General features: G+C 67.5%; 109 protein-coding genes, 1 other RNA gene and 1 pseudogene (2 of these 111 running past the window's edge). 58 read left to right on the top strand and 53 right to left on the bottom strand.

Going from position 1 to position 111,643, the window contains the following annotated elements; genetic code table 11:
* From ABL840_RS06325 to ABL840_RS06315, 3 genes are all read left to right on the top strand, one after another.
* Window positions 1-86: the 3' end of a serine hydrolase domain-containing protein gene (locus ABL840_RS06325; RefSeq protein ID WP_418116218.1), read on the top strand. 1,240 nt of this gene lie to the left of the window's left edge; the window shows 86 of its 1,326 coding nt (coding positions 1,241-1,326); the start codon falls outside the window, past its left edge; the stop codon is at window positions 84-86.
* A 298-nt stretch (window positions 87-384) separates the two neighbouring features.
* Complete coding sequence (locus tag ABL840_RS06320) at window positions 385-1,302, top strand: M35 family metallo-endopeptidase (RefSeq protein WP_418116217.1); 918 nt, start codon at window positions 385-387, stop codon at window positions 1,300-1,302.
* Window positions 1,303-1,310: 8 nt separating this feature from the next.
* Window positions 1,311-1,799 (top strand): hypothetical protein, encoded by a 489-nt coding sequence (locus ABL840_RS06315; RefSeq protein WP_143042895.1) that lies wholly within the window; start codon window positions 1,311-1,313, stop codon window positions 1,797-1,799.
* Between the two features lie 22 nt (window positions 1,800-1,821).
* Here the strand turns inward: ABL840_RS06315 and ABL840_RS06310 are convergent, their stop codons facing one another.
* From ABL840_RS06310 to ABL840_RS06290, 5 genes are read right to left on the bottom strand one after another with little or no spacing between them, the layout of a single operon-like run.
* A complete protein-coding gene (locus ABL840_RS06310) occupies window positions 1,822-2,298 on the bottom strand; it encodes a nucleoside deaminase (RefSeq protein WP_418116216.1) in 477 nt (158 codons plus the stop codon).
* Window positions 2,299-2,321: 23 nt separating this feature from the next.
* The gene (locus tag ABL840_RS06305) at window positions 2,322-3,557 is read right to left on the bottom strand and encodes a cyanate transporter (protein WP_418116348.1); all 1,236 of its coding nucleotides are present in this window, start codon (window positions 3,555-3,557) and stop codon (window positions 2,322-2,324) included.
* A 53-nt stretch (window positions 3,558-3,610) separates the two neighbouring features.
* Complete coding sequence (locus ABL840_RS06300; protein ID WP_093299657.1) at window positions 3,611-4,825, bottom strand: amidohydrolase family protein; 1,215 nt, start codon at window positions 4,823-4,825, stop codon at window positions 3,611-3,613.
* A 31-nt stretch (window positions 4,826-4,856) separates the two neighbouring features.
* Window positions 4,857-6,332: a sodium:solute symporter family protein gene (locus ABL840_RS06295; RefSeq protein WP_093299654.1), complete on the bottom strand. Its 1,476-nt coding sequence runs from the start codon at window positions 6,330-6,332 to the stop codon at window positions 4,857-4,859.
* On the bottom strand, window positions 6,329-6,541 hold the full coding sequence (locus ABL840_RS06290; protein ID WP_093299652.1) for a DUF3311 domain-containing protein: 213 nt from the start codon (window positions 6,539-6,541) through the stop codon (window positions 6,329-6,331). Before ABL840_RS06290 ends, ABL840_RS06295 begins: the two co-directional genes overlap by 4 nt.
* Before the next feature lie 166 nt (window positions 6,542-6,707).
* Between ABL840_RS06290 and ABL840_RS06285 the strand changes: the two genes are divergently transcribed.
* The 3 genes from ABL840_RS06285 (at window position 6,708) to ABL840_RS06275 (ending at window position 9,369) form a co-directional block, all read left to right on the top strand.
* A complete protein-coding gene (locus tag ABL840_RS06285) occupies window positions 6,708-7,475 on the top strand; it encodes a GntR family transcriptional regulator (protein ID WP_093299649.1) in 768 nt (255 codons plus the stop codon).
* 63 nt (window positions 7,476-7,538) lie between these two features.
* Entirely contained in the window at window positions 7,539-8,465 is a 927-nt protein-coding gene (locus ABL840_RS06280) for a DMT family transporter (RefSeq protein WP_093299647.1), read from the top strand.
* Window positions 8,466-8,538: 73 nt separating this feature from the next.
* Window positions 8,539-9,369, top strand: coding sequence for a TorF family putative porin (locus ABL840_RS06275; RefSeq protein WP_093299644.1), 831 nt, complete (start codon window positions 8,539-8,541; stop codon window positions 9,367-9,369).
* 152 nt (window positions 9,370-9,521) lie between these two features.
* Here the strand turns inward: ABL840_RS06275 and ABL840_RS06270 are convergent, their stop codons facing one another.
* Window positions 9,522-10,559, bottom strand: a complete 1,038-nt coding sequence (locus tag ABL840_RS06270) for a Bug family tripartite tricarboxylate transporter substrate binding protein (RefSeq protein WP_176947381.1) — start codon at window positions 10,557-10,559, stop codon at window positions 9,522-9,524.
* A 138-nt stretch (window positions 10,560-10,697) separates the two neighbouring features.
* Between ABL840_RS06270 and ABL840_RS06265 the strand changes: the two genes are divergently transcribed.
* The 3 genes from ABL840_RS06265 (at window position 10,698) to ABL840_RS06255 (ending at window position 13,763) form a co-directional block, all read left to right on the top strand.
* The gene (locus tag ABL840_RS06265) at window positions 10,698-12,365 is read left to right on the top strand and encodes an MBL fold metallo-hydrolase (protein WP_093299642.1); all 1,668 of its coding nucleotides are present in this window, start codon (window positions 10,698-10,700) and stop codon (window positions 12,363-12,365) included.
* Window positions 12,362-13,081 carry an RNA pseudouridine synthase gene (locus ABL840_RS06260; protein ID WP_418116215.1) on the top strand — a complete coding sequence of 240 codons (720 nt, stop codon included), beginning with the start codon at window positions 12,362-12,364 and terminating at the stop codon, window positions 13,079-13,081. Before ABL840_RS06265 ends, ABL840_RS06260 begins: the two co-directional genes overlap by 4 nt.
* A gap of 139 nt (window positions 13,082-13,220) precedes the next feature.
* Window positions 13,221-13,763, top strand: coding sequence for a hypothetical protein (locus ABL840_RS06255; RefSeq protein ID WP_093299639.1), 543 nt, complete (start codon window positions 13,221-13,223; stop codon window positions 13,761-13,763).
* Here the strand turns inward: ABL840_RS06255 and ABL840_RS06250 are convergent.
* From ABL840_RS06250 to ABL840_RS06215, 8 genes are all read right to left on the bottom strand, one after another.
* On the bottom strand, window positions 13,753-14,988 hold the full coding sequence (locus tag ABL840_RS06250; RefSeq protein WP_093299636.1) for a multidrug effflux MFS transporter: 1,236 nt from the start codon (window positions 14,986-14,988) through the stop codon (window positions 13,753-13,755). The two genes, ABL840_RS06255 and ABL840_RS06250, sit on opposite strands and share 11 nt — an antisense overlap.
* Entirely contained in the window at window positions 14,985-16,460 is a 1,476-nt protein-coding gene (locus ABL840_RS06245) for a TolC family protein (protein ID WP_093299634.1), read from the bottom strand. The genes ABL840_RS06250 and ABL840_RS06245 overlap by 4 nt, the downstream gene beginning before the upstream one ends.
* On the bottom strand, window positions 16,457-17,398 hold the full coding sequence (locus tag ABL840_RS06240; protein ID WP_093299631.1) for an HlyD family secretion protein: 942 nt from the start codon (window positions 17,396-17,398) through the stop codon (window positions 16,457-16,459). The genes ABL840_RS06245 and ABL840_RS06240 overlap by 4 nt, the downstream gene beginning before the upstream one ends.
* Window positions 17,399-17,414: 16 nt before the next feature.
* Window positions 17,415-17,621, bottom strand: a complete 207-nt coding sequence (locus ABL840_RS06235; RefSeq protein WP_093299629.1) for a DUF1656 domain-containing protein — start codon at window positions 17,619-17,621, stop codon at window positions 17,415-17,417.
* The gene (locus ABL840_RS06230) at window positions 17,618-19,747 is read right to left on the bottom strand and encodes an FUSC family protein (protein ID WP_093299626.1); all 2,130 of its coding nucleotides are present in this window, start codon (window positions 19,745-19,747) and stop codon (window positions 17,618-17,620) included. Before ABL840_RS06230 ends, ABL840_RS06235 begins: the two co-directional genes overlap by 4 nt.
* Window positions 19,748-19,751: 4 nt before the next feature.
* Window positions 19,752-20,213, bottom strand: a complete 462-nt coding sequence (locus ABL840_RS06225; RefSeq protein ID WP_093197081.1) for a MarR family winged helix-turn-helix transcriptional regulator — start codon at window positions 20,211-20,213, stop codon at window positions 19,752-19,754.
* 174 nt (window positions 20,214-20,387) lie between these two features.
* Window positions 20,388-20,716: RNase P RNA component class A (gene rnpB / locus ABL840_RS06220), an RNA gene on the bottom strand.
* Between the two features lie 36 nt (window positions 20,717-20,752).
* Window positions 20,753-21,547, bottom strand: coding sequence for an AraC family transcriptional regulator (locus ABL840_RS06215; RefSeq protein WP_093299624.1), 795 nt, complete (start codon window positions 21,545-21,547; stop codon window positions 20,753-20,755).
* Window positions 21,548-21,663: 116 nt separating this feature from the next.
* On the opposite strand from ABL840_RS06215, the gene ABL840_RS06210 reads away from it, so the two are divergent.
* Window positions 21,664-22,560, top strand: a complete 897-nt coding sequence (locus ABL840_RS06210) for a DMT family transporter (protein WP_093197086.1) — start codon at window positions 21,664-21,666, stop codon at window positions 22,558-22,560.
* A gap of 6 nt (window positions 22,561-22,566) precedes the next feature.
* On the opposite strand, the gene ABL840_RS06205 is transcribed toward ABL840_RS06210, so the two are convergent.
* The gene (locus ABL840_RS06205; protein WP_093299620.1) at window positions 22,567-23,616 is read right to left on the bottom strand and encodes a hypothetical protein; all 1,050 of its coding nucleotides are present in this window, start codon (window positions 23,614-23,616) and stop codon (window positions 22,567-22,569) included.
* A gap of 214 nt (window positions 23,617-23,830) precedes the next feature.
* Between ABL840_RS06205 and msrB the strand changes: the two genes are divergently transcribed.
* The 5 genes from msrB (at window position 23,831) to ABL840_RS06180 (ending at window position 28,780) form a co-directional block, all read left to right on the top strand.
* Entirely contained in the window at window positions 23,831-24,343 is a 513-nt protein-coding gene (msrB, locus tag ABL840_RS06200; RefSeq protein WP_093299618.1) for a peptide-methionine (R)-S-oxide reductase MsrB, read from the top strand.
* 81 nt (window positions 24,344-24,424) lie between these two features.
* Complete coding sequence (cysK, locus tag ABL840_RS06195) at window positions 24,425-25,345, top strand: cysteine synthase A (RefSeq protein ID WP_093299615.1); 921 nt, start codon at window positions 24,425-24,427, stop codon at window positions 25,343-25,345.
* A gap of 152 nt (window positions 25,346-25,497) precedes the next feature.
* On the top strand, window positions 25,498-27,147 hold the full coding sequence (locus tag ABL840_RS06190; RefSeq protein WP_093299612.1) for an NAD(P)/FAD-dependent oxidoreductase: 1,650 nt from the start codon (window positions 25,498-25,500) through the stop codon (window positions 27,145-27,147).
* Between the two features lie 8 nt (window positions 27,148-27,155).
* Window positions 27,156-27,716, top strand: a complete 561-nt coding sequence (locus ABL840_RS06185) for a VUT family protein (protein WP_093299927.1) — start codon at window positions 27,156-27,158, stop codon at window positions 27,714-27,716.
* 134 nt (window positions 27,717-27,850) lie between these two features.
* Entirely contained in the window at window positions 27,851-28,780 is a 930-nt protein-coding gene (locus ABL840_RS06180; RefSeq protein WP_093299610.1) for a ProQ/FINO family protein, read from the top strand.
* Between the two features lie 22 nt (window positions 28,781-28,802).
* Here ABL840_RS06180 and ABL840_RS06175 read toward each other — a convergent pair whose 3' ends face one another.
* From ABL840_RS06175 to ABL840_RS06140, 8 genes are all read right to left on the bottom strand, one after another.
* A complete protein-coding gene (locus tag ABL840_RS06175) occupies window positions 28,803-29,240 on the bottom strand; it encodes a DUF4304 domain-containing protein (RefSeq protein ID WP_176947380.1) in 438 nt (145 codons plus the stop codon).
* Window positions 29,241-29,370: 130 nt separating this feature from the next.
* Window positions 29,371-30,246, bottom strand: a complete 876-nt coding sequence (gene htpX, locus ABL840_RS06170) for a protease HtpX (protein ID WP_093197104.1) — start codon at window positions 30,244-30,246, stop codon at window positions 29,371-29,373.
* Between the two features lie 160 nt (window positions 30,247-30,406).
* On the bottom strand, window positions 30,407-31,171 hold the full coding sequence (locus ABL840_RS06165; RefSeq protein ID WP_093299603.1) for a DUF3025 domain-containing protein: 765 nt from the start codon (window positions 31,169-31,171) through the stop codon (window positions 30,407-30,409).
* Window positions 31,168-31,986, bottom strand: a complete 819-nt coding sequence (locus ABL840_RS06160; protein ID WP_093299601.1) for an NYN domain-containing protein — start codon at window positions 31,984-31,986, stop codon at window positions 31,168-31,170. Before ABL840_RS06160 ends, ABL840_RS06165 begins: the two co-directional genes overlap by 4 nt.
* Window positions 31,983-33,014: a dihydroorotase gene (pyrC, locus tag ABL840_RS06155; RefSeq protein ID WP_093197113.1), complete on the bottom strand. Its 1,032-nt coding sequence runs from the start codon at window positions 33,012-33,014 to the stop codon at window positions 31,983-31,985. Before pyrC ends, ABL840_RS06160 begins: the two co-directional genes overlap by 4 nt.
* A 151-nt stretch (window positions 33,015-33,165) precedes the next feature.
* A complete protein-coding gene (locus ABL840_RS06150; RefSeq protein ID WP_093299598.1) occupies window positions 33,166-33,684 on the bottom strand; it encodes an RNA polymerase sigma factor in 519 nt (172 codons plus the stop codon).
* 3 nt (window positions 33,685-33,687) lie between these two features.
* Window positions 33,688-33,906, bottom strand: coding sequence for a YgaP family membrane protein (locus ABL840_RS06145; RefSeq protein ID WP_093197118.1), 219 nt, complete (start codon window positions 33,904-33,906; stop codon window positions 33,688-33,690).
* Between the two features lie 121 nt (window positions 33,907-34,027).
* Window positions 34,028-34,753 (bottom strand): peptidoglycan-binding protein, encoded by a 726-nt coding sequence (locus ABL840_RS06140; protein ID WP_176947379.1) that lies wholly within the window; start codon window positions 34,751-34,753, stop codon window positions 34,028-34,030.
* 224 nt (window positions 34,754-34,977) lie between these two features.
* On the opposite strand from ABL840_RS06140, the gene ABL840_RS06135 reads away from it, so the two are divergent.
* From ABL840_RS06135 to ABL840_RS06095, 9 genes are all read left to right on the top strand, one after another.
* Window positions 34,978-35,934 (top strand): LysR family transcriptional regulator, encoded by a 957-nt coding sequence (locus ABL840_RS06135; RefSeq protein ID WP_176947378.1) that lies wholly within the window; start codon window positions 34,978-34,980, stop codon window positions 35,932-35,934.
* 58 nt (window positions 35,935-35,992) lie between these two features.
* The gene (locus tag ABL840_RS06130; RefSeq protein WP_093299591.1) at window positions 35,993-36,772 is read left to right on the top strand and encodes a hypothetical protein; all 780 of its coding nucleotides are present in this window, start codon (window positions 35,993-35,995) and stop codon (window positions 36,770-36,772) included.
* Between the two features lie 85 nt (window positions 36,773-36,857).
* On the top strand, window positions 36,858-38,519 hold the full coding sequence (locus ABL840_RS06125) for an ABC transporter substrate-binding protein (protein WP_093299588.1): 1,662 nt from the start codon (window positions 36,858-36,860) through the stop codon (window positions 38,517-38,519).
* Window positions 38,520-38,557: 38 nt separating this feature from the next.
* Entirely contained in the window at window positions 38,558-39,511 is a 954-nt protein-coding gene (locus ABL840_RS06120) for an ABC transporter permease (RefSeq protein ID WP_093197130.1), read from the top strand.
* A gap of 15 nt (window positions 39,512-39,526) precedes the next feature.
* Entirely contained in the window at window positions 39,527-40,429 is a 903-nt protein-coding gene (locus ABL840_RS06115; protein ID WP_093299584.1) for an ABC transporter permease, read from the top strand.
* Window positions 40,430-40,438: 9 nt separating this feature from the next.
* On the top strand, window positions 40,439-41,479 hold the full coding sequence (locus ABL840_RS06110; protein ID WP_093299582.1) for an ABC transporter ATP-binding protein: 1,041 nt from the start codon (window positions 40,439-40,441) through the stop codon (window positions 41,477-41,479).
* Window positions 41,476-42,495 carry an ABC transporter ATP-binding protein gene (locus ABL840_RS06105; protein WP_418116214.1) on the top strand — a complete coding sequence of 340 codons (1,020 nt, stop codon included), beginning with the start codon at window positions 41,476-41,478 and terminating at the stop codon, window positions 42,493-42,495. The genes ABL840_RS06110 and ABL840_RS06105 overlap by 4 nt, the downstream gene beginning before the upstream one ends.
* 36 nt (window positions 42,496-42,531) lie before the next feature.
* On the top strand, window positions 42,532-43,710 hold the full coding sequence (locus ABL840_RS06100; protein WP_093299579.1) for an amidase: 1,179 nt from the start codon (window positions 42,532-42,534) through the stop codon (window positions 43,708-43,710).
* A 63-nt stretch (window positions 43,711-43,773) separates the two neighbouring features.
* Window positions 43,774-44,523, top strand: coding sequence for a DUF7003 family protein (locus ABL840_RS06095; protein WP_418116213.1), 750 nt, complete (start codon window positions 43,774-43,776; stop codon window positions 44,521-44,523).
* 19 nt (window positions 44,524-44,542) lie between these two features.
* Here ABL840_RS06095 and ABL840_RS06090 read toward each other — a convergent pair whose 3' ends face one another.
* Window positions 44,543-45,061 carry an ureidoglycolate lyase gene (locus ABL840_RS06090; protein WP_093299577.1) on the bottom strand — a complete coding sequence of 173 codons (519 nt, stop codon included), beginning with the start codon at window positions 45,059-45,061 and terminating at the stop codon, window positions 44,543-44,545.
* A 121-nt stretch (window positions 45,062-45,182) separates the two neighbouring features.
* Between ABL840_RS06090 and ABL840_RS06085 the strand changes: the two genes are divergently transcribed.
* From ABL840_RS06085 to ABL840_RS06070, 4 genes are all read left to right on the top strand, one after another.
* Entirely contained in the window at window positions 45,183-45,521 is a 339-nt protein-coding gene (locus ABL840_RS06085) for a Rieske (2Fe-2S) protein (protein ID WP_093197141.1), read from the top strand.
* A gap of 81 nt (window positions 45,522-45,602) precedes the next feature.
* Window positions 45,603-46,166: a YbhB/YbcL family Raf kinase inhibitor-like protein gene (locus ABL840_RS06080; RefSeq protein WP_093299923.1), complete on the top strand. Its 564-nt coding sequence runs from the start codon at window positions 45,603-45,605 to the stop codon at window positions 46,164-46,166.
* A gap of 88 nt (window positions 46,167-46,254) precedes the next feature.
* Entirely contained in the window at window positions 46,255-47,748 is a 1,494-nt protein-coding gene (locus ABL840_RS06075; protein ID WP_176947377.1) for a sensor domain-containing diguanylate cyclase, read from the top strand.
* 62 nt (window positions 47,749-47,810) lie between these two features.
* Window positions 47,811-48,122, top strand: a complete 312-nt coding sequence (locus ABL840_RS06070; RefSeq protein ID WP_093299575.1) for a hypothetical protein — start codon at window positions 47,811-47,813, stop codon at window positions 48,120-48,122.
* Here ABL840_RS06070 and ABL840_RS06065 read toward each other — a convergent pair.
* A complete protein-coding gene (locus ABL840_RS06065) occupies window positions 48,098-49,012 on the bottom strand; it encodes a LysR family transcriptional regulator (protein WP_093299573.1) in 915 nt (304 codons plus the stop codon). The two genes, ABL840_RS06070 and ABL840_RS06065, sit on opposite strands and share 25 nt — an antisense overlap.
* 143 nt (window positions 49,013-49,155) lie before the next feature.
* Between ABL840_RS06065 and ABL840_RS06060 the strand changes: the two genes are divergently transcribed.
* From ABL840_RS06060 to ABL840_RS05960, 21 genes and pseudogenes are all read left to right on the top strand, one after another.
* Window positions 49,156-51,291 carry a 3-hydroxyacyl-CoA dehydrogenase NAD-binding domain-containing protein gene (locus ABL840_RS06060; RefSeq protein ID WP_093299570.1) on the top strand — a complete coding sequence of 712 codons (2,136 nt, stop codon included), beginning with the start codon at window positions 49,156-49,158 and terminating at the stop codon, window positions 51,289-51,291.
* A gap of 39 nt (window positions 51,292-51,330) precedes the next feature.
* Window positions 51,331-52,521, top strand: coding sequence for an acetyl-CoA C-acyltransferase (locus ABL840_RS06055; protein ID WP_093197152.1), 1,191 nt, complete (start codon window positions 51,331-51,333; stop codon window positions 52,519-52,521).
* A gap of 10 nt (window positions 52,522-52,531) precedes the next feature.
* On the top strand, window positions 52,532-53,740 hold the full coding sequence (locus tag ABL840_RS06050) for an acyl-CoA dehydrogenase family protein (RefSeq protein ID WP_093299568.1): 1,209 nt from the start codon (window positions 52,532-52,534) through the stop codon (window positions 53,738-53,740).
* 11 nt (window positions 53,741-53,751) lie between these two features.
* Window positions 53,752-54,894 (top strand): acyl-CoA dehydrogenase family protein, encoded by a 1,143-nt coding sequence (locus tag ABL840_RS06045; RefSeq protein ID WP_093299565.1) that lies wholly within the window; start codon window positions 53,752-53,754, stop codon window positions 54,892-54,894.
* The gene (locus ABL840_RS06040; protein WP_093299563.1) at window positions 54,891-55,706 is read left to right on the top strand and encodes an oxepin-CoA hydrolase, alternative type; all 816 of its coding nucleotides are present in this window, start codon (window positions 54,891-54,893) and stop codon (window positions 55,704-55,706) included. The genes ABL840_RS06045 and ABL840_RS06040 overlap by 4 nt, the downstream gene beginning before the upstream one ends.
* Before the next feature lie 81 nt (window positions 55,707-55,787).
* Complete coding sequence (locus ABL840_RS06035) at window positions 55,788-56,996, top strand: CaiB/BaiF CoA transferase family protein (RefSeq protein WP_093299560.1); 1,209 nt, start codon at window positions 55,788-55,790, stop codon at window positions 56,994-56,996.
* Between the two features lie 37 nt (window positions 56,997-57,033).
* On the top strand, window positions 57,034-58,023 hold the full coding sequence (locus ABL840_RS06030) for a Bug family tripartite tricarboxylate transporter substrate binding protein (RefSeq protein ID WP_093299558.1): 990 nt from the start codon (window positions 57,034-57,036) through the stop codon (window positions 58,021-58,023).
* Window positions 58,024-58,064: 41 nt separating this feature from the next.
* Entirely contained in the window at window positions 58,065-60,017 is a 1,953-nt protein-coding gene (locus ABL840_RS06025; RefSeq protein WP_093299555.1) for an acyl-CoA synthetase, read from the top strand.
* 43 nt (window positions 60,018-60,060) lie between these two features.
* On the top strand, window positions 60,061-61,059 hold the full coding sequence (locus ABL840_RS06020) for a Bug family tripartite tricarboxylate transporter substrate binding protein (RefSeq protein ID WP_093197170.1): 999 nt from the start codon (window positions 60,061-60,063) through the stop codon (window positions 61,057-61,059).
* Between the two features lie 46 nt (window positions 61,060-61,105).
* On the top strand, window positions 61,106-61,855 hold the full coding sequence (locus ABL840_RS06015; protein WP_093299553.1) for an electron transfer flavoprotein subunit beta/FixA family protein: 750 nt from the start codon (window positions 61,106-61,108) through the stop codon (window positions 61,853-61,855).
* Window positions 61,856-61,869: 14 nt separating this feature from the next.
* Window positions 61,870-62,802 carry an electron transfer flavoprotein subunit alpha/FixB family protein gene (locus ABL840_RS06010; protein ID WP_093210121.1) on the top strand — a complete coding sequence of 311 codons (933 nt, stop codon included), beginning with the start codon at window positions 61,870-61,872 and terminating at the stop codon, window positions 62,800-62,802.
* 16 nt (window positions 62,803-62,818) lie between these two features.
* The gene (locus ABL840_RS06005; RefSeq protein ID WP_093299550.1) at window positions 62,819-63,790 is read left to right on the top strand and encodes an NAD(P)H-dependent flavin oxidoreductase; all 972 of its coding nucleotides are present in this window, start codon (window positions 62,819-62,821) and stop codon (window positions 63,788-63,790) included.
* Window positions 63,791-64,608: 818 nt separating this feature from the next.
* Window positions 64,609-65,184: a hypothetical protein gene (locus ABL840_RS06000; RefSeq protein ID WP_143042894.1), complete on the top strand. Its 576-nt coding sequence runs from the start codon at window positions 64,609-64,611 to the stop codon at window positions 65,182-65,184.
* Between the two features lie 123 nt (window positions 65,185-65,307).
* Window positions 65,308-66,039, top strand: coding sequence for a DUF6680 family protein (locus ABL840_RS05995; RefSeq protein WP_143042893.1), 732 nt, complete (start codon window positions 65,308-65,310; stop codon window positions 66,037-66,039).
* 191 nt (window positions 66,040-66,230) lie between these two features.
* Window positions 66,231-66,734: a hypothetical protein gene (locus ABL840_RS05990; protein WP_143042892.1), complete on the top strand. Its 504-nt coding sequence runs from the start codon at window positions 66,231-66,233 to the stop codon at window positions 66,732-66,734.
* A gap of 131 nt (window positions 66,735-66,865) precedes the next feature.
* On the top strand, window positions 66,866-67,399 hold the full coding sequence (locus tag ABL840_RS05985) for a hypothetical protein (RefSeq protein ID WP_143042891.1): 534 nt from the start codon (window positions 66,866-66,868) through the stop codon (window positions 67,397-67,399).
* A gap of 13 nt (window positions 67,400-67,412) precedes the next feature.
* A pseudogene (locus ABL840_RS05980) lies at window positions 67,413-67,832 on the top strand (NAD(P)H-dependent flavin oxidoreductase); the annotation flags it as partial.
* A 556-nt stretch (window positions 67,833-68,388) separates the two neighbouring features.
* Window positions 68,389-69,825 carry a hypothetical protein gene (locus tag ABL840_RS05975; RefSeq protein WP_143093979.1) on the top strand — a complete coding sequence of 479 codons (1,437 nt, stop codon included), beginning with the start codon at window positions 68,389-68,391 and terminating at the stop codon, window positions 69,823-69,825.
* Window positions 69,826-70,680: 855 nt separating this feature from the next.
* A complete protein-coding gene (locus ABL840_RS05970) occupies window positions 70,681-71,271 on the top strand; it encodes a TRAP transporter small permease (RefSeq protein WP_093299540.1) in 591 nt (196 codons plus the stop codon).
* Window positions 71,268-72,566, top strand: a complete 1,299-nt coding sequence (locus ABL840_RS05965) for a TRAP transporter large permease (RefSeq protein ID WP_093207423.1) — start codon at window positions 71,268-71,270, stop codon at window positions 72,564-72,566. Before ABL840_RS05970 ends, ABL840_RS05965 begins: the two co-directional genes overlap by 4 nt.
* A gap of 52 nt (window positions 72,567-72,618) precedes the next feature.
* On the top strand, window positions 72,619-73,656 hold the full coding sequence (locus ABL840_RS05960) for a DctP family TRAP transporter solute-binding subunit (protein ID WP_093299537.1): 1,038 nt from the start codon (window positions 72,619-72,621) through the stop codon (window positions 73,654-73,656).
* A 31-nt stretch (window positions 73,657-73,687) separates the two neighbouring features.
* Here ABL840_RS05960 and ABL840_RS05955 read toward each other — a convergent pair whose 3' ends face one another.
* The gene (locus tag ABL840_RS05955; protein WP_093299534.1) at window positions 73,688-74,653 is read right to left on the bottom strand and encodes a GlxA family transcriptional regulator; all 966 of its coding nucleotides are present in this window, start codon (window positions 74,651-74,653) and stop codon (window positions 73,688-73,690) included.
* A gap of 121 nt (window positions 74,654-74,774) precedes the next feature.
* Between ABL840_RS05955 and ABL840_RS05950 the strand changes: the two genes are divergently transcribed.
* From ABL840_RS05950 to ABL840_RS05940, 3 genes are all read left to right on the top strand, one after another.
* A complete protein-coding gene (locus ABL840_RS05950) occupies window positions 74,775-75,614 on the top strand; it encodes a dienelactone hydrolase family protein (RefSeq protein WP_093299532.1) in 840 nt (279 codons plus the stop codon).
* 245 nt (window positions 75,615-75,859) lie between these two features.
* The gene (locus tag ABL840_RS05945; RefSeq protein WP_418116211.1) at window positions 75,860-76,939 is read left to right on the top strand and encodes a nucleoside hydrolase; all 1,080 of its coding nucleotides are present in this window, start codon (window positions 75,860-75,862) and stop codon (window positions 76,937-76,939) included.
* 61 nt (window positions 76,940-77,000) lie between these two features.
* A complete protein-coding gene (locus ABL840_RS05940) occupies window positions 77,001-77,507 on the top strand; it encodes a hypothetical protein (RefSeq protein ID WP_143042889.1) in 507 nt (168 codons plus the stop codon).
* Between the two features lie 23 nt (window positions 77,508-77,530).
* Here ABL840_RS05940 and ABL840_RS05935 read toward each other — a convergent pair whose 3' ends face one another.
* Together ABL840_RS05935 and ABL840_RS05930 are read right to left on the bottom strand one after the other, a co-directional pair.
* Complete coding sequence (locus ABL840_RS05935; RefSeq protein WP_093299527.1) at window positions 77,531-79,399, bottom strand: DUF1963 domain-containing protein; 1,869 nt, start codon at window positions 79,397-79,399, stop codon at window positions 77,531-77,533.
* Window positions 79,400-79,460: 61 nt separating this feature from the next.
* Window positions 79,461-79,904: a surface-adhesin E family protein gene (locus ABL840_RS05930; RefSeq protein ID WP_143042888.1), complete on the bottom strand. Its 444-nt coding sequence runs from the start codon at window positions 79,902-79,904 to the stop codon at window positions 79,461-79,463.
* Window positions 79,905-80,092: 188 nt separating this feature from the next.
* Between ABL840_RS05930 and ABL840_RS05925 the strand changes: the two genes are divergently transcribed.
* Window positions 80,093-81,124, top strand: coding sequence for an alpha/beta hydrolase family protein (locus ABL840_RS05925; protein ID WP_418116210.1), 1,032 nt, complete (start codon window positions 80,093-80,095; stop codon window positions 81,122-81,124).
* Between the two features lie 109 nt (window positions 81,125-81,233).
* On the opposite strand, the gene ABL840_RS05920 is transcribed toward ABL840_RS05925, so the two are convergent.
* From ABL840_RS05920 to ABL840_RS05895, 6 genes are all read right to left on the bottom strand, one after another.
* Complete coding sequence (locus ABL840_RS05920; protein ID WP_093207394.1) at window positions 81,234-81,971, bottom strand: amino acid ABC transporter ATP-binding protein; 738 nt, start codon at window positions 81,969-81,971, stop codon at window positions 81,234-81,236.
* A 40-nt stretch (window positions 81,972-82,011) separates the two neighbouring features.
* Window positions 82,012-82,701: an amino acid ABC transporter permease gene (locus ABL840_RS05915; protein WP_093207392.1), complete on the bottom strand. Its 690-nt coding sequence runs from the start codon at window positions 82,699-82,701 to the stop codon at window positions 82,012-82,014.
* Window position 82,702: 1 nt separating this feature from the next.
* Complete coding sequence (locus ABL840_RS05910; protein WP_093207389.1) at window positions 82,703-83,428, bottom strand: amino acid ABC transporter permease; 726 nt, start codon at window positions 83,426-83,428, stop codon at window positions 82,703-82,705.
* 98 nt (window positions 83,429-83,526) lie between these two features.
* Window positions 83,527-84,426, bottom strand: a complete 900-nt coding sequence (locus ABL840_RS05905) for an amino acid ABC transporter substrate-binding protein (protein WP_093207387.1) — start codon at window positions 84,424-84,426, stop codon at window positions 83,527-83,529.
* A 168-nt stretch (window positions 84,427-84,594) separates the two neighbouring features.
* Entirely contained in the window at window positions 84,595-86,061 is a 1,467-nt protein-coding gene (locus ABL840_RS05900) for an aspartate ammonia-lyase (protein ID WP_093299520.1), read from the bottom strand.
* A 193-nt stretch (window positions 86,062-86,254) separates the two neighbouring features.
* Window positions 86,255-87,238 (bottom strand): LysR substrate-binding domain-containing protein, encoded by a 984-nt coding sequence (locus tag ABL840_RS05895; RefSeq protein WP_093299517.1) that lies wholly within the window; start codon window positions 87,236-87,238, stop codon window positions 86,255-86,257.
* Window positions 87,239-87,299: 61 nt separating this feature from the next.
* On the opposite strand from ABL840_RS05895, the gene ABL840_RS05890 reads away from it, so the two are divergent.
* The gene (locus ABL840_RS05890) at window positions 87,300-88,742 is read left to right on the top strand and encodes an amidase (RefSeq protein WP_093299516.1); all 1,443 of its coding nucleotides are present in this window, start codon (window positions 87,300-87,302) and stop codon (window positions 88,740-88,742) included.
* A gap of 109 nt (window positions 88,743-88,851) precedes the next feature.
* On the opposite strand, the gene ABL840_RS05885 is transcribed toward ABL840_RS05890, so the two are convergent.
* Together ABL840_RS05885 and ABL840_RS05880 are read right to left on the bottom strand one after the other, a co-directional pair.
* Complete coding sequence (locus ABL840_RS05885) at window positions 88,852-89,790, bottom strand: 2-hydroxyacid dehydrogenase (protein WP_093207377.1); 939 nt, start codon at window positions 89,788-89,790, stop codon at window positions 88,852-88,854.
* A 48-nt stretch (window positions 89,791-89,838) separates the two neighbouring features.
* Window positions 89,839-91,674, bottom strand: coding sequence for an ABCB family ABC transporter ATP-binding protein/permease (locus ABL840_RS05880; RefSeq protein WP_093299513.1), 1,836 nt, complete (start codon window positions 91,672-91,674; stop codon window positions 89,839-89,841).
* A gap of 41 nt (window positions 91,675-91,715) precedes the next feature.
* Here ABL840_RS05880 and ABL840_RS05875 point away from each other — a divergent pair, with 41 nt between their 5' ends.
* The gene (locus ABL840_RS05875; protein WP_093299919.1) at window positions 91,716-92,156 is read left to right on the top strand and encodes an acyl-CoA thioesterase; all 441 of its coding nucleotides are present in this window, start codon (window positions 91,716-91,718) and stop codon (window positions 92,154-92,156) included.
* Window positions 92,157-92,179: 23 nt separating this feature from the next.
* Here ABL840_RS05875 and ABL840_RS05870 read toward each other — a convergent pair whose 3' ends face one another.
* The 13 genes from ABL840_RS05870 to ABL840_RS05810 all read right to left on the bottom strand — a co-directional run bounded on the left by ABL840_RS05870 (window position 92,180) and on the right by ABL840_RS05810 (window position 105,549).
* Window positions 92,180-93,286: an ABC transporter substrate-binding protein gene (locus ABL840_RS05870; RefSeq protein WP_093207473.1), complete on the bottom strand. Its 1,107-nt coding sequence runs from the start codon at window positions 93,284-93,286 to the stop codon at window positions 92,180-92,182.
* Window positions 93,287-93,481: 195 nt separating this feature from the next.
* Window positions 93,482-94,246, bottom strand: a complete 765-nt coding sequence (locus ABL840_RS05865; protein ID WP_093299511.1) for an enoyl-CoA hydratase — start codon at window positions 94,244-94,246, stop codon at window positions 93,482-93,484.
* Window positions 94,247-94,280: 34 nt separating this feature from the next.
* Window positions 94,281-94,877, bottom strand: a complete 597-nt coding sequence (locus ABL840_RS05860; protein ID WP_093299508.1) for a 2-hydroxychromene-2-carboxylate isomerase — start codon at window positions 94,875-94,877, stop codon at window positions 94,281-94,283.
* Window positions 94,878-94,902: 25 nt separating this feature from the next.
* Entirely contained in the window at window positions 94,903-95,652 is a 750-nt protein-coding gene (locus ABL840_RS05855) for an SDR family oxidoreductase (protein WP_093299506.1), read from the bottom strand.
* Between the two features lie 4 nt (window positions 95,653-95,656).
* A complete protein-coding gene (locus tag ABL840_RS05850; RefSeq protein WP_093299503.1) occupies window positions 95,657-96,493 on the bottom strand; it encodes an acyl-CoA thioesterase in 837 nt (278 codons plus the stop codon).
* Window positions 96,494-96,522: 29 nt separating this feature from the next.
* Window positions 96,523-97,425: an alpha/beta fold hydrolase gene (locus ABL840_RS05845; RefSeq protein WP_093207360.1), complete on the bottom strand. Its 903-nt coding sequence runs from the start codon at window positions 97,423-97,425 to the stop codon at window positions 96,523-96,525.
* A 55-nt stretch (window positions 97,426-97,480) separates the two neighbouring features.
* The gene (locus tag ABL840_RS05840; RefSeq protein ID WP_093299501.1) at window positions 97,481-98,677 is read right to left on the bottom strand and encodes an acetyl-CoA C-acyltransferase; all 1,197 of its coding nucleotides are present in this window, start codon (window positions 98,675-98,677) and stop codon (window positions 97,481-97,483) included.
* A complete protein-coding gene (locus tag ABL840_RS05835) occupies window positions 98,674-99,123 on the bottom strand; it encodes an endonuclease domain-containing protein (RefSeq protein ID WP_418116209.1) in 450 nt (149 codons plus the stop codon). The genes ABL840_RS05840 and ABL840_RS05835 overlap by 4 nt, the downstream gene beginning before the upstream one ends.
* Before the next feature lie 13 nt (window positions 99,124-99,136).
* A complete protein-coding gene (locus ABL840_RS05830; protein WP_093299495.1) occupies window positions 99,137-101,536 on the bottom strand; it encodes a 3-hydroxyacyl-CoA dehydrogenase/enoyl-CoA hydratase family protein in 2,400 nt (799 codons plus the stop codon).
* Between the two features lie 36 nt (window positions 101,537-101,572).
* Window positions 101,573-102,016 carry a DUF2147 domain-containing protein gene (locus ABL840_RS05825; RefSeq protein WP_093299492.1) on the bottom strand — a complete coding sequence of 148 codons (444 nt, stop codon included), beginning with the start codon at window positions 102,014-102,016 and terminating at the stop codon, window positions 101,573-101,575.
* 44 nt (window positions 102,017-102,060) lie between these two features.
* Window positions 102,061-103,857: an acyl-CoA dehydrogenase C-terminal domain-containing protein gene (locus ABL840_RS05820; RefSeq protein WP_093207349.1), complete on the bottom strand. Its 1,797-nt coding sequence runs from the start codon at window positions 103,855-103,857 to the stop codon at window positions 102,061-102,063.
* A gap of 73 nt (window positions 103,858-103,930) precedes the next feature.
* Window positions 103,931-104,620, bottom strand: a complete 690-nt coding sequence (locus tag ABL840_RS05815; RefSeq protein ID WP_093207346.1) for a TetR/AcrR family transcriptional regulator — start codon at window positions 104,618-104,620, stop codon at window positions 103,931-103,933.
* A 170-nt stretch (window positions 104,621-104,790) separates the two neighbouring features.
* Entirely contained in the window at window positions 104,791-105,549 is a 759-nt protein-coding gene (locus ABL840_RS05810) for an SDR family oxidoreductase (RefSeq protein WP_093299490.1), read from the bottom strand.
* 121 nt (window positions 105,550-105,670) lie between these two features.
* On the opposite strand from ABL840_RS05810, the gene ABL840_RS05805 reads away from it, so the two are divergent.
* Window positions 105,671-106,558, top strand: coding sequence for a LysR family transcriptional regulator (locus ABL840_RS05805; protein WP_093299486.1), 888 nt, complete (start codon window positions 105,671-105,673; stop codon window positions 106,556-106,558).
* A 7-nt stretch (window positions 106,559-106,565) separates the two neighbouring features.
* Here ABL840_RS05805 and ABL840_RS05800 read toward each other — a convergent pair whose 3' ends face one another.
* From ABL840_RS05800 to ABL840_RS05785, 4 genes are all read right to left on the bottom strand, one after another.
* Window positions 106,566-107,393, bottom strand: coding sequence for an AraC family transcriptional regulator (locus tag ABL840_RS05800; RefSeq protein WP_093299484.1), 828 nt, complete (start codon window positions 107,391-107,393; stop codon window positions 106,566-106,568).
* A gap of 34 nt (window positions 107,394-107,427) precedes the next feature.
* The gene (locus tag ABL840_RS05795; RefSeq protein ID WP_093299481.1) at window positions 107,428-108,420 is read right to left on the bottom strand and encodes a sialic acid TRAP transporter substrate-binding protein SiaP; all 993 of its coding nucleotides are present in this window, start codon (window positions 108,418-108,420) and stop codon (window positions 107,428-107,430) included.
* 95 nt (window positions 108,421-108,515) lie between these two features.
* Entirely contained in the window at window positions 108,516-109,364 is an 849-nt protein-coding gene (locus tag ABL840_RS05790) for a fumarylacetoacetate hydrolase family protein (RefSeq protein WP_093207332.1), read from the bottom strand.
* Between the two features lie 34 nt (window positions 109,365-109,398).
* Window positions 109,399-110,157, bottom strand: a complete 759-nt coding sequence (locus ABL840_RS05785) for an SDR family NAD(P)-dependent oxidoreductase (RefSeq protein WP_093299478.1) — start codon at window positions 110,155-110,157, stop codon at window positions 109,399-109,401.
* 219 nt (window positions 110,158-110,376) lie between these two features.
* Between ABL840_RS05785 and ABL840_RS05780 the strand changes: the two genes are divergently transcribed.
* Together ABL840_RS05780 and ABL840_RS05775 are read left to right on the top strand one after the other, a co-directional pair.
* Entirely contained in the window at window positions 110,377-111,093 is a 717-nt protein-coding gene (locus tag ABL840_RS05780) for a FadR/GntR family transcriptional regulator (protein WP_093299474.1), read from the top strand.
* A 47-nt stretch (window positions 111,094-111,140) separates the two neighbouring features.
* A protein-coding gene (locus tag ABL840_RS05775; protein ID WP_093299472.1) for a UxaA family hydrolase crosses the window boundary here: on the top strand, window positions 111,141-111,643 show its 5' end (the start). It continues 1,024 nt past the right edge of the window; the window shows 503 of its 1,527 coding nt (coding positions 1-503); it begins with the start codon at window positions 111,141-111,143; the stop codon falls past the right edge of the window.

Genomic DNA, 111,643 nt, shown 5'->3' with positions numbered 1-111,643 from the left:
TCATCTGGGGAGCGCAGACCAACCCGACGGCGACCGGCATTCCGGCGGTTCCGTTCTTCGATGCGGTCGTTTCGGCGCTCAAGTAACTGCGGCGCGCGGGCTCTTGCAGGACGCTAGAGCTCGAAGGTCGCGACCGAAGTCCAGAGCGCGCCCAGGCCCACCAGCGCCATCGCAGCCACGAAGATCAGGAGTGCTGGCGGAAAGCGGAAACTTTCCTATCCCGTGAAAAGTTCCTGAGCGGTTGATGATAGACAACAGTCTTAGCGCTCCAAGTCCCATACAACGCCCCGTCACACAACGGGAGCGCATTGAATGGAGCGAAAGATTCTTGTAGTCGGAGATCCGCCAGTCCCTGGCGGCCAGGTATTGCCGTACGACGGCCCCATGTTCGATCTGTATGGACATCGCGTCGCCCTGATCGGTGGCAGAGCCTACTGCGGGGGCTGCAACAGCGTAGGCATCATCGCCAAGGCCGGAGGGCCACGGCGTCCGGAGTTCATTTCGGAAGCTGCGCTGGAAGGAGACGTCGTGGTTTGCCACTGCGCAGCACCGCAACCATTGCGCGCCACCCTGCAACACAGGTCGACATATGACGACGGGGCGCACCATGCCACGGCAACGCCCGTGATCGCGACCACCTGGCCTGCCGGAGAGGTCGCCGCCTTGAAGAAGGCGGTGGACGAGCGCGTCACTCACCCGCCCGAAGCCGAGCAGACCGAGAAAATCTGCTCGAACATGACAAACAAGGAGTTCGCCGTCTTGGTAATAAAGCTGCGAGACATGGCGGTCGACTACATCGTGAAACGGCGACTTCCTGAACTGGCGCGCTGGGACAAGGAGGCCCAGGCGCGAACGACCGAGTGGTTCGGCACGGCCGACCAGAGCATTCGGGAGCACCTGCAAAAGGGTTTGTCCACATGCGCTCTTGTGCTCCAGAAACTGGAGCCGAAGAACTTCATTCGATATACAGAGGGAGGCAAGATCGCGACTTGCGTCCTGCCAAGCATCAATGGCGCTGCCGCGGCGGTGTGCAAGCCGGATACGGCCACCCGCACCATTGCGATCGCGCCCATCTTTTGCAATTTCAAGTTCGACAACAAGACCAACTTCGACACGGGCGTCGTGATGGATGGTGACTCCCGCCTGTTGACGCTGGTGCATGAGGTGACCCATTTCGATGACACCTTTTCTTCGAATGACACCTGGTACGGAACAACGCAGTCGAGAGAGCACGCCGAAGACTCCAGGTCTCGCTTCAATGCGGACAGCCTCGCGTCCTATATCCTCGGCGTTACCGGTTGAGGCCTATCGTGATCAAGCACCTTCGATTCCCGGGAGCCTTGGCTCTGACCCTCGCAATGCTCGGCCCAGCCGCCGTGCTCGCATGCAGCCCCATCAAGGTCTTCTATGTGTACTTCGATCGCGACTCCGCGACGGTATCCACCGACCAGACCCTGAAGCTCCGCATCTGGATGCAAGAGCTTCGGGCGCGATACGCCAACCATGAGGCGATCTACATCGGAGCATCAGTCAACCCGGAAGAGCGAGACCACGATCCCAAAGGCCTGGGTTTGGAGCGGGCGCGCAATGTAGCTCGCGTTCTTCGAGAAGATCTGCATTTCAGCGCCAGAGTCTCACTCCCGAAAAGCAGCTATGTTGCAGACCCCAGCTCGCTTGCGAGCGGTGCTGCCGAAGACCCGCGAGTTCTTGGAGTACAGCTCGACTTCCTGCCGGCTTGTCCGCACGAATGCACATGCCAACTTGGTGACCCGCTCCATACACCCCCGGCTACCCGCTGACCAAGTGGCCGTCGCAGGCCGCTCACAAACCTCTGCGCGTCGCAGCCCAGTCCGCAAGGATCTCCACTGCTTCGCGATCCATCTTCTGCTCCGCAGGCAAGCTGCGCTGCGCAAGCGTCGCACCAGCCTCGGCGCGCAGCGCCTCCACATCGATCGGATGCCGGGCCGCCACCGTCACGCCCTCGAAAGCCTTGCCCGACTGCGCAAGCGAAGCCGCGTAGTACAGCTTCGCGATGCCCGCTATGTGCATCGCCGCCGCGCACATGGCGCAGGGCTCGCACGAGGTGTAGAGCTCGCAGCCCTGCAGGTTGACGGTGCCGAGCTTTCGGCATGCATCGCGAATGGCTTCGACTTCGCCGTGCGATGTCGGGTCGTGGTGTGCGACGGAATGATTGAAGCCTTCGCCGACGATGACGCCATCTTTCACGACGACGGCACCGAAGGGCTCGGTGCCGGGCTCGCTCAGCGCTTGTGCGGAGAGAGCGATCGCCCGCTGCATGAACTGTTCCTGGTACATCGTGTTCAGACCTTTCTGGTGGCCGCGCTGTCGAGCGCGGTGATGGATGGTGCGCCGGCTTGGGTGCCGCGCGCAACGAAGAGGCCCGCCGTGGCGGCGGCATAGCGGCGCGGATCGAAGCACAGCATGAGCGGCAGCAGCGCCACCACGACCGCCGCGAGATAAGCCCACGCGAGCGTGAAGCCGCCAGTCTGCTCGCGCACCCAGCCGGTGACGAAGGGCGCGAGTGCGGCGATCATGAAGCCGACGCCCTGCATGAAGCCCGCGAGGGCACCGGCCTGCGCGGGGTCGGACAGGTGGTCGAGCGCGAGCACCATGCACAGCGAGAACGCGCCGCCGAGGCCGAAGCCCAGGACGACGGCGATGGCGACTGCCGGTACCGGCGCGTCGAAGGTCAGCGCGCAGAAGCCTGCGAGTTGCGCGGCGAGCGTGAGCACCAGCCAGGGTCGCAGGTCGCGCCCGCGGCTGCGCGCGATGGCGGGCATGGCGAGCGCGGAGACCACCTGCGCGGCAGTCATCAGCGCAAGCACCGAGCCGCCCTGCTGCGCGGTCCAGCCCTGCTGCGCATAGAAGTGCGGCAGCCACGCGACGAGGCTGGTGTAGCCGCCGTTGATGAGGCCGAAGCACGCGGCCAGCAGCCATGCTCGGCGGCTCGCGAAGCAGCGCAGCCATGAAAGGCCGCGAAGGCCCGGCGCCTCGGCGGCGGAAGTGGATTCGATGCGCCGCATGTTGAGCCAGTACAGCAGCGCGAAGGTCGCGAGCAGGGCCCAGATCGCGAGGCCTGCGTGCCAGTCGGGCCCCTTGTCGCCGCCCAGTGCATGCGCGACCCACGGGCTGGCCATGGCTCCGAGCCCGCCGCCGCCCATGATGGCTGCGGAATACAGCCCGGTCATCACGCCGATGCGCGCCGGGTAGGCCTGCTTCACCACGCCGGGCATCAGCGCCTGAACCAGGCCCACGCCCGCGCCAGCGAGCGCGGCGCTCCACAGCAGCGCCGCCGCACCGCCGGCCACATAGCGGCTGGCGCAGGCGACGGCGATGGCCACGAGCCCGAGCGCAACGCCGCCGCGCGCGCCGATGCGCTGGCCGACCGCCGCGCCAAAGAGCGAGGTGGCGCCCATCGCGAACATCGGCAGCACCGTCAGCAGCGCCACGGCGTGGAAGCCTATGCCCGTCGCCATGCGGATGGGTTCGAGCAGCGGGCTGCTCGACGTGAGAAAGGCGCGCAGGTTCAGCGCCACCAGCACGATGACGATCGCGAAGGCGATGCCTCCGTCGTGCTTGCCCCCCGCCTTCACAAGGCCGCCAGGTCGGCGCTCAGCATGCCGTTGCGCGCGACGACGCGCCCGCCCGCCACCACCAGCTTGCGCACCGGCCGCGAGACGACGGCGTGCGCGACAGTCTGCGCGTCGACCAGCACGAGATCGGCGCGGTTACCGGGCACGAGGCCGTAGTTCTCGAAGCCGCAGCCGCGCGCGCCGGAGTGGGTGACGGTGTCGAGCGCCACTTCGATCTCGTCGTCGCGGCGCAGGTTGTAGCGCAGGCCGATGATCATGGCGCGCTCGAGCATGTCGGGGTTGCCGTAGGGCGACCAGGTGTCGCGGATGCCGTCGTTGCCGCCGAGCACGGTCACGCCGGCCTGCCGGCAAGCCATGAGCGGCGGCACGGTGCGCGAGGGCGGCGCGCTGGTGACGAGCACCACGCCCAGCTTCGCCATGCGGGCGAGCAATGCATCGCGCTCGCGTTCGCTCACCCCCGCGCCTACATCACCGAGGCAGAAGCCGTGGCTGATGGCGACCTTGCCCTGCATGCCCAACGCCTCGGTGCGCTGCAGGATCAGGTCGAGCGAGAAGGCCCCCATGGCGCCGGGCTCGTGCAGGTGAATGTCGACGGGGCGCTGGTGCCTGTGGGCGATGTTGAAAAGGACGTCGAGCGACTTCACCGGATCGCCGTCGATGGCGCAGGGGTCGAGGCCGCCGAGCACGTCGGCGCCCATCGCCAGCGACTGGTCGAGCAGCTCGGCGGTGCCGGGCCGGCCCAGCAGGCCCGACTGCGGGAAGGCGACGACCTGGATCTGCTGCACCTCGCGCAGCGCCTCGCGCGTGCGCAGGGTGCCTTCGAGGTGGAGCAGGCCGGCCTGCGTGTCGACGTCGACGTGCGTGCGCAGCCTGGTGGTACCGAGCGCGAGGAATGCCTTGGCGAGCACCAGCGACTGCGTGGCCGCGTCATGCCCGCTGGCATGGCGGAAGGCGCGCTCGTTCTCGATCTTGTCGGTGAGGTTCGTCCCGACTTCGTTGCGGTACCAGTCCATGCCCCACATCGTCTTGTCGAGGTGGGTGTGGCCTTCGACGAGGCCGGGCAGCAGCAAGGCGCCGTGGCCTTCCTCGACGGCGGCGCCAGCGGGCGCGGCAAGCGCGGTGCCGATCTCGGCGATGCGCCCGTCCTGCACCCGCACGTCGACCGGGGAAGCGCCCATGGGGCGAACGTTGCGGATCAGGAGCGATGACATGGTGGGAATCCGTTTCTCGAAAAAATCTTCATCAGGCCGGCTGAGCGACGGCGGCGCGCGGCGTCGTGCGCGGGGTGACGAGCGCGACGATCACGAACACCAGCGCGTTGGTCGCCAGCGCCACCAGACCGGTATTGAGCGATTTGAAGACCACCGGAGCGCCCGGGAACAGCGTACCCAGGTTCGAGCCCGTGGTCATCATGAAGGCCAGCACGGCGCCGCCGGCCAGGATGCCCGCGAAGGCGGCGTGCTTGTTGCCGAAGGGCTTCTTCATGAGGCTGAAGAGCAGCGAGGGCAGCAGCTGCGTGAGCAGGCTGGAGGCGAAGATGGCAACGGCCACGATGGTGGTGCCGCCGCGCAGCACGAAGTACACCGCCACCAGCGCGAACACCGGCAGCACGCCGCGCGCCACGCGCGAGACCTGCCTGTCGGTGGCATGGGGCGCGAAGCCTTCCTTGTAGACGTTCTTGCCGATCACGGTGGAGGCCGTGAGCAGGATCATCGAGCCAGGCACCAGCGCCGTGAGCACGCCGGTGCCGCCGATCACGCCGACGAACCACGGATCGAAGGTGTGCTTGACGAGGCCGAAGAGGGCCAGGTCGACGTCGGAGCCCTTGAGCCCGGGCACTTGCAGGATGGCCGCGAAGCCGACCAGGAACAGGAAGGCGATGACCACCTGGTACAGCGGCATCAGGATGGTGTTGCGCCGCACCGCGCTCGCGCTCTTGGCCGCGTACACAGAGGTGAGGTTGAACGGGTAGAGGTAGTAGCCCAGCGCCGTCAGCAGGATGGTCGAGTTGTACCAGGTGAGGTTGAGGCCTTCTTTCGGGAACTCGAAGAAGCCGGGGTTGGCGGCGTGGATGGCGGTGAACATGGGCGCGACGCCGCCGTAGTAGTGCCACGGCAGGTAGATGCCGAGGAACACGGCGAGCGCGAGGATCAATATGTCCTTCACGATGGCGATGCTGGCCGAGCCGTGGATGCCCGAGAACAGGATGTAGCTCACCATCACCAGCGTGCCGATCCAGATCGCCACCTGCGGCGCGATGGAGCCGTACGAGGCTTCCGACACGATGATGCCGAGCCCGCGCAACTGGATGGTCAGCAGCGCGACCATGCCCATGAGCGCCACCACCGACACCAGCACGCCGAGCGGGCGGCTGTCGTACTTGTGCGCGAAGAAGTCCGAGAACGACACCAGCTTGTGCGTGGTGGCGTAGCGCCAGACGGCCGGCAGCATCCAGAAGGCCATGAGGTAGGCCAGCCCGCCGTAGGCCAGGATGTAGAAGGCCGGCGTGCCCTTGCTGTAAGACCAGCCGCTCGCGCCCAGGAAGGTGAAGGTGGAGAACGACTCGCCCGCCATCAGCAGGAACACCATGATGGCGCCCAGCCCGCGCCCGCCGAGCGCCCATTGCTCCAGGTTCATGGTGCGGCCGCGCCGCGCGAGCACCGCGAGGCCCAGCGCGCCGACGACGAACAGGGCGATGACTCCGAGCGCGGCGTTCATCGCGCGTCTCCGGTGGCCGAGGGCGCGTCGATGTCGCCCTCGGAGCGGTCGATGACCACCATGATCAGCGAGGTCAGCACCAGCCAGCTGACGTTCCACACCATCAGGAAGGGCATGCCGAGCACGAAGGTGGGCGCGACGGAGGACAGCCATCCCCCGCTGAAGAAGGCGGCGACCGGCAGTGCGGCAAGCCATTTGGCGGATTTCATGGAGAGCCTCGATTCATGTCTCTGGTTGGGATTTTCTGTGATTTTGGTTAACCATACAATTTATTTTGGTTAACCAAACGGCGCGAATGGTACGGAGCACGACCGGGCGAGTCAATCCAAGGGCTTACCCGGGGGCGACATCGCGCAAGCAATAATCCGGCTGCCTATGCCCTCCGCCGCCCGCAAGACCCCAGCGACCGCCCCCTCCCCCGAACTCACGGAAGCCGACGACGCGAACGTGGACGAACGCGTCTACGCCGCCGTGTCGAAGGCGCTGCTCAGCGGCAAGCTGCGGCCCGGCACGCCGCTGCGCGAACGCGCGCTGGCCGAGGCGCTGGGCTGCACGCGCGGCGCGGTGCGCAAGGTGCTGGCGCGGCTGGGGTCGGAAAAGCGGCTGGTGCTGGAGCACAACCGCGGCGCCTTCGTGCCCAACCCCTCCATCGACGACATGCGCGGCATCTACCGCGCGCGCCGCATCGTCGAGGCCGGGCTGGTGACCACGCTGTTCGGCAACCTCTCGCGCGAGCAGGTGGCCGCGCTGCGCAAGCACGTGCAGGCGGAGCAGAAGGCCTTCAAGGAAGGCCGGCGCGAGGACGCGATCAAGCTGGCGGGCGACTTCCACCTGCTGCTGGCGCAGATGGCGGAAAGCGAGGAGCTGCTGTCGTACATCAAGCGGCTCATTTCGAACACCGAGCTCTACAAGGCGCTGTACGACTCCGCCGAGGCCGCGAGCTGCGCGCCGCGCGAGCATGAGCAGATCATCGAGGCGCTGGCCACGGGCAAGTCGCTCGACAAGGCGCTGGCCGTGGCGCTGGAGCACCTGGACGAGCTGGAGCAGCGCGTGATCGCCGGGGCTGCCGCCGAGCAGGAAGTCGACCTGGCGACGCTGCTGAACGGCAGCGTGAACAGCAAACCGCACGCGCACGATCACTGAGGCATCCACGCTTCGTTCGCGGCCGAAGTGTGGCCGCGCTGGTGAGGGAATGATCGGCGCACCATGCACGCATCCACACCCTCCTCCATCGACAAGCCACACGCCAGCCTCGCCCTCGAATGGGCACTGCTCGCGCTGCTCGCCACCTGCTGGGGCGCTTCGTACACCTTCATCAAGATCGGCGTCGCGACCATTCCGCCGGTCACGCTGATCGCGGCGCGAACGTTCATTGCCGGAGCGCTTCTGCTCGTGGTGCTGCGCGTGCGCGGCGTGAAGCTGCCGAAAGAGCCGGCGATGTGGGGCCGCTTCGCGCTGCAGGCCTGCCTGAACAGCGTGCTGCCCTTCACGCTCATCGCATGGGCGGAGCGCAGCGTCGACGCGGGGCTGGCGACCATCCTCAACTCGACCTCGCCGATCTTCATCTTCCTGCTGGGGCTGGGCCTCGGCGGTTCCGACAAACCGACGCTGCGCCGCATGTTCGGCGTGGGCGCGGGCCTCGCGGGCATCTGCCTGATCGTCGGCTTCGAGGCGCTGAACGGGCTCGGGCATTCGCTGCTCGCACAGCTCGGGCTGGTGGCCGCCGCCGTCTGCTACGGCTGCGCCGCGATGTTCGGCCGCGTGTTCAAGGGGCTGGACCCGATGGTGCCGGCCGCGGGTTCGCTCGTCAGCGGCGCCGCGATGCTGCTGCCCGCGAGCCTCGTGGTCGACAGGCCGTGGACGCTTTCGCCGTCGGCCGCATCGATGGCGGCGGTGCTGGCACTCGCGGTGCTCTCGACCGCGCTGGCCTTCACGATCTACTTCCGTCTCATCAAGACGCTGGGGCCGATGTCGACCGCCGCCCAGGCCTATCTGCGCGTGCCCATCGGCGTGACGATCGGCGTGGTGTTCCTCGGTGAGACGCTGGCGGCCACGGCATGGCTCGGGCTAGCTTGTGTCGTGGCGGGCGTGGTGGCGATGACGATGCCCGAGACGAAACTTTTGCGCCGCTGAGCTCAGTTTTTACGCGGCGTTTAGACGGCCGCTCCTACGCTGACGGCTCCTCCATACGTCAGCGATTCTTTCGATGAAAAACATCCTTCGCACCGCCCTGCCGGTGCTCGCCCTTCCTGTTCTTTCCGCTCTTCCGATGCTCGCAAGCGCGCAGCTCACGGGCAACGTGGCACTCACCACCAACTACAAGTTCCGCGGGCAGGACCAGGACATGCTGGGCAAGAACGACTACGCCAAGACCAGCACGTTCAAGCCCGCCATCCAGGGCGGCTTCGACTACGCCTTCGGCGACAGCGGCTTCTACGTGGGCAACTGGAATTCGAGCGTCAACTGGCTCAAGGGCAACAGCATCGAGAGCGACATCTACGGCGGCTACAAGTTCAAGGCCGGCCCCTTCGACATGGACGTGGGTGCGCTCACGTACATCTATCCGGGCAACTCGTCGGGCAACACGACGGAGCTCTACGGCAGCGCGGGCTACACCGACGAAACCATCGGTTCGTTCACGCTGAAGTACTCGCACACGGTGTCGAAGGACTACTTCGGCTACGCCGGCAACAAGGCCGGCTCGGGCCTGAAGGGCACCAACACCGGCTACCTGAACCTGGCCTACAGCAAGGAGATCCTGCCCAAGCTCACTCTGAAGGCGGCCGTGGGCTACACGAACATGTCGAACGACATCCGCAGCCTGGGCTACAAGAGCTACGTCGACTACAACGTGGGCGCGAGCTACGACTTCGGCAACGGCCTGTCGCTGGCCGGCTCGGTGCAGGGAGCCAACAAGCAGAGTTCATATCTTTCCGTGAGCAATCCGGGTGTCGACCTGGGCTTCGGCGCCTTCGGCAAGCAGACCTACTCGCCGAACAAGGCGCGCTTCATCCTCACGCTGACCAAGACGCTTTGATGGGCCGTGCCCCCATGCCGGCAGCGCCCCGACAGCGTGCCCCGTGCACAGGGCGTCGGGTGCTCCCCGCAGCGAAATAGAGGAGGAGGCCGCAGGCCGGGGGACATTCGCGGAGGGGAGTACCCGGCGGCCTGTGCATGCCCCCCGAGGCTTCAGTCGATGCTGATGTTCGCCGCCTTGGCAACCTCGGCCCACTTCACGCGGTTGTCGTGCACGGTCTTCTTGAACCGTGCCGGCGACTCGATGCGCACGGTATTCCCCTGGCTCTCGAAGCGCTCGCGGATCTCAGGGGTCTCGAGCACCGCCTTCACGGCCGCGTTGAGCTTGTCGACGATCTGCGGGTCGGTGCCCTTGGGCGCGAAGATGCCGAACCAGATCGAGCTGTCGAAGCCCTTGGTGCCAGGCAGGCCGCTCGATGCGATGGTGGGCACCTCCTTCACCGCCGGCACGGCCGTGGCGGTGGTCACGCCCAGCAGGCGCACCTTGCCGGCCTTGTAGTGAGGCAGCACGGTCTGCACCTGGTTCATGATGCAGCACGTTTCGCCGCGCACCACCGATGTGATCGCCTCGGGGCCGCCCTTGTAGGGCACGTGCACCATGTTCAGGCCCAGGCGCGAGTTGAACTCGGCAAAGGCCATGTGCGTGCCGGCGCCGTTGCCTGTAGACGCATAGTTGTACTTGCCGGGGTTGGCCTTGACCAGCTCGACGAATTCCTTCAAGGTCTTGACGTTGATCACGTCGGGATTGATGGTGAGCACGTTCGACACGTCGAGCACCGGGGCCACCGGCACGAAGTCGGCCTCCACGTCGAACGGCAGCTTCTTGTAGAGCGCGGCGTTGCTGCCATGCGTGGCGGCGGTGCCGAACGAGAGCGTGTAGCCGTCGGGCTTGGAGTGGGCCACGTAGTCGCTGGCGATGTTGCCGGCGGCGCCCGACTTGTAGTCGATGATGACCGGCTTGCCGAGCTGCTTCGCCAGCGGCTCCTGGATGGCGCGGGCCACCACGTCCACGCCCGAGCCGGCCGGAAAGCCCATGATGAGCGTGACGGGTTGTTGCGGCCAGTCGTGCGCGGCGTGCTGGGCGAAGGCGGCGGGCACGGCGAGCGATGCCGTGGCCAGCAGCAGCCCGCGGCGGGCGAGTCCGGTCAATCGGGCGAATCTGGCAAGACGGGTGAGTGGAGAATGAGCCATTGCAGTCTTTCGGTCGGTCAGTCTTTTGTCTTCAATGCAGACAGTGCAGGCGCGCATTGTGGCGCGCGGCTGATGCCCGATTCCATATGAGCTTATGCGCGACATGCACGTACCGCGCCCGCTCTCCATAATTGGCCCATGGTCCGTTCCTCCCAACAACTACATATCCCACGCGAGCCCGCGCCCCTGCGCCCGGCCGCCACGGTGCTGCTGCTGCGCGACAGCGCCGCCAGCATCGAAGTGCTCATGACCCGCCGTTCCGCCACCGCCAGCTTCGCGCCCGGCGCGTACGTGTTTCCCGGCGGCCACATCGACGAAGCCGACGAGGCGGCCAAGCGCATCGCCACGCGCCGCCCCACGCAGAGCCGCGTGCAGCGCACGCAGGCCATCGCGGCGATCCGCGAGGCCTTCGAAGAGTTGGGCATCCTTCTCGCGCGCCACGCCGACGGCAGCCCCGTCACGGCCGAAGACATCGCCTCGATGGACCGCGGCAACACCGCCGACACCGCCTTCGCCGACCAGTGCGCCGCGCGCGGCCTGGTGCTCGATTCCGACCGCGTCTTCACCTTCGCGCACTGGATGACCGACCGCGACCTGCCCCGTCGCTTCGACGTGCCCTTCCTGGTGGCGCGCATGCCCGAGGGCCAGACGCCCACGGCCGACGAGAACGAGCAGTTCGAGCCCTGCTGGGTGCGCCCCGCCGACGCGCTGGCGCGCCACGAGGCCGGCACCTTCTTCATGATCTTCCCGACCGTGCGCACGCTGCAGCGCATGGCCACCTACGCGACGGTAGACGCCCTGCTCGCGGCCTGCGCCGGCGAGGTTCCGCTGTGGACCAGCTGCCCGCGCGCCGGCCTGCTCAAGGGCGAGGACGCACGCTACATGGAGCACGAGTCGCCCTACGGCGAACTCGCGCTGGTGTGCCCCGACGGCCAGGTGCTGCACGCGCTCGACTGGCAGAGCGAAACCCCGGTGCCGCTGCTGAAGAACGTGATGCGCCTGACCGCGCCCAACGCCAGCATCATGACCGGCCCCGGCACCAACAGCTACATCGTGGGCGACGCGGCCACGGGCTACATCGTGATCGACCCGGGCCCGAACGACTTCGACCACATCGGCCGGCTCTGGCGCGCCACGCGCGGCGACATCCGCATGATCGTCTGCACGCACTCGCATGCCGACCATTCGCCGGGCGCGGCGCCGCTGCAGGCGCTGTGCAAGAACGGCAGCAAGCCGCCGATCCTCGGGCTGGCCTCGAAGCCGACCGCACGCGCCACCGCGCGCTTCGCGCCCGAGCGCGAACTGGAAGACGGCGAACGCCTGGTGCTCTCGGGCACCAACGACGCCGGCGAGGCCGTCACGCACACGCTGCGCGTGGTCCACACGCCCGGCCACGCAGCCAACCACCTGTGCCTGGTGCTGGAGGAAGACGGCCTGCTCTTCTCGGGCGACCACATCCTCAACGGCAGCACCACGGTGATCGATCCGCCCGACGGCGACATGAGCGCGTACCTCGATTCGCTCGATGCGCTCGACAAGGCCTGCGAAGCCGGCGGCATCGAGTTCATCCTGCCCGCGCACGGCTACGTGATCGGCTTCGCCCGCATCGCCATCGGCATGCTGAAGGCGCACCGCCTGAAGCGCGAGGCCAAGATCGCCGCCGCAATGCAGACGCTGCCCGAAGGCACGCCCGAGCAATGGCTTCCGCTGGCCTACGACGACGTGCCTGAACGCATGTGGCCGGTGGCGGCACGCTCGCTGGCCGCGCACGTGGCGCGCATCCGCCAGCTGGCGGCGGCCCGATGAACATGAATGCTCCCGCCGAAGATGAAGGCGTCCGCCTCGCCAAGCGCGTGGCGGCGCTGGCCGGCGTATCGCGCCGCGAAGCCGAGCTGCTGATAGAGAACGGCGCGGTGCGCGTGGACGGCGTGCCGCAGATGCTGCCGCAGTCGCGCGTGCTGCCGCAGCAGAAGGTCGAGATCGAGGCCGGCGCCAGGCCCGAGCCCGTGCTGCCTGTCACATTGCTTCTGTACAAGCCTGCCGGCATGGCTACCGACACCGCGCACCGCCTGCTGATTGCCGCGAACCATCACGAGCCCGAGCGCGCGGGGCTGCGCTTTCTGCCGGCGCATGCGAAGGCGCAGCGCTGCATGACGCCGCTCGAGACCGGAGCCAGCGGGCTGGTCGCGTACACGCAGGAATTCCGCATCGAGCGCAAGCTGCAGGAAGACGCCGGCATCCTCGAGCACGAAGTGATGGTCGACGTGGCCGGCCCGGTGAGCCCCGAGGCGTTGGCGCGACTTGAGCGCTCGCCGGCACGCGTGAGCATCGGGCGGCAGACCGACGAGCAGACGGGACTGCGCTTCGCGCTCAAGGGCGCGCGGCCCGGGCAGATCGCCCACATCTGCGACGGCGTCGGCCTGCGCATCGTGGCGATGCGGCGCATCCGCATCGGCCGCGTGCCGCTGGCGGGGCTGCAGCCCGGGCAGTGGCGCTACCTTGCACCCCACGAACGCTTCTGACAACAACAAGCAAGAACAAAGAAGAAGAGTCGAGAAGAGAAGACAGAGGACGACAACGACGATGCACCGCATGTTCGCGGCCCGCAATTTTCAGCCCGCGGCCTCCAGGGGCCGCAAGCCCTCAGGGAGAGACTGAGTCATGAAGTTCGGAACACCGGGCACCGCCCTCGCCTGCACCGTGCCGCTGGCACTCGCGACGGGCTGCACGCTTCTCGCGCCCCCGCCGCCGCCCGCACCGCCGGCAGCGCCGCCGCCCGTGGTCTCGAAGGACGGCCTCGCGCCAATCACAGAGGAGCAGGTCGAGCGCATCCGCGAGGCCATCGCCAGCAAGCCGCCGAGCCCGGCCGTGGGCAAGGTGGTGCGCAGCGCCTCGCCCACCATCGAGTCCTTCGTGCGCACCGAAGGCTGCATCACTGCCCGCAACGGCACTGTGCTCAACCCCTTCGCCGCGCCCGGCCGCCTGTTCGACGGCAGCGGCTTCCAGGGCGGCCCGATGTCGGAGATGCAGTACCACGACAAGACCGCCTGCGTGACCGTGAAGCGCATCCAGAACTGGAAGATGGTCTCGCCGAAGCTGCTGCGCTTCGAGGTGGTCTACGTGGGCGACGACGGCGAGGAACGCGCCGTCAAGCGCCACGAGCTGGTGCGCCAGCCGAAGGGCGGCTGGCTGTTCACGCGCTGAGCTTCGCTGCGGCGGCTGCACGCTTCTGCGTGCGCAGCGCCACCGCGAACGACAGCTGCGCCACGATGCCCGCTCCCGCCAGCACGATGGCCGATGCCAGCGCCGGGTTGCTGTGCCCCATGCCCGCGAGCGCGGTGCACAGCGCGCCCACCGCCATCTGCGTGAAGCCGTAGAGGCCCGAGGCCGAGCCGATGACCTGCGGATTCACGCTGATCGCCTGCGTGAGTGCGGCCGGCGAGGCCATGCCGGCGCCCACGGTGTACAGGAACATGCAGGCGACGATGAGCGGCACGGAGAGATGCCCGGTCAGCGCCGCGCCGAGCAGCACGAAGGCCGCGGCCACGCTCAGCGCGTTCGAGCGGATCATCAAGCGGTCGACTCTCACGCGCGAGATCAGGTGGCTGGTGAGGAAGCTGCCCAGCCACACGCCCGACACCAGGATGGCGAGGTAGATGCCCGCCTCGTGCGCCGGCCGGTGCAGCTGGTCCACGAAGATGAAGGGCGCCGACGCGATGAAGGCGTACATCGAGGTGGTGGCGCAGCCGCCGCCGATCGAGAAGCCGAGAAAGGCCGGCGAGGCCAGCAGCTTGCCGTAGTTGCGCGCCAGGTCGCGCGCATTGACGACCGCGCCCGGCGTGCCGGTCTCGGGCAGCAGGCGCCAGGTGAAGAGGAAGCCGACCACGCCCAGCCCGAAGAGCGCGTAGAAGATCGAGCGCCAGCCGAGCGCGGTGGCGAGCGCACCGCCGACCAGCGGCGCGAGGCTCGGGCCGATGGTGACCATCAGGTTCATCAGCGCGAGGCGGCGCGTGGCCTCCTGCGGCTCGGCCGTGTCGCGCACGATGCTGCGGCCGAGCACGAGGCCCGCGCAGCCACCCACCGCCTGGAACAGGCGCGCCGCGATCAGCGAATGCACCTCGGGCGCCAGCGCGGCGGCGAGGCCCGCCACGCAATAGAGCCCCAGCCCGAGCAGCAACACCGGCCGCCTTCCGTAGCGATCGGCCAGCGGGCCATACACCAGCTGGCCCACCGCGAGGCCGAGGATGTAGAGGCTCACCGTCATCTGCATCGCGCCGATGCCGGCACCGAGGCTCTTCGCGGCGATGGGCAGCGCGGGCACGAAGACGTGCATGGCCAGCGTGCCGCTGAAGGTGACCAGCGCGAGCAGCCACAGCGGCGCGTGCGGGCGGCGCTGCGGCTGCGCGGACGTGGTGGTGGTCGGCGTCATTGTCCGGCGTTGGCTGGTGTCGACCCCTGCGCGAGATGGGCATCGTCGGGCTCCCAGCCGCCGCCGAGCGCCATGAACAGCACCACCTGGTCGTCGGCCAACTGCGCCTCGCTGGCCGCGAGCGCGGCTTCGCTGGCGGCCAGCGAGCGTTCGGCATCGAGCGAATCGAGGTAGCCGGTGCGACCGTTCTGGTAGAGCTGGCGCGCCTGCGCGGCAACCTTGGCGCTTTCGTCGCGCGAGGCCTGCAGCGCAGCGCGGCGGTCGAGCTCGCGCGCATAGGTGGCGAGCGCGGTTTCAGTTTCGCGCAGCGCGGTGAGCACGGTGCCGTCGAACTTGGCGAGCGCTGCGCGCGTGCCGGCCTCGGCCTGCGCGATGCGCGACTGCGCCACGCCGGTGTTCGGAATGGTCCACGAGATCAGCGGGCCGAGGCTCCAGGCGAAGGTGTCCTTGCGGCCGAAACCGTCGGCATGGCCCACGGAAGAGCCCGAGAGGCCCAGCGTGACTTTCGGATAGAGCTCGGCCGTCGCCACGCCGATGCGCGCGGTCGATGCGGCGAGGCTGCGTTCTGCCTGGCGGATGTCGGGGCGGCGGCGCAGCAGCGCGGCGCCGTCACCCACCGGCAGCACGCCGGCCACGCGCGGCGGCACGGTGCAGTCGGCCACCTCGCGCGGAAAGTCCTGCGGCAGCGCGCCTGTGAGCGTGGCGAGGCGGTACAGCGCGCCCTGGCGCTCGGCCTTCAGCGGCGGCAGCGCTGCGTTGAGCTGCTGCAACTGCGCACGCGCGCGATTCGCATCGATGGCGCCTGCGCGGCCCGCGCGCTGCAGGCGATCGGTGACGTTGACGGCATCCTGCTGCAGCGCGACGGACTTCTGCGCGATCTGCAGCCGCAGGCCGGTGGAACAGGCTTCGGCGTACGCGCGCGCGGTGCCTGCCGCGACGTTCACGCGCACGAGGTCGAGCGCGGCTTCGGCGGCTTGCGTGCTGGCCTGCGAGGCCTCGATGGCGCGGCGGATCTGGCCGAACAGGTCGACCTGGTAGGACAGCGAGGCGCCCGCGCTGTAGTTGAAGGTGCTCGGCGGCTCGTAGCCCTTCTGCAGCAGCGACAGGCCCGAGACGTGGCCGAACGAAGGTCCGCCGTTGACGCCGATGGTGGGGTACTTGGCGCCTGCGGTCTCGTCCTCGATGGCGCGCTCGCGCTCGAGATTCGCGACGGCCTGGCGCAGGTCGGTGTTGTGCGCGAGGGCCTGCTCGACCAGCTTGTCGAGCAGCGGATCGTGATACAGGCGCCACCAGTGCGCGGGCAGCGGCGCGGCGTTGGCAGGCGCTTCGGCGAAGGGCTTGCCGGCGGCGGCCTGGCTGGCGAGCGCCTCGGGCGGCTGCTTGTAGTCGGGGCCGACCGCCGCGCAGGCCGCGAGCGCGGCGGCGGCGGCCAGCGATGCGAGGCGGAATGCGAAGCTGGTCATGTCGCTCATCCCTTCTGCAGTGCGGAGGTGGTCGCCGCTGTCTTCTGCGCGGGCTTGTTCTCAAGCACCTGCACCGTGACCGTCTGGCCCGCGACGAGCCGCGCGCCCTGCGGCAGCGGATCGAGCTTGATGCGCACCGGAATGCGCTGCGCGAGCCGCACCCAGTTGAAGGTCGGGTTCACGCTGGGCAGCAGGTTGGCGCTGGTGGAACGGTCATGGTCGGCAATGCCGGCTGCCACGCTCTCGACCGCGCCTTCGAGCACCGCGCCGCCGCCCATGGGCGTGACGCGCACGCGGTCGCCGAGATGGATGCGCGGCAGTTTCGTTTCCTCGAAATAGCCTTCGACGTAGAAGGACTGCGCATCGACCAGCGCGAGCACCGGCCGGCCCGCCGCGGCATAGCTGCCCTGGCGCAGGTCGAGGTTGGTGACGAGGCCGCCGGTGGGCGCGCGCACTTCGGCGCGCTGCAGGTTGAGGCGCGCCGAGTCGAGCGCCACCTCGGCCTGCGCGACCGCCGCCTGCATCTGCTCGACGCGCGAGCGGGTCTGTTCGCGCGACTCCTTCGACACCAGTTCGTCGAGGCCGGTATTGCGCGCGTTCTCGCGCTGGGCCTGGGCGCTCACGGCGCGCTGCGCGGCGAGCGCGGCCTGGGCCTGGCGCACGGCGAGGTCGTAGCGCGCGCGGTCCACCTCGAACAGCAGCGTGCCGGCGGCCACCGGCTGGTTGTCGTGGATCGGCACCGCGGTGACGAGGCCCGACACGTCGGGCGCGATCTGCACGACGTTGGCGCGCACGCGGCCGTCGCGCGTCCACGGCGCGAGCTCGTAGTGGTCCCACAAGCGCAGGCCGGCCCACACGGCGGCGGCCACCACGGCCAGGGTGATGAGGATGCGGCCCAGGCGCTGGGCCCACGGATTGCTGTCGGTTGGAGTTCGGGCGGCTTTCATGGGAATCTCGTTGTTGTCATTGGAGGTAGGAGCTGGCGCGGCTCAGCGCATAGAGCAGCAGCAGGTAGAGCGCCATGTCGAAGAGCGCCGGATGCCACACCCAGCGATAGGCGCCGGTGGCCGCGAGCAGGCGGCGCACGCCCCACAGCACGAGCAGCGCCGCGAGCGCGAGCACCATGATCCAGGGCAGGTACAGGCCGTAGAAGCTGGCTTCGCCGATCATGCGGAAGCTCCTTTGCTGTTGTTGATGGCCGCGCTCGCCAGCACGGGCGGCGCGTCGGGAAAGAGGTTGCGGCGCAGGCCGACCAGTGCGGTGACGGCCGAGCGCGAGGCGGAGGAGGAAGCGGTGTCGCGCGCATCGAGCACGGCGCCGAGGGCCTCGTCGATCTGCGGCAGCAGGCCCGGCGGGCGCGGGTTCATGCGGCCCTCGGCACGCTGGCGGAAGAAGCGCGAGATGCCGCCGAGCAGCGCGGCCGAAGTGGCCAGCGGCAGCTGGCCGCGCACGCGCTGCAGTACGGCGATGTCGGCGCCCATGCGCAGGTCGCGCAGCGCGTCGTTGGCGGCCACACCCTCGACGGTGCCGCCGGCCTGCGCGATGCGCGGCGCGAGCAGGCCGATACGGTCGAGCATGCGCACGGCATACGCGTCACTCTGCGCGTACTGCGGCTGGGAGGAAGCGGCCATGTCGCCCAGCTCGCGCCAGGTGGCGCGCTGGATGCGGCGTGCGCTCCAGTCGGCGCCCACCGAACGCACGAGGCGCGTGACGCGCGCCGCGACCACCACGCCGACGATCTGGCCGATCATGCTGTTGATGAAGCTCACCAGGTCGGAGCTGGCGGTGTCGTGCAGCGCGAGCGTGCCGCACACGCCGAAGACCAGCGCCATCGCGGGCATGAAGTGCGTCGGGCGCGGCAGGTAGAAGCCCAGCAGCAGGAGAAGCGGCGCGCAGATGAGCACCAGCATGCCGAAGTCCTGCACCGTGGGCATGAGCACCAGCACGTAGACGGCCGAGATCGGAACGGACCACAGCGTCCACTTCAGGAAGCCGTGGATCGCCGGCACGGGGTCGTCCATGGTGGCGAAGAAGCAGCAGAAGACGGCGGCCATCATGGTCGCGGCCGAGCCCATGGGCCAGCCGGTGATGATCCAGAAGGCGCCGCACAGGCAGATGGCGATGACGGCGGCAAGCGCCGACAGCAGCGCCATGCCGTAGTCGCGGTGCAGCACGCGGCTGCCGAGCGCAGCCGTGCGGCGCAGCGGTGCTGCGCCCTTCAGGCCCTCGTCGATGTCCTGGCGAAGCTGGGCGCAGGCGGTCCAGCCGTCGACGAGTTCTTCGAGGCGGCCTGCGAGGCCGATGCGCAGGGCGCGGCTCCATTGAGTCTGCGACGCGGCGTTCGCGGGCGTGGCGCTGAGTGCGTCGATGGCGCGGCGCAGGGCTTGCAGGCGCTCGGCGCGCGCCATGGCATCGCCGGAGGGTTCGGCTTCTTCGCGCAGCCACTGCGCGGCCTGCGCGAGCACGGAGGCCACGTCGGGCGCGATGGCGCCCTCGGCCTGCTCCAGCGCCAGCAGGCGGTCTTCGACGGCGGAGAGCGCGGGCGTGAGCGCGGCGACGCGGTCCTGCATCGCGCGGATGGCGCCGGCGGTCCAGCGCAGGTGCGTGGTGTCGAAGGGAACGTGGGTGGAGAGCAGGCGCAGCTGCGTGATGTCGCCGGCGAGGCGGCGGCGGTCGTCGTCGAGGCGCTTCGGGTCGCCGCCATTACCGCCGCTACGGCCGGCAGGCTGGAAGAGATCGCCGAGCCACTTGCGCGCGTCGTGCAGCGTGCGGTCGAGCAGGCCCAGCACGGTCGGCGCGAGCCCCGCGGGCAGCACGAGGCTGTGGACGAGCGTGGCGCAGAAGATGCCCAGGCCGATCTCTTCCACGCGGGCGACGGCGGTGTCGAACAGCGCGAGCGGCGTCTGCACCGAGGGAAAGCCGATCAGCGCCGCCGTGTAGCCCGCGAGCATGAAGACATAGGAACGCGGCGTGCGGTCGAAGAGCGAGATGCACAGGCACAGCCCGACCCACAACGCGAGCACCAGCGTGAGCAGTTCGGGCGCGTTGGACAGCGCCGGCACCAGCAGCACGGTGGCGGTGCTGCCGATGAGCGTGCCGAGAAAACGATAGACAGCCTTCGAGCGCACCGCGCCGGCCAGCGGATGGGCGACAACGTAGGTGGTCATGAGCGCCCAGAACGGGCGCGGCAGGCCTGCGCGGCTGGCGAGGTACATCGCCAGCATGGCCGCGGCGAAGCTCTTGGCGGAAAAGAGGATCTCCGCGCGACTGAAGCGCGGCAGGCTGAACGCGGCCATCGGGCTACCTGCGCCCTTCCTGCGATGGCGGCGGCGGCAGGCTCTGCACGGCGCGAACGCCCATGCGCTCCTCGAGCACGGCGAACACGCGCAGGCAGGCCGCGACGTCTTCGTCGGACACGCCCTCGAAGAGCGAGACCCGCATCAGCGTCAGCGCGGCCTCGATGGGCTCGCAGACGGCCTGGCCGGCCTCGGTGAGATGGAGGGTCTTGGCGCGGCGGTCGGCCGGGTCTTCGCGGCGTTCGACGAGGCCGGCTTCCACCAGCTGGTCGACCGAGCGCACCAGCGACGGCCCCTCGATGCCCAGCGCCTCGGCGAGCACGCCCTGGCGCACCTCGCCGTTCATGCGGCCGAGCATCACGATCGGATAGGCCAGCGTCTGAGACACGCCCACGTGAGCCACCGCCTTGTCCGCCGCGGCGCGGTAGCCGCGCTGCAGCACCGCGAGCGACGTGCCGAGCCGCATCAGCGCCTGTTCGCGCGTCGGTTTAGGGGTGGATGGGTCGCTCAAGATAGCCGCCTATTAATTAGCATGCTATCTATTATACGGGTAACTACCAACCCCTGCAGGCGGCAAGGCTCGCGCCCGCCTTCAGGGCCGAAGGGCGCGAAAAACCGAAAAGGGAGAGAAAGAAGAAAAGTGTGAAGCCCGCCGATAAGCCGGATTCTGTGCACCGCAGGCCCCTTGCGGAACCTGCGGCGTGACCGCCATTACTCTGGGCCGCCTGTCACCAGACGGCTCGATGCCACCTACCCGCCAGCTCAGCGGAACCACCTCGATACTGGCCTACTTGGTGTTGCTGCGCGCAGAGATTGCCCGTTTCACCCGAACTTAATCGGCTCGTCTCTGTTGCTCTGATCCTCACCTCACGGTGGAGAGTCGTTAACTCCTGCGCTGTCCTGTGCAGTCCGGACGTTCCTCCAGTGCGGCCTTTCGGCACTTGCACCAGCGGCGGTCTGGCGTGCTTCACGGGGTGGATTATCGCCCGGCGCGCCGCCCGGCCTTCAGGCGATCCCGCAGAACTCGCGCCGGTACTGCTCCGGCGTGGTGCCGGCCTCGCGCTGGAACATCGCGATGAAGGCCGACGCGGTGCTGTAGCCGAGGTCGAACGCGATCTCCTGCACCGTGCGCCCTGCCTCCAGCGCGTCGATGGCGCGCAGGAAGCGCAGCCGCTGGCGCCAGTCGCCGAATGACATGCCCAGCTCGCGCTGGCACTGGCGCGCGAGCGTGCGCTCGGTCATGTGCACGCTGCCGGCCCAGTCGGCCAGCGGGCGGTGGTCGCCGGGCTCGGCCTGCAGGGCGTCGAGCACCGAGACGAGCGCGGGCGACGCCGCCGCCGGCAGGTAGCAGCGCTGCACCTCGGCCAGCTCGAGCTGGTCGACCACCACGTGCGCAAGGCGCAGGTCGGCCTCCGTCTGCGGCACGTGCAGGTCGCGCGCGGCGAAGTCGGCCAGCACGCTCTTGATGATCGGGCTGATGTGCACGGTGCAGGGCTCGGCGGGCAGGCGCCCGCACAGGTCGGGCGCGATGTAGATCGAGCGGTAGACGATGGCGTGCCGCGCCGTGCAGCTGTGCACCACCTTCGGCGGGATCCACACCGCGTACTGCGGCGGCGAGAGGAAGCGCAGGCCCTCGGTGTCCATCTGCATGGTGCCGTGGGCGGCGTAGTTCAGGTGGCCCCAGCTGTGGCTGTGCGACGCGGCATGCGTGTCGGCGCCGATGTCGTCGTAGCGGAAGTAGAACGGGCCTTCCATGCCCTCCACGTCCTGGATGGCCAGGAGGCGCAGCTTGTCGGCCATGCGGTTCGGCTCCTTTGCGAAAGAGAGTCCGGAATGACGGACGGATTGTCCTGATCGAGCTATATGCCGCAGGACGGACAAATCGATGATAGCCCCGTACTCCAAGGACTGTCTTCATGTGGCAATACGCTTTTCCGCTGCTCGCCGTCGTCATCTGGTCGGGCAACACCGTCGTCAGCAAGATGGCGGCCGGCACCATCGCGCCGACCGAGATCAGCTTCTACCGCTGGCTGCTGGCCGCCGTGCTCTTCACGCCGCTGGCGCTGCGCCCGGTGCTGCGCAACTGGCGCGCCGTGCGCCCGCAGCTGGGCCGCATCGCGGTGCTCGGCCTGCTGGGCATGGTGGCCTACCAGAGCCTGGCCTACTACGCGGCCTACCTCACCACGGCCACGCACATGGGCATCATCGGCTCCCTTACGCCGATGATGGTGCTGGCGCTGTCGATCCTGCTGCTGGGCCAGAGGCTCACGGCCGGCGCGGTGGCGGGCTCGCTGGTGTCCATCGCCGGCGTGGCGGTGGTGGTGTCTTCGGGCGACCTCGGCACGCTGCTGAAGAGCGGCGCCAACATGGGCGACGGCCTGATGCTGCTGGCCATGCTGGCCTATGCCGTCTACGTGATCCTGCTCAAGCGCTGGGGTATGAAGGAAGTGCCCGCGCTGCAGCTGCTCTACCTGCAGATCGTGTTCACGGTGATCGCCCTGCTGCCGATGTACCTGCTGATGCCGAAGATGGGCCTGTCGGCCGCCAACCTGCCGCTGGTCGGCTTCGCGGGCCTCGGCGCCTCGATGCTCGCGCCGCTGATGTGGATGCACACCGTGGCCCACATCGGCCCGAGCCGCGCGAGCATGTTCTTCAACCTGATTCCGCTGTTCACCGTGATGATCGCGGCCGTGGTCATCGGCGAATCGCTGGCGGCCTACCACGCGGTGGGCGGTGTGCTCACGGTGGCGGGCGTACTGCTGGCGGAGCTGTGGAAGGCGCCGCTGCGGCAGCGACGCGCGCTGGCCGGCTGATCTCGGTCAGGGGCCGAGGGTGGAGAACACCTCGATCGCGATCACGTTCGACACCGAGCGCCCCTGCTTCACCTCGCCCGGCACCACGAGGCGCGCGAAGCCGGTGGTGGTGAGGTCGGCGCCGTTCATCTGGTAGGCGACCATGGCCGCCTTGCCGCCGAAGTTCGGATCGATCTCGCCCAGCGAGAGCGTGGCCCGGTAGCCGTCGCTGCCGGTGACCACCGCGTACATGCCCAGCGTCGCGTTCATCGGCGTGGAGGGCAGCCCCAGCCCGCTCAGCAGCGTCCACAGGCTGACCCCGTGGTACACGTTGGCGCCGATGGTCAGGTCGGGCGCGGGCGTCAGTCCCTTGAGCGCGGTGGCGTCGAAGCTCATCGCGGTGCCGACCTTGCCCGAGACGGCGAACGAGGTAGAGGTGCCGCCGCCCACGCCGGCCGCCGTCGCGGGCGCGGCCATCACGTCGAGCCGCACCAGGTTCGACACGTAGCGCCCGCCCTTCACGTCGCCCGGCGCCGTCACGCGGAACGGGCCGTCGGCCGCGCCCAGCGGGGCCGAGGTGCCCGACGTGGTCTCGGCGTATGCGACCACGCTCGGCTTGTTGCCGAAATCGGGGCTCAGTTCGCCGAGCGCGAACACAACCTTGTAGCCGTCGGCGCCGGTGGCCAGCAGGTAGCGGCTCAGCACGTCGTTCTTGATCGCGCCGTCGAGCTGGATGCCCGCGTCGCTCAGCAGCGGCCAGAGGCCCGCGCCGGTGTAGGTGTGGGTCTGCGGCCCGCTGCCGCTGGAGAAATTGACGGTCTGCGTGATGGGAGTGCGCGCCGCCAGATCTGCCTCGGTGAAGGCGCCCGGGCGGTCGACGGCGCCACCCAGCTGGACCGCCGGTGCAGGAGCCGGAGCCGGCGATGGCGCGGGTGGAGGCGGTGGAGCCGGTGTCGGTGCAGGCGCGGGGGCCGGCACGATCGGAAAGAAAACACCGCCGTTGTTGTCGCCCCCTCCACCGCAACCCGCGAGCAGCAGCGCGACCGCGCCCGGCACCCAGCCTCTGGACCAATCCATACCCAAGTCTCCATCCTCAATGTATTCAATCCGACATAGCGAAATGCGTTCTTCCGGCTGTAACCCAGTGCCTGCCCGGCCCGAACTAAGGGGAGCAACGCTGCCGTCGGTCTTTCGACTGCCCTCTCGCAGCCGACTGGCGAATGTACATCGTTGTATTCCATAAAACATATCGAAAACGATATTCCGCTCCACCAACAGCTGAAAGCCAGATATGACGCAAGACACAGGACGCCGCTTCGCCATTGCCGCCGGAACCTCCGCGCTGGGGCTGGCCATTGCCCAGTTCTTCGGCTGGGGCTCACGCCCAGCGCAGGCGGCGGAGAACGAGAAATTCGAGGTCACGCGCACCGAGGCCGAATGGCGCAAGCTGCTCACCGCCAACCAGTTCGCGGTGCTGCGCCAGGAAGGCACCGAGCGGCCCTACACCAGCCCGCTCAACGACGAGCACCGGGCCGGGCGCTTCAGCTGCGCCGGCTGCGCGCTCGACCTGTTCTCGTCGAAGACCAAGTTCGACAGCCGCACCGGCTGGCCCAGCTTCTGGCAGCCGCTGGACAAGGCCGTGGGCGAACGGCAGGACCGCTCTTTCGGCATGGCGCGCACCGAGGTGCACTGCCGCCGCTGCGGCGGCCACCTGGGTCATGTGTTCGACGACGGTCCGAAGCCCACCGGCCTGCGCTACTGCATGAACGGCGTGGCGATGAAGTTCACCCCCGGGCCGGCATAGGGCTCGGTGGGCGAGGGGTCATGGGCTGGTCTCACAATGCGCGCTATCCGTCCGACAAACGCATCGACCCAAGGAGATCCCATGAAGGCTGAGAACATCCTCCAGACCATCGGCAACACGCCGCACATCCGCATCAACCGCCTGTTCGGCAATGCGAAGCAGCAGGTCTGGATCAAGTCCGAGCGCGCCAACCCCGGCGGCTCGATCAAGGACCGCATCGCGCTCGCGATGGTGGAAGACGCCGAGAAGAGCGGCGCGCTCAAGCCCGGCGGCACCATCGTCGAGCCCACCTCCGGCAACACCGGCATCGGCCTGGCGATGGTGGCGGCCGTCAAGGGCTACAAGCTGATCCTGGTGATGCCCGACAGCATGTCGGTGGAGCGCCGCCGCCTGATGCTGGCCTACGGCGCCACCTTCGACCTGACGCCGCGCGCCAACGGCATGAAGGGCTCCATCGCCCGCGCCGAGGAAATCGTGGCCGGCACGCCCGGCGCATGGATGCCGCAGCAGTTCAACAACCCCGCCAACGTCGACGTGCACGTGCGCACCACGGCCGAGGAGATCGCCGCCGACTTCCCCGACGGCATCGACGTGCTGATCACCGGCGTGGGCACCGGCGGCCACATCACCGGCGTGGCGAAGGTGCTCAAGAAGAAATGGCCCAAGCTGCAGGTGTTCGCGGTGGAGCCGGTGGCCTCGCCCGTCATCTCGGGCGGCCAGCCTTCGCCGCACCCGATCCAGGGCATCGGCGCGGGTTTCATCCCGAAGAACCTCGACACCTCGCTGCTCGACGGCGTGCTGCAGGTGGACGCGGAACCCGCCCGCGAAATGGCCCGCCGCTGCGCGCGCGAGGAAGGCGTGCTGGTCGGCATCTCCTCGGGCGCCACGCTCGCGGCCATCGCCCAGAAGCTGCCCTCGCTGCCGCCCGACGCGGTGGTGCTGGGCTTCAACTACGACACGGGCGAGCGTTACCTGTCGGTCGAAGGCTTCCTGCCGGCCTGAACTGGTTCACCCCCAGGCTGCGCGCACTTCGTGTCGCTGCGCCACCCCCCTTCCGGGGGCAACACCTGCGGCCCGGCAAAGCCGGTTCCGCGGTGTTCCACAAACAGCAAAGCTAAAATGGCCGTCTGCTTGATAGTCACAAGCCCTACGCCATGCTGAGAATCTCCGAACTCAAACTCCCGCTCGACCACGCGCCCGAGGCGCTGGTCGCACTGATCGCCAAGACGCTCGGCGTCCCCTCCGAGGCGATCGTCTCCCACAACGTCTACAAGCGCAGCTTCGATGCGCGCAAGGCCGACCTGCTCACGGTCTACATCTGCGACGTGCAGCTGGCGGACGCGAAGCTCGAAGCCGCCCTGCTCGCGAAGCACGCGGGGCATCCCCACATCCAGAGCGCGCCCGACATGCGCTACACGCCGCCGGCCAGCGCGCCCGATGCCTTGCCGACGCGGCCCGTGGTGATCGGCTTCGGCCCCTGCGGCATCTTCGCGGCGCTGATGCTCGCGAAGATGGGCTTCAAGCCCATCGTGCTCGAGCGCGGCAAGACCGTGCGACAGCGCACCCGCGACACCTGGGGCCTGTGGCGCAGGAGCGAACTCAACCCCGAGTCAAACGTGCAGTTCGGCGAAGGCGGCGCCGGCACCTTCTCGGACGGCAAGCTCTACAGCCAGATCAAGGACCCGCGCTTCCTCGGCCGCAAGGTGATGGAAGAGTTCGTGAAGGCCGGCGCGCCGCCGGAGATCCTCTACGTCGCGCATCCGCACATCGGCACCTTCAAGCTGGTGAAGGTGGTCGAGAACATCCGCGAGCAGATCGTGGCGCTGGGCGGCGAGATCCGCTTCGAGCAGCGCGTGACCGACGTGCGCATCGAAGACGGCCATCTTCGCGGCCTCACCGTGCTCGACCAGGCCACAGGCCAGAGCGGCGAACTGCGTGCCGACCACGTGGTGATGGCGCTGGGCCACAGCTCGCGCGACACCTTCGCGATGCTGCATGCGCGCGGCGTGCATATCGAGGCCAAGCCCTTTTCCATCGGCTTCCGCGTGGAGCATCCACAGGGCCTGATCGACCGCGCGCGCTGGGGCCGCCATGCGGGCCATCCGCTGCTGGGCGCGGCCGACTACAAGCTGGTGCACCACGCGAGCAACGGCCGCTCGGTCTACAGCTTCTGCATGTGCCCGGGCGGCACCGTGGTCGCGGCCACCAGCGAGCCCGGCCGCGTGGTCACCAACGGCATGAGCCAGTACTCGCGCAACGAGCGCAATGCCAACGCGGGCATCGTGGTGGGCATCGACCCGCGCGACTACCCGGGTGACGCGCTCGCGGGCATCGCGCTGCAGCGCGAGCTGGAGAGCAACGCCTTCGTGCTCGGCGGCGGCGACTACCGCGCGCCCGGCCAGCTGGTGGGCGACTTCATCGCCGGCAAGCCCTCCACCGCGCTCGGCAGCGTAGTCCCCTCGTACAAGCCGGGCGTGACGCCGACCGACCTGCACAAGGCCCTGCCCGCCTACGCCATCGAGGCGATGCGCGAGGCCTTTCCTGCCTTCGGCCGCAAGATCAAGGGCTTCGACACGCACGACGCTGTGCTCACCGGCGTCGAGACGCGCACTTCGTCGCCCATCAAGATCACGCGCGGCGACGACTTCCAGAGCCTCAACGTGCGCGGCCTGTACCCCGCGGGCGAAGGCGCGAGCTACGCGGGCGGCATCCTGTCGGCCGGCGTGGACGGCATCAAGGTGGCCGAGGCCGTGGCATGCAGCGTGCAGGCCGAGTCGGAACGCGAACGCACCGCGAACGTCTGATGCAGGCCATGCAGCATTCCGCCACGTTCTTCGAGCGCCCCACCCTGGGCCACCTGATCGTCGCCACGCTGACGATGGCGGCCGTGGTGCTCGCCTCCAACATCCTCGTGCAGTTCGCCATCAACGACTGGCTGACCTGGGGCGCCTTCACCTATCCGGTGGCCTACCTCGTGAGCGATCTCGTCAACCGGCGCTTCGGCCCCGGCATGGCGCGTCGCGTGGCGTGGGTGGGCTTCGCGGTGGCGGTGGGCGTATCTCTGCTGCTCGCGCCGGTGCGCATCGCCGCGGCCTCGGGGCTTGCCTTCATCGCCTCGCAGCTGCTGGACATCGGCGTCTTCGACCGCCTGCGCCGCGGCCTCTGGTGGCGCGCGCCGCTGGTGGCCACGGTGATCGCCGCGGTGCTCGACAGCATCGTGTTCTGGGGCATCGCCTTCGCAGGCACCGAGGGCCCGTGGTTCACCTGGGCGTTGGGCGACCTCGGCGTGAAGCTCGCCGTGGGCGTGCTGATGCTGCTGCCGTTCCGGCTGCTGATCGGCCGGCAGGCCGCGCAGGCTTCGGCCCTGACCTGAACCGGCGATGACGATGAAGACAGAAACGACAATGCGCCCAATACGACATCCCGCCCGCCGCGCCGCATGCGCGAGCGCACTCCACTACTGAATTCCTTCCTGCCTTCTTCGCGCCCCCGAGCCGAATTTCCAGAATGACCGAAGCAACCACCGCCAACCCGAACAACAAGTCGCGCCGCCCCCGTGGCGAGCGCCTGGACATGGCCCAGCAGCTGCAGGCACTGCGAGCCGGCACGGAAGGCTCGACGACGGCTTCCGAAGCCACGGCCGGCACGCCCTCCGCTCCCGCGCAGGCGAAGCGGCCGCAGCAACAGCATCAGCAGCGCAAGCCGAAGAGGCCGCAGCAGGCGCAGTCCCAGCAGCAGCAATCGCAGCAGAAGCAGCAACCGCAGCAGCCGGCGCGCCCGCAACGCAAGGTGCACCCGGCGCTCGAGCGCCTGTTCGAGCTGTATCCGAACCTCTTCGGCGCGCGCTTCCTGCCGCTGAAGCTCGGCGTGTACGAAGAGCTGATTGCCCGCCACCCCGACGACTTCAAGGCCGAAGACCTCAAGGTGGCCATGGGCCTGCACGCGCGCTCCACGCGCTACCTCGAAAGCGTGGCCGCCGGCCATCCGCGCCATGACCTCGACGGCAACGTCGCCGAGCCGGTGGCGCCCGAGCACGTGCATCACGCCATCCTCGAGCTGCACCGCCGCCGCTCGCAGCGCACCGGCGAAGACCTGCGCCCGCAACTCGTGGCGCGCCTGGCCCGCGCCGTCGAAGCCTCCGGCCTCGACCGCGAAGCCTATGCCGTGCTGGTGCGCTCGCGCGACGCGAACAACAACGCCGTGCTCGACGAAGCCCTCGCCCAGCTGGCCGAGCAGGCCGCCAAGCGCGAGGCGCTGCTGCGTGCCTTCGAGGCGAGTGGTCGCAGCGAGAAGGAGTTTGCGGACATGTACGGCATGGCGCAGGGCGAGGTCGCACGCACGCTGCAACGCGCGCGTACCGACCGTGCCGCTGCCGCCGCGGCTCCGGTCGCGACGACCGAAACGCCGGAAGCGCCCGCCGCTCCGTCGGCCGACTGATAGACCGGGACGGCGGCGGCAGCTATGCCGCCATCGTCGAGAGATTCGGCCCGCGCTCGCGCGCGGCCAGCCAGCCCTCTATCTGCGGCAGCATGCTTGCAACCGAAGCCGCGAGCAGCCGATACGGCTCCGGGCTGTCGCCGAAACCCTCGTACGAGAACCAGTCCTCCGCCAGGCTGGAACCGCCCGCCCCACCACGGTTTTGCAGCCGTGCGCGGTCGGAGAGCGGAACGTACTCCAGCCGCAGATCGGCCTGCGCGACCACATCGCCCCAGCTGGTGGTCTTTTCGCCCGGCGGATGCGCACCGCATTCCAGGAAGAAGGCCGTGCCCGGCTTGTCGTACTGCACGGACACGAAATGGATCACGTCCGCCCGGTCGCGGCGGAAATTAGGAAAGCTGCCCGCGAAGCCTGCGGCCTTCAGTTCCGGCACGAGCACCGACTTGAGGGCGCTGGACATGAGCCTGGTGGGTGTCGAGGGCATGCTGGATCGGCTCCGGCGGACGACAGGCGAAAGGAAAGGTGAAAAGAAAAAAGCCGCCACGGCAACGTGGCGGCTTTTCTGTTGATGGGCGAGGCTGGCCCCGTCTTCAGCGCTGCGCGCTCTGGAGCGCGGCAATGCGCTCCTCGATCGGCGGGTGCGTGGCAAACAGCTTGCCGATGCTGCCCGTGATGCCCATGGCTTCCACCGCCTTCGGCAGTTCGCCGGCCGGCAGGCCGCCCAGGCGGGCGAGCGCGTTGATCATCGGCTGCTTCTGGCCCATCAGCGCGGCGGCGCCTGCGTCGGCGCGGAACTCGCGCTGGCGCGAGAACCAGGCCACCACCATCGCGGCGGCAAAGCCGAGAACGATGTCGAGCACGATGGTACTCACGTAGTAGCCGATGCCGGGGCCCGAGCTGCGGTCGTCGCCGCGGCGCAGGAAGCTGTCGACCGCGTAGCCGATCACGCGCGACAGGAACACGACGAAGGTGTTCATCACGCCCTGGATCAGCGTCATGGTGACCATGTCGCCGTTGGCGATGTGCGCGACCTCGTGGCCGATGACGGCCTCGACCTCTTCGCGCGTCATGTTCTGCAGCAGGCCGGTGGACACCGCCACCAGCGACGAGTTCTTGAACGCGCCCGTCGCGAAGGCGTTGGGCTCGCCTTCGAAGATGCCGACCTCGGGCATGCCGATGCCGGCCTTGTCGGCGAACTTGCGCACCGTGCCGACGATCCAGGCCTCGTCGGGCGTCTGGGGGTTGTCGATCATGTGCAGGCCGGTGGTCCACTTGGCCATCGGCTTGCTGATGAGCAGCGAGATGATCGCGCCGCCGAAACCCATCACCAGCGCGAAGCCGAGCAGCGCCGTCAGGTTGAGCCCGTTGGCCGTGAGGAAGCGATTGACGCCGAGCAGGCTGGCGACCACGCCGAGCACAGCGACGACCATCACGTTGGTCAGGACAAACAGAAGGATACGTTTCAAGTTGAATTCTCCGTGGGGAAATCTGCCACCCAGATGAGGGCCCCGGGGCCCTCTTCAAGCCGTATTCGAGCAGGTTGCGGCCTGGAAGCCCTGGGCGTTTTAGGTGTTCTGGGCGCTCCGGTCGGCGGCAGCCGGTAGAGCCATGATAGGAGCAAAAGTTCTAGGCCCCCGGTATTCCCCGCCCCGGCGAGGGCCTGAAGACCATCGGATCGTCATAGAAGCCCGCGGCCTCGTTGGCGCCCCACCAGCCCGGTACGCCGAGCACCGGCAGCGGCACGAAGGGCTTGCGTTCGAGCAGCTGCGGGTCGAGCGAGCCCGCCACCAGCGCGTCGTCGAGCGCCGCTGACCCGTTCTCGCCCTGCGCCGGCAGCAGCAACACGTGCGCCGTGATCGGCTTGCGCGGCGTGACCAGCTTCTCCAGCAGCGCATGGCCGAAGAGCAGCAGCCGCGCTTCGCTCCACAACCCACGCCTGCTGACGAAGAGCGTGTGCCAGTCGCGCGCGACCAGCGCGTGCCACAGCGCCGGCGGCGCATCGAGCAGGGCGCCGTTCTCGTCGAACAGCGTGAGCGCATCCCGCAGCGGCCCGCGCGTGGCGCCAACGCCGTCTCGGGCGATCTCGCCGGCCTGCAGCTCGTTCAGGCGTCGCTTCGTCCGCGGAAAGGCGAGCCAGACCAGGCCGTTGAAGAAGTCGTGGAGGTTGTCGCGGGTCGGGACCGTGCGGGTCCGGAAGACGTGAGCCTCGTAGGCATGCCCGGCGGGCAGCGCGTCCTGGCTCACGAAATCGGGCGCCGACGCGTGCCTGATGCGCTGGAGTGCGGTGGCCACGCCGCCATCGCCATGCGCGACGGCCTGCATTGCCGCCTCGCCATCGGCGCGATAGGGCGCGAGCCATGGCCGCGCCCAGTCGATCGCCGGCAGGGTCAAGGCGCGGGCGCGCCCGTCCAGCGGATGCGGTCCGGGTGCTGCATCAGCACGAACTCCGCCGTGAGCTTCTCGAAGAGCTTGAGCGAACTGCTGTTCTTGCCGAGCAGCCCGGCCGTGCGCAGGGCCTTGGCCACGTCGTTGAGCGGCACGTCCTTGCCGCCGCGCAGGGCCGGAGCGGCCTGGAGGATGAATTCGGCGGCTTCCGAAGGCTGCGGCTGTTGCTGCGGTTGCTGCTGAGGCTCGGGCTTGCTGGCAGCCTTCGCCGTCGTCTTGCGCGCCGCCGTCTTCGCCGCAGTCTTCTTCGCGGCGGGCGCGGCCTTGGCACGCGTGGTCTTCGCAGCGGCCGTCTTCTTCGCCGGCGCGGTGCGGGCCGCGGGCTTGGTGACGGCGTTGTGCGCGATGTCCGTGAAGGCGTCGTAGATGCCGACAGTCTCTTCGCCCGTCTTGCCCTGCTGGCCGATGCCGCAGACGCGGCAGCCCTTCTCGCGCAGCCGGATCACGAGCGGCGCGAAGTCGGAGTCGGAGGACACCAGCACCACCACGTCGGGCCGCTCGGCAATGGCGAGGTCGATCGCATCGACCGACAGCGCGATGTCGGTGCTGTTCTTGCCGGCCGACAGGTTCACCATCGGCCGCACCGACAGCCGCTTGAAGAGCGCCTGTCGGTTCACCGCCATCTCGGCATTGCAGTACGCGCGACGCACGTGGATGGCGCCGTATTCGTCCATGGTGCGCTGCACGGCCTGTTCGATCACGTCCGCCGAGACGTTGTCGGCGTCGATCAGCAGCATCACGCGCAGCGAAGAGACCGTCATGCGAGCTTCCAGTTGACGGTCTCGCCGCCGCGCAGCGGCTTGAGCGTGGCATCGCCGTAGGGCACGGTCTCCGGCACCGTCCAGCTCTCGCGCTTGAGCGTGATGGTGTCGGTGTGGCGCGGCAGGTCGTAGAAGTCGGGGCCGTTGAAGCTCGCGAAGCCTTCGAGCTTGTCGAGCGCGCCCGCGTTGTCGAAGGCCTCGGCATAAAGCTCGATGGCAGTGAGCGCGGTGTAGCAGCCGGCGCAGCCGAGCGCATGCTCCTTCAGGTGCGCCGGGTGCGGCGCGCTGTCGGTGCCCAGGAAGAAGCGGTCGCTGCCGCTGGTGGCCGCCTCGACCAGCGCCACGCGGTGCGTCTCGCGCTTGAGCACGGGCAGGCAGTAATAGTGCGGGCGGATGCCGCCGGTGAAGATGGCGTTGCGGTTGTAGAGCAGGTGGTGCGCCGTGATGGTGGCTGCCGTGAACCGGTCGGCGTCGCGCACGTAGTGGGCGCCTTCCTTGGTGGTCAGGTGCTCGAACACCACCTTGAGCTCGGGGAAGTCGCGGCGCAGCGGGATCATCACGCGGTCGACGAACACGGCCTCGCGGTCGAACAGGTCGATGGCCGGGTCGGTCACCTCGCCGTGCACCAGCAGCAGCAGGCCGTGCTTCTGCATGGCTTCCAGGGTCTTGTAGGTCTTGCGGATGTCGGTCACGCCGGCATCGCTGTTGGTGGTGGCGCCGGCCGGATAGAGCTTGAGCGCACGCACGCCGGCTTCGGCGGCCAGCGCGATTTCCTCGGGCGGCAGCTTGTCGGTGAGATAGAGCGACATCACCGGCTCGAAGCCGCTGCCCTCGGGCACGGCGGCGCGGATGCGGTCGCGATACGCCACGGCCTGCGCGGCGGTGGTCACGGGGGGACGGAGGTTGGGCATGATCAGCGCGCGGCCGAACTGGCGGGCGCTGTGGGGAACGACGGCTTCGAGGGCGGCGCCATCGCGCACGTGCAGGTGCCAGTCGTCCGGGCGGGTGATCGTGAGGGTGTCTGTCATGGCTGGCCGATTGTCGCATCGCCCCCCGGAACGGGACTCCCCCGGGCTTCGCGCACTTCGCGTCGCCTCGCCCTCCCATTCGCCGGGGGCGACACCGGCGGCCCGGCGGAGCCGGTTCCGCGGTTCCCCCCCCAAAGGAGCGAGCCGGTTTTCAGCCCAGCAGGTACTCGCGCACCAGCGAGCGCGCCCGGTGCAGCCGGCTCTTGACGGCGCCCGGCGGTTCGCCGAGCCGTTCGGCGATCTCCGCTATGGTCAGCTCCTCGAAGTCGCGCAGCAGCACCACTTCGAGGTAGTGCGCGGGCAGCGACTCCAGCGCGTGGGTCAGGTCCAGCCGCAGGGCAGCGTCGTCGCGGGCGAGCAGCTGGCGCTCGGCCGCTTCCTCGTCGAGCGGCTCGTGCCTGAACATCGCCCGCTGCAGCCGCAGGCATTCGCGCCTGATGACGGTGAAGAGCCACGACGAGAAGGCCGCCACGGCCTTCAGCCCCCGGAGCTTGCGCGCAACGACCAGCAGCGACTCCTGCACGGCATCGTCGACGTCGCTGGCCTGGCAGTGCCGCCAGGCGTAGCGGCGCGCGTCGGACTGGCAGGCCGCGAGCAGGCTCGCGATGGCGGCCGGGTCGCCGGTCTGCGCGGCGAGGATCAGGCTGGATCGGTCGATGCCCGCGGTCACGCTTCAACGCCCCTTTCCGTCGAGCTTGCGCCCGACCATCGCGCACATCGGGCAGAAGCCGAACAGGCCCGTCAGCGCGAGCGTCGCGCCCATGAGCGCGACGGCCACGCCCAGCCCGAGGCCGGCGGTGCTCCAGCCGATGGCGGCGAAAGCCAGGGCCGCGAGGCCGACGACGATGCGCAGTGCGCGCTCCCAGCCGGGAAGATTCTTTGCGTAGAGCATGGCGGTTCCTTCGATCCTTCTTGATGGTGCATGAGGAAGACCCTCGGACACCAAGAGGCGTCGAACCCGCCGAACGGTTCGCGGGAACCGCAAATTTTTCCACGCCGACGGAAAACGCCCGCTACGGCAGGAGCACGCGGCAACTGCCCGGGTCCGCCGCCTGCATCCACTTGTGGAAGTTGACCGAGCAGCGCGCGCCCTTGCCCGGCGGCCACGGATCGAAGATGCGCAGCGTGGTGCCGCGCCCGCTGGGGTCGTCGTCCCCGCGGATCCCCACGACCAGCATCATGTGGCCGGGACGGCCGACGCGCGCGGCATATCCCTTGGCGCCCCATGGCAGGTCGAAGATCAACGGCCCGCCCTGCAGCGCCGCACGCAACTGGGCAACCGACCAGGGCGCAGGCGGGCGCAACGACAGCCCGTGCGCGGACGCGAAGAGCGCATCGGCCGCCATCGCCTCCTCGCCGTCCGGAAAGGCGCGCAGCCCGCCGTCGTCGGCGATGAGCCCGGGCGGCGTGCGCGCCACCACTGCCTGCACGTTGGAGCGCGTGATCATGGCCGTGCAGGCGGCCCAGCACAGGCCGGGCGTGGGCTGGGGAATCAGCGCGACGGGATGCAGGATCGGCGCATGGCACTCGTTGCCGAACACCAGGTTCTGCGTGCAGGGGCCGGCCTCGCCGTCCTCGGCGAGCCAGTGGGCGGCCTGCAGGCGGCGCACCGCCATCCGGGTGACGGGGCCGTAGTCGCCATCCAGCGCGAGCTCGGGGCCGGGCTGGAGCTTGTGGTTCAGCGCCTCCTGCAGCCTGCGGACGTCGGCGCCGCGCGAACCCTGTGTCAGTGTCGTCATCGGTTCCTGTCCCTCGCCAACAGATGCCCTGACCCTCGGCATGAGCCGGCTGCATTGTGGAAAGCCCTTGTCGCCGCGTCCATTTGTCGGACGGCATAGCCGGGATGGCGGGCCGCGCGCCCCCCCGGGGGCACGCCCGTTGCTTGACGTGCCGCGCCGATCGGCCGAAGGTCCGGTCCCGCGCAAACCACCCCCACACACCACCGCACACACCGGAAACCGACATGCTGTCCACGGCAATGCTTTACTTTCGCGAGACCGCCAGGGCCGGCTCGCTGCGCCGCGCCGCCGAGCAGCTCGGCGTGGCGCCGAGCGCCATCAGCCGCCAGATCGCCAAGCTCGAAGGCGAGCTGCAGGCCGCCCTGCTCGACCGCCGCGCCAACCGCACCACCCTCACGCCCGCCGGCGAGCTGGTGCTGGCGCATGCCGAACAGGCCCTGCAGAGCAGCGAGGCGCTTCGCGGCGCGTTGCAGGAGCTGAGCGGTGAGCCCGCCGGCACGGTGCGCATCGGCAGCATCGAGGGCATGGTCGGGCACTTCCTCGCGAACAACCTGGCGCGCTTCCAAAAGAGGCATCCGCAGGTGAAGCTGCAGGCCTCGGTGGTGGGCTCGCGCGCGGTGCTCGAGGCGCTGCAGGAAGGCCGCATCGACATCGCGCTGGCCTTCAACCTGCCCGAGCGCCACGCCTTCCGCGAGCATGCGCGGCTGGAACAGCCGCTGTGCGCCATCGTCGCGCCCACGCATCCGCTCGCGCGGCGGCGCAGCGTGTCTTTCAGCGAGCTCGAAGGCCGCCGCGTGGCGCTGCCCGACCGCTCGTTCCAGATCCGCCATCTGGTCGACCGCATCGCCTCGAAGACACAGGTGTCGCTCGAGCTGGCGATCGAGACCGGCACGCTCGACATGGCCAAGGGCCTGGTGCGCAACAGCGATCTCATCACCTTCCTGCCGCGCTATGCGGCGCTGCACGAGGTGTCGAACGGCGACCTGTGCGCCGTGCCGCTGCAGGAGCGCGACTTCGCCGCCACCGCGGCCAGCCTGCTCACCATGCCGGGGCGGCGCCAGTCGCCGGCGACGCGCGCGCTGCTCGAGATGCTGGCCACCAGCATGGGGCGATACGGTGCGAGCACGGGCGCGGGCGCGGCGCCGCGTTCTGATTCCGGCAACACGCGCGTGCGGAAATGAGCCTTCCCGCCGGCCTCGTCGCTCCCTACATTGGGCGCCGACGAGGAAAGAACACGGCATGACGACCACAGCAACCGACCAGACCATTGCATTCCCCGAAGGCGGCTATCGCTACGCGAGAGGCGTGTTCCAGTATTCCGCGGGCGTGGCGGCACTGCCCGGCTTCGCTATCGAGCGGGTGCGTTTCCAGCAGCCCGTTCCGCTGGAAGAAGGCTTCGACGTCATCGCGGCGCACCTGGGCGCCATCGGCCGGCCGCTGGCCGCGCTGTGCGCCTGCGAACTGCGCTCGCCAGCGCCGTTCTCGGAGCGCGGATTCCTCGACTTCAACCGCGTCTACGCCGGCACGCTCGAGCGCTGGGGCCTGGTGCGCGGCGAGCGCAACCCGGTGGCGCGTACCAACGTGTGCCCGCGCATCGGCGCCCCGGCCACGCCGGCCTTCCAGGCCTTCTCGTACACCGTGCCGGCCGACGACGATGCCGCGCCGCCGAGCTTCGTGGTCTCCGGCGGCGGCGAGGCGCCCGACGGCCATGCCAGCTATCGCGAGGTGATGGTCCGCCTGGGCGACACCAGCCCCGAAGGCCTGCGCGCCAAGCTCGGCTACGTGATGACGGAAATGGAGCGCCGCCTCGCCGTGCTGGGCTTCGGCTGGCGCGATGCCGCGGCGGTGCAGGCCTACACGGTGCACGACATCGGCGCGCTGGTGTTCGACGAGATCGTGCAGCGCGGCGGCCTCACCACCGGCCTGACGTGGCACATGGCGCGGCCTCCGATCGTGGACATGGAAGTCGAGATGGACCTGCGCTGCGCGCGACGCGAGCTCGCGCTGTCATGGCCCTAGCCCGACAAGGGACACCACCGCTGGCATGTGTCGTGCTTGACAGTTTTTTCGTCCTTTTCTCCATTCCACCCCAACGGAGTTCCATGTGAAGCGTGCTGCCCCTGCCCTGTTCCTGAAACCCCTGGCCGCCTGCGCGGCGCTCGCCACCCTGGTGCTCGCCGCGCCCCAAGCGATGGCGCAGGAGAAGACGCTGCGCATCGCCATGACGGCGGCCGACATTCCGCGCACGCTGGGCCAGCCCGACCAGGGCTTCGAGGGCAACCGCTTCACCGGCATCCCGATCTACGACTCGCTCACGCAGTGGGACCTGTCGAAGGCCGATGCGCCGAGCGTGCTGATCCCCGGCCTCGCCGCCTCGTGGGCGGTCGACGCCAAGGACAAGAACAAGTGGGTCTTCAAGCTGCGCCCCGGCGTGAAGTTCCACGACGGCTCGGCCTTCAACGCCGACGCCGTGGTGTGGAACGTGCAGAAGGTGCTCGACAAGGATGCCGTGCAGTTCGACCCCAGCCAGGTCGGCGTGACGGCCTCGCGCATGCCCACGCTCAAGTCGGCGCGCAAGATCGACGACACGACGGTCGAGCTCACCACCAGCGAGCCCGACGCCTTCCTGCCGATCAACCTCACGAACCTGTTCATGGCCTCGCCGACGCACTGGCAGAAGAAGTTCGACGCCGCCGCCGGCGCCACGCCCGCCGACAAGGCCAAGGCCGCCTGGACCGCCTTCGCCGCCGACCCGTCGGGCTCGGGCCCGTTCAAGGTCACGCGCTTCGTGGCGCGCGAGCGGCTCGAGCTGGCCGCCAACAAGGGCTACTGGGACGCGAAGCGCGTGCCGAAGATCGACAAGGTCGTGCTGCTGCCGATGCCCGAGGCCAACGCGCGCACCGCCGCGCTGCTGGGCGGCCAGGTCGACTGGATCGAGGCGCCCGCGCCCGACGCGATGGCGCAGATCACGCAGCGCGGCTTCAAGATCTATTCGAACGCGCAGCCGCACGTGTGGCCCTGGCAGCTTTCCTTCGCCGAAGGATCGCCCTGGCTCGACAAGCGCGTGCGCCAGGCCGCCAACCTGTGCATCGACCGCGGCGGCATGAAGCAGCTGCTGGGCGGCATGATGGCCGAGCCCAAGGGCACGGTGCCGCCGGGCCATCCGTGGTTCGGCAAGCCCACCTTCGACATCCGCTACGACGTGAAGGCCGCGCAGGCGCTGATGACGCAGGCCGGCTACTCGGCCGCCAAGCCGATCAAGGTGAAGGTGCAGATCTCGGCCTCGGGCTCGGGCCAGATGCAGCCGCTGCCGATGAACGAGTTCGCGCAGCAGTCGCTCAAGCAGTGCTACTTCGACGTGCAGTTCGACGTGATCGAATGGAACACGCTGTTCACCAACTGGCGCAAGGGCGCGAAGGACCCGTCGGCCAACGGCGCGAACGCGGTCAACATCAGCTTCGCGGCCATGGACCCGTTCTTCGCGATGGTGCGCTTCGTGAGCACCAAGACCGTTCCGCCGGTGTCCAACAACTGGGGCTATTACGGCAACGCCGAGGTCGACAAGCTGGTGGCCGACGCGCGCACCAGCTTCGACGACAAGGCGCGCGACGCCGCGCTCGCGAAGCTGCACACCCACATCGTGGACGACGCGCCCTTCGTGTGGATCGCGCACGACGTGGGCCCGCGCGCCATGTCGGCCAAGGTCAAGAACGTGGTGCAGCCCAAGAGCTGGTTCATCGACATCGCGACCATGACGATGGACTGACCGTTCTCCCAGCCAGCCCATCAGCCAGCTAGCCATCCATGCTCGCCTACCTCCTGCGCCGCGTGATCTACGCCGTGCCGATCATGATCGGCGTGGCCCTCGTGTGCTTCCTGCTCGTGCACATCGCACCCGGCGATCCGCTGGTGTCGATACTGCCGCCCGACGCCTCCGCCGAGCTGCAGGCGCAGCTGCGCGAGCTGTACGGCTTCAACCGTTCGCTGCCCGAGCAGTTCGCGATGTGGCTGTGGCGCGCGCTGCACGGCGACCTGGGCGTGTCGATCGCGAGCAACCGCGCGGTGGCCTCGGAAGTGTTCACCGCCGTGGGCAACACGCTGCGGCTCGCGGTGGTGGCCACCTTCATCGGCTTCGTGCTGGGCAGCCTGTTCGGCTTCGTCGCGGGCTACTTCCGCGGCTCCTGGCTCGACCGGCTGGCCTCGATGTTCTCGGTGCTCGGCGTGAGCGTGCCGCACTACTGGCTGGGCATGGTGATGGTGATCGTGTTCTCGTCGCAGCTCATGTGGCTGCCGGCAACGGGCGCGGGCCCCAGCGGCTCGGACGACTGGGCCTGGGACTGGGCGCACCTGCAGTTCCTGCTGCTGCCGGCGATCACGATGTCGGTGATCCCGATGGGCATCATCGCGCGCACGGTGCGCGCGCTGGTGGCCGAGATCCTCGAGCAGGAGTTCATCGTCGGCCTGCGCGCCAAGGGGCTCACGCACTTCGGCGTGTTCCGCCACATGGTGAAGAACGCCGCGCCCACGGCTCTGGCGGTGATGGGGCTGCAACTGGGCTACCTGCTCGGCGGCTCGATCCTCATCGAGACGGTGTTCTCCTGGCCGGGCACCGGCTTCCTGCTGAACTCGGCCATCTTCCAGCGCGACCTGCCGCTGCTGCAGGGCACGATCCTGGTGCTGGCGCTGTTCTTCGTCGTGCTCAACCTGCTGGTCGACGTGCTGCAGACCCTGCTCGACCCGCGCATCGCCCGGGCCTGAAAGACCAGATCGACCATGTCCTCCGTGCTCGCCCCCTCCTCCATCGCCGCGGCCGTCGAGCCGCTGCCGGCCCAGCGCTCGCGCGGCTACTGGGCCTCGGTCTGGCTGCGCTTCCGCCGCGACCCGGTGGCCGTCGGCGCGGCGGTCGTCGTGCTGCTGCTGATCGCGCTCGCGATCCTCGGGCCGTGGCTCACGCCGGCCGACCCGTACCAGTCGTCGATGCTCAAGCGGCTCAAGCCCATCGGCACCGAGGGCCTGCCCCTGGGCAGCGACGAGCTGGGCCGCGACATGCTCTCGCGCCTCATCGTCGGCGCGCGGCTGTCGCTCTTCATCGGCATCACGCCGGTGCTGTGCGCCTTCGTGCTGGGCACGGTCATCGGCATCGTCGCGGGCTACGCGGGCGGGCTGACCAACACGCTCATCATGCGCACCATCGACGTGTTCTACGCCTTTCCGTCGGTGCTGCTGGCCATCGCGCTGTCGGGCGCGCTGGGCGCGGGCGTGGTCAATTCGCTGATCTCGCTGACCATCGTCTTCATTCCGCAGATCGCGCGGGTGGCCGAGAGCGTGACCACGCAGGTGCGCAACCGCGACTACGTGGAGGCGGCGCGCGCCTCGGGCGCGGGGCCCTTCACCATCGTGCGCGTGCACGTGCTGGGCAACGTGCTCGGGCCGATCTTCGTGTACGCCACCAGCCTCATCGCGGTGTCGATGATCCTGGCCTCGGGTCTCTCTTTCCTCGGCCTGGGCGTGAAGCCGCCGGAGCCCGAGTGGGGGCTGATGCTCAACACGCTGCGCACCGCGATCTACGTGCAGCCGTGGGTCGCGGCGCTGCCGGGCGTGATGATCTTCATCACCTCGATCTCCTTCAACATCCTGTCCGACGGGCTGCGCGCCGCCATGGACAACAAGGGCTGAGGCAAGGCAATGGACGCACTCGAAGACATCGGCGGGCCGGCCCAGCCGCTGCTGACGATCAAGGGCCTGGTCAAGCACTTCCCCCTGAAGAAAGACCCGCTCGGCCGCGGCGGCGGCGTGGTGCGCGCGGTCGACGGCGTGGACTTCGAAGTGCTCAAGGGCGAGACGCTCGGCGTGGTCGGCGAGTCGGGCTGCGGCAAGTCGACCACCGCGCGCCTGCTGATGCAGCTGATCGAGCCCACGCGCGGCGAGGTCGTGTTCGACGGCCGCGAGGTCGGCGGCCGCGACCTGCCGCTGAAGGAGTTCCGCCGCCAGGTGCAGATGGTGTTCCAGGACAGCTATGCCTCGCTGAACCCGCGCCTGACCATCGAGGACTCCATCGCCTTCGGCCCGCAGGTGCACGGCGTGCCGCGGCGCGAATCGGTGGCACGGGCGCGCGACCTGCTCGGCCGCGTGGGCTTGTCGCCCCAGCGCTTTGCCGAGCGCTATCCGCACGAGCTCTCGGGCGGCCAGCGGCAGCGCGTGAACATTGCGCGGGCGCTGGCGCTGCAGCCGCGCATGGTGATCCTCGACGAGGCCGTCTCCGCGCTCGACAAGTCGGTGGAAGCGCAGGTCATCAACCTGCTGCTCGACCTGAAGGCCGAGTTCGGCCTGACCTACGTGTTCATCAGCCACGACCTCAACGTGGTGCGCTACGTGAGCGACCGCGTCATGGTGATGTACCTGGGCCAGGTGGCCGAGATCGGCCCGGCCGATGCGCTGTACGACCGGCCCGCGCACCCCTACACGCGCGCGCTGCTCTCTTCCATGCCCTCGATGGACCCCGACCATCGCACCGAGGAAGCAGCGCTCGCGGGCGATCCGCCGAACCCGATCAACCCGCCTTCGGGCTGCCGCTTTCATCCGCGCTGCGCGCTGGCCGCGCCGGTGTGCGGCAAGGTGGTGCCCGAACGCATCGCCACCGGCTCGCAGCACGCGGTGAGCTGCCTGATCCACGAGCCCGGCAGCGGGCATCCGATGGCGGCCGAGGCACGAAGGGAAGCGGCATGACGACGACCATGAACGACGACGAGCCCATGGTCCGCCTGCGCGACCTCAGCGTCACCTTCGGCGGCGGGCGCAAGCCGGTGCATGCCGTCAGCGGCGTAAGCCTCGAGGTGAAGCGCGGCGAGGTCGTCGCGCTGATCGGCGAGTCGGGCTCGGGCAAGAGCGTGACCATGCGCACCCTGCTGCGCCTGCACCCCGAGCGCCGAACCCGCATGGGCGGCACGGTGCAGGTGGCGGGCCGCGACGTGCTCGCGATGTCGCAGCGCGAGCTGGCCGACTTCCGCGGCAAGGTCGCGTCGATGATCTTCCAGGAGCCGCTGCTGGCGCTCGACCCGGTGTATTCGGTGGGCGCGCAGATCGTCGAGTCGATTCGCCGGCATGAGTCCGTCACGCAGGCCGAGGCACAGCGGCGCGCGCTGGCGCTGTTCGAGCGCGTGCGCATCCCGAGCCCCGAGCGGCGCCTGCAGGCCTATCCGCACGAGATGTCGGGCGGCATGCGCCAGCGCGCCATGATCGCGCTGGCGCTCGCCTGCACCCCCCGGCTGCTGCTGGCCGACGAGCCCACCACCGCGCTCGACGCCACGGTGCAGATCCAGATCCTGTTGCTGCTGCGCGAGCTGCAGCGCGACCTGGGGCTTTCGGTGATCTTCGTCACGCACGATATCGGCGCGGCGGTGGAAGTGGCCGACCGCATCGCCGTGATGTACGCGGGGCGCATCGTCGAGGAAGGCACCGCGCGCGAGCTGATCCGCTCGCCGCGCCATCCGTACACCATCGCGCTGCTCAAGAGCCGTGCGCACGGCGCGCTGGCGCGCGGCACGCGGCTCGAGACCATCGGCGGCGCGCCGCCCGACCTGTCGGCGCTGCCGCCCGGCTGCGCCTTCGCCGAACGCTGCGCGCTCGCTAGCGACGCCTGCCGCGCGGCCCAGCCGCCGGTGGTCGAGCTGGCGCCGAACCACCGCGCGCGCTGCATCCACACCGACGCGGCGGCGGCCATCGCTCCGGTGCTCGTCGCCTGACGGACAAAGACAACTCACCACCCGACACCCATCGCCATGCCCCTGCACGACCCCGCCCACGCCTTCGTCCCGTACCCCGACGCACCGGTGCCGCGCGCCACGACCGGCCCGCTGGCCGACCTGAGCTTCGCCGCGAAGGACCTGTTCGACGTGGCCGGCTACCCCACGAGCGGCGGCAACCCGATCGTGCTGGCGATGTCGGGCATCAAGACGCGCACCGCGCCGACCGTGCAGAAGCTGCTCGACGCCGGCGCGCGCTTCGTCGGCAAGACCGTGACCGACGAACTCGCGTTCTCGATGAACGGCAACAACGCGCACTTCGGCGCACCGGTCAACGGCGGTGCGCCCTCGCGCATCACGGGCGGCTCATCGTCGGGCTCGGCCTCGGCCGTGTCGTCGAATCTCTGCGACTTCGCGCTGGGCACCGACACCGGCGGCTCGGTGCGCGCGCCAGCCAACCACTGCGGCCTGTACGGGCTGCGCCCCACGCACGGGCGCGTGAGCCTCGAAGGCGCGCTCGACCTCGCGCCCAGCTTCGACACCTGCGGCTGGTTCGCGCGCGACATCGGCACCTTCGCGCGCGTGGCCGACGTGCTGCTGGGTGCCGACGCGGCGCCGCTGCCCGAACGCGTGCGGCTGCTGCGCCCCGACGATGTCTGGGCGCTGGCCGTGCCGGCGGCTGTCGATGCGCTTAAGGGCGCGGCCGACAGCGCGCAGGGCGCGCTCGGCCCCGCCAAGGGCATCGAGGTGGCGCTGGAATCCTTCGACACCATGTACTGGAACTTCCGCTACCTGCAATCGCGCGAGGCCTGGCTCACCGACGGACCCTTGATCGAACGCTACGCCCCGCCGCTGGGACCGGGCGTGGCCGAACGCTTCGCATGGTCGCGGGAAGTGACCGACGCACAGGTAGCCGCCGCGCGCGTCTTCCGCACCGCGTTCCGCGCGCACCTGGCTTCGCTGCTGGGCAGCGACGGCGTGCTGCTGATGCCGACCATGCCCGACATCGCCCCGCTGCGCAGCGACAGCGAGGCCGCGCTGGAGGACTACCGCAACCGCGCGATCCGCATGCTGTGCATCGCGGGGCTGGCGGGCTTTCCGCAGCTGTCGATGCCGCTGGCCACGCGCGACGGCGCGCCGCTGGGCATCTCTCTGCTCGGGCCGGCGGGGTCGGACCGGTCGCTGATTGCGCTGGCGCAGCGCATCGCGGGCTGAGGCCGCCCTCAGCCTGCTGGCGCTACAGTCGTCCCGAAGCCCACAGCGGGCTCGGGAGCATTCATGTTGAACTGGCGAGAAGCCGACATCCTTTCCATCCTCGATCAGTCCTGCGAGAACTATGTGTTCCCGATGCTGGACAACGGCTATGTCTACCTCGGAGCCACGCGCATGTCTCTCTACCGGTCGCTGGAGGACTGGGCCATGGTCATCGAAGTGTTCGGCTTCTCGCCGAGGTCAGGCCTTCCCGATACGCACGTGCATACCTTCGCCAGCCGCTTGCACGATCGCAATCCGGAAACCAGCTACGTCAGCCGCGCGGCCTACGACAACTATCTCGCACGCAACCCGCACAACGAATCGCGCTTTATCTATCCCATTGAGGAAGGCGGATGGCAGGATGCCGAGAACCTCGAATGGGTTGCGGTCAGTGGCGGGCACGAATTGATCCTGCGAGGCCAGTCGATCCCGACGCCGACTCCCGCGGACTGCAGTTCCCACCAGATAGTCCCTCTGGACAGGAACCGACTCCACACTTTCGAGCTCTGCCGCATCCTCGCAGCCACCCATCGCGACAACGTGCTGGCGACCGCAACGGAGCGCCGTGCCAACGTACGGCCAGAGATGATGCAGATCCTGCAGCTCGAGGAATGGCATCACCCGAATGTCGTTGATGAACAATGCCGGCCCAGCAACTCAGCCACCTTCCAGCAGTTGGCCAAGGTACTGACGACCGGCGACGCCTCGCACTACCGGGCCGAACTCGATCCAAACACCCATTGGATCAACTGGCCTGAAGGCGGCACCCTCTAGTCAATTTCTGCGTCGTCGCCTACGCCAATCGCACGCTGCCCGGCACCCGAAGCAGGCAGACGTCGCAGTCGACACCGCTCCCCACGCGCTCGATCACCGCGAAGTCGCCCGCATCCACCGCCAGCAGCGCGTGATGCCAGGTGCCGGGCGCGAGCACCACGCCCTGGCGTCCGTCGGTGACGAAGGCCGCGAGTTGCCGTGCCGAGGTGGGTGCATCGCCGGCGCGGGCCACCACGATCACGAAGCGCCTGTCGCCCAGCGGCACGAAGGTCTGGCTGCCCAGCGCGTGGCGCTCCATCTCCGACACCTCGTGGGGAAAGCGCCGTGCCTGCGCGCGGAACAGCGCCAGCATCGGACGGCCGCCTTCGGCGTCGAGGCGCAGGTCGTCGAGCAGGTCGAAGCGCTGCGCATTGCCGCCGTTGATGGGCCGGCCTTCGCCCGCGGGCGCGGCGATCACGGTGCCGTAGGGCGCGAAGGCCTGCGGAGTCAGCGGCTGCGCCACCAGCACCTCGGCGGCGGTCGGGGAAGCATCGTTCATCCGGCGATTGCAGCAGAAAGCGTGCCGTTCGCCTACGCGAGATCGGCCGAGCAGACTGCCCGGCCCCTGCGCGCAGGAGATACTGTTTGCTTCGCTTCCGACCACAAATGCAAGCACAGGCATGAATACGACCGAGCCCCGGCTCATCGCCGCGACACTGGCCGAGGGCGGCCTGGCCGCCCTCTTCACCGCGCCCGACGGCGCCCGGGCCTTCGCCGTGCGCTGGCAAGGCGGCGTGTACGGCTATCTCAACCAGTGCCCCCATGCGGGCGGCCCGCTTGATTTCGAAGGCCAGGTGCTGGAAAGTTCAGGCCGCTTCCTGATGTGCGCCCGGCACGGCGCGATCTTCGAGCCCGACACCGGCAAGTGCGTCGGCGGCCCCTGCCGCGGCGCACGGCTCACGCCGGCCGCCGTGCACGAGAAGGCGGACGGCAGCGTGTGGGCCGGAGCGACCGACTGAAGAGAAGACAGAACAGGACAACCATCCAGGAGAAAAAAAGACATGCGCAACTGCACCAACCGATTTCGCACTCTCCCGCCCATGGCCCTGCCCGCGGCGGCGCTCGCCCTGGCCGGCCTCCTGGCGGGCTGCGCGGGCATGTCCTCGCCCGTCGGCAAGGGCTCCACGGGCATGAAGGTCACGTCGAGCGCCTTCGCCGACAACGGCACCATCCCGTCCGAACACGCGGGCGTGGGCGACTGCGGCGGCAAGAACATCTCGCCGCCGGTGGCCTGGAGCAACCTGCCGGCCAAGACGAAGTCGGTCGCCGTGCTGGTGTTCGACCCCGACGGCGCGGCCGGCCTCGGCGTGTCGCACTGGGTGGCCTACAACATCGCGGCCGAACGCGGTGAGCTCAAGGCGGGCGAAGGAGCGGTGGGCTCCAACTTCGACTTCACCATGGGCCCGAACGTGGCCGGCACGCCCGCCTACCGCGGCATGTGCCCGCCGGCGGGCGACCGGCCGCATCACTACGTGGTGACCGTGATCGCCTCCGAGCTCTCGCCCGGCAGCCTGCCGGCCGGCCTGGGTCGCGACGCGCTGCTGGCCGCACTCAAGGGCCGCGCGCTGGGCGGCCAGAGCGTGGTGGGCCTCTACAGCCGCTGAGCACGGCGAGCGGCGAGTAATAATTTAGGACTCACATCGTCGGCACCGGCCAGCAACGGCCGCGGCCGCCTTCCAGAAAGCTCCATCGATGGCCCTGCCCGCACCCGGCACCGACCCGGTTCCGCCGTCCGCCGACGATCTCGACGCCATGTTCGACCTGGCGCCCGTCTCCCTCTGGATCGAGGACTACGGCGAGCTCAAGCGCAAGCTCGACGGCTGGCGCGCCGAGGGCATCACCGACCTGGTGGCGCACCTGCAGGCCGATCCGCAGCGGGTGAGCGACTGCATGGCACTGCTGAAGGTGCTGCGGGTCAACCAGCACACGCTGAAGCTCTTCGGCGCCGACAGCGAGCAGACCCTGCTGGGCGCACTCGACCGCGTGTTCCGCGGCGACATGTCGGCCACCGTGGTGCACGAGCTCGACCAGCTCTGGCGCGGCCAGCTCAGCTTCGAGAGCGAGACCGTCAACTACGCGCTCGACGGCCGAAGGCTCGACGTGCGCGTGCGCGCCCGCGTGCTGCCCGGCTACGAGGACAGCTGGAGCCGCGTGCTGGTGGCACTCGACGACGTCACCGAGCGCGTGGCCGCGCAGCGCCTGCGCGACGAGAGCGCCATCTACGCGCGCAGCCTGTTCGACCGCTCGCCGGTGTCGCTGTGGGTGGAAGACTTCAGCGCGGTGCGTTCGCTGCTGGAAACCATCCGCTCGCGCGGCATCACCGACTTCGCGACCTTCATCAAGGTGCACCCCGACTTCGTCACGCGCTGCATGCAGGAGATCCGCGTGATCGACGTCAACCACGAGACGCTGCGCATGTTCGGCGCACCCGACCTCACCACGCTGCTGGGCAATCTCTCGCGCATCTTCCGCGACGAGATGCGCGAGTCGTTCGCCGAGCAGTTGCAGGACCTGTGGAACGGCAAGACGGTGCAGCACCGCGAGGTGCTCAACTACTCGCTGTCGGGCGAGGTGCTGAACATCCACATGCAGTTCGCGGTGCAGGACGACCGGCTCGACACCTGGGACCTGGTACTGGTGTCGCTGGTCGACATCACCGCGCGCAAGAAGGCCGAGGCGTACCTCGAGTACCTCGGCAAGCACGACGTGCTCACGCAGCTGTGCAACCGCACCTACTACACCGAGGAACTCAACCGCCTCTCGCGCAAGGGGCCGTGGCCGGTGTCCATCGTGGCCATCGACCTCAACGGCCTGAAGCAGGTCAACGACCAGGAAGGCCACGCGGCCGGCGACTCGCTGCTGCGCCGCATGGGAGAGGTGCTCGACAAGGCCGTCGACCTGCCGGCCTGGCCCGCGCGCATCGGCGGCGACGAGTTCGCCGTGCTGCTGCCCATGACCGACGAGCGCGGCGCCGAGGCGATGCGCGAGCGAATCCTCACGCTGCTCGAGATGAACAACCAGTTCCACGCCGGGCAGAGCGGCCACACGCTGAACCTGGCCATCGGGCTCGCCACCTGCCACGGCGACGAGCCGCTGGAAGCCGCGCTGCAACGCGCGGACCGGGCGATGTACGTGGACAAGTCGCGGTATTACGAGAGCGTGGAGACTGATCGGCGGACGTCGTAGCCATCAGGTCGAGCCGCCCGAGCGGCTGTCCGTGAAGTTGCGTTTGCTGGAAAGAACCACCGATGCCCCTTGAAGGCCTTGCCGAAGCCCTGATCCGGCCAGTGGTCGAACTGGTGCTGCAGCCCATCGGGGAGGCCTTGGTGCACCTGACCGGCTACATCACCGGGCTCATCGTCGTTCCGATCGCCACGCTAGGACATGTCGTTGTCGAGCAGCCCAAAGAAGGCGTCGAAGCGATGACCTGCAGGTGGCTTCGCACGTCCAGCGGACGCATCGTCATCAATGCAGATCTGGGCAGCCTCGTGGGCTTCCTCACCTGGCTTGCGATCGGCGTGACGGCCCTCTTGATCTACTGCACGTCCGGTCCGTCGTAGCCCGGCACCCGCACCCGCTCCAGCACGAAATCGATGAACGTCCGGATCGCCCGCGTGTGCTGGCGGTTCGGCATGTAGAGCATGAACATCTGGGTGCCGAAGATCGAGAGACGCCAGTCGTCGAGCGTGGTCACCACGTCGCCGCGGCGCACGTCTTCCTGCACCACGTAGTCGGGCACGAGGCCGATGCCCAGGCCCGCGAGGATGGCCTGGCGCAGGAACAGGAAGTTTTCCGAGATGAGCGTCGGCTCCAGGATCACCTCGCGCCGTGTCTCGCCCTGGTAGGCCGACACGCGCAGTTGCCGGCCGATGACGGCGGCCGTGACCACCGGCGCGCCCTGCAGCGCGTCAAGCTGCACCGGCAGCGGGTTCTTCGCCGCGTATTCGGTCGAAGCGCAGGCCACGTAGCGCACCGGCCCCATCGCGCGGGCCACCAGGTTCTGCGGCGGCTCCGGAATCACGCGGATGGCGATGTCGACTTCGTCGCGCAGCAGGTCCTCGATGCGGTTCTCGAACACCACGTCGAGCACGATGCCGGGGTACTGGCGCTTGAAGTCGATCAGCCAGTCGGCCATGACGAGCTGCCCGTAGCCGCTGGGCACGCTCAGGCGCACGCGGCCCTGCAGGCCCTGCCCCAGCGTCGTCACCGATTCGCGCGCCGCCAGCAGCTCGGCCTGGATGGCGATGCCGTGCTGGTAGAGCCGCAGGCCGATCTCGGTCGGCTCGGCGCGGCGGGTGGTGCGCCGCACGAGTTGCGCGCCCACCGAGCGCTCCAGCTGGTTCAGGTGGTAGCTGACGTTGGCGCGGGTCATCTTGAGCCGGCGCGCCGCCGCGCTCAGGTTGCCGGCGTCGAGGATTTCCACCAACAGGGTGAGCGACTGGAGGTCCATGGGCCGATTGTGTCAAAAATCCTTTGACAGTCTGTCAACCGGCTATGCAATTGTCAAAGCGGCGGCTCAGCCCAAGAATGTTGGGTTCACCCCAGAGCCTCGGACCCGCACGGTCCGCAACGCAAGAGACAAGCGACACGCACATGGCCACCACCACTCCCAGCCCCTCCACGTCCACCGGTCCCGTCACCTTCGAACGTCTAGGCGACGTGCTCGTGGTGACCATCGACAACCCGCCCGTCAACGCCCTGGGCGTGGATGTGCGCCGCGGCCTCGCGGCCGCCATCGACGCGGCGGAAGCCGATGGCGCGGCCAAGGCGGTGCTGCTCGTCGGCGCCGGCCGCAACTTCATCGCGGGTGCCGACATCCGCGAATTCGGCAAGACCCCGCAGCCGCCCTCGCTGCCCGAGGTGTGCCTGAAGATCGAGAACTGCACGAAACCGGTCGTCGCCGCGATCCACGGCGCCGCGCTCGGCGGCGGCCTCGAAGTGGCGCTGTCGGCCCACTACCGCATCGCCTCGCCCACCGCGAAGCTGGGCCTGCCCGAAGTGGCGCTGGGCCTGCTGCCCGGCTCGGGCGGCACGCAGCGCGCGCCGCGCCTGATCGGCGTGAAGCCCGCCATCGAACTCATGCTCAGCGGCCGCCATGCGGGCGCGAAGGAAGCGCTGTCGCTCGGCCTCGTCGACCGCATCGGCACCGAAGCCGATGCGCGCGCCGAAGGCCTCGCCTACGCGAATGAACTGGTCGCCGCCAAGGCCCCGGTGCGCCGCACGCGCGAAGCCGGCGCGCTGGCCGACAAGGAAGCCGCCCGCGCCGCCCTCGAGGCCGCGCGCGCCGACACCGCCAAGAAGAGCCGCGGCCTGTTCTCGCCGATGAAGATCGTCGAGGCCGTCGAAGGCGCGCTCACGCTGCCCTTCGACGAAGGCATGGCGCTGGAGCGCAAGCTGTTCCTGCAGTGCATCGACAGCCCGCAGCGCGCCGGCCTGATCCACGCCTTCTTCGCCGAGCGCGAAGTGCTGAAGGCGCCCGAGACCAAGTCGGCCAGCCCGCGCGCGCTGGAGTCCGCCGGCATCGTCGGCGGCGGCACCATGGGCGCGGGCATCGCGGTGGCGATGCTCGACGCGGGCCTGCCCGTGACCATGATCGAGCGCGACGACACGCAACTCGCGCGCGGCCGCGCCAACGTGGAGAAGGTGTACGACGGCCTCATCGCCAAGGGCCGCATGACGCCCGAGGCCAAGGCAGCCGTCATGGCGCGCTTCTCGGGCTCCACCAGCTACGACGCGCTCGCCAACGTCGACATCGTGGTCGAGGCCGTGTTCGAGGAAATGGGCGTCAAGAAGGCCGTGTTCGCCGAGCTCGACCGCGTGTGCAAGCGCGGCGCCGTGATCGCCACCAATACCTCTTACCTCGACATCGACGAGATCGCCGCCAGCATCTCGCGTCCGCAGGACGTGGTGGGCCTGCACTTCTTCTCGCCCGCCAACATCATGAAGCTGCTGGAGATCGTGGTGCCCGCCAAGGTGAGCGCCGACGTGGTCGCCACCGGCTTCGAGCTCGCGAAGAAGCTCAAGAAGGTGCCGGTGCGCGCCGGCGTGTGCGACGGCTTCATCGGCAACCGCATCCTGGCCGTGTACCGCCAGGCCGCCGACCACATGATGGAAGACGGCGCCTCGCCCTACGACATCGACGCCGCCGTGCGCAACTTCGGCTACCCGATGGGCCCCTTCCAGGTGTCCGACCTCGCGGGCGGCGACATCGGCTGGGCCACGCGCAAGCGCAAGGCCGCCACGCGCGACCCGAAGGCTCGCTACGTGCAGGTGGCCGACCGCATCTGCGAACGCGGCTGGTTCGGTCAGAAGACGCAGCGCGGCTACTACCTGTACCCCGAAGGCGCGCGCACCGGCGTGCCCGACCCCGAAGTGCTGGCCATCATCGACGCCGAGCGCGAGCGAGCGGGCATCAAGCCGCGCGCCTTCACCGAGGAAGAAATCATGCGCCGCTACATGGCCGCGATGATCAACGAAGGCGCCAACGTCGTGCTCCAGCGCATCGCGCTGCGCCCGCTCGACGTGGACGTGACCTTCCTCTACGGCTACGGCTTCCCGCGCCACCGCGGCGGCCCGATGAAGTACGCCGACACCGTGGGCCTGCCCAAGGTGCTGGCCGACATCCAGGAGTTCGCGAAGGAAGACCCGATCTTCTGGAAGCCCTCGCCGCTGCTGGTGCAGCTGGTCGAGCGCGGCGCCGACTTCGCGAGCCTCAACCAGTCCGAGTAATCAGAGTCCATTCCAGTCAGCCGTCCAGGAGACATCCCCATGCGTGAAGCCGTCATCGTTTCCACCGCCCGCACCCCGCTCACCAAGGCACACCGCGGCGAATTCAACATCACCCCCGGCCCCACGCTGGCGGCCTTCGCCGTGAAGGCGGCCGTCGAGCGCTCGGGCCTCGACCCCGCGCTGATCGAGGACGCGATCCTCGGCTGCGGCTATCCCGAAGGCACCACCGGCCGCAACATCGCGCGCCAGGCCATCATCCGCGCCGGCCTGCCGATCTCCATCGCCGGCACCACGGTCAACCGCTTCTGCGCCTCGGGCCTGCAAGCCATTGCCATGGCCGCGGGCCGCATCGTGGTGGACGGCGCGCCGGCCATGATCGCGGGCGGCGTGGAAAGCATCTCGCAGATCCGCACCCGCAGCGCCACCGACGCGGGCGACAGTGGCATGGACCCGTGGATCGTCGAGCACAAGCCCGAGCTGTACATGGCGATGATCGAAACCGCCGACATCGTCGCCAAGCGCTACAACATCAGCCGCGAGGCGCAGGACCGCTTCTCGGCAGAGAGCCAGCGCCGCACCGAAGAAGCGCAGATCGCCGGCCGCTACAAGGACGAGATCGTCGCCTGCACCACCACCATGGCGGTGACCGACAAGGAAACCAAGGAAGTCACCTACCGCGAAGTGACCGCCACGGAAGACAACTGCAACCGCCGCGGCACCACCTACGAGGCGCTCGCCAAGCTCAAGCCCGTGATGGGCGAAGACAAGTTCATCACCGCCGGCAACGCCTCGCAGCTGTCGGACGGCGCATCGGCCTGCGTGCTGATGGAAGCCAAGGAAGCCGAGCGCGCCAACATCAAGCCGCTGGGCGCCTTCCGCGGCCTCGCGGTGGCCGGCTGCGAGCCCGACGAGATGGGCATCGGCCCGGTGTTCGCGGTGCCCAAGCTGCTCGCGCGCCACGGCCTGAAGGTGCAGGACATCGGCCTGTGGGAACTCAACGAAGCCTTCGCCTCGCAGTCGATCTACTGCCAGGACAAGCTGGGCATTCCCTCGGAACTGCTCAACGTGAACGGCGGCGCGATCTCCATCGGCCACCCCTTCGGCATGACCGGCGCGCGCCTCGCGGGCCACGTGCTCATCGAAGGCAAGCGCCGCGGCGCGAAGTACGCCGTGGTCACGATGTGCATCGCCGGCGGCATGGGCGCCGCGGGCCTGTTCGAAATCTATTGAGGAGTCCGCCATGGACCTGAACTTCACCCCCGAAGAAGAAGCCTTCCGCAGCGAAGTGCGCGCCGTCCTGGCCGCGAAGCTGCCGGTGCGGCTGTCCGAGAAAGTGCGCAGCGGCAAGATCCTCGAGAAGGCCGACATGCAGGAATGGCACGCCATCCTCAACGAGCGCGGCTGGCTCGCCAACCACTGGCCCGAGCAGTACGGCGGACCGGGCTGGACGGCGGTGGAGAAGTTCATTTTCGAGAACGAATGCGCGCTGGCCTTCGCGCCACGCATCGTGCCCTTCGGCGTGAACATGCTCGGCCCGGTGCTCATCAAGTACGGCAACGAGGCGCAGAAGAGCTACTGGCTGCCGCGCATCCTGAACGGCGCCGACTGGTGGTGCCAGGGCTACTCGGAACCCGGCGCGGGCTCCGACCTGGCTGCCGTGAAGACCACCGCCGTGCGCGGCATCGACGCGCAGGGCGACCACTTCATCGTGAACGGCCAGAAGACCTGGACCACGCTGGGCCAGCACGCCAACATGATCTTCTGCCTGGTGCGCACCAACCGCGAGGCGAAGAAGCAGGAAGGCATCAGCTTCCTGCTGATCGACATGCAGTCGCCCGGTGTCGAAGTGCGCCCGATCATCACGCTCGACGGCGAGCACGAGGTGAACGAGGTGTTCTTCTCCGACGTGCGCGTGCCCGCAGAGAACCTCGTGGGCGAGGAGAACAAGGGCTGGACCTGCGCCAAGTACCTGCTGACCTACGAGCGCACCAACATCGCGGGCGTGGGCTTCTCGGTGGCCGCGCTCGAACAGCTGAAGGGCATCGCGGCCACGCAGACGAAGAACGGCAAGCCGCTGGCCGACGACCCGGCGTTCGCGGCGCGCATGGCGCGCGTCGAGATCGACCTGGAGAACATGAAGACCACCAACCTGCGCGTGATCGCGGCAGTGGCCGGCGGCGGCGTGCCGGGCGCGGAAAGCTCGATGCTGAAGATTCGCGGCACCGAAATCCGCCAGGAGATCTCGTCGCTGGCCCGCCGTGCGATGGGCGTCTATGGCCGCCCCTTCATCGCCGAGGCGCTGAAGGACGGCTACACCGGCGAGACCTTCGGCCCGGACTACGCATCGGCCGCCGCCTCGCGCTATTTCAACAACCGCAAGCTGTCGATCTTCGGCGGCTCGAACGAAATCCAGAAGAACATCATCTCCAAGATGATTCTTGGTCTGTAAGGAGACATGCCATGAACTTCGAACACACCGAAGACCGGCGCATGCTCGCCGACAGCCTGAACCGCTTCATCAGCGAGCAGTACGCCTTCGACGCGCGCGACCGCATCGCGAAGTCGGAGCACGGGTTCAGCAAGGAGATCTTCCAGCAGTTCGCCGAGCTCGGCGTGATCGGCGCGCTGTTCAGCGAGGCCGATGGCGGCTTCGGCGGCGGCGGCTTCGACATCGCCGTGGTCTTCGAGGCACTGGGCCGTGGGCTCGTGATCGAGCCGCTGCTGGGCGCGGTGATGGTCGGCGAGGCGATCAGCGCCGCGGGCACCGATGCGCAGAAGGAAAAGATCGGCGACATCATCAACGGCGCGATCGTCGCTGCCTTCGCGCACGACGAAGCAGACACGCACTACGAACGCACGCGTGTGGCAACCAAGGCCGAGCGCAGCGGCGACGGCTGGGTGCTGCACGGCGCCAAGGCCGTCGTACCGCAGGGCGAACAGGCCGACCTGTTCCTGGTCTCTGCCCGCACCTCGGGCGGCGTGGACGACGAAGCCGGCATCTCGCTGTTCCTCGTTCCCGCGAAGACAGCCGGCCTCACGGTGCGCGGTTGCCCCGCCATCGATGGCGGCCGCGTCGCCGAACTCTCGTTCGACGGCGTGACGCTGGGCGCCGACGCGCTGCTCGGCGCCGAAGGCCAGGGCCACGCCACGCTGGAACGCGCCATCGGCCGCGGCGTGCTCGCGCTGTGCGCCGAAGCCGTGGGCGCGATGGAAGCCGCCAAGGCCGCGACGCTCGAATACCTGCGCACGCGCAAGCAGTTCGGCACGCTGATCGGCAGCTTCCAGGCGCTGCAGCACCGCATGGCCGACCTGCTGCTGGAGATCGAACAGGCCCGCTCGGCCGTCATCAACGCCGCTGCCGCCATCGACACCGGCGACCGCCTGACGCGCGAGCGCGCGCTGTCGGCCGCCAAGTTCAGCATCGGCCGCATCGGCGCGCTGGTGGCGCAGGAAAGCATCCAGATGCACGGCGGCATCGGCATGACCTGGGAGCTGCCGCTGCCCCACTACGCCAAACGGCTCGTGATGATCGACCACCAGCTCGGCGACGAAGACCACCATCTGCAGCGCTACATCGCCCTGGGCAAGGAGCTGACGGCATGAGTGAAAACAAGACCGTGCTGATCTCGCAAGAGGGTGCCGTGCGCATCCTCACTAACAGCAACCCGGCCGCGCGCAACGCGATCACGCCGACGCTGTACGCCGAACTCTCGGCCGCGCTCGCCGACGCACAGAACGACCCCGAGGTCGGCGCCATCGTCTTCACCGGCGCGGGCGATTTCTTCTGCTCCGGCGGCGACTTGAACCTGCTGGCCAAGCGCCGCGAGCTGCCCGCGTCCGAACGCCGCGAGAAGCTCGAAGGCCTGAACAACCTCATCCGCGCGATCCGCGATTGCGGCAAGCCCGTGATCGCGGCCGTCGAAGGCGGCGCGGCCGGCGCGGGCCTGTCGATGGCGCTGGCCTGCGACATGCTGGTGTCGGCGCGCGACGCCTTCTTCACCGTCGCCTACGTCAAGGTCGGCCTCACGCCCGACGGCGGCGCCACGGCCTTCCTCTCGGAGTTCGTCTCGCGCCAGGTGCTCACCGAGATGTGCCTGACCGGCGACCGCATGCCGGCCGAGCGCCTGCATGCACTGGGCGCGGTCAACCGCCTGACCGACAAGGGCGCTGCGCTGGGCGAGGCCATCGCGCTCGCGGCCAAGGTGGCGGGCGGCCCGCAGCGCGCCAGCGCGCGCATCAAGACGCTGTGCCGACAGGCGCACCGCTCCACGCTGGAAGAGCAGCTCGAAGCCGAGGCCGTGTACATGGTCGAGTCGCAGGCGGATGCCGAAGCGGCCGAAGGCATCGGCGCCTTCCTCGGCAAGCGCAAGGCCGACTTCGCCGCGCTGCGCCGCCAGAAGCAGGACGCATCCTGACGCGGGCCGCCCGCCCTGCCTTTCCGCCTCGCGCGACATATGCACCGTGCGGGGCTTTCTCGTTTCCAGGGAGCTGATCTCATGCCACTGCCGAATTCATCGCTGCCGCTCGCCGGCGTCCGCGTTCTCGATCTGTCCCGCATCCTCGCGGGCCCCTGGTGCGGCATGGTGCTGGCCGACATGGGCGCCGAGGTCATCAAGGTGGAGCATCCGGGCCGCGGCGACGACACGCGCGACTGGGGCCTGCGCGTGGGCAAGACCGAGACCGCCTACTTCAACAGCGTGAACCGCAACAAGCGCTCGGTCACGCTCGACCTGCAGACGCCCGAGGGCCAGCAGCTCGCGCGCGACCTCGCGAAGCAGTGCGACGTGGTGATCCAGAACTTCAAGTTCGGCGGCATCGACAAGCTGGGCCTGGGCTACGAGCAGCTGAGCAAGGAGAACCCGCGCCTCGTCTACTGCTCGATCTCGGGCTACGACCGCACCGGCCCCGAAGCCGCGCGTCCGGGCTACGACCTCGTGGTGCAGGGCGAGGCCGGCCTGATGGCGCTCAACGGCGAAGCCAACCAGCCGCCGCTGAAGTTCGGCGTGGCGGCCGTCGACCTGTTCACCGGCATGTACTCGGCGCAGGCCATCCTCGCGGCGCTCTACCAGCGCGAGAAGACCGGCAAGGGCCGGCACGTGGAGATGGCGCTCTTCGACTGCGGCCTGATGATCACCGCCTACTACGGCCTCGAGGCGCTGCTGATGGGCGAAGACCCGCCGCGCTACGGCAACTCGCATCCGTCGATCGTGCCGTATGGCGTGTTCGACGCGGCCGACGGCCCGCTGGTCATCACCGTGGGCAACAACGCGCAGTTCGCACGCTTCTGCACCGAAGTGATCGAGCGGCCCGACCTCGCGGCCGACGAGCGCTTCAAGACCAACATCCTGCGTTCGGCCAACCGCGCAGCGCTGTTGCCCGAGCTGCATGCCGAACTGGCGAAGCGCCAGCGCGTCGACCTGCTCGAAAAGCTCACTGCCGCCGGCATTCCCTGCGGCGAGGTGCTGGGCCTGCTGGAGGCGCTGCAATCGAAGCGGGCGACCGATGCCGGCCTCGTGACCACGCAGCCGCATCCGGTGGCGGGCACCGTCAACGTGCTGGCACCGCCCTACCGCTTCGACGGCGAGCGCCTGCCGGTGCGCAGCGCGCCGCCCACGCTGGGCGAAGGCACGCACGACGTGCTGCAGTCGCTGCTCGGCCTGTCGGACGAGAAGCTCGCGGCGCTGAAGACGAACGGCGTCGTCTGAAGAACAAGACACCTGAAATCCCAAGGAAGACAAACCAATGGCATCCCTTTCCCTGCGCAGCCCCCTGCGCCGCGCCCTCCTCGCACTCGCCCTGCCCCTCGCGGCCGGCACCGCCTTCGCCCAGGCCTGGCCCGCCAAGCCGATCACGCTGATCGTGCCCTTCCCGCCCGGCGGTCCCACCGACGTGGCCTCGCGCATCGTGGCGCAGAAGATGTCGGTGGCGCTCGGCCAGAGCATCGTGATCGACAACCGCAGCGGCGCCTCGGGCACCGTGGGCGCGGCGGCTGCGTCGCGCGCGGCGGCCGACGGCTACACCTTCGTGACGCTGGCCACGCCCACGCTGCTGGCCTCGCATCTCTACGCATCGCCCGGCTACGACATCTTCAAGAACTTCACGCCCGTGGGCAGCATCTACGACCTGCCGATCGTGCTGGTGGTCAATCCGAAGTCGCTGCCCGACGTCACCGGCGTACAGGGCCTGATCGCCAAGGCCAAGGCCGAGGGCGGCAAGCTCAACTACACGAGCGCGGGCTCCGGCAGCTTCGGCCACCTGACGACCGAGCAGCTGAAGACCATCGGCAAGTTCGAGATGCTGCACGTGCCCTACCGCGGCAGCGCACCGGCCGTGACCGACCTGATCGGCGGCCAGGTGCCAGCGATGTTCTCCGATCTCGTGGGCGTGCTGCCGCACATCAAGTCCGGCAAGCTGCGCGCCATCGCCGTCGGCTCCGGCCAGCGCGTGAGCCTGCTGCCCGACGTGAAGACGGTGGCCGAGCAGGGCTTCCCGGGCTTCGACGCCACCTCGTGGGGCGGCCTGCTGGCACCGGCCGGCACGCCCAAGGACATCGTCGACCGCATGAGCGCCGAGCTGAAGAAGGCGCTGGCCGACAAGGAAGTGCAGGAAAAGCTCCAGAGCGTGGGCACCTTCGCCGCCTACCGCACGCCAGAGCAGACGGGCGTGCGCATGAAGGAAGACTTCGAGCGCTGGGGCAAGGTGATTCGCGACAACCACATCACGAACCAGTAGAGCAACCGGACCGGCAGGGCGACAACATCAAGGAGACAGACATGACGCAGAAATACGAGAACGACTACGGCAGCCCGGTGAGCGCACCGTTCCGCCCCGCCCTCCCCGTGCGCAGCCTCGCCGACATCCGCAAGCTGGAGGAAACGCCGCTCGAGCAGGCGCTCACGGTGCGCAGCACCTACGAGATCTTCCGCAACGCGGGCCATGCCTTCGGCGACAAGACCGCGCTGACCTTCCTGCGCACCGGCAACCCGGCCGACGAGCCGATCCGCTGGTCGTATGCCGAGCTGCTCTCGCGCATCCACCAGACCGCCAACATGCTGCACGCGCTGGGCGTGGAGCCCGACGACGCCGTGGCCGTGCTGCTGCCCGGCTGCCTGGAGTACCACCTTGCGCTGTGGGGCGGCGAGGCGGCCGGCATCGTGCAGCCGCTGAACCCGCTGCTCACCGACGAGAAGCTGGTCGCGCTGATGACCGCCGGCCGCGCCAAGGTGCTGATCGCCTACGGCTCCGATGCCGAATCGGGCATGTGGTCGAAGGCCATGCGCCTGCGCGGTCAGGTGCCGACGCTCACCACCGTGCTGCGCGTGGCACCGCACGACGAGGCGCCCGGCGCGGCCGGTGCACTGCCCGAAGGAGTCGCCGAGTTCGACGTGCTGCGCGCCGCGCAACCCGACGACCGCCTCGTGAGCGGCCGCAACATCGCTCCCTCGGACATCGCCGCCTACTTCCACACCGGCGGCACCACCGGCGCGCCCAAGCTCGCGCGCCACAGCCATGGCGCGCAGGTGTTCACCGCATGGGCCAGCGTGCAGGTCGCGGGCATGAACGAGAACGGCATCTCCATCAACGGCTATCCGCTGTTCCACGTGGCGGGCGTGCTGCCGGCGTCGTTGTCGTCGCTGTCGGCGGGCGTGGAGGTGATCATTCCCACGCCCTCGCTGCTGCGCAACAAGGAGGTGCTGGCCAACTACTGGAAGCTGGTGGCCAAGTACCGCCCCACGTCGCTCTCGGCCGTGCCCACCGTGCTCGCGGCGCTGGCCAACGTGCCGCTGGACGGCGCGGACATCTCGTCGATCACCTACTGCCGCACCGGCGCCGCCGTGCTCGCGCCCGAGCTGGCCGCGCGCTTCGAGCGCCTGTTCGGCCTGCACGTGCACGAGAGCCTGGGCATGACGGAGATGGCCGGCATCTCGACCATCACGCCGCCCGGCGTGAACGGGCCCGCGGGCTGCGTCGGCTTTCGCCTGCCGTACATGCAGATGCGCGTGGTGGCGCTCGACGAGAACGGCAACGCCAGCGACCGCGAGATGCCGCGCGGCGAGCAGGGCATGGTGCTGTTCAAGTCGCCCAACGTGTTCTCCGGCTTCGTCGACCCTGCGGACAACGCCAAGGCCTTCACCGCCGACGGCTGGCTCGCCACCGGCGACCTGGGCTGGATCGACGACGAAGAGCGGCTCAACCTCACGGGCCGCTCGAAGGACCTCATCATCCGCAGCGGCCACAACATCGACCCCAAGACCATCGAGGATGCGCTGGGCGCGCACCCGGCCGTGCAGCTTTGCGCCGCAGTGGGTGCACCCGATGCCTACGCGGGCGAGCTGCCCGTGATCTTCGCGACGCTGGTGCCCGGCGCCTCGGCGACCGAAGAGGAGCTGCTGGCCTTCACCTCGGCGCGCGTGGACGAGGCTCCGGCCCGGCCCAAGTGGGTGTCGGTGATCGCGACCATGCCGATGACCAATGTCGGGAAGATCTACAAGCCCGAGCTGCGCGCGATGGCCGCGCTGCAGGTGGTGAACGCCGCCGTTGCCGAGGCCTGCGCCGGGCTGGGCGTGCCCGAGGCCGTGCGCCCCGTGGTGAAGACCGAGAGCGAGAGCCTCGTGCGCGTGCAGATCGACGGCGCTGCGGCGGGCGCGCTGGCCGCGCCGCTGCAGGAGCGTCTGCAGAAGGCGCTGGAGCCCCTGCCCTTCAAGACCCGCATTGCGCTCGACTGAACTTCTTCTTCGAGACTTTCTGAAACCCAAAGGGAGACAAACCATGACCCGTACGAACTCGAACCGCCGCGCCCTGCTGTGCGCAGCCGCATCTGCCGCAGCGCTCGTTGCGCTGACGCCTGCGCATGCACAGGCCCCCTACCCGAACAAGCCCATCCGCATGGTCGTGCCCTTCGCGGCCGGCGGCGCCACCGACGTGCTCGCACGCGTGATCGGCCAGAAGATGTCGGCCGGCATGGGCCAGCCCGTCGTCATCGACAACAAGCCCGGCGCGGCCGGCATCATCGGCACCGACGCAGTCGCCAAGTCGGCGCCCGACGGCTACACCATCGTGCTGGGCCTGAGCAACTCGCTGATGACCAACGAGTTCCTCTACGAGAAGCTGCCCTACGACACGGCGCGCGACCTCACGCTGGTCTACCAGATCGCGGCGGCGCCGCTGGTGCTGGTGGTGCACCCCAGCGTGCCGGCCAAGACCGGCCCCGAGTTGCTGAAGTACGTCGTCGCCAACAAGGGCAAGGTGGCCTACGGCTCGTACGGCATCGGTGCCTACCCGCACCTGGCCGGCGCGCACATGAGCCTCTCGACCCAGTCGGACATGAGCCACGTCGCCTACAAAGGCGAGGCGCCGATGATGCAGGACCTGATCGGCGGCCAGATCCAGATGGCCTATGCCAGCGCGCTGGTGGCCAAGCCGCACATCGACTCCGGAAAGATCCGCGCCATCGGCGTGAGCGGCGAGCGCCGCATGAGCACGCTGCCCAACGTGCCCACACTGGCCGAGCAGGGCCTGAAGGACGAGGCCTATCGCGTGACCGGCTGGCTCGCCATCGCGGTGCCCGCGAAAACGCCCAAGCCCATCGTGGACCGCATCGCCGAGGAAGTGCGCAAGGCCACGCAGCAGCCCGACGTGCGCGAGCGCATCGCGGCCATGGGCTTCGAGGTCAAGGAAAGCTCGCCCGAGCTCTTCGCCACCGCGTGGAAGGCAGAGCGCCCGGTGTGGGAGCGCCTGATCAAGCAGTCGGGCGCCAAGCTCGAGTAAGCCCTCCGCTCGCCCATTCATTTCTTCTTCATTCAAAGGAACAGCCATGAAGGTTCTGGTCCCCGTCAAACGGGTCGTCGATTACAACGTGAAGGTGCGCGTGAAGAGCGACGGCACCGGAGTGGACATTGCCAACGTCAAGATGAGCATGAACCCCTTCGACGAGATCGCCGTTGAAGAAGCGGTGCGGCTGAAGGAAAAGGGCGTGGTCACCGAAGTGATCGCCGTCTCCTGCGGCGATGCCAAGAGCCAGGAAACCCTGCGCACCGCCATGGCCATCGGCGCCGACCGCGGCATCCTGGTGGAAACCTCCGAAGAACTGCAGCCCCTGGCCGTGGCCAAGCTGCTGAAGGCGCTGGTCGACAAGGAACAGCCCCAGCTGGTCATCCTGGGCAAGCAGGCCATCGACGACGACGCCAACCAGACCGGCCAGATGCTGGCTGCGCTGGCCGACCTGCCCCAGGCCACCTTCGCCTCGAAGGTCGAAGTCGCTGGCGACAAGGCCACGGTGACCCGTGAAGTCGACGGCGGTCTGGAGACCGTTGCACTCACGCTGCCCGCGGTCATCACCACCGACCTGCGCCTGAACGAGCCGCGCTACGTGACGCTGCCGAACATCATGAAGGCCAAGAAGAAGCAGCTGGACACGGTCAAGCCCGAGGACCTGGGCGTGGACGTAAAGCCGCGCCTGAAGACGCTCAAGGTCGCCGAACCTCCGAAGCGCGGTGCCGGCATCAAGGTGCCTGACGTCGCCACCCTGGTGGACAAGCTGAAGAACGAAGCCAAAGTGATCTGAGGAAGAAAACGAACATGACCGCACTCGTCATTGCAGAACACGACCACGCCAGCATCAAGCCGGCCACCCTCAACACCGTGACCGCGGCGCTGGCTTGCGGCGGCGACGTCCACGTGCTGGTGGCTGGCGCCAATGCCGCCGAAGCTGCCAAGGCAGCCGCCCAGATCGCCGGCGTTTCCAAGGTCATCGCAGCCGACAGCCCGAGCCTGGCTGAAAACCTCGCCGAGAACGTCGCGGCTCAAGTCTTGGCCATTGCCGGCAACTACAGCCACATCCTGTTCCCCTCGACCGCCAACGGCAAGAACGTCGCTCCGCGCGTGGCCGCCAAGCTGGACGTGGCGCAGATCAGCGACATCACGGCCGTGGTGAGCGCCGACACCTTCGAGCGTCCGATCTACGCGGGCAACGCGATTGCCACCGTGCAGAGCAGCGATGCCACCAAGGTGATCACCGTTCGTACGACCGGTTTCGATGCAGCAGCTGCCACGGGCGGCAGCGCTGCGGTGGAAAACGCCGCAGGCGTGGCCGACAGCGGCAAGAGCAGCTTCGTGGGCCGCGAAGTCACGAAGAGCGAGCGCCCCGAGCTGACCGCCGCCAAGATCATCGTCTCGGGCGGCCGTGCCCTGGGCAGCGCCGAGAAGTTCACCGAAGTGATGGCACCCTTGGCCGACAAGCTCAACGCAGGCCTCGGCGCCAGCCGTGCAGCCGTCGACGCGGGCTACGCCCCGAACGACTGGCAGGTGGGCCAGACGGGCAAGATCGTCGCCCCCCAGCTGTACATCGCCGCAGGCATCTCGGGCGCGATCCAGCATCTGGCCGGCATGAAGGATTCCAAGGTGATCGTGGCGATCAACAAGGACGAAGAAGCTCCGATCTTCTCGGTGGCCGACTACGGCCTCGTGGCCGACCTGTTCACGGCCGTGCCGGAACTGGTGAAGGCGCTGTAAGCGAAAGGCCGCGACGATGAAGACCCGCATCACCGAACTGCTGGGCATCCGCTACCCGATCATCCAGGGCGGCATGCAATGGGTGGGCCGCGCCGAGCTGGCGTCGGCCGTGTCGAACGCCGGGGGCCTCGGCATCGTCACCGCGCTCACGCAGCCCACGCCCGACGACCTGCGCCGCGAGATCGAGCGCACGCGCACGATGACCGACAAGCCCTTCGGCGTGAACCTCACGATCCTGCCGGCGGTGAAGCCGCCGCCCTATGCGGACTACGTGCAGGCCATCATCGACAGCGGCGTGAAGATCGTCGAGACCGCGGGCAACAGCCCGAAGGACTTCATCGCGGCGCTGAAGGAGCACGGCGTGAAGATCGTCCACAAGTGCACCTCGGTGCGCCATGCGCTCTCGGCCGAGCGCAACGGCGTCGATGCGGTGTCGGTGGACGGCTTCGAGTGCGCGGGCCATCCGGGCGAGGACGACGTGCCCGGCCTGGTGCTGCTGCCGGTGGCGGCGCGCAAGCTGCGCATTCCGATCATCGCGTCGGGCGGCATCGCCGACGGGCGCGGCATGGCGGCAGCGCTGGCGCTGGGCGCCGAAGGCATCAACATGGGCACGCGCTTCTGCGTGACCAAGGAGGCGCCGATCCACGACAACATCAAGCAGGCGCTGGTGGAGGCGACCGAGCGCGACACCAAGCTGATGTTCCGCACCCTGCACAACACGGCGCGCGTGTTCCGCAACGCCATCTCCGAAGAAGTGGTGGCCACCGAGAACCGTCCGGGCGGCTGCGAGTTCGAGGACGTGCGCCCGCTGGTGGCCGGCGCGCGCGGACGTGCGGCGCTGGAGTCGGGCGAGGTGCACAACGGCGTGGTCTCGGCCGGCCAGTGCATCGGGCTGATCGACGACATTCCGACTTGCGCGGAACTGCTGGAACGCATGGTGCGCGAGTGCCGTGAGCATCTGGACCGGGCTCGGGGCTGGATGGACTGAAGCCCTCCGCTCACTCGCATCCGGGGGGCGCTCAGGCCGATGGGGTGCCTTGCTCCGCGAATGTCCCCCGGCCTTCGGCCTCCTTCTTTATTTCGCTGCGCAAGGCACCCCATCGGCCTGAGCGTTTAGCGCCGCTGCTGAATGGCACAGCGCGGCTCACGAAGCGCGCGTGCAGCGCATTGCGGAAGCTGCATTTGTTGGCAGTCTTCGCGACTTCGTGCTGCAGCAGCGGCTGCTTTGCCGGGTTCTTCTCTAGAGTGAATGCCCCTGTCACTCGATACCCCAGCAAGGGGAGAAGAAAGGCGCACACACCAAGCCACCACCGAGATGTTTGAAGGCTGCTTGCCTCGCGGCAGGTTGTCGGTGCGAAAGCACTGATGCAGATGCGAGGTATCAAAAGGCGACGGCCAGGGTGTTACGAGCACCCCGACCGTCTAACCAAGTTCGTGCAAAACCCTAGAAGGACCGCACAAAAATGGCTACCAAGACTATAGCCCGGCCAACTACGCCGGTAGCTTCCGCAGAAACCGCCCAACAAGACCCGGCGGATCTTCTTGAAAACACCCTTACTCAGCTCGAAGCTCTACTGTGGGTTTGCCACGGGGAAGAGATCGACTGGTGCAGTGGGGATGGGCCTCGGCAATTGAACAACCTGCTTTGGCTTGCGGCTGAGATGGCTCGGAAGGCGGGAGAACTGTTCCAGGCAAGCGAGAAGGCGCGGCGTGGGCCGCCTGCGGCTGGCAGGTAGGAGCCCTCGCACCCTCGTCCTCTTGGTTGCAAAATCATTCGATACCAACCAGAGGATGAGGAACTACATCATGGAGACATCGGCCCAACAAACCATCGAAATTCTGAAGGCAGCAAAGCCGCTGTTCGACAATAGTGGAGGAGCGTTAACGGCCGCAGTTGGCGCATTGGGTGCTGTAGGCGGTGCATTGGCCGCATACCTGCCGACTCGACTCATGGCGCGTCATCATCGAGAGGCACTGAGAAAGTCAACAGCTTTTCAACTCTACGCAGAACTGCAGTCCCTACGGGAGATTGAGCAACAGCGTGGATATATCGCAGGTCTCAGGGCTACAGTAGATGCGTTTAACCGCGGACAGATCAAGGAGTGGACACTGGAAATTCAGTTCCACGAGGACCGCTTCCTCATCTACAAAGCAAACATCGGAAATTTGGGCACGCTGCCGCCAAAGCTGCAATCGCGCATCGTCTTGTTTTATCAAATCCTTGAAGCGGTAGTGCAGGATGCGAAGCCAGGCGGCTTGCTCAACAAGACACCCAACGGGGCGGCACCGTTCATTGAAAATCTACGTATCGCAGAAAAAGCCAAATTGCTATGCGATGAGGCCATCGCTGAGATTGAGTACCTCTATCCGGACGTGAACTAGCGCAAGTGGTTTTAGTTTCACAAACAGGATCACGCCTTATTTCCAGAGCGCGACACGCCGACGACCTCGGAAGCGCGCGCAAGGCCCTTGGGCGCAGAATCTGACGCAAAGAAGGAGAGAGATGTGACGCTAGACCAAATGGGACTGAACGAATGGCTCATCATCGGCGCGGCGCTGGCGGGGCCGATATTTGCAGTGCAGGCGCAAAAATGGCTTGAGCGCTCCCGTGCGTCGGCAGCGCGTAAGGGATGGGTTTTCGAAACGCTGATGGCAACACGCGGAGCACGAATCTCCTTGGAGCATGTGCGTGCTTTGAACTCCATCGACTTGGTGTTCTATGGCACGCGCATTTTTGGAGTTGCCCGACGCAGTAGAGAAAGCCAAGCAGTTATCGATGCGTGGCGCAACTATCACAATCATCTGAGCCCCGTTGGGGATGCCCAACCTAAGACTTCAGAAGCCAAAAACATTTGGGACGCGAGAGGAGATGAACTCTTTCTGAACCTGTTAACCGCTCTCGCAACCGCGAACAACTACAAGTTCGAACGAGATCAGTTGCGGCTAGGGGGCTATTCGCCCCAGGCCCATTTCAATACAGAGATTGAACAGAACGTTCTCCGTCGGATGTGCCTGGAGTTACTAGCCGGCGATCGAGAACTGCCGTTGGCAGTTAAAAAGTTCGTGATAGATGCCGAAACTTTCGCCGCTGACAAGAAGTGGAAGGCGGACGTGCTCGCAAGCCTGCAATCCCGACCCGGGGGTACCGCCCCTGCGAATAACATGGCACATCCGCAAGCTATAGAGCCGGAGCCGGGGCCGGCGCAGAGGGGACGCGACCAGGGAACTCATAGTTGAATTTGAGGAGCCTCTCCGCGAAGCTAATCAACTCCTCTGCGTCCTCCCGCTTTATCAACGCGAGCTGCAGCAAAATGTGGCCAATGCTGTGGGTCGCCGTAATCGGCCAAAATTCGAGCGTAAGCCAAGCATCTCTGCCGCAAGCGGCTTGATTGCCTACAACATCAAACACAACGCGCGGGAGGAACTTGATGGGTCTGGATATCGAACTGGTCATAGAGTCGTTTGATTCCGACTCGTTCTCTAGTCCGAGCGGGATTGCGTACTTTTCCCCACCACGTGACACCGATACGTTCATTGCGTTAGCAGGGATGTGGGAGAAACCCTGCTTTATCCCTGCAAGAGGTTTCCCGGACCCGGCTTCATCGATGGCGGTAGCGCACTACGGACGGGTCATTGTGGATACCGTCGAGGATGCCGACGGTTGGGGCACTGCGACGATTTCACGAGAGCTAGCCAATGAATGCCTCGAGTCAAAGCGAAGCCATGCGCTGGATTACACCGGGGAATGGATATCAGCTCCACAGTACGCATATCCTGGCTGGCTTCGGCTCCATGAGTTGAAGAGTGCTCTCGAATTCTCGGGGATTGAAACATCCCATTTATCCACCGACTTTCAACTTGCAATGGACATGATGAAAAGCATCGAGATGCGTGGAAGCTTTTCGCGAATGGTATTTTGGTTTGACTACTGACAACCGTGTCTCAGCCAACCATCTAGGCGCTTCAGTTGTCGGTGGGCGGCTTGCAGGCTCTGAGCCAAGGTGGCGAAGTGAAGCCTGGACCTAAGAACAAATGTGAGAGCCCGATGTCCTTGTCCTCTTCAATGAAGTACCTCTCCGAACGTGGCGTCGTCGGCACGGAGATATCACCAGATCGGTTCTCGCTCCACGTCGAGGGCAATCGCCACTCCACGCTGGCAGAAAGCGCCGAAGGCATTCTTTTTAGTTGCTGGGACAGTGCCCCTGGTCCCGGCAAGGACGACTTTCTCGTCACATTTGGCGAGCTTGATGACGCGCTGCTGGCCGTGTGGTACTTCTACTTTGGCGAACCTGTCCGGCTGGGCGAATGGCACGTGCCCATTCATCGACACCCGTATTGGTCCTTGGGCAAGCTCGCATATCGGATCGCCAATGCCATCCATGTCACCTCAAGGCAGTTTGAGGTGACTGCAGAACGGCGGCGAGGCGACCTGCTTGGGTTCCGATCATCCGCAGGCGGTGAGCTTCTGTCGGAGGATAGATATGCGACAGCGCTGCGATCGCAATTCATTGCGTGTTCGTCAGCTTCACTATCGTCGCGGACTCTGATGTTGCGTCGAGACTTGGAAGAGGCTTATGTTGTGGAGAGCCGGCAATAGACAGTTCGAGACATCGGGTGGCATTGCCGACGGGCGCGGCATGGCGGCGGCTCTGGCGCTGGGCGCCGAGGGCATCAACATGAGCACGCGCTTCTGCGTGACCAAGGAAGCGCCGATCCACGACAACATCAAGCAGGCGCTGGTGGAGGCGACAGAGCGCGACACCAGGCTGATGTTCCGCAACGCCATCCCGAAGAAGTGGTGGCCACCGAGAACCGCCCCGGCGGCTGCGAGTTCGAGGAAGCCCGCCCGCTGGTGGCCGGCGCGCGCAGACGTGCGGCGCTGGAGTCGGGCGAGGTGCGCGGCGGCGTGGTCTCGGGCCGGGCAGTGCATCGGGCTGATCGACGACATTCCCACCTGTGCGGAACTGCTGGACCGCATGGTGCGCGAGTGCCGCGAGCATCTGGACCGGGCTCGGGGCTGGATGGACTGAAGCCCGCTGCTCATTCGCATCCGGGGGCGCTCAGGCCGACGGGGTACCTTGCTCCGCGAATGTCCCCCGGGGCTTCGCCCCTCCTCTCTAGTTAGTCGCGCAGGTCGCGCCTGTTGCCGCCTAAGGCAGTTCGCGCTTATGTGAGGACTGCTCGCGGAGCTTTCGATGGCGCATACGCAAACCGACATGAGAGCGACGCTGATCGTTGGCATCCCCCACTTGAAAGCGCGACGCTCACAAAAAAAGAGCACTCGGCACTGCGTGACCACCTGCAGGACTTAACTGCCGAAGCGCTGCAGTTCGATGTCGAGCTAGCAACGGCCGACAATGACTCTGCAACGTGCGATGCGTTGCTCAACGCGCTCTAGGCAGCAGTTGCCGCCCGCTCCCACGCGCAATTTTTATTGAATACGTACGACAGGTGAGAGTGCAGGGACCGCGCTCGACTTGTCAGACCCGTTCCAAAGTATCCGCGGGCCAAGCATGCGTTCTATGCGCCAAGATGATTGTTAACGCATAGGTTACATTGCGCAACATAACCAAGTGGAGCAAGCGCATGAAGTTTTCGAGTGCATATCGTCTCGGCATGAGTCAAGCTGAACTTGATTTTGTCGATATTGATTTAGACGGCGACACACCCCTATTTCTCGATCCTTATGCGTTGACTACTCGCGACGATGCTTGGTCGGCGCAATGCCATGGACTATTGCTCTCATATTTTGAAGAAATCCTGATTGCAATTAAAAAAGGGCTGCGCGCACGCGGAGCTCACTTATTGTCTCACCTCAATGAACCAGACGAGATTCGATTGGGAGTCTCCAAAGGACATAGCAAGGGAAGAGGTATTGGGACAATTCAGGCCGCCGACCTGTTCAACGCTATGGCCGAGAGCACGGCAGCCAAAACAGGCCTCTTGGAAGATTTGGGTGATTTTGCGCTGTTTGTACCTGGCATTGGGCAAGACAAGATATCCGACATGACTGCCAATGTCATAAGAAAGCCGCTGATTGATTACACGAATGCTCAAACAAATCTGCTTGGCATACCTACACGAAAAGTGGCTTCTGGATTTTATTGGACCGGCGATGACTGGGTTCAATCATATGTTGATCTACCCATACACAAAGGCTCTCGCATAATTCTTGTCCCCAAATTCGCCGTTAGATATCGTGTGGGCGTTGATTCGCAGAAATATCGAAATGATTTCGTCCTCGATTATTTGCAAGCCGAGCACCTCCGCGCAGATGACGGATTGGTAACTACTCTTCGAGACAGAAAGGGGAATATCCGAAAGAAAATTGTCTACAAGAAAACAGTTGCCGATCACTATCCCGCTACCAAGGATTTTTTGGCTGATTTTTCACGGAATCACCCCGAGATTATTGAATCTTACAGAAGTAGGCTCCGCCTCGCCGGCAGAGACATTCCAAATCTTGGGACAAATCAGCTTGTCGAGCGCGATCTTGCCAAACATTTAGCAGAGCGATTGGCAGAAATCCCGGCTGGAGCGGCCAATGCGGACAAATATCACTCGATCATGATCGGCATCATCAGTTTTTTGTTCTTCCCAAATCTAATTTACCCAAACAAGGAATCAGAGATAAACGAAGGGCGAAAGCGCATCGATATAACCTATACCAACGGGAAGGTCGACGGATTATTCAATCGATTGGCATTCGATCAATTTTTAACCCCAAATATAGTTCATGTAGAGTGCAAAAATTATTCCAACGATATTGCCAATCCAGAGTTCGATCAAATGATTGGGAGATTTAATCCTGCACGCAGCCGGTTTGGCATGCTTCTTTTTCGAAAATCAGAAAATCTCGAAAAGGTATTTTCGCGTGCAAGCGATGCAATGAAGGCCCGACAGGGGCTCATACTTCCACTCGATGATGATTTTGTGATTGCATGTCTCAACCATGTGGAAAATGGCAATCGATTTCAGATCGACAGGGAGTTGAATGATCTTTATCAGCGAGTGGTATCGTAATTATTTGCAGCCACCTACTATTTGTTTTTTCTGATTAGACAGCCCAGCTTTACCGAGGGGCTCAACATGATTGCCAGATACCACCAGTTCTAAGCGATGCGCCGCCGAACATACCGGGCGTAGTCGGCAGCAGCCGGCACAGCCCGCGAGCGTCCACGGTGGCGCGTCCTATTGCACCAAAGGCAGGCTGCAACGATGTTAAGCGGTCATCACGGCGGCCGTCGCATCGCGCCGCTAGGTGGTTGATCGTGCTGCGCGGCAACCGTGTGAGGCAAGCCGACACCTCTAGGCGAGCAGCCAATTCGGCTTCATGGTCCTGCCACACGGGAGCTCGCAGTAATGACAAAAGCCGCGCTGTTGCTCAAAAGCGCGGCGACAGAAAGTGCATAGACGGGTGTGCGCCTAGGGGCTTCGGTCGATTGATCGAAAGAGTCGCCCGTTGGCCTCAGGCACAGAGCGGGCGCCAGTGCATCGCACGGTCTGGTGTGCGACGGCTTCGCCGGCGCGCAAGATAAGAAAGAAGATCAGGTTATCTTCGTATAAAAGCGGACTGCATCACGGATAGCGTCGTCGGTAATGAGTACATCATCCGACATGCCTGCGGCCTACTTGGCCGCTGAAGCCGACATCCTCTTGGGCAAGACTGCAGCTTTCCAAGGCGAACACTTGCGGAGGGAAGTCCCAATGGTCTGGGCACGCGCCATGAACAAGGGGCCTGCTAAGGAAACCCCCGATATATGAGTGGTCATTGACCCCCTAGCATCGGTAACAGTTTCCCTGTCGAGGTGTACGGAACGCGTCCCGGCGTCCGCCCGGTGACATGGCGTTCGTGCGTGCCTCACTGACCATCCTGCGATGACAACTCCACCCGAGTCCGGCCCCACGCTGGACGCCGCCAGCCCCATTCCCCCCGACATCGAAGCCGCAGACGAACCGACCAAGGTTCCCCTTGCCATCGAGGACTGGCTCACGGTCATCATCATGGGCGCGCTGGCGCTCATCACTTTTGCCAACGTCATCGTCCGCTACTTCACCGATTCTTCCTTTGCCTGGACGGAAGAGTTCTCGGTGTTCCTCATGATCATGCTGGCGCTGGTGGCCGGTTCGGCCGCGGTGGCGCGCGACCGGCACATCCGCATCGAGTACTTCTCCGAAAGCGGCTCGATGGCGCGGCGCAAGCGGCTGGCGCAGTTCGGCGCGCTGATGATCGCCGTGCTCTTCACGCTCATCGGTGCGCTCAGCATACGCATGGTGTGGGACGACTACCGCTTCGAGGAGACGACGCCCGGCATCGGCCTGCCCTCCTGGTGGTATTCGATCTGGCTGCCCATCGTGTCCTTCGCCATCGCGCTGCGGGCCATAGGCCTCATGATCCGGCGCGGACGCGAGACGACGACGCACGGCGAAGCTGACGACAACAACAACAGCAAGGGCGACGCATCGTGATCGCCACCCTGCTCTTCGTCGCTTTCGTCGTGATGATGCTGGTGGGCGTGCCCATCGGCGCCGCGCTGGGCCTGGCGGGCGCCGCCTGCATCGCGCTGGCCAACAGCGACGCCCAGTGGTTCGGCCTGCTGGCCGTGCCGCAGAACTTCTATGCGGGCCTGGGCAAATATCCGCTGCTGGCCATTCCTATGTTCGTGCTGGTCGGCTCCATCTTCGACCGCTCGGGCGTGGCGCTGCGGCTGGTGAACTTTGCCATTGCCATCGTGGGGCGCGGCCCCGGCATGCTGCCGCTGGTGGCGATTGCGGTGGCGATGTTCCTCGGCGGCATCTCGGGCTCGGGCCCGGCCAATGCGGCAGCGGTGGGCGCGGTGATGATCGCGGCCATGTCGCGTGCTGGCTACCCCGCGGCCTACTCGGCCAGCGTGGTGGGCGCGGCGGCGGCCACCGACATTCTCATTCCGCCTTCGGTCGCCTTCATCGTCTACTCGGTGCTGGTGCCCGGTGCCTCGGTGCCCGCGCTGTTCGCGGCCGGCATGGTGCCCGGCGTGATGGCCGGCCTGGCGCTGATGATTCCAGCCGTGTGGCTCGCCCGCAAGCACAAGATGGGCGCGCTCGAGGCCACGCTGCCGCGCCCGCCTTTCTGGAAGAGCTTTCGCGAAGCGACCTGGGGGCTGGCGGCGCCGGTGCTCATTTTGGGCGGCATGCGCGCGGGCTGGTTCACGCCCACCGAGGCAGCCGTGGTGGCGGTGTTCTACGGCCTCTTCGTGGGCATGTGCATCCACCGGACCATCAAGGTGCGCGACCTGTTCGTCATCTTGCGCGAGTCGGGCGAGCTCTCGGCGGTGATCTTGCTGGTGGTGTCGCTGGCGGGCATCTTCGCGTATTCGCTCTCGACGCTGGGCGTGATCGACCCGGTGACGCGCGCCATCGTGAACTCGGGGCTGGGCGAGTACGGCATCCTGGCGCTGCTGATCTTGCTGCTCATCACCGTGGGCATGTTCCTCGACGGCGTGTCGATCTTCCTGATCTTCGTGCCGCTGCTGCTGCCCATCGTGCAGTACTACAAGTGGGACCCGGTGTGGTTCGGCGTGATCCTCACGCTGAAGGTGGCGCTGGGCCAGTTCACGCCGCCGCTGGCGGTCAACCTCATGGTGTCGTGCCGCATCGCGAAGGTGCGCATGGAAGAGACCGTGCGCTGGGTGGGCTGGATGCTGTTCTCGATGTTCGTGGTGATGGTGCTGGTCATCATCTTCCCCGAGCTCGCGCTCTGGTTGCCGCGCAAGCTCGGCTACTGATTCATTCTTTCGTCCGTCCCGTCGCAGAACCATTATTAGGAGAGCCTTGATCATGAAATTCCGCCGCACCCTGCTCGGCCTTGCAGCCGTTGCCACCGCCCTCGGCATGTTCTCGTCCGGCGCCATGGCGCAGGCCGCCTACAAGCCCGAGTACAAGATGTCGCTGGTGCTGGGCCCGCCCACGCCGTGGGGCCAGGCCGGGAAGATCTGGGCCGACCTGGTGAAGGAGCGCACGCAGGGCCGCATCAACATCAAGCTGTACCCGGGCGTGTCGCTCATCCAGGGCGACCAGACGCGCGAGTTCAGCGCGCTGCGCCAGGGCGTGATCGACATGGCCGTGGGCTCGACCATCAACTGGTCGCCACAGGTCAAGCAGCTCAACCTGTTCTCCATGCCTTTCCTGATGCCCGACTACGCGGCCATCGACGCGCTCACGCAGGGCGAGGTCGGCAAGGACATGTTCAAGACGCTCGACAAGGCCGGTGTGGTGCCGCTCGCATGGGGCGAGAACGGCTTCCGCGAGATCACCAACTCGAAGAAGCCGATCAAGTCGCCGGCCGACATCAAGGGCATGAAGATCCGCGTGGTGGGCTCGCCCATCTACTCCGACATGTTCACCGCGCTGGGCGCCAACCCCACGCAGATGAGCTGGGCCGATGCGCAGCCCGCGCTGGCCAGCGGCGCGGTCGACGGGCAGGAGAACCCGCTCTTCCTGTTCACGGTGCTCAAGATGCAGACCGTGGGCCAGAAGTTCGTGACCACCTGGGGCTATGTGGCCGACCCGCTGGTGTTCGTGGTCAACAAGGAAATCTGGGCCTCGTGGACGCCGGCCGACCAGGCCATCGTGCGCCAAGCGGCCATCGACGCGGGCAAGGAAGAGATCGTCATCGCGCGCAAGGGCCTGGTGGAAGCCGACAAGCCCGTGCTCAAGGACATCGCCGGCATGGGCGTGACCGTGACCAGCCTCACGCCGGCCGAGCGCGCCGAGTTCGTGAAGGCAACGCGGCCGGTGTACGACAAGTGGAAGTCGACCATCGGCGCGGACCTGGTGGCGAAGGCCGAGCAGGCGATCGCTGCGCGAAAGAAGTAATCCGAGTCATGCCGACAGCCGCCGCGCCTGTTCAGGCGCGGTAGCGGCTGGGGTTCGCTCCGGCCACTTTCTTCATCAGGCGCCGCAGTGCCGTGGCGTCTTGATACCCCACTGCCCCCGCCACCTGCTCGACCGTCATGCGGCTGGATTCGAGCAGCGCGCGGGCGCGCCGCAGCCTCACGCTCTGCACCAGCGCCTGCGTGCTCTTGCCGGTGGCCTTGCGAATGTGGCGCGACAGCGTGCGCTCCGACATGCAGAACTCGCGCGCCAGCTCGCTCACCGTCGGCGCCTCGGGCAATGCCGACTCGACCCGCGCCGCGAGCCGCGCCACCAGGTCGTTGCCGCTGGCCAGCACCTCCGCCGCGATGAACGGCGCTTGCGCCTGGCGGCCGTCGATCAGCAGCATGCGCGAGACAAGATCGGTGAGCGCGCTGCCGCAGCGCTCGCGCAGCAGGTGCAGCATCAGATCGGTCTGGGCGAAGGCGGCGCCCGCGGTGACGACGGGGCCGTCGGAGCACACCATGCGGTCGGCATCGACGGTGCAGCCGGGTGACATGCGCGCGAGCAGCGGCGCGTACCACCATGAAACCGTCGCGCGCCGGCCCTGCAGCAGGCCGGCGGCATTCAACAGGAACACGGCCGAGCACGAGGCCGCGACCTGCCCGCCTGCCTTGGCGTGGCGCACGAGGCCGGCAATGGCCTTGGCTGCATCGGCGCTCTCGAGGCACTGGCGGATCTCGCCGGGTGTGTTGAGGCCGAGCCCCGGCACCACCCATGTGGAGCGGTCGTCGCGCGGGCGCACGGGCATGCGCGTGGTGTCGAGGCTCATGCCGGCGCGCAGTTGCACCGGGCCGCCGTGCACCGAGCACAGCCGCCAGCGGGGCGGCGCGACGCCCGCGCGGACAGCCATCGCTTCGGCTGCGCCGAGGATGTCCATGGTGACCGCGACGCTGGAATTGAAGGCGCCGGGCAGCACCAGCACGGTGAAGTCATGCATCTGAATGGTTGGCCGATAAAGCCTGAAAGGAGTCGAATTGGACACTGCCATTCTGATGAGGCCGAAGGTCCAATACAAGCTTCACGGCTTTCGCACGACCTGAACGGCAAAAAGGAAACCCATGGCACAGCAACGCTCCATGAACGAAGACGATCCGCTCGACGACTTCACCGCGCGCCAGATCACGCTCGACGGCATCGAAAAGAAGGTCTACGTCATGGGCCAGGGCCCGGCCGTGATCGTGATGACCGAGATGCCCGGCATCAGCCCGCACGTGGCGCGCTTCGCACGCTGGGTGCGCGACGCGGGCTTCACCGTCTACATGCCCTCGCTGTTCGGGCGCGATGGCGCGGTGCCCGGCGCGGAAGAAGGCATCGCGGTGTTCAAGCGCGCCTGCGTCAGCGCGGAGTTCCGCGCCTTCGCGGCCAACGAGTCGAGCCCGGTCACGCAGTGGCTGCGCTCGCTCGCGCGGTTCGCGCATGCCGAGTGCGGCGGGCCCGGTGTCGGCGCGATCGGCATGTGCTTCACGGGTAACTTCGCGCTCTCGATGATGCTCGAGCCCGCGATGCTCGCGCCGGTGGTGTGCCAGCCCTCGCTGCCGATGGACAAGCCGGAGGCCATGAACATGTCGCCGGACGAACTGGCCTCGGTGCGCGAACGGCTGGAGCGCGAGGACCTGACCGTCATGGCCTACCGCTTCGAGGGCGACAGGCATTGCAGGGCGCAGCGCTTCGCGGCCTTCTCGCAGGCGCTGGGCGAGCGCTTCGTGGCGCGCGTGCTGCCCGACAGCGCGGCCAACACCAATACGCCGCCCTTCTTCGCGCAGGTGGTGGCGAGCCCGCACAGCGTGGTGACGGCGCACCTGATCGACGAAGCGGGGCAGCCGACGATGGCGGCGCGCGACGAAATACTGGCCTTCTTCACGCGGCAGCTGCGGCCGTCCGGCTCCAGCTTGGCCTGAACAAGCGGCGTTTTTGCAACACGCGGGGCATGGCCTCGGGCATGGCGGATGAAACCTCTTCGCCGTGCCTTGCGCACTTTCAGTTTCGGCCTTTCCGATGCGCTAACGCCTTGGTATGCGCAACGTTGCAGCCGCGCACGAGCGCGTCGAAAATGCCTTCGCGATCCGGTGTTCGTGCCGCGCGATGCTCTGGCAGACTGATTCGAGAGGCGCTTTCTTCACAGCGTCCGCAAGGAGTCTTCCCCATGCATTCAAGGCCCGCAGCATCGGCGCTGCCATTGCGCTTTGCCGCGCTCTTCCCGATTCTTTTTCTCGGACTCGTTGCCCTCTTGACCGCCAGCTTCATCGCCCCGAAGGCCCACGCCGCCGACGCCACCCCGGCAACGACGCACACGCTCATCATCGATACCGACCCCGGCGCCGACGACGTGATCGCGCTGCTCTTCGCCATGGCTTCGCCCGAGCAGCTGAAGATCCAGGCGCTCACCACGGTGGCCGGCAACGTGCCGCTTTCGAAGACTTCGCGCAACGCGCGCCTCGCGCGCGAATGGGCGAAGCGGCTCGACATCGCGATCTATGCCGGCGCGCCGCGTCCCCTGCTGCGCACGCCGATCTACGCGGCCGACATCCACGGCAGCGAAGGCATCACCGGTGTGAAGGTACACGAGCCGAGCCAGCCGCTGGCCGACGGCAGCGCGGTCGATTACCTGATCCGCACGCTGCGCGCCGCGCCCGAGAAGAGCGTGACGCTCGCGATGCTCGGCCCCGAGACCAACCTCGCGCTGGCGCTCACGCAGGCGCCCGACATCACGCGCGGCCTGCGCGAGCTGGTGCTCATGGGCGGCGCGCATTTCAACGGCGGCAACATCACGCCCACCGCCGAGTTCAACGTGTTCGCCGATCCGCACGCGGCCGAGATCGTGCTCAAGAGCGGCGTGCCGATCACCATGCTGCCGCTGGACCTCACGCACAAGGTGCTGACCAGCCCCGAGCGCATTGCAAAGCTGCGCGGCCTCGGCAACCAGGCCGGCAAGACCGTGGCCGACATCCTCGACGCCTACGTGCAGCACGACATGCAGTACTACGGCCTGCCCGGCGGCCCGGTGCACGACGCCACCGTGGTCGCCTACCTGCTGCAGCCCTCGCTGTTCAGGGGCCGCAAGGTCAACGTGGAAGTCGATAGCCGCGAAGGGCTGGGCTTCGGGCAGACGGTGGTCGACTGGTATGGCGGGCTGAAGAAACCGGCCAACGTGAACTGGATCGCCGAAGGGGATGCGCAGGGGTTCTTCGATCTGCTGACGCAGAGGATTTCGCGGTTGCCTTGAGTCGAGCAGCATGCACAGACTGGCCGCGTCCGACCTTGTCGCCCTTGCCACACTTGCACTCATGAGTTCCATCCCGCCCGCTCAAGCCGCTCGCCCCGCCGCCGGTCAGGAAGTCGACGAATCGCGTTCGATCGAGCTTCAGGTCGAGCTTCCCCGGCCGTGCATCGCCGTGCCCGGCGGACAGGCCACGGTGCTGCTTCCGCGTCGCGAGCTGGAGCGGCTGGCCACCGGTGCGCCGACCGCATGGACCACCGAGACCGAACGGCAGGCGCTCATCCAGGGACGAAGGGCCGCCGCGCTGCTGAAGGCGACAGGGGCAGGATCGACTGCCGATGCCAACGGCTGCCAGACGCTGCAGGGCCCTGCCGATTCCGACGCCCAGCACCTGGTCGCGGACTTCCTGGAGCGGGGCGCCGCGTCGGTCCTTTCCTCCGGCAAGGCTCAGCCCCGGATCACGGTCCGCTACCTCGGCTCGAAGTGCGGGCCGACCTGCGGCAGGGGCGACATCCTGTTCCATGTGCCGGGCGAGCCTGGGCCGTTCTTCGCTGTGTCGTGGTGGGTGTCCTGACCGCTGACGTCTGAGCAACGACCTCAGCTGCTCTCCAGGCTCCAGTGCACGCGGGAGAAATCGCCTAGCGCCAGGTCCTTCTCGTGGATGCTGAAGGTGAAGGTGCCCGCGTCCCAGAAGCAGAAGCCCGGGTTGCCGTCTGAGCAAAGCGTCAGCAGGTTGACCCACTCCACGGGCAGCCCGCCCTTCTCACGCGATGCCTGCTCCTGCGGGTTCTCGTGCTGCGTGAAGACGTGGGCGTTCATCAGGTGTGCGGCGTTCCGACGCTCGCCGTCGCCGGCCAGCTCGGCTTCGAGTGCCCAGTAAGCCTCCTGCAGCGCGTCGTCCCTGTCGATCTCCAGCAGCATGGCGTCGTCGCCCAGCAGGCGCCCGTTGCCGGCGTTGTAGAGATTCGGCAAGGACACGGTGATGTCGACGCTGGCCTTGTAGCCTTCGTAGGCATCGGACACGCTGCAGCCGTCGGCGAATTCGACGTCTTCCGGCCACGCGTGCGTGCGCAGCGCGTCAGCCGGCGCATCGGAATGCAGCACGCACACGCCGTCGCCTTGCTCCTGGCCTTCGCCGAAGAAATAGAGGCGGCCTGAGCGCGGCAGCCACGATTGCATCGAAGCAATATCCGCCAGGTCGATCTGTGCGTAGAAGCGCCAAGGCTTTCCGTCAGTCGACGGGTAGTCGATGCCAGGCGGCAGGTCAGGCCTGCCGCCGATGCGGGTGTTGCCCAGGCTTGCGTAATCTTCGGATTCCACTGTGCGCAGGCGCAGAGCCTGGCGCGCATGGCGCAGGAGTGCGTCTGCGTAGCGCTGGAGGCCGTGCCGCGCCAGGGCCTCACCCAGCAACGCCACATGCGTCGGGCTTCCGCGCGCCATGAAGGCCTCGCGATCCACCACGGCCTCGACCTCGGGGCGGTAGCGGATGTCGCGGAACAGGGCTTCGTTCTTCCTTTCGATGTCGACCTTTTCGATGTTCTTCAATGAGGTCGGCAGCGATTCGAAGGGGTTCTTGTTGATGCTGAGGTGCGTGAGGGCCGGCAGATTGCCCACGGACTCGGGCAAGGTCGCGAGCCGGTTTCCGTCGAGCAGCAGGCGCTGCAGGCGTTCGAGCCGCGAGATGCTGGCGGGCAACGCCTCGATGCGGCAGTGCGCAAGCGAGAGCACTTCCAGCGATTCGAGCGCGCCCAGGCCCTCGGGGAGGTGGGAAAAGACCGGGCTGCGCAGGTACAGCTCACGAAGCCGGGTCAGCGTGCAGAAGGATTCCGGGAACGCGGTGGCCGAATTCGCCGTGTCGGTGCTCCACGAATGCTGAAGCGACAGGTGCTCGAGCCGTGTGAAGCGCAGAAGTTCGTCGCGCCACCGCCCATCCCATTCGCGGACGAGCAACCGGCGCACGCGCTCGGGCGGAGCGGCCATCGCCTCTTCGAAGCTGCCGTAGGTGTAGGGGCGCAGCTCGACCTCTCCCGGCGGGCAATGCCACACCACATGCACCGGCACGCCTTGCGCGTCCGTCTCGTAGTCGTGCCGCAGCAGGCCCTGCAATTCGACGCGGTCGGGACGCAGGTCGATCTCGCCGAAGAAGCGCGTGCCGAAGGCGAAGCCCTTCTCCCAGAGCGCGAAGAAGCCGTTCGTCGGCTGGTTCTGGAGATAGCTGATGCGCCGCTGCGGCGTGTCGTGGTTGTCGTAGAAGTGGAAGGTCGAAGACCGGAACGAAGGGGCAATCCCGCCAGTCGCGGGGTTGTCGAAGCCCTCCGGGTCGAAGGGCGGCGTGTGCCGTGACCTGTCGTAGCCGACCGGCCGGCCCTTGAGATGGAAGGACATGCCGCCGTCCTCGAATGCGACCTCCGTCTCGGGGTCGAACTCGAATGCGCACTTGCCGATCTGGAACTTGTTGATGGACACGAGGGCTCCGCGGGGAAACTGGCCGCCGAGCCTATCAGCAGACGCGAGGGCGCGATTGCGGTCAGCGCGCCTGCGCGCACACGTGCTTGAACACGATCCCACTCACCGTGGTGGGTCCGCCGACGGCCTTCCACTCGGTATGCCGGCTGAGGTCGATGTCGTGCACCTCCAGCGGGCCGTTGTGGCTCACGACGCGGCGCGCCTTTTCGCGCGCGCCCTTGCAGTCGTAGTCGTAGAGGTAGCGCGAGGTGCGGTACGGGGTCTTGCCGACGTCGGTCTGCAGTTCGTCATAACGGTAGAGCGTCCAGGCTTCCACCATGCCGTCGTGCGGGCGGATGGAATCGCGCTGCAACAGCACCTTCTTGCGGGGCGTCGATGCGATCTCGGTCCAGTTCTCGGCGGACTGTGCCGGCATTGCCGCCAGCAGGGTCGCCGCCGCGCAGGCCGATGCGACGAGGCGGAATACCGCCGCCGTGCGATGCAAGGATCGATTGGGTCTTCTCATCCTTTTCTCCTCCGTGTGTGCGGGCTGCGCTATCGGCGCCGCCCTCTTGCCACGGCACGAGCATAGCTCCGCGCTCCGCCCAGTCGCTTGGCGCCCTCTTTCGCGCATTTCGTCGCATTCCCGTGGAGGTTGCGCCGGCACGCGGCAACCATGCGCACTCCACAGACCACGCCGAGGAGATGCGCACGATGTCCCCCGCTTCCTTCTTTCGCCAGAGCCTGCTGCTCGCTTCTGGCCTGCTGCTGTCCTTCCAGCTCATGGCCGCGCAGGCCGGCTGGCGGCAGATCCGCATTCCGGGCGCCACTCCTGACGACGCGCCCACGGTGGTCTCGCTGTACTACCCGACGCAGGCGCCCGCACGCGCGACGGCCATGGGGCCGTTCACTGTGCAGGCGGCCATCCAGGCAGCGCCCGAAGACAAGGTCAAGGGCCTGATCCTGCTGAGCCACGGCCTCGGCGGCACCGAGCTGGGCCACAGCAGCCTGGCCGAAGCGCTCGCGCGGGACGGCTACCTGGTCGCGGCGCTGCGCCATCCGGGCGACAACTGGCAGGACGGTTCGCTGTTGAAGAAAGGCGCGGCCGCCTACTTCGGCGAGCGGCCACGGCAGGCCTCGCGGGTGATCGATGCGCTGCTGCAGGATCCGTTGTGGAGGGACCGCATCGCGCGCGACGACCGGGGCTATCGCATCGGCGCACTGGGCCATTCGGCCGGCGGCTACACGGTGCTGGCGCTTGCGGGCGGCCAGGCCGACCTGTCGCGCATCACCACGCATTGCACGAGCGAACGCGCCGCCGATCCGATCTTCTGCGGCGTCAACCGCGGCGACGCGCCGCCTGCCTCGCTGCTTCCCTCGTTGCGCGACCCGCGCGTGCGCGCGGTCGTGTCGATGGCTCCCGCGGGTGTTCCCTTCACGGCTTCGTCCCTCGCGCAGGTGCGAGTGCCCACGCGAATCTACGAAGCCGAGCAGGACCGCTTCCTGGTGCCGCGCTTCCACGCCGAATGGGTGGCCAGCAACATGCCCGCGGCCGAGCTGCGCCGCATCCCGAACGCATGGCACTTCGCGTTCATGGACACGCCGTCCATGCCCATCCAGACGCCCGACGGCAACATCGCCGACGACCCGCCGGGTTTCGACCGCCAGGTGTTCCTGGCGCGGCTGGGGCGCGAGATTCAGGACTTCTTCGACAAGGCGCTGTCCGGGGAGTCCCGCCCGCAGTGAATGGCGCCTGCTCGGGCCGGCCCTGCGCTCGACCCTGAGTCCAAAAGAAAAGGCCATGCCGGCGACGGCATGGCCTTTTCTGTCGCTTGCTTGCTCTGTGCAGCGGCGCTCAGTGCTGCAGGATCTTGTTGAGGAAGTCCTTGGTGCGCGGCTGGCGGTTTTCCGGATGGCCGAAGAACTCGTCCTTCGAGCAGTCTTCCAGGATGCGGCCGCCCACGTCGATGAAGATCACGCGGCTGGCGACCTTGCGCGCAAAGCCCATTTCGTGCGTGACCACCATCATGGTCATGCCTTCCTTGGCGAGGTTCACCATCACGTCGAGCACTTCGCCGACCATCTCGGGGTCGAGCGCCGAGGTGGGTTCGTCGAACAGCATGACGATGGGGTCCATCGACAGCGCACGGGCAATGGCCACGCGCTGCTGCTGGCCGCCCGAGAGCTGGCCCGGGAACTTGTCCTTGTGCGCCATCAGGCCCACGCGGTCGAGCATCTTCAGTCCGCGGGTCTTGGCTTCGTCGGGCGAGCGGCCCAGCACCTTGATCTGCGCGATCGTGAGGTTCTCGGTCACCGACAGGTGCGGGAACAACTCGAAGTGCTGGAACACCATGCCGACCTTGGAGCGCAGCTTGGGCAGGTTGGTCTTGGGGTCGTGCAGCGGAATGCCGTTGACGGTGATCTCGCCCTTCTGGAAGGGCTCGAGCGCGTTCACGGTCTTGATGAGCGTGGACTTGCCGGAACCCGACGGGCCGCACACAACCACCACGTCACCCTTGGAGATGTTGACGGAGCAGTCGTTGAGCACCTGCACCGGGCCGTACCACTTCGATACGTTCTTGATTTCGATCATTTTTTCGGACATTTCTTTCTCCGGTTGGACACTCAATCCGTCAGCGGATGATGGCGATCTTCTTGTGCAGGCGTTTCACCAGCCAAGAAAGGGCGTAGCACATGACGAAGTACACGACAGCCGCGAGCAGGTAGGCCTCGATCGGGCGGCCGAAGTTCTTGCCGGCGGTCTCGAAGCCCTTGAGCATGTCGTAGGCACCGATGGCGTAGACCAGCGACGTGTCCTGGAACAGGATGATGGTCTGCGTGAGCAGCACCGGCAGCATGTTGCGGAAGGCCTGCGGCAGCACCACCAGGCGCATGTTCTGGCCGTAGGTCATGCCCACGGCCTGGCCGGCGTTGATCTGGCCGCGCGGGATCGACTGGATGCCCGCGCGCATGATCTCGCTGAAGTAGGCGGCCTCGAACGCGACGAAGGTGATCACGGCCGAGATCTCGGAGCGGTAGTTGGAGCCCACCGAGCCGAACAGCGAGTAGAACGACGCCGGCACCAGCAGGAAGAACCACAGGATCACCATCACCAGCGGGATGCTTCGCATGCCGTTGACGTACAGGGCCGCGGGCGCATCGAGCCACTTCTTGCCCGACAGGCGCATGAGCGCCAGGATCGTGCCGAAGATCACGCCGCCGATCGTGGCCACCACCGTCAGCGTGACGCTGAAGTAGAAGCCCTTGACGACGAAGTTGCTGATGACGTCCCAGTTGTAGAAGGAAAGGTCGAGATTCATCATTTCAGTGTCCTCCGCCGCCGGCCGAGACGATGAAGCCCGGCACGCGGGTCTTCTTCTCGATGAACGCCATGAGGCGGTTGATGATGAGCGCCGAGACCACGTAGCACGCCGTCACGGCGAGGTAGACCTCGATGCCGCGCGAGGTTTCTTCCTGTGCCTGCATCGCGAACATGGTGAGCTCGGCGACCGACACCGCGAAGGCGACGGACGAGTTCTTGAAGATGTTCATCGTCTCGCTCGTGAGCGGCGGGATGATGATGCGGTAGGCCATCGGCAGGATCACGTAGCGGTAGTACTGCGCGGTGGTGAAGCCCACGGCCATGCCCGCGTAGCGCTGGCCCTTGGGCAGCGCCTGGATGCCCGAGCGCACCTGCTCGGCAATACGCGCGGAGGTGAAGAAGCCCAGCGCCAGCACCACGAGGATGAAGCTCGGCACGCCCTTCATGACGGGAATGAGCGCCGGGATCACGTGGTACCAGAGGAAGATCTGCACCAGCAGCGGGATGTTGCGGAAGAGCTCCACCCAGGCATTGCCCAGCCGCACCAGCCACGGGCTGTCGGGCAGCGTGCGAATGATGCCGATGAGCGAGCCCAGCACCAGTGCCACGACCAACGCCAGCAGCGCGACCGACACGGTCCAGCCCCACGCCGAGAGCATCCATTGCAGGTAGCTCGGATATTCCCCCCCGGGGTCCTGCAGGAAAACCTGCCAATCCCAGTTGCCCATTTGTGTTTACTCCTTCTTCACCGTCTCTACGAAAACCAGTCCCTTGAAAAGAAACGCCCACCGCGAAAGGTGGGCGTCATCACGCAGCGACGCGCCGCTTATTCCTTGGTGACGTACTCTTCGGCCGGCTTGTCGTTCGGGTTGGCCCACGCGTTCTTGGTGGCTTCACCCAGCGGCAGGCCGATGGTCACGCCTGCCGGGGGAATCGGCTTCAGGAACCACTTGTCGTACAGCTTGGCGAGTTCGCCCGACTTGGCCTGTGCCTTGATGCTGTCGTCCACGGCCTTCTTGAAGGCGGGGTCGTCCTTGCGGATCATGATGGCGATGGGTTCGACGGCCAGCACGTCCGGCAGGATCTTGTAGTCCTTGGGCGACTTCGACTTGGCGGCCAGGGCTGCCAGGATCGAGCCGTCCATCACGAAGGCGTCGGCGCGGCCGGTTTCGAGCAGCAGGAAGCTGTCGGAGTGGTCCTTGCCGTAGACCTCCTTGAAGGTCAGGTTCTCGGCGCGCTTCTGCTTGCGCACGGTCTGCAGCGGCGTGGTGCCGGTGGTGGTCGCGACCGTCTTGTCCTTCAGGTCGGCCAGCGAGTTGATGCCCGAGTTGGCCTTGACGACGATCTTGGTTTCTTCGACGTAGGTGGTCACGCCGAAGGACACGTCCTTCTGGCGGGTGGCGTTGTTGGTGGTGGAGCCGCACTCGATGTCGACGGTACCGTTCTGCACGAGCGGAATGCGGTTCTGCGAGGTCACGGGCTGGTACTTGACTTCGAGCTTCTTGCCGGCGGCCTTCTCGAGGTCCTTGATGATGTTGGCGCAGACGTCGTAGTGGAAGCCGGTGTATTGGCCATTGCCCAGCGTGTACGACAGGCCGGAAGATTCACGCACGCCTTCGGTGATGACGCCGGAAGCCTTGATCTTGGCCAGCGTGTCGTTGGCCTGCGCCATCGCGCCGCCAGCGGCCAGTGCCGCAACCGCCAATGCCAATACTTGTTTTTTCATGAGGAAAACTCCTGAGGGTGACTGAAACAGATACAACTAAATTCTAGACACTCGCATTTTGCGTGATACCCGGACCAACCCGGTGCATACACACACACGCTGCACCGGCCATGCGCATCGCAGCGCCAGCCTGGTGCGATCCTGCCTCCTGGCATTGTCCGACTTTCACTAAGCAGCCTTTATGCCCGAAGTCTGGCCCGACGGTTCGGCCGCCGCCGGCAGCGGCGCGGCCGACAGGCGCACCGGCTGCGTGAGGTTCTCGGGCACGAGCAGCGCGTCCATCTCGGCGCGGGTCATGATGCCCAGCGACTCGGCCACCAGGTCGATCGGCCCGCCGGTGGCGAGCGCGGTCTTGGCGATGAGCGCGGCCTTCTCGTAGCCGATGAGCGGGTTGAGCGCCGTGACCAGCGTGACCGACTCGCGCACTCTCTTCGCAAGAAACTCGCGGTTGGCCTCGATGCCCTCGACGCAGTTGTGCTGCAGCGTGGTGCAGGCCCGGCCCAGGTGCTGGATGCTCTTGAACAGGCTCCAGCCCATGATGGGCTCGAAGGCGTTGAGCTGCAGCTGGCCGGCCTCGGACGCCAGCGTCACGGTGATGTCGTTGCCGATGACCTCGAAGGCCACCTGGTTCATGACTTCCGGGATCACCGGATTGACCTTGCCCGGCATGATCGACGAGCCCGCCTGCCGCGCCGGAAGCCTGATCTCGCCGAAGCCGGCCTGCGGGCCGCTCGAGAGCAGGCGCAGGTCGTTGCAGGTCTTGCTGAGCTTGGTCGCCACGCGCTTGAGCACGCCCGACAGCTGCACGAATGCGCCCGTGTCCTGCGTGGCCTCGATGAGGTTGGCGGCCTGCTTCAACGGCACGCCGGTCTGCTCGGCGAGGTACTGGCAGGCGAGGTTGGCGTAGCCGTGCGGCGCGTTGATGCCGGTGCCGATGGCCGTGGCGCCGAGGTTGATTTCCTCGATGAGCGCGCGCGCCTCGCCGAGCCGGGCCTCGTCCTCCCCGATCATGATGGCGTAGGTCAGGAACTCCTGGCCCAGCGTCATGGGCACGGCGTCCTGCAGCTGGGTGCGGCCGATCTTGAGGATGTCCTTGAACTCGAGCGCCTTGGCCTCGAAGGCGCGGCGCAGCGAGGCCATCGATTCGAGCAGCCTGCCGATGGCGAACCACAGCGCCAGGCGCACCGCCGTGGGGTACACGTCGTTGGTGCTCTGCGAGGCGTTGACGTGGTCGTTGGGGTGGAGCACGTCGTAGCGCGCTTTCTCGTGGCCCAGTTTTTCCAGCGCGAGGTTGCAGATGACCTCGTTGGCGTTCATGTTGGTCGAGGTGCCGGCGCCGCCCTGGATGACGTCGACCACGAACTCGTCGAGCAGCTTGCCGTCGACGATGTCGTCGCAGGCCAGGATGATGGCCGCGGCACGGTCTCGGTCGATGGCGCCCAGGTCTGCATTGGCGCGGGTGGCGGCCTTCTTCACGTAGGCCAGCGCGCGCACCAGGTCGGGCATGGCCGAGATGCGGGTGCCGGAGATGGGGAAGTTCTCGACCGCGCGCGCCGTGTGCACGCCCCAGTAGGCGACGGCGGGGATCTGCTTGTCGCCGAGGAAGTCGTGTTCCGTCCTGAAATTGGAGCTCATGAGAGGTTCCTCGGCTTAAAAAAAAGCACGCGCAGGGCGCGTGCCGTGGGGGTTGCTGTGACAGCGGCTAAAAAGCAGCCGCGACTGTAGTGGCGCCGGATTCAAGGCGCCAATGCCTTTTGCGGGAAGCCCTATGCGCGGCATTTATAGATTGTGCGGTGCACAAATCTCCGTGGCAGTTGGGTGATGGCGCTCAGCGCTGCGGCTGGGTGCCGACGAGGTAAGACCATAGCGCATCGGCCGTGCGCTTGGGTTGCAGGCTGTCGACGGCCTTGACGGCGGCGCGGCCGGCCCCGGCCTTCACGGGCGCGGGAGCGCCGGGGCGCTCGCGGTAGGCGCGGATCTCCATCGTCGCCTCGAGGCTGTCGATCTCGGGCGGCAGCGCGCTCACGAGCTTGCGGGCCTTGATCTCCTTGCGCACCGCGCTCTGCGGCAGGAAGGCGATGCCGTGCCCTTCGAGCGCCATGACCTTCAGGCCCTCGGCCATGTCGGTCTCGTAGACGCGGTCGAGGTGGATGGCGGTGCCCGATTCCTTGAGCAGTTGGTCGACCACGCGGCCCAGGTAGGCGCCCGGCGCATAGCCCAGGTAGGGCAACGGCTGGCCCGGGCGGCCCGGCAGCCGGTAGCGCGGCGCGCCTTCGGCGTCGGCCTTGACCCAGGGGGCCACGGTTTCCTCGCCGAGGCTGACCATCTCATACTTGTTGGCGTCGAGCTGCAGCGGCTGCGAGGGGTGGTGGTAGGCGATCAGCAGGTCGCAGCTGCCTTCGACCAGCCGCAGCACGGCGTCGTGCACGTTCAGCGCGATCAGGCGGCTCTTGATGGGGCCGAAATGCTCCCGGAGGCTGGTCACCCACGAGGGGAAGAAGGTGAAGGCCAGCGTGTGCGGCACGGCGATCTCGATCACGTCCTGCCCCGCCGCCGAGTGGCCGCGCAGCATGGCGCGGGTGCTCTGCAGCGACTGCAGCATCTCGATGGCCTGGCTGTAGAGCGTCTGCCCCGCCGGGGTGAGTCGCGTCGGGTAGGAGCTGCGGTCCACCAGGTCGGTACCGGCCCACCCTTCCAGCGCCTGTATGCGGCGGGAGAACGCCGGCTGCGTCACGTGCCTCAATTGGGCCGAGCGGCTGAAGCTGCGCGTTTCCGCAAGGCTGATGAAGTCTTCGAGCCACTTAGTTTCCATACGCGGCGATTATGCGAGCGCCGCGCCATACTGGGCGCCCCCTCCTTTTCCCTCATCCGCCATGCCCTCAGCCGACCTGCTCGACCTCAGCGCCACCGAACTTTCCCGCCGCATCGCCGCGCGCGAGGTGTCCTGCCGGGAAGTGATGCAGGCCTCGCTGGCCCGTATCGAGGCGCTGAACCCGCGCTTCAACGCCATCGTGTCGCTGCGCGATCCGGCGCAGTCGCTGGCCGAGGCCGACGAGCGCGACGCCGAGCTGGCGCGCGGCGAAAGGCGCGGCTGGATGCACGGCTTCCCGCTGGCGGTGAAGGACCTGAGCCATGCCGCCGGCCTGCCGACCTCCATGGGCTCGCCGCTGTCGCCGCGCTCGGCCGCGCGAGCCGACAGCCTCCACGTGGCGCGCGCCAGGGCGGCCGGCGCCGTCGTCATCGGCAAGACCAACACGCCCGAATTCGGCCTCGGCTCGCACACCTACAACACGGTGTTCGGCACCACCCGCAACGCCTACGCACCCGATCGCAGCGCGGGCGGCAGCAGCGGCGGCGCCGCGGTGGCGCTGGCCCTGGGCATCCTGCCGGTGGCCGACGGCAGCGACATGATGGGCTCGCTGCGCAACCCGGCGGCCTTCAACAACGTGATCGGCATGCGGCCCTCTCGCGGGCGCGTGCCGGGCAACCCCGACGAGGAACTGTTCTTCCAGCAGCTCGGTTGCGAAGGCCCGATGGCGCGCACGGTGGAAGACGCGGCGCGGCTGCTGGCCGTGCAGGCAGGCTTCGACACCCGCGTGCCGCTGTCGTCGCCGCACGCCCTGCCCTCGCCCGATGAGCTGCGGCTCGAGGGCGACGGCAAGGGCCTGCGCATCGGCTGGCTCGGCAGCATCTGGCCCGACCTGCCGCTGGAGCCCGGAATCCGCGAGCTGGGCGAGAAGGCGCTCGGCACCTTCCGCGACATCGGCTGCGAGGTCGAGCCCTGCACGCTCGACGTGCCGCGCGAGCACAACTGGAGCGCGTGGCTGCGCCTGCGGCAACTGTTGGTGGGCGGCAAGCTGGGCGCCTACCTGAGCGATCCGAAGCTGTTCGCGCAGCTCAAGCCCGAGGCGCAATGGGAGATCGAGCAGAGCCGCCATCTCGATGCGGCCTCGCTGTACCAGGCCTCGGTGTACCGATCGAACGTGTACCGCGCATTCCTCAAGCTGTTCGAGCGCTTCGACTTCGTGCTCGCGCCGACCGCGCAGGTCTTTCCCTTCGATGCCGAGCTGCACTGGCCGGCCGGGGTGGCGGGCGTGAAGAGCGACACCTACCACCGCTGGATGGAGATCGTCACGCCCTTCACGCTGGCCGGCCTGCCGACGCTGAACGTGCGCGCCGGCTTCGGCGAAGGCGGCCTGCCGATGGGGCTGCAGCTTGCCGGGCCGATCCATTCGGACCTCGACGTGCTGCGGCTAGGGCATGCCTATGACCAGGCATGCGGCTGGGCGGCGCACCGGCCCTCGGTATTGGCTTGACCCCCTCCCCCTCTGGGGGAGGGCTGGGGTGGGGGCAAGCGGCGCTCATTGCGGGCGCCCTGCCTGCCCCCATCCCGACCTTCCCCCAGCGGGGGAAGGAGCAAGAACATCAGATCGGCGTGACCACGCCGCGCCCCGCGAAGTGCCCTTCGGCATTCGCGAGGAAATGGTCCACCGACTTCTGCGTCGCCTCGGGCGACCAGCCGGCCATGTGCGGCGTCAGCAGCACGTTGTCGAGGCCGATCAGCGGCTCGGGCCGCTTCGGTTCGCTCTCGTACACGTCGAGGCCGGCGCCGGCGATGCGGTTCTCGCGCAGCGCCGCCGCCAGCGCCTCAGTGTCGACCACGCTGCCGCGGCCGATGCTCACCAGGTAGCCCTGCGGCCCCAGCGCGTCGAGCACTTCGGCATTGACCAGGTGCTTCGTCGCCGGACCGCCCGGTGCGGCCAGCACGAGGAAGTCGGCCCATGCGGCCAGCGACTTCAGGTCGCCGAAGTAGCGCTGCGACACGCCTTCCTTCGGCTTGCGGTTGTGGTAGCCGACCTCCATGTCGAAGGCCGCGGCGCGCTTCGCGATCTTCTGCCCGATCGTGCCCATCCCCAGGATGCCCAGCTTCTTGCCCGACACGTTCGGCGGCTGCGGAATGGCCTCGCGCCACACGCCTTCGCGGCACAGCCGGTCGAGCTTGCGGAACTCGCGCACGATGCCGATCAGCAGGCCGAAGGCATGGTCGGCCACGCAGTCGTCGTTGGTGCCGGCGCCGTTGGCGGTCGCGATGCCGCGTGCGCGCGTCACCTCGAGCGGCACGCCTTCGTAGCCCGCGCCCATGCAGCAGATCAGCTCCACCGCGGGCATGGCTGCGATTTCCTCGGGCGTGATGCCGATGACGCCGATGGTCAGCACGGCGCGGAATTTCCTGCCGTGTTCGGCAATGGCGGCCGCCCGCTCGGCTGGACCGAAGGCGTAGGTCATGTCGTAGACCTCGGCAATCTGGGCCTGGTGGGCGCTCGAGAGGCTGTTGAGCACCAGCAGGGGGATCTTGTTCGGCACGTCTGAACTCCTGGGATCGATGAAAAGAAGAAGGAATGGATGATCGCGCTACATCAGCGGCGCTGCTTCGCTCTTCTGCAAAGCCCACATCTGGGCGTAGCGCCCTTGCTTCGCGAGCAGCTGCGCATGCGTGCCGCGCTCGACGATCACGCCCGACTCCAGCACCAGGATCTCGTGCGCGTCGACCACCGTCGACAGCCGGTGCGCGATGACCAGCGTGGTCTTGTCCTGCGCGGCGCTCTTGAGCTCCGACTGGATGGCCCGCTCGTTGGCCGAGTCGAGCGCCGAGGTGGCCTCGTCGAAGATCACGATCGGCGGGTTCTTCAGCAGCGTGCGCGCAATGGCCACGCGCTGCTTCTCGCCGCCCGAGAGCTTCAGGCCTCGCTCGCCCACGGTCGTGTCGTAGCCCTTGGGCGTGGCGGCGATGAAGTCGTGGATGCGCGCGGCGCGCGCTGCGGCCTCCACTTCGTCGCGCGTGGCGCCGGGGCGGCCGTAGGCGATGTTGTATTCGACCGTGTCGTTGAAGAGCACCGTGTCCTGCGGAACGATGCCGATGGCGTGGCGCACGCTCGATTGCGTCACCTCGCGGATGTCTTCTCCACCGATGGTGATGCGCCCCTGCTGCACGTCGTAGAAGCGGTACAGCAGCCGCGCGAGCGTCGACTTGCCCGAGCCCGAGGGTCCGACCACCGCCACCGTCTTGCCCGCCGGGATCTCGAAGCTCACGTGCTTGAGGATGGGCCGCGCAGGCTCGTAGGCGAAGCTCACGTCCTCGAAGCGCACGGTGGCATCCGCGCCGGCCAGCGGCTGCGCGTCGGGGGCGTCGCGCACCTCGCGCTCCTTCTCCATCAGCACGAACATCTTGTCGAGGTCGGTCAGGCTCTGCTTGATCTCTCGGTAGATCACGCCCAGGAAGTTCAGCGGAATGTAGAGCTGGATCATGAAGGCGTTGACCATCACCAGGTCGCCCAGCGTCATGCGCCCGTCGACCACGCCCGAGGTAGCGCGCCACAGCATCAGCACAAGGCTGACGGCGATCAGCGCCTGCTGGCCGGTGTTGAGCATGCTCAGCGTGCGCTGGCTCTTGATGGCGGCCTTGCGGTAGCGGTCGAGGCTGGCGTCGTAGCGGCCGGCTTCGAAGTCCTCGTTGTTGAAGTACTTGACGGTCTCGTAGTTCAGGAGCGAATCGACCGCGCGGCTCTGCGCCACCGAGTCGAGCTCGTTCATGGTCTTGCGGAACTGCGTGCGCCACTCGGTCACCGTGACGGTGAAGACGATGTACAGCACCAGCGCGGCCACCGTGATCCAGACGAAGAAGGCGTCGAACTTCACGCCGAGGATGGTGAGCACCAGCACCAGCTCGATGATGGTCGGCACGATGCTGTAGAGCGACATCGAGATCAGCGAATGCACGCCGCGCGTGCCGCGCTCGATGTCGCGCGTCATGCCGCCGGTCTGGCGCTCCAGGTGGAAGCGCAGGCTCAGCGAGTGCAGGTGGCGGAACACCTCCAGCGCGATCTGCCGGGCCGTGCCCTCGGTGGCCTTGGCGAAGATCAGCTCGCGCAGCTCGCTGAAGAGCGACGTGGAAAAGCGCAGCAGCCCGTAGGCCAGCAGCAGCCCGATGGGCACGATGAGCAGCGCCTGCGCCATGTCGGGCTTGGGCGTCATCGTGTCGACCAGGTTTTTCAGCAGCACCGGCACGCCGACGTTGGCCACCTTGGCGCCCACCATGAAGGCCAGCGCGGCGAGCACGCGCCACTTGTACTGCCAGAGATAGGGGAACAGCCTGCGCAGGGTGGCCCAGTCGGAGCGTTCGCCTGCGGATGCCGGCGCCTGGCCGCCGGCTGCGTGGGAGGAAGGAAGGGCTTCGCCGCTGCGGCGCATGGAGGACAATCGTGGTTGCTTGTTTGTTCCAGATTGTGCCCATGTCAGATACTTCCAGTGCCGCCGCCACGGCCGCAGCCACCCTCAAGAGCCTGCCCACCGACATGGAGCTGGTGCTCAAGGTCATCCCGATGCCGGCGGACTGCAACGTCAACGGCGACATCTTCGGCGGCTGGGTCATGGCGCAGTGCGACCTGGCCGGCTCGGTGATCCCAGCGCGCTACGCCAAGGGCCGGCAGGCCACGGTGGCGGTCAACGAATTCATCTTCAAGCAGCCGGTGCGGCTGGGCGACATCCTGTCGTTCTATTCGAAGCTGGTGCGCGTCGGGCGCACTTCGGTCACAGTGACGGTCGAGGTGTTCGCAGAACGCTTCCGGGCGCAGGGCGAGTACATCAAGGTGACGCAGGCCACCTTCACCTACGTGGCCATCGACGACAACGGCCGTCCGCGCCCGATCGAGAAGCCGGCCGAAGAAGAATAAGGAGCAGGAGCAGGCAGCCCTGCTCAGACGCCCGGGTCGCGCACCCGCTCGAAGCGCTCGAACTCGCGGTTGACCCAGCGCCCCTCGCGCCGCTCGACGCGGCGGATGTACACGGTCTGCACGATGTCGCGGGTGTGGGCGTCGATCTCCACCGGGCCGCGCGGGCTGTCGAGCTTCAGGCCACGGAAAGCATCCACCAGCCGTTCCCCCGTGGCGTTGCCACGCGCCGCCGGGGAGCTCATTGCCGCATCGACGGCCGCGAGCGCATCGTGGGCCGCGACAGCGAAGTAGCCCGGCCGCAGGTGGCTGCCGTATTCGTTCTCGAAGATGCCCGTGAAGCGCCGGTTGGCCGCCGAGTCGTGGGCGAAGGAATAGTGGTGGCTGGTGACGAGGCCGTCGGCCAGCTCGCCGATGCCTTCGAGGTAGTGGTCGTCGGTGGCGTCGCCCGTGGCCAGCAGGCGGATGCCGGTGTCGGCCATGCCCCGGTCGCGCCAGAACTTGAGGAAGGTGGCCGGCATCTGCCCCGAGGGCAGGAAGAAGAACACCGCCTGCGGCTTGAGCTCGCGCAGCCGCAGCATGTAGGCCGAGTAGTCCAGCGTCGACAGCGGCACCCGCAGCATCGCGCCGACCTGCCCCCCGCCCGCGGTGATGCCCGAGACGAAGGCGCTCTCGGCATCGACACCCGAGGCGTAGTCGGCCACCACGGTGCAGACGTTTCGCAGCCCTTGCTGCAGCGCCCATCGCGCCAGCGGCAGCGCGACCTGGCCGATAGTGAAGGACACCCGCACCGCGAACGGGCAGCGCGCGGTGATGCCCGAGGAGGCCGCGTTCATCACCACCAGCGGCAGCTTCGCCTGCGTGGCGACATTGCCCACGGCATAGGCGTTGGAGCTGAAATCGAGGCCTGCCAGCAGCTCCACGCGCTCGCTCTCCACGAGATCCTGCGCATGGCGGCGTGCCTGCTCGGGTGCGCTGCCGGGCACGTCGCGCCGCAGCAGTTCGACCGGCCGGCCTGCGATGTGCTGGTTGTGCGCGGCGAGCCAGACGGCCATGCCGGCATCGAACTGCCGGCCGCCGCCCGCGTAGGGACCGGACCACGAACCGATGACGCCGATGCGCAGCGGCCGCACGCGCGCCAGGGCCAGCGAGGGCACTGCCAGGGAGCCCGCCAGCAAACCTAAAGTACGCCGGCGCGAGACGCCGAATGCTACTTTTTCAGTAGCATCATCTACCCGTTGGACGGGCTTTGCGAGCGTTCTTGTCCCCGAATCTTGCACGCCGGACAGTGTACGCGCGCAGGCCCCGGAAGACGCCTCAGCCCCTTGTCAGACCTTGGAGAAATCGGGCTTCCGCTTCTCCATGAACGCGCTGAAAGCCTCCCGCGCCGCCGGCTCGCGCAGCATGCGCCCGAAGCTCGCGCCCTCCTCGCCCATGCGTTCCAGCACAGCGGGCATCTGCGCCTTCTTCAGCAGGCGCTTGGTCTCGACCAGCGCGCTCAGCGGCTTGGCGGCGAGCTTGCGGGCCTGCGTCTGCGCGATGGCATTGGCCTCGGTCGGCGGCACCACGCGGTTGACCAGGCCCACTTCGAGCGCGGCCTCGGCCATGAAGGGCTCGCCCAGCAGCAGCGCCTCGGCCGCGCGGTGGTAGCCCAGCATCTGCGGCACCAGCAGGCTCGAGGCGGCCTCGGGGCACAGGCCCAGGTTCACGAAGGGCATCGAGAAGGCAGCGTTGTCGCCCGCGTAGACGAGGTCGCAGTGGAACAGCATGGTGGTGCCGATGCCCACGGCCGGGCCGCACACGGCGGCGACGAGCGGCTTCGGAAAGGTCGCGATGCCGCGCAGGAAGCGGAACACCGGCGATTCCTGCGTGGAGGGCGGGCCATTGAGGAAGTCGCCGATGTCGTTGCCCGCGCTGAAGATCGTCGGGTCGCCCTGGATCAGCACGCAGCGCACGGCCGCATCGGTCTCGGCGGTGGCCAGCGCATCGGCCAGCTCGGCGTACATGCCGCTGGTGATCGAGTTCTTCTTGTCGACGCGGTTGAAGGTGATGGTCATCACACCGGCTTCGGTGTGGACGAGGATGTCGCTCATAAAAGATCCTTGAAGAGAACGGGTGGTGCCGCGGTCAGGCGGCGTCGAGTGCTTCGCGTACGAAATCGAGCCGGTCCTGGCCCCAGAACATTTCGTCGCCGACGAACATGGTGGGCGCGCCGAACACGCCGCGCTCCACGGCTTCCTGCGTGACGGCCTTGAGACGGTCCTTGGTTTCCTGCGCGCCGGCCAGCGCGAGCAGCGCGCTCGCGTCGAAGCCGGCATTCTGCAGGACGGCGCCGATGGTCGCCGGGTCGTTCAGGTTCTTCGGCTCCACCCACATCGCGTGGAAGATCGCATCGACATACGCGCCGAAGCGCGCCGGCTCCTTCGCCTGGATGCCTGTGGCGCCGCGCATCAGCAGCAGCGTGTTGATCGGAAAGTGCGGGTTGTGCGCAAAGGGCACGCCGTAGCGCTTCGCGAAGCGCTTGAGGTCCGTCGTCATGTAGGGGCCCTTGGGCTTGATCTCGGCCGGCGAATGGTTGCCCGTGGCCTGGAACACGCCGCCGAGCAGCATGGGCTTCCACACCAGCTGCGCGCCGGTGTCGGCGCACACGTGGGGCAACTGCGTCGCGGCCAGGTAGGCGGCGGGGCTGCCGAAGTCGAAATAGAAGTCGACGGACTTGGTCATTGGCGTTGTCTCCTTCCTGGATTCTTCAGAACTTCTCCGACCACGGGCGCAGATCGATCTCGTGCGTCCATGCGTCGCGCGGCTGCGAATGCAGCATCCAATAGGTGTCGGCGATGTGGTCGGGGTTCAGGATGCCGTCGCTTTCCTTCAGCGCATAGCGCTCGGGAAAGTTGCTGCGGATGAACTCGGTGTCGATCGCGCCGTCGACCACCACGTGCGCAACGTGAATGCCCTGCGGTCCCAGTTCGCGCGCCATCGACTGCGCCAGCGCGCGCAACGCCATCTTCGCGCCCGAGAAGGCGCCGAAGTTCGCCGCGCCGCGCAGCGAGGCCGTGGCACCGGTGAAGATGATCGTGCCGCGATGGCCGCCTTGCGGAATCTCGCGCGCCACCATGCGCTTCGCCACCTCGCGGCCATTCAGGAAGCCCGAGAAGCAGGCCATCTCCCACACCTTGAAGTACTTGCGCGCGCTTTCGGTGAGGATGCTCTCGGGCACGTTGGCGCCGATGTTGAACACCATCACCTCGATGGACCCGATGGTCGACTCGATCTGCTCGACGAGCGCCACCACTTCCTCCTCCTTGCGCGCATCGCACGCGAAGGCATGGGCGCGGCCGCCGTCGGCCTCGATCTGCGCGACCAGCGGCTGCAGCTTGTCGAGGCTGCGCCGCGTGACACAGGTGGCGAAGCCTTCGCGCGCGAAGCGGCGGGCGATGGCACCGCCGGTGGCATCGCCAGCGCCGACGATGAGCGCGGCTTTCTGCAGTGCGGCCATATCGTTATTCCTTGTAGTAGACGATCTGGTTCGAGGTGGCGAGCAGCACGCCCTTCTCGCTCCACAGATGCGCCGTCTGGTCGAAGAAACCGTTGAAGAACTGCTGGCCCGCGGCGCGGCCCAGCAGGTAGCCCGTGCCGACCTCGGCGAGCTGTTCCGGCCCGACGTGGAAATAGGTGGTGATCGACACCGTGCCCGCCGGCACGTGCTTCGCGCGGCGCAGCCACACGCGCGGATAGAACATGTCGCTCATCGCGGCCAGCGAGGCGAAGTCCAGCGGCCTCGGTTGCGCGTCGCGCAGCCAGATGCGGGTCTCGCTGTGATGCAGGCTTCCGTCCCACTTCGAGGGAATGCCACCGCTGAAGGGACGCATCTCGTACTGGTTGATCCAGGCCACGCCCGACGGGCCGATGCTCATGCGATCGACCGTCTCGGGTCTCGGCGACTCGGGCATCGGCATGTCGCTCTCGCCCCAGGTCTCGCGGCGCGCGGCCGTCACCACCGTGGCGGTGGTCGTCATGCTGGGCGCGCCGCTGGCGGCGGCCTGCGTGATCTGCACCGTCCAGTGCTGCGTGGAGCGGTTGGTACGAACGGCCGTGGCCTGGATGTCGAACGCGCCGGCCTCGATCGCCGCCGCGTAGTTGACCGTGAGTGCGATCGGCGTGCCGAGCACGTCGGGGTGCTGCATCACGGCCTGCAGCGCGAGCGCCGCGGTGGTGCCGCCGAAGGGCCCGACCATGTTCCAGTAGTCGGGGCTGGTCATGCCGGTGAAGTGCCCCACGCGGATGTCGCTGTGGTGGATCTTCAGGGCCTTGTCGAAGGGGTGCGTGCTCGTCGTCATGGCAGGCAGTGTGCCTCCGGTGGCCCGCGTCACGCAGTCGTGTGCGGGACGTTGGCGTGCTGCACCGCAGTAAGCGATGCGAGCCTGTGCAGCTTGTCGACCGTGCTCGGCCAGAGACTCTGGCTGAACTGCTCGCGGAAGAAGCCGAAGTGGCCGATGCGCCGCGCCTGCACGTCGGCCGGCGCGATGCGCTCGACCGCGCTCGGCGCGCCGCCGTAGAGGCTCACGAGGCTGCGCGTGCCGGCGAGCGTCATGAGCTCGTCGTCGGTCATCGACAGCGCGAGCACCGGGAAGCGCACGCGGTTGTAGCTGCGCGCGGCGAGCTCGCCTTCGGCGCCGACGCTGTAGCGCGGGTTGAGGCACCAGCGCCGCCACTGCATGATCACGCCGCGCGGCAGGTCGCCGACCTTCTTCAGCTTGCGGCCCGGGAAGTAGCCGAACAGCCGCGTGACCAGCGGCACCAGCACGAACCAGAAGTAGAGGATGGTGCGCTTGAGCTTCGGCGCGTTCTCGCGCCAGTAGCCGCTGCCCGCGGCGATGCTCACGAGGCCGTCGACCTGCTCTGGCCGCTGCAGGAAGCCCGGCAGCTGCGCGCCGAGGCTGTGACCCAGCAGGTAGAGCGGCGAGTCGGGCGATGCGGCCCTGGCCGCGTCGATCACCGCTTCGTAGTCGCAGGCCCAGTCGAACAGGTCGGCATCGACCTCGCGCAGCGGCACGTCGCCGCGCGAGTCGCCCGAGCCCCGGTAGTCGAAGGTCCAGACGCGCAGGCCCTGCTGCGAGAGCCACTGCGCGAAGGGTTCGTAGAAGGACTGGCGCACGCCCATCGCGCCGCCGATCACCACGCTCGCGCGCGGCGTGCCGGCGGGTTCGTAGCGGCGCACCGCCAGTTGCTGTGCGCCGCCGTCGACCGGAAGCTGCTGCTGCGTCTGCATGAGGCTGTCTCCTTCGTTGAACCGGCACTCGTCGCGGTGCCTTGCGCGCTATCGATCAGACGCGCTCGAAGATCCCTGCGGCGCCCTGGCCCATGCCCACGCACATCGTGACCATGCCGTACTTCAGGTTCTCGCGGCGCAGCGCGTGCACCACGGTGGCCGAGCGGATGGCGCCGGTGGCGCCCAGCGGATGGCCCAGCGCAATGGCGCCGCCCATCGGGTTGACCTTCGACGGATCGAGGCCCAGCGTGTTGATGACGGCCAGCGACTGCGCCGCGAAGGCTTCGTTGAGCTCGAACCAGTCGATGTCCTCGTGCTTCAGGCCGGCGTAGCGCAGCGCGGCGGGAATGGCCTCGATCGGGCCGATGCCCATGATGTGCGGCGGCACGCCCTTGCTGGCGAAGCTCACGAAGCGCGCGAGCGGCGTGAGGCCGAACTGCTTCACGGCCTTCTCGCTCGCCAGGATCAGCGCGCCAGCGCCGTCCGAGGTCTGCGAGCTGTTGCCCGCCGTCACCGTGCCGCGCGCGGCGAACACGGTGCGCAGCTTGGCCAGGCCTTCGATGCTGGTGTCGGGGCGCGCGCCTTCGTCGAGGTTGACGGTGCGGGTCTTGGCAATCGACTCGCCGGTCTCGAGGTTCGGCGTGCGGTCGGTCACCTCGATGGGCGTGATCTCGTCGGCGAACTTGCCGGCCTGCTGCGCGGCAAGTGCCTTCTGGTGCGAGGCGAGCGCGAACTCGTCCTGCGCCTGGCGGCTCACCTTCCACTGCTGCGCGACCTTCTCGGCCGTGAGGCCCATGCCATAGGCGATGCCCACGTCGCCTTCGCGCTCGAAGATAGAGGGCGACAGCGAGGGCGAGTTGCCCATCATCGGCACCATGCTCATGCTCTCGACGCCGGCCGCGATCATCACGTCGGCCTCGCCAACGCGGATGCGGTCGGCCGCCATCTGCACGGCCGACAGGCCAGAGGCGCAGAAGCGGTTGACGGTGATGCCGCCAACGCTGGTCGGCAGGCCGGCCAGCACCGCGCCGATGCGCGCAACGTTCAGGCCCTGCTGCGATTCGGGAATCGCGCAGCCGCAGATGATGTCCTCGATGGCCTTCGGATCGAGGCTCGGCACGGCAGCCAGCGCAGCGCGCAGCGTGGTGGCCAGCAGGTCGTCGGGACGGTAGTTGCGGAAATAGCCCCTGTGCGACTTGCCGATGGGCGTGCGGGTGGCGGAGACGATGTAGGCGTCTTGGATTTGTTTCATGGCTTGAGATTCCTGGTGTCTTGTCTTGCTCCCTCTCCCGCTTGCGGGAGAGGGCTAGGGTGAGGGCTGTCTTCCTGCAGCGCCTGCAGGATTCGCTCGCGCACCACATCGGTCTGGGTCAGCACTTCGTGATTCCAGAAGCGAAGCACGCGATAACCCTGGGCCTCCATGAAGCGTGTGCGGTTCTCGTCGTATGCGACAGCTTCGGCGTGCTGCCCGCCGTCCAGCTCGACGATCAGTTTCGCTTCGAGACATGCGAAGTCTGCGAAGTACGGGCCGATCGGACGTTGGCGGCGGAATTTCTGATTCGCCATGCGGCGGTCGCGCAGGTGATGCCAGAGCATGGCCTCGGCATCGGTCGGGGTCGCGCGAAGGCTGCGTGCCCTCACCCCAACCCTCTCCCGCAGGCGGGAGAGGGAACCGGCCGTGTCGAGGTCTTCGCTCATGATCCTTGCGAGGTCAGTTGCGCACTGGCTTGCCGGTGCTCAGCATCCCCATGATCCGCTCCTGCGTCTTGGGGTGCACGATGAGCGAGCAGAACGCCTTGCGTTCCAGCGTCATCAGGTATTCCTCGGTCACGAGCGAGCCCGCGTCCACGTCGCCGCCGGTGACCACGTTGGCGATCAGGCTGGCGATGTGGAAGTCGTGCGCGCTGATGAAGCCGCCGTCGCGCATGTTCACGAGCTGGCCCTTGATGGTGGCGGCGCCGCTGCGGCCCGCGACGCGGAAGGTACGGCGCAGCGGCGGGCGGTAGCCGGCGTCGGCCATGGCCTTCGCTTGCTGCAGCGCCACGTACAGCAGCTCGTCCTTGTTCGGCACGATCACGTCGCTGTCGAGCAGGTAGCCCAGCTTCTTCGAATCGAGTGCGCCGGTGCCGACCTTCGCCATCGCGGCGGCGGTGAAGCCTTCGGTGAGGAAGGGCAGCAGGTCGGTGCCCGTCGAGGCCGACGCGTTCTCGGCCGCGCGGCGCGCGATGTAGGTCAGGCCGCCCGCGCCGGGGATCAGGCCCACGCCCACTTCGACCAGGCCGATGTAGCTTTCCATCGCGGCAACGCGCTTGGCCGAGTGGACAGCCAGCTCGCAGCCGCCGCCCAGCGCCATGCCGCGCACGGCGGAGATCACCGGCACGTTGGCATAACGGATCTTGAGCATCACGTTCTGCAGCTCTTCTTCCGCGCCTTCGACTGCGCCGATGCCGGCGACCACGAAGGCCGGCAGCATCGCCTGCAGGTCGGCGCCGACCGAGAACACCTCGTCGGGCGACCAGATCACCAGGCCCTTGTACTCGGCTTCGGCCAGGTCGACCGCGGCGCCCAGCGCCTCGGCCACGTCGGGGCTGATGGCGTGCATCTTCGAATGGATGCTGGCGATGAGCACTTCACCGTCAAGCGTCCAGACGCGCACGTCGCCTTCGTCGCTGATGGTGGTGCCGGCCGTGTTGGCGTCGGCCGCGTTCGCGCCGAGCACGCTCTCGGGGAACAGCTGGCGGTCATGCACCGGCAGGCGGCGCTGCGGCACGAACTTGTTCTGCGATGCGCTCCACGAGCCTTCGGGCGTGTGCACGCCGCCGGCCTCGGCCACCGGGCCTTCGAACACCCACTTGGGCAGCGGCGCGGTGCTCAGCGCCTTGCCGGCGTCGATGTCTTCCTGCACCCACTTGGCAACCTGCGCCCAGCCGGCTTCCTGCCAGAGCTCGAAGGGGCCCTGCTTCATGCCGAAGCCCCAGCGCATGGCGAAGTCGATGTCGCGCGCGCTCTCGGCGATGTCGCCCAGGTGCACCGCGGCGTAGTGGAAACCGTCGCGCAGGATGGCCCAGAGGAACTGGCCCTGCGGTCCTTCGCTCTCGCGCAGCAGCTTCAGCCGCTCGCCCGCGGGCTTCTTGAGCATGCGGCCGTACACCTCGTCGGCCTTGGCGCCGGCGGGCACGTACTCGCCGCTCTTCAGGTCGAAGCGCAGGATGTCGCGGCCGGCCTTCTTGAAGAAGCCGGCCTTGGTCTTCTGGCCCAGGTTGCCCAGCTCCAGCAGCTTCGCGAGCACCGGCGGCGTAGCGAAGTTGGCGTAGAACGGGTCGGTCTCGGCGTTCAGGTTGTCCTGCAGCGTCTTCACGACGTGGGCCATCGTGTCGAGGCCCACCACGTCGGCGGTGCGGAAGGTGCCCGAGCTCGCGCGACCCAGCTTCTTGCCGGTGAGGTCGTCCACCACGTCGGGCGTGAGGCCGAACTTCTCGACTTCCTTCAGCGTGGCCAGCATGCCGGCGATGCCGACGCGGTTGGCGATGAAGTTGGGCGTGTCGTGCGCACGCACCACGCCCTTGCCCAGCGTGCTGGTGACGAAGGCCTCGAGGTCGTCGAGCACCTGCGGCTGCGTGGTGGGCGTGTTGATCAGCTCCACCAGGAACATGTAGCGCGGCGGGTTGAAGAAGTGGATGCCGCAGAAGCGTGGCTTCAGCGCTTCGGGCAATGCTTCGCTGAGCTTGGTGATCGACAGGCCTGAGGTGTTCGAGGCCAGGATCGCGTGCTTGGCGACGTGGGGCGCGATCTTCTTGTAGAGATCGAGCTTCCAGTCCATGCGCTCGGCAATGGCTTCGATGACGAGGTCGCACTCGCCGAGCTTGGCCAGGTCGTCTTCGTAGTTGGCCTGTTCGATCAGGCCCGCGTCGGCCACGTCGCCGAGCGGCGCGGGCTTGAGCTTCTTGAGGTTGTCGATGGCGCGCGTGACGATGCCGTTCTTCGGGCCTTCCTTGGCGGCCAGGTCGAACAGCACCACAGGCACGCGCACGTTGACGAGGTGAGCCGCGATCTGCGCGCCCATCACGCCGGCGCCGAGCACGGCGACCTTCTTCACTTGAAATCGGGACATGTTGATTGGTATGAGTTGTGGGAAGCCGTGCGCTGCTTACTGCACACGATTCCAGGTTTGGGTGCGCCAGAAGGGGCCGAGATAACCGCGCACTTCGAGCTTCTTGCCGCCATCGACGGGCGTGAAGCTCGCGCGGTATTCCTTGCCGTTCTCGGGGTCGAGGATCTTTCCGCCTTCCCAGACGTCCTTGCCCTCGGCCTTCTTGCCGCCGCGGATGATCTCCAGGCCCGTGATGGGCTTGCCCTTGCGGTCGTCGCTGCATTCGTCGCAGACCGCATCGGCCTTGGTGTCCTTCTTCAACGACTTCTCGATGCGGCCGTTCAGCGCGCCGTTGGCCTCGGCGATGCGGATCTCGGCCTTGACCTCGCCGGTCTTGTCGTCGACGTTGCGCCACAGGCCCACCGGCGTGATGCCGGCGCCCTGGGCCATGGCCGAGGCGGCGGTGACGGTGAACAGGACAGCTGCAAGCGTTGCTTTCATGAGCGGCTCCAGGTTGAGTGTCGGTTGAGGAAAGACCCGCGGCTTCAGGCCAGAGCCGCTTCGGTATCCATCAGCACCTTGCTGCCGGCGCGCGCGGTGCGCATCAGCGTCGCGGTTTCGGGGAACAGCTTGGCGAAGTAGAAGCGCGCGGTCTGCAGCTTGGCGACGTAGAACGGGTCGGTGTTGCCCGCGGCGATCTCGCGCAGCGCGACCTGTGCCATGCGGGCGAACAGGTAGCCGAACACGAAGTGGCCGGCCACGCGCAGGTAGTCGACGGCGGCGGCGCCCACTTCGTCGGGGTTCTGGAAGCCCTTGAAGCCGATCTCGGTCGTGAACTTAGTGAGCTGGTCGCCCAGGCCCGCGATCGGGTTGATGAACTCGGCCATCTTCTCGTTCACGCCCTCTTCTTCCACCAGCTTCGCGACGAGCTTGCCGAACTTCTTCAGCGACGCGCCGTTGTTGCCCAGCACCTTGCGGCCCAGCAGGTCCAGCGACTGGATGGTGTTGGTGCCTTCATAGATCATGTTGATGCGGTTGTCGCGCACGAACTGCTCCATGCCCCATTCCTTGATGAAGCCGTGGCCGCCGAACACCTGCATGCAGGCGTTGGTGGAGATGTGACCGTTGTCGGTGATGAAGGCCTTGACGATGGGGGTCAGCAGCGCGACCAGTTCGCCGGAATCCTTGCGCACCTTCTCGTCGGGGTGGTTGTGTTCCTTGTCGAGCAGCAGCGTGCAGAAGATCTGCAGCGCGCGGCCGCCTTCGGCGTACGCCTTGGCCGTGAGCAGCATCTTGCGCACGTCGGGGTGCACGATGATGGGGTCAGCTTCCTTGTCCTTCGCCTTCACGCCCGAGAGCGAGCGCATCTGGATGCGGTCCTTGGCGTAGGCCAGCGCGTTCTGGTAGGCCACTTCGGTCAGGCCCAGCGACTGGTTGCCCACGCCCAGGCGGGCGGCGTTCATCATCACGAACATCGCGGCCAGGCCCTTGTTGGGCTCGCCCACCAGCGTGCCGGTGGCGCCTTCGATCACGATCTGCGCGGTGGCGTTGCCGTGGATGCCCATCTTGTGCTCCAGGCCGGCGCAGAAGATCGGGTTGCGCTCGCCCAGCGAGCCATCGGCCTTCACCTTGAACTTCGGCACCACGAACAGGCTGATGCCCTTGCTGCCCTTGGGCGCGTCGGGAAGGCGTGCCAGCACCAGGTGGATGATGTTGCTGGTCATGTCGTGCTCGCCGGCCGAGATGAAGATCTTGTTGCCGGTGATGCGGTAGGTGCCGTCGGGCTGCGGCTCGGCCTTGGTGCGCAGCAGGCCGAGGTCGGTGCCGCAGTGCGGCTCGGTCAGGCACATGGTGCCGGTCCATTCGCCGCTGGTGAGCTTGGGCAGGTAGGTCTTCTTCTGCTCGTCGGTGCCGTGCGCGGCGAGCGCTTCGTATGCGCCGTGCGACAGGCCGGGGTACATGGTCCAGGCCTGGTTGGCGCTGTTGAGCATCTCGAACAGGCACTGGTTGACCACGAAGGGCAGGCCCTGGCCGCCGAAGGCCGGGTCGCACGACAGCGCGGGCCAGCCGCCTTCGACGTACTTGGCGTAGGCGTCCTTGAAGCCCTTGGGGGTCTTCACTTCATGCGTGTTCTTGTCGAGCGTGCAGCCTTCCTCGTCGCCGCTGATGTTCAGCGGGAAGGTCACTTCGGCGGCGAACTTGCCGGCCTCTTCGATCACCGCGTTGATGGTGTCGGCGTCGGTCTCGGCATGGGCCGGAAGCGCCTTGAGCTCCTCGGCGACGTTGAGCACTTCGTGCAGCACGAACTGCATGTCGCGTACGGGGGGGTTGTAGGTAGGCATCCGGAACTCTCCTGGTCGAAGCTAGATAGAAAAAGAAAAGGGAAAACGAAAAAGGGACGAGCCGCGCGCTTCTTCAGCGCACGGTCTTGAGGCGACGGCCCGCCGGCGCGGCGGCCGCTTCGGGCTTGGGCGCGTCGGGCGTGGCGGCGCGCGCGAGGATGTTGTCGAAGCCGACGTTGGCGCGGCCGATGGAGCCGGGCACCTGCAGGAAACGCGCCTCGTAGTGCAGCGCGAGGATCAGGCCGTGGATCTCGAACGCCACCTGGCGTTCATCGGCGTCGGCGCGCAGATGGCCTTCGCTCTGCGACTGCACGATGGCGCGCAGCACGGCCGCCTGCCAGATGCTGACCGACTCGACCAGCGCGTCGCGCACCGGGCCCGGGCGGTCGTCGAATTCGGAGGCGCCGCTGATGTAGATGCAGCCCGAGTCGATCTCGGTCGAGGTGCGCTTCATCCAGTTGGCGAACATGGCGCGCAGGCGGGGCAGGCCGCGCGGCGCCTTCAGTGCGGGGAAGAACACTTCCTGCTCGAAGCGTGCGTGGTATTCGCGCACCACCGAGATCTGCAGTTCCTCGCGCGAGCCGAAGTGGGCGAAGACGCCCGACTTGCTCATCTTGGTGATTTCGGCCACGGCGCCGATCGACAGCCCCTCGAGGCCGATCTGCGCGGCCAGTGCCAGCGCGGCGTCGACGATGACGGCCTTGGTCTGCTGGCCCTTCTGGGCGGCGCGCGCGGGCTTGGCGGGAACGGCTGCTGCGGTCATCGTGGAATTTCCATGCAAAAACGAACGGTCGTTCTATTTTGCAGGGCTTTGCACTCCGGCCCGCGAATTAACCTTCAGTTATTGAAGGTTAATGGAGGCGGGACGGACCGCAATCGGGTCCGTCCCGCATCTCTTTCTCTCTTCCTTTCAGGGCCGTACGGCCCCGGAGTTCAGAACTCCTGCGACACGGGGCGCAGCACGACTTCGTTGATGTCCACGTCGGCCGGCTGCTCCACCGCGTAGACAACGGCGCGCGCCACCGAGTCGGCCGGGATCTGGTTGGCCTCGTAGAACGCCTTCACGCCGGCTGCGCTCTCGGCGTCGGAGCTGCCGAACTTGAGTTCCGACTCGACCGCGCCGGGCGAGACGATGGTCACGCGCACACCGCTGTTGCCCACTTCCACGCGCAGGCCTTCGGAGATGGCGCGCACCGCGTGCTTGGTCGCGCTGTAGACGGTGCCGATCGGCGTGAACACCTTCAGCCCGGCGATGGACGCGACATTGACGATGTGCCCGCTGCCCTGCGCCTGCATGCGCGGCAGCACCGCGGCGATGCCGTAGAGCACGCCCTTGATGTTGACGTCGATGGTGCGGTCCCACTCGTCGACCCGGAGCTTCTCGAGGGGCGACAGCGGCATCACGCCGGCGTTGTTGACCAGCACGTCGATGCGGCCGAAGGCCTCGACGGTGGCGGTGGCGAGGCTCTCGAGATCGGCGCGCTTCGACACGTCGGTGGCCACGGCGATGGCCTCGCCGCCGGCTTCGCGGATCTCTGCGACGACCTTGTCGAGCCGGTCGGTGCGGCGCGCCGCCAGCACCACCTTGGCGCCGCGCGCGGCCAGGTGGCGCGCCGTCGATTCGCCGAGCCCGCTGCTCGCGCCGGTGACGATGGCGACCTTGCCCTTGATGTTGTCTTGAACGGATGTCATGGAAAATTCCTTTCGGTTGGCTTGAACGAGGTGTTGAAGAAGTGCATGCAGTGTGGAAAATCCGCACGTTCCCGTAAATGAAACTCTCGCGACTTCAGAATTCCTGAAAGAGGAACACCCAATGTCCAACCGACTGGAAGCCCTGCGCGTGTTCTGCGCCGCCGCCGATGCCGCCAACTTCCGCGAGGCCGCCGCGCGGCTGTCGGTGTCGCCGCAGGTGGTGACGCGCGCGGTGCGCGAGCTGGAAGACGAGCTGGGCGAGCCCCTCTTCCATCGCAGCACGCGCGGCGTGCAGCTCACGGACTTCGGCCGGCAGCTGCTGGAGCGGGCCCGCACCGCGCTGAACGGCGTCGACGAGCTCTTCCATCGCACCGACCGCCGCGCGCTCTCGCAGCACCAGGGCACGGTGCGTGTCACGGCGCCGGGCATCTTCGGGCGCCAGTTCATTCCACGGGCGCTGGCGCCGATGCTCGCGGCGCATCCGGGGCTGGTGCTCGACCTGCGCATTTCCGAATCGCATGCCGACGTGGTCGGCGAGCAGATCGACATCGGCGTGCGCGTCGGGCCGCTGCGCGATGCTCGCTTCGTCGCGCGGCCGGTCGGCCGGATGGCGCTGCACGTGGTGGCCGCACCTTCGCTGATCGCGCGTACCGGAGTGCCGAAGAAGATCGACGCGCTCGCCTCGATGCCGCTCACCGCGCTGATCGACCGCAAGTCGGGACGACCCTGGCCGATGATGTTCCGCAAGGACAGGCAGCTCGCGATCACCTCGCCGGCCTTCGTCACGGACGACTTCGACTCCGAGTGCGCCGCCGTGCTCGCGGGCCTGGGCTTCGCGCAACTGATCGGCTCGCTGGCCGAGCCGCAGATCAAGACTGGCGCGCTGGCTCCGGTGCTGGAAGCCGAGGCGCCCGAGCCGTGGCCGATCTACGTGTACCGCTCGCAGCGCGCACCGGTGCCGGCGCGCGTGCGGCTGGTGTACGACGAGCTGATCCGCGTGCTGCGCTGACCGCGGCCTAGCGGCAGGCCCGCTGCCATGCGCCGGGCGTGAAGCCGAAGTGGCGCGCGAAGATGCGCGTCATGTGGCTCTGGTCGGCAAAGCCGCTGGCGGCTGCGGCGTCGGCGAGGCCCGTGCCGCGGCGGATCAAGCCTCGTGCGCGCTCGGCGCGCTGCAGCAGCAACCATGCGTGAGGCGGCACGCCGTAGGCTTTCTCGAAACGGCGCAGCACCTGGTAGCGGCTGAGGCCGGCCATCTCGGCGAGGTCGGAGAGCTTCGGCGGCTCGTGCAGGTCGTCGGCCAGCCGCTCGCGCAGGCGGCGCATGTCGCCGCCGGTTTCGGGCATCGGCGATGGCGTTGCCGTGGAATGCGCTTCGAGCAACAGGCCGCAAACCTCGATCAGCGATTCCTCGCAGGCCAGCTCTTCCGCACTGCCCTCCTTGTCGGCGTGCCATGCGTCGAGTCGCACGAACAGGCGCTGCAGCGTGTGGCGCAGCCGGGCGTCCTTGAGCACGGGCCGCGTGAACTCGACTTCCGGACCAGCGTCGCCCCTTATGCCCTCCATCACGCCCGGATCGAGATACACCATGCGCCAGCGCCGCGAAGGCCCACCCAGCGGCTGCCCGTCGTGTACCTCGCCGGGATTGGTGGTGATCAGGTCGCCCGCATACGCATCGACCTTGCCGCGCCCGCTGGCCGAGCTCTGGGCGCCCTGCTCGAGCAGGCCCAGCCCGTAGGTCGCGTGCCAGTGCCGGCCGTAGTGCAGCGCGCTGTCGATGGACGTGCCGTAGACGCCCTCCCACGGGGAGCCGAAGACCTGGCAGCGATGGACCGGAGGCACCTGCATGCGACGGATGATCGCAGACAGGCGGCGGAGAGCCTCAATGCGTCCCGGGCTTCACCAGGTCGCGGATCTTCTCGTAGTCGCCCGGCCGCGCCTGCAGCTCCGCCGGCGACACGGTCTTCAGCGCCGCCTCGACGAAGCCCGACCGGTCGGGCCGGATCACCTTGATGCCGGTCTCGCCCAGCTTGCCTTCGGCCACGAGTTCGCGCGCGATGATCTGCACGCTGGCCCACACGGCGTCCTTGCGGATGACGTCATTCACGATGGTGCGATCGCTCTCGCTCATGCGCTGCATCGCGCCGGGCGAGATCACGATGCCGAGCATGTCGTACATGTGGCCCGTGAGCGTGACGCTCTTCTGCACCTCGTAGAACTTCTTCGCAAGGATGGTCGGCAGCGGGTTCTCCTGCGCGTCGATCTCGCCGCTCTTCAGCGCGTCGTACACCTTGGCGAAGGGCATCGGCGTGGCGGTGGCGCCCATGCTCTTCGCGAAGAGCTTGTAGGTGGGTGCGTCCGGCACGCGCAGCTTCAGGCCCTGCATGTCCTTCGGCGCGTTGACCGGCTTGTTCGAGGTGACGTGCCGCGCGCCGTAGTAGATGGCGGCCATCAGGTGGTTGCGGCTCTGCGTCTCGTAGCCCTTGCGCAGCTCGTCGAACACCGGGCTCACGAGAAAGCGGCGCACGTGGTCGGGGTCGGTGAACAGGAAGGGAAAGCCCACCACGCCCAACGGCGCGTAGTCGCGCGAGAGCACGTTGAGGCCGATGTAGGCCATGTCGATCTCGCCGGAGGCGAGCTTCTTGCTGTAGTCGGCCTCACCGCCCAGCGCGCTGGCCGGAAAGATCTGGATCTCGACGCGCCCCGCGGTGGCCGCCTTGATCTTCTGCGCCATGGCCTCGGCCTGCGTGTGGAACGGCTCGCTGGTCTCGTAGCCATGCGCCCACTTGAGCGTGACCGGCGCGGCCTGGATGCTCGCCGCGCCCGCGATCAACCCTGCGCCCAGCACGAGCGCCTTCATCACCAACCGTCTCATCGTCTGTCTCCACCACCGTTGTTCTTGAAATTCTTCGGGAGGGACGCGGCGCACACGCGTGGGTGCGCCGCGCCATGGCCATGAGCCGGCCGGGCTCAGAGCTTGAAGGGAATCACTTCCTGGCGCTGGTCGCCCAGGCCTTCGATGCCCAGCGTCATCACGTCGCCCTTCTTCAGGAAGAGCGGCGGCTTCATGCCCATGCCCACGCCCGGGGGCGTGCCGGTGGTGATGACGTCGCCCGGCATCAGCGTCATGAACTGGCTCACGTAGCTGACGATCTTGGCCACGGTGAAGATCATGGTCTTGGTGCTGCCGGTCTGCACGCGCTGGCCGTTCAGGTCGAGCCACATCGCGAGCTTCTGCGGGTTGGGCACTTCGTCGCGCGTCACCAGCCAGGGGCCGATGGGGCCGAAGGTGTCGCAGCCCTTGCCCTTGTCCCAGGTGCCGCCGCGCTCGATCTGGTATTCGCGCTCGCTGATGTCGTTGATGGTGCAGTAGCCGGCCACGTAGTCGAGCGCGCTCTTCTGCGGCACGTAGCGCGCGCGAGTGCCGATGACCACGCCGAGTTCGACTTCCCAGTCGGTCTTGACCGAGCCCTTGGGCAGCATCACCGGGTCGTTCGGGCCCTGGATGCAGCTGTTGGCCTTGGTGAACACCACGGGTTCCTTGGGCACCGGCAGGCCGGATTCGGCCGCGTGATCCGCGTAGTTCAGGCCGATGGCGATGAACTTGCCCACGTTCGCCACCGGGCTGCCGAAGCGCGGCTTGCCCTTGACCAGCGGCAGCTTGTCGATCTTCTGCTTGCGCAGCTTGGCGAGGGCGGCATCGCCGAGCTGCTCGGGGCCGATGTCCTTGACGACGGCGCTCAGGTCACGCAGCTGGCCGTTGTCGTCGATGAGGCCGGGTTTTTCCTTGCCGGGGTTGCCGTAGCGGACGAGTTTCATGCTTTCCTTTCAGTTTTCAGTGCATTGAAATTGATCAATACGTGGAGCGCCCGCCGGAGAGGTCGAAGACCGCGCCGGTGGAGAACGAACAGTCTTCGGTGCAAAGCCAGCCGACCATCGCGGCCACCTCTTCCACCGTGCCGAAGCGGCCCATGGGAATCTTCGAGAGCATGAAGGCGATGTGCTCGGGCGTCATCTGGTCGAAGATGGCCGTCTTCACCGCCGCAGGCGTCACGCAGTTCACGCGGATGCCGGTATCGGCCAGCTCCTTGCCGAGCGACTTGGTCAGGCCGATGACGGCCGCCTTGCTCGCACTGTAGGCGCTGGCGTTGGGGTTGCCGTCCTTGCCGGCCACCGAGGCGATGTTGACGATGCGGCCATAGCCGCCGCCGTCGCCCTGCGTGCGCATCTGCGCCACCACCTCGCGGCAGCACAGGAACACGCCGTTGATGTTGACCTCCATCACCTGGCGCCAGGCGTCCACGGGGTAGTCCCACAGCTTCGTGTTGGGGCCGGTGATGCCGGCGCTGTTGACCAGCGCGTCGATGCGCGGCGCGTGCGCCAGCGTGGCCGCCACTGCCCCGGCGACCGAAGGCTGCTGCGACACGTCGACCTTCAGCGCGAAGGCCCTGGGGCCCAGCGATTCGGCGGCCTTCGCGGCGGCGGCCTCGTCGCGGTCCCACAGCGTGACGCTGCCGCCAGAGGCGATGAGCCGCTGCGCGATGCCGAAGCCCAGCCCCGTGGCACCACCGGTGACGACCGCGTGGCGGCCGTTGAAGTCGAGCTGGTTCATGCAGCGATGCCCTGCCCGGCAGCGGCGACCCGTGCGGTCTTTCCGTTCGATCTCATGGGGCGTCTCCTCGGGCCATGTCCTGGGGCCGTGTCCTCGGGTTAGGCCCGATGATGGTGCGGGCGATATGGCGTATTCTGAATTGGCCTTACCACTTGGCCAATTCAGGACAACCCTTAACCCCCTTTTTCGTCTCTCTTTCCCCACCCTTTCCTCCGCTCCGTGCCGATCCAGACCCTCGAACCCCAGCGCCTCTACCGCCAGATTGCCGAACAGTTGCGCGAGCTCATCGGCAAGGGCGAATTCGCGGTGGGCGCGCGCATTCCCGCCGAGCGCGACCTCGCCCGGCAGCTGGGCGTGAGCCGGCCCTCGGTGCGCGAGGCGCTGATCGCGCTGGAGGTGGAAGGCTGGGTCGAGGTGCGCACCGGCTCGGGCGTGTACGTGCTCGACCGCTCGCAGCGCACGCCCCCGCCCGCCAACGGCGCGGCCGGCATCGAATGGGGGCCGTTGGAGATCATCCGCGCACGCCGCCTGGTGGAAGGCGAGACCGCCGCCACCGCGGCCCAGCACGGCAAGCGCAAGGACGTGGACGCCATGCGCCGCGCCATCCGCATGATGCGCGACATGGCCGCGCGCAACGAAGTGCCCCACGAGGGCGACCGGGCCTTCCACCTGGCCATCGTCAACGCCTGCGACAACGTGGTGCTGACCGAGACGGTGCAGGGCTTCTGGGAGTCACGGCACGGGCCGATCTTCGCCCGGATGATCGATTACTTCGAGACCATGGAGTCGTGGCAGGCGGCCATCCGCGAGCACGAGCTGATCCTCGACGCCATCGCCGCGCGCGACCCGGCCGCCGCGCGCAGCGCCATGCACGAGCACATGGACAAGTTCCACCAGCGGTTCAGCGCGAGCTGGCGCCGCACAAAGGCTTCCTGAGTCGGGCCTCCTGAATCCGGCCTCCTGAATACGAGAAGAAACCCACGATGACTCCCTACATCCGACTCCACCCCGCCGACGACGTCGTCATCGCGCGCTCCCAACTGCTCGGCGGCACAGCCGTCGAAGGCGTGGCCGTGCGCGGCCTGATCCCGCCGGGCCACAAGATCGCGATGCGCGACATCGCCCAGGGCGAGCCGGTGCGCCGCTACAACCAGATCATCGGCTTCGCGAGCCGCCCCATCGCCGCCGGCGAGCACGTGCACACGCAGAACCTCGACATGGGCCCCGACAAAGGCGACTTCGAACGCGACTACGCCTTCGGCGCCGACGTGAAGCCCGCGCCTGCGAAGCGCGAAGCCACCTTCATGGGCATCAGGCGCGCCGACGGTCGCGTGGCCACGCGCAACTACATCGGCGTGCTGACCAGCGTGAACTGCTCGGCCACGGCCGCGCGCGCCATTGCCGACCACTTCTCGCGCAAGACCAACCCGCAGGCGCTGGCGGCCTTCCCGAACGTGGACGGCGTTGTGGCGCTCACGCACGGCAC

The organism is Variovorax sp. NFACC27, assembly GCF_048301545.1.
Classification (GTDB): domain Bacteria; phylum Pseudomonadota; class Gammaproteobacteria; order Burkholderiales; family Burkholderiaceae_C; genus Variovorax; species Variovorax gossypii.
The sequence above is the reverse complement of the archived record's forward strand: the minus strand, read 5'-3'. Positions and strand labels throughout refer to the sequence as shown.

Bases quoted from the DNA above. Each gene is read 5' to 3' on its own strand.
- ABL840_RS05880 (WP_093299513.1), bottom strand. From the start codon at position 91,674: ATGCGCCGCAGCGGCGAAGCCCTTCCTTCCTCCCACGCAGCCGGCGGC.
- ABL840_RS05800 (WP_093299484.1), bottom strand. From the start codon at position 107,393: ATGCAGGTGCCTCCGGTCCATCGCTGCCAGGTCTTCGGCTCCCCGTGG.
- ABL840_RS06025 (WP_093299555.1), top strand. From the start codon at position 58,065: ATGACGCAGAAATACGAGAACGACTACGGCAGCCCGGTGAGCGCACCG.
- ABL840_RS05925 (WP_418116210.1), top strand. From the start codon at position 80,093: ATGTCCCCCGCTTCCTTCTTTCGCCAGAGCCTGCTGCTCGCTTCTGGC.
- ABL840_RS06035 (WP_093299560.1), top strand. From the start codon at position 55,788: ATGCCACTGCCGAATTCATCGCTGCCGCTCGCCGGCGTCCGCGTTCTC.
- ABL840_RS05835 (WP_418116209.1), bottom strand. From the start codon at position 99,123: ATGAGCGAAGACCTCGACACGGCCGGTTCCCTCTCCCGCCTGCGGGAG.
- ABL840_RS06090 (WP_093299577.1), bottom strand. From the start codon at position 45,061: ATGAACGATGCTTCCCCGACCGCCGCCGAGGTGCTGGTGGCGCAGCCG.
- ABL840_RS05805 (WP_093299486.1), top strand. From the start codon at position 105,671: ATGTCCAACCGACTGGAAGCCCTGCGCGTGTTCTGCGCCGCCGCCGAT.
- ABL840_RS06015 (WP_093299553.1), top strand. From the start codon at position 61,106: ATGAAGGTTCTGGTCCCCGTCAAACGGGTCGTCGATTACAACGTGAAG.
- ABL840_RS06020 (WP_093197170.1), top strand. From the start codon at position 60,061: ATGACCCGTACGAACTCGAACCGCCGCGCCCTGCTGTGCGCAGCCGCA.
- ABL840_RS06085 (WP_093197141.1), top strand. From the start codon at position 45,183: ATGAATACGACCGAGCCCCGGCTCATCGCCGCGACACTGGCCGAGGGC.
- pyrC (WP_093197113.1), bottom strand. From the start codon at position 33,014: ATGACAGACACCCTCACGATCACCCGCCCGGACGACTGGCACCTGCAC.
- ABL840_RS06280 (WP_093299647.1), top strand. From the start codon at position 7,539: ATGCACGCATCCACACCCTCCTCCATCGACAAGCCACACGCCAGCCTC.
- ABL840_RS06265 (WP_093299642.1), top strand. From the start codon at position 10,698: ATGGTCCGTTCCTCCCAACAACTACATATCCCACGCGAGCCCGCGCCC.
- ABL840_RS05890 (WP_093299516.1), top strand. From the start codon at position 87,300: ATGCCCTCAGCCGACCTGCTCGACCTCAGCGCCACCGAACTTTCCCGC.
- ABL840_RS05830 (WP_093299495.1), bottom strand. From the start codon at position 101,536: ATGTCCCGATTTCAAGTGAAGAAGGTCGCCGTGCTCGGCGCCGGCGTG.
- ABL840_RS06310 (WP_418116216.1), bottom strand. From the start codon at position 2,298: ATGCAGCGGGCGATCGCTCTCTCCGCACAAGCGCTGAGCGAGCCCGGC.
- ABL840_RS06115 (WP_093299584.1), top strand. From the start codon at position 39,527: ATGTCCTCCGTGCTCGCCCCCTCCTCCATCGCCGCGGCCGTCGAGCCG.
- ABL840_RS06045 (WP_093299565.1), top strand. From the start codon at position 53,752: ATGAACTTCGAACACACCGAAGACCGGCGCATGCTCGCCGACAGCCTG.
- ABL840_RS06105 (WP_418116214.1), top strand. From the start codon at position 41,476: ATGACGACGACCATGAACGACGACGAGCCCATGGTCCGCCTGCGCGAC.
- ABL840_RS05960 (WP_093299537.1), top strand. From the start codon at position 72,619: ATGAAATTCCGCCGCACCCTGCTCGGCCTTGCAGCCGTTGCCACCGCC.
- ABL840_RS06145 (WP_093197118.1), bottom strand. From the start codon at position 33,906: ATGCTCTACGCAAAGAATCTTCCCGGCTGGGAGCGCGCACTGCGCATC.
- ABL840_RS05920 (WP_093207394.1), bottom strand. From the start codon at position 81,971: ATGATCGAAATCAAGAACGTATCGAAGTGGTACGGCCCGGTGCAGGTG.
- ABL840_RS06255 (WP_093299639.1), top strand. From the start codon at position 13,221: ATGAAGTTCGGAACACCGGGCACCGCCCTCGCCTGCACCGTGCCGCTG.
- ABL840_RS06070 (WP_093299575.1), top strand. From the start codon at position 47,811: ATGCCCCTTGAAGGCCTTGCCGAAGCCCTGATCCGGCCAGTGGTCGAA.
- ABL840_RS06120 (WP_093197130.1), top strand. From the start codon at position 38,558: ATGCTCGCCTACCTCCTGCGCCGCGTGATCTACGCCGTGCCGATCATG.
- ABL840_RS05815 (WP_093207346.1), bottom strand. From the start codon at position 104,620: ATGACCGCAGCAGCCGTTCCCGCCAAGCCCGCGCGCGCCGCCCAGAAG.
- ABL840_RS05895 (WP_093299517.1), bottom strand. From the start codon at position 87,238: ATGGAAACTAAGTGGCTCGAAGACTTCATCAGCCTTGCGGAAACGCGC.
- ABL840_RS05825 (WP_093299492.1), bottom strand. From the start codon at position 102,016: ATGAAAGCAACGCTTGCAGCTGTCCTGTTCACCGTCACCGCCGCCTCG.
- ABL840_RS05865 (WP_093299511.1), bottom strand. From the start codon at position 94,246: ATGAGCGACATCCTCGTCCACACCGAAGCCGGTGTGATGACCATCACC.
- ABL840_RS06055 (WP_093197152.1), top strand. From the start codon at position 51,331: ATGCGTGAAGCCGTCATCGTTTCCACCGCCCGCACCCCGCTCACCAAG.
- cysK (WP_093299615.1), top strand. From the start codon at position 24,425: ATGAAGGCTGAGAACATCCTCCAGACCATCGGCAACACGCCGCACATC.
- ABL840_RS06190 (WP_093299612.1), top strand. From the start codon at position 25,498: ATGCTGAGAATCTCCGAACTCAAACTCCCGCTCGACCACGCGCCCGAG.
- ABL840_RS06075 (WP_176947377.1), top strand. From the start codon at position 46,255: ATGGCCCTGCCCGCACCCGGCACCGACCCGGTTCCGCCGTCCGCCGAC.
- ABL840_RS06320 (WP_418116217.1), top strand. From the start codon at position 385: ATGTTCGATCTGTATGGACATCGCGTCGCCCTGATCGGTGGCAGAGCC.
- ABL840_RS06010 (WP_093210121.1), top strand. From the start codon at position 61,870: ATGACCGCACTCGTCATTGCAGAACACGACCACGCCAGCATCAAGCCG.
- ABL840_RS06100 (WP_093299579.1), top strand. From the start codon at position 42,532: ATGCCCCTGCACGACCCCGCCCACGCCTTCGTCCCGTACCCCGACGCA.
- ABL840_RS06225 (WP_093197081.1), bottom strand. From the start codon at position 20,213: ATGCGGCTCGGCACGTCGCTCGCGGTGCTGCAGCGCGGCTACCGCGCC.
- ABL840_RS06245 (WP_093299634.1), bottom strand. From the start codon at position 16,460: ATGAGCGACATGACCAGCTTCGCATTCCGCCTCGCATCGCTGGCCGCC.
- ABL840_RS06005 (WP_093299550.1), top strand. From the start codon at position 62,819: ATGAAGACCCGCATCACCGAACTGCTGGGCATCCGCTACCCGATCATC.
- ABL840_RS05795 (WP_093299481.1), bottom strand. From the start codon at position 108,420: ATGAGACGGTTGGTGATGAAGGCGCTCGTGCTGGGCGCAGGGTTGATC.
- ABL840_RS06185 (WP_093299927.1), top strand. From the start codon at position 27,156: ATGCAGCATTCCGCCACGTTCTTCGAGCGCCCCACCCTGGGCCACCTG.
- ABL840_RS06260 (WP_418116215.1), top strand. From the start codon at position 12,362: ATGAACATGAATGCTCCCGCCGAAGATGAAGGCGTCCGCCTCGCCAAG.
- ABL840_RS05950 (WP_093299532.1), top strand. From the start codon at position 74,775: ATGGCACAGCAACGCTCCATGAACGAAGACGATCCGCTCGACGACTTC.
- ABL840_RS06205 (WP_093299620.1), bottom strand. From the start codon at position 23,616: ATGGATTGGTCCAGAGGCTGGGTGCCGGGCGCGGTCGCGCTGCTGCTC.
- ABL840_RS05990 (WP_143042892.1), top strand. From the start codon at position 66,231: ATGGGTCTGGATATCGAACTGGTCATAGAGTCGTTTGATTCCGACTCG.
- ABL840_RS06285 (WP_093299649.1), top strand. From the start codon at position 6,708: ATGCCCTCCGCCGCCCGCAAGACCCCAGCGACCGCCCCCTCCCCCGAA.
- ABL840_RS06250 (WP_093299636.1), bottom strand. From the start codon at position 14,988: ATGACGCCGACCACCACCACGTCCGCGCAGCCGCAGCGCCGCCCGCAC.
- ABL840_RS05850 (WP_093299503.1), bottom strand. From the start codon at position 96,493: ATGACGACGAGCACGCACCCCTTCGACAAGGCCCTGAAGATCCACCAC.
- ABL840_RS05840 (WP_093299501.1), bottom strand. From the start codon at position 98,677: ATGAAACAAATCCAAGACGCCTACATCGTCTCCGCCACCCGCACGCCC.
- ABL840_RS06215 (WP_093299624.1), bottom strand. From the start codon at position 21,547: ATGGCCGACAAGCTGCGCCTCCTGGCCATCCAGGACGTGGAGGGCATG.
- ABL840_RS06140 (WP_176947379.1), bottom strand. From the start codon at position 34,753: ATGACGACACTGACACAGGGTTCGCGCGGCGCCGACGTCCGCAGGCTG.
- ABL840_RS06230 (WP_093299626.1), bottom strand. From the start codon at position 19,747: ATGGCCGCGTTCAGCCTGCCGCGCTTCAGTCGCGCGGAGATCCTCTTT.
- ABL840_RS05970 (WP_093299540.1), top strand. From the start codon at position 70,681: ATGACAACTCCACCCGAGTCCGGCCCCACGCTGGACGCCGCCAGCCCC.
- ABL840_RS05985 (WP_143042891.1), top strand. From the start codon at position 66,866: ATGAAGTACCTCTCCGAACGTGGCGTCGTCGGCACGGAGATATCACCA.
- ABL840_RS06275 (WP_093299644.1), top strand. From the start codon at position 8,539: ATGAAAAACATCCTTCGCACCGCCCTGCCGGTGCTCGCCCTTCCTGTT.
- ABL840_RS05915 (WP_093207392.1), bottom strand. From the start codon at position 82,701: ATGATGAATCTCGACCTTTCCTTCTACAACTGGGACGTCATCAGCAAC.
- ABL840_RS05900 (WP_093299520.1), bottom strand. From the start codon at position 86,061: ATGAGCTCCAATTTCAGGACGGAACACGACTTCCTCGGCGACAAGCAG.
- ABL840_RS06065 (WP_093299573.1), bottom strand. From the start codon at position 49,012: ATGGACCTCCAGTCGCTCACCCTGTTGGTGGAAATCCTCGACGCCGGC.
- ABL840_RS05860 (WP_093299508.1), bottom strand. From the start codon at position 94,877: ATGACCAAGTCCGTCGACTTCTATTTCGACTTCGGCAGCCCCGCCGCC.
- ABL840_RS06030 (WP_093299558.1), top strand. From the start codon at position 57,034: ATGGCATCCCTTTCCCTGCGCAGCCCCCTGCGCCGCGCCCTCCTCGCA.
- ABL840_RS06040 (WP_093299563.1), top strand. From the start codon at position 54,891: ATGAGTGAAAACAAGACCGTGCTGATCTCGCAAGAGGGTGCCGTGCGC.
- ABL840_RS06295 (WP_093299654.1), bottom strand. From the start codon at position 6,332: ATGAACGCCGCGCTCGGAGTCATCGCCCTGTTCGTCGTCGGCGCGCTG.
- ABL840_RS06130 (WP_093299591.1), top strand. From the start codon at position 35,993: ATGACGACCACAGCAACCGACCAGACCATTGCATTCCCCGAAGGCGGC.
- ABL840_RS05955 (WP_093299534.1), bottom strand. From the start codon at position 74,653: ATGCATGACTTCACCGTGCTGGTGCTGCCCGGCGCCTTCAATTCCAGC.
- ABL840_RS05945 (WP_418116211.1), top strand. From the start codon at position 75,860: ATGCATTCAAGGCCCGCAGCATCGGCGCTGCCATTGCGCTTTGCCGCG.
- ABL840_RS06210 (WP_093197086.1), top strand. From the start codon at position 21,664: ATGTGGCAATACGCTTTTCCGCTGCTCGCCGTCGTCATCTGGTCGGGC.
- ABL840_RS06270 (WP_176947381.1), bottom strand. From the start codon at position 10,559: ATGGCTCATTCTCCACTCACCCGTCTTGCCAGATTCGCCCGATTGACC.
- ABL840_RS05975 (WP_143093979.1), top strand. From the start codon at position 68,389: ATGAAGTTTTCGAGTGCATATCGTCTCGGCATGAGTCAAGCTGAACTT.
- ABL840_RS05905 (WP_093207387.1), bottom strand. From the start codon at position 84,426: ATGAAAAAACAAGTATTGGCATTGGCGGTTGCGGCACTGGCCGCTGGC.
- ABL840_RS05910 (WP_093207389.1), bottom strand. From the start codon at position 83,428: ATGGGCAACTGGGATTGGCAGGTTTTCCTGCAGGACCCCGGGGGGGAA.
- ABL840_RS05940 (WP_143042889.1), top strand. From the start codon at position 77,001: ATGAGTTCCATCCCGCCCGCTCAAGCCGCTCGCCCCGCCGCCGGTCAG.
- ABL840_RS06095 (WP_418116213.1), top strand. From the start codon at position 43,774: ATGTTGAACTGGCGAGAAGCCGACATCCTTTCCATCCTCGATCAGTCC.
- ABL840_RS05855 (WP_093299506.1), bottom strand. From the start codon at position 95,652: ATGGCCGCACTGCAGAAAGCCGCGCTCATCGTCGGCGCTGGCGATGCC.
- ABL840_RS06050 (WP_093299568.1), top strand. From the start codon at position 52,532: ATGGACCTGAACTTCACCCCCGAAGAAGAAGCCTTCCGCAGCGAAGTG.
- ABL840_RS05810 (WP_093299490.1), bottom strand. From the start codon at position 105,549: ATGACATCCGTTCAAGACAACATCAAGGGCAAGGTCGCCATCGTCACC.
- ABL840_RS06160 (WP_093299601.1), bottom strand. From the start codon at position 31,986: ATGACGGTCTCTTCGCTGCGCGTGATGCTGCTGATCGACGCCGACAAC.
- ABL840_RS05930 (WP_143042888.1), bottom strand. From the start codon at position 79,904: ATGAGAAGACCCAATCGATCCTTGCATCGCACGGCGGCGGTATTCCGC.
- ABL840_RS06180 (WP_093299610.1), top strand. From the start codon at position 27,851: ATGACCGAAGCAACCACCGCCAACCCGAACAACAAGTCGCGCCGCCCC.
- ABL840_RS06235 (WP_093299629.1), bottom strand. From the start codon at position 17,621: ATGATCGGCGAAGCCAGCTTCTACGGCCTGTACCTGCCCTGGATCATG.
- ABL840_RS05790 (WP_093207332.1), bottom strand. From the start codon at position 109,364: ATGAAACTCGTCCGCTACGGCAACCCCGGCAAGGAAAAACCCGGCCTC.
- ABL840_RS06175 (WP_176947380.1), bottom strand. From the start codon at position 29,240: ATGTCCAGCGCCCTCAAGTCGGTGCTCGTGCCGGAACTGAAGGCCGCA.
- ABL840_RS06110 (WP_093299582.1), top strand. From the start codon at position 40,439: ATGGACGCACTCGAAGACATCGGCGGGCCGGCCCAGCCGCTGCTGACG.
- ABL840_RS05845 (WP_093207360.1), bottom strand. From the start codon at position 97,425: ATGCAGACGCAGCAGCAGCTTCCGGTCGACGGCGGCGCACAGCAACTG.
- ABL840_RS06080 (WP_093299923.1), top strand. From the start codon at position 45,603: ATGGCCCTGCCCGCGGCGGCGCTCGCCCTGGCCGGCCTCCTGGCGGGC.
- msrB (WP_093299618.1), top strand. From the start codon at position 23,831: ATGACGCAAGACACAGGACGCCGCTTCGCCATTGCCGCCGGAACCTCC.
- ABL840_RS06290 (WP_093299652.1), bottom strand. From the start codon at position 6,541: ATGAAATCCGCCAAATGGCTTGCCGCACTGCCGGTCGCCGCCTTCTTC.
- ABL840_RS05820 (WP_093207349.1), bottom strand. From the start codon at position 103,857: ATGCCTACCTACAACCCCCCCGTACGCGACATGCAGTTCGTGCTGCAC.
- ABL840_RS06135 (WP_176947378.1), top strand. From the start codon at position 34,978: ATGCTGTCCACGGCAATGCTTTACTTTCGCGAGACCGCCAGGGCCGGC.
- ABL840_RS06060 (WP_093299570.1), top strand. From the start codon at position 49,156: ATGGCCACCACCACTCCCAGCCCCTCCACGTCCACCGGTCCCGTCACC.
- ABL840_RS05785 (WP_093299478.1), bottom strand. From the start codon at position 110,157: ATGAACCAGCTCGACTTCAACGGCCGCCACGCGGTCGTCACCGGTGGT.
- ABL840_RS06300 (WP_093299657.1), bottom strand. From the start codon at position 4,825: ATGTCATCGCTCCTGATCCGCAACGTTCGCCCCATGGGCGCTTCCCCG.
- ABL840_RS06240 (WP_093299631.1), bottom strand. From the start codon at position 17,398: ATGAAAGCCGCCCGAACTCCAACCGACAGCAATCCGTGGGCCCAGCGC.
- ABL840_RS05875 (WP_093299919.1), top strand. From the start codon at position 91,716: ATGTCAGATACTTCCAGTGCCGCCGCCACGGCCGCAGCCACCCTCAAG.
- ABL840_RS06000 (WP_143042894.1), top strand. From the start codon at position 64,609: ATGGAGACATCGGCCCAACAAACCATCGAAATTCTGAAGGCAGCAAAG.